At 51.4% G+C, this 115,343-nt stretch carries 76 protein-coding genes (2 of these 76 only partly in view); 54 read left to right on the forward strand and 22 right to left on the reverse strand.

Annotated elements, in window-relative coordinates; translation table 11 throughout:
* From ACMGDE_RS06475 to ACMGDE_RS06505, 7 genes are all read left to right on the forward strand, one after another.
* A protein-coding gene (locus tag ACMGDE_RS06475) for a PorP/SprF family type IX secretion system membrane protein (RefSeq protein ID WP_436831953.1) crosses the window boundary here: on the forward strand, positions 1-336 show its 3' portion. 627 nt of this gene lie to the left of the window's left edge; only the last 336 of its 963 coding nucleotides appear in the window; its start codon lies off the left edge, out of view; its stop codon occupies positions 334-336.
* A 53-nt stretch (positions 337-389) separates the two neighbouring features.
* A complete protein-coding gene (locus tag ACMGDE_RS06480; protein ID WP_436831954.1) occupies positions 390-2,318 on the forward strand; it encodes an OmpA family protein in 1,929 nt (642 codons plus the stop codon).
* 257 nt (positions 2,319-2,575) lie between these two features.
* Complete coding sequence (locus ACMGDE_RS06485; protein WP_436831955.1) at positions 2,576-4,144, forward strand: calcineurin-like phosphoesterase C-terminal domain-containing protein; 1,569 nt, start codon at positions 2,576-2,578, stop codon at positions 4,142-4,144.
* Between the two features lie 42 nt (positions 4,145-4,186).
* Positions 4,187-5,194: a nucleoside hydrolase gene (locus tag ACMGDE_RS06490; protein ID WP_436831956.1), complete on the forward strand. Its 1,008-nt coding sequence runs from the start codon at positions 4,187-4,189 to the stop codon at positions 5,192-5,194.
* A 141-nt stretch (positions 5,195-5,335) separates the two neighbouring features.
* On the forward strand, positions 5,336-6,844 hold the full coding sequence (locus tag ACMGDE_RS06495) for an aldehyde dehydrogenase (NADP(+)) (protein WP_436831957.1): 1,509 nt from the start codon (positions 5,336-5,338) through the stop codon (positions 6,842-6,844).
* A 7-nt stretch (positions 6,845-6,851) separates the two neighbouring features.
* Positions 6,852-8,504 carry a UxaA family hydrolase gene (locus ACMGDE_RS06500; RefSeq protein WP_436831958.1) on the forward strand — a complete coding sequence of 551 codons (1,653 nt, stop codon included), beginning with the start codon at positions 6,852-6,854 and terminating at the stop codon, positions 8,502-8,504.
* A gap of 18 nt (positions 8,505-8,522) precedes the next feature.
* Entirely contained in the window at positions 8,523-9,368 is an 846-nt protein-coding gene (locus ACMGDE_RS06505; RefSeq protein WP_436831959.1) for a fumarylacetoacetate hydrolase family protein, read from the forward strand.
* Here the strand turns inward: ACMGDE_RS06505 and ACMGDE_RS06510 are convergent.
* Complete coding sequence (locus ACMGDE_RS06510; protein WP_436831960.1) at positions 9,359-10,237, reverse strand: AraC family transcriptional regulator; 879 nt, start codon at positions 10,235-10,237, stop codon at positions 9,359-9,361. The two genes, ACMGDE_RS06505 and ACMGDE_RS06510, sit on opposite strands and share 10 nt — an antisense overlap.
* A 177-nt stretch (positions 10,238-10,414) precedes the next feature.
* Between ACMGDE_RS06510 and ACMGDE_RS06515 the strand changes: the two genes are divergently transcribed.
* From ACMGDE_RS06515 to ACMGDE_RS06565, 11 genes are all read left to right on the forward strand, one after another.
* Positions 10,415-11,308: an AraC family transcriptional regulator gene (locus tag ACMGDE_RS06515; RefSeq protein WP_436831961.1), complete on the forward strand. Its 894-nt coding sequence runs from the start codon at positions 10,415-10,417 to the stop codon at positions 11,306-11,308.
* Between the two features lie 90 nt (positions 11,309-11,398).
* The gene (locus ACMGDE_RS06520) at positions 11,399-12,190 is read left to right on the forward strand and encodes an SDR family oxidoreductase (RefSeq protein ID WP_436831962.1); all 792 of its coding nucleotides are present in this window, start codon (positions 11,399-11,401) and stop codon (positions 12,188-12,190) included.
* A 29-nt stretch (positions 12,191-12,219) separates the two neighbouring features.
* A complete protein-coding gene (locus ACMGDE_RS06525) occupies positions 12,220-13,044 on the forward strand; it encodes a sugar phosphate isomerase/epimerase family protein (RefSeq protein WP_436831963.1) in 825 nt (274 codons plus the stop codon).
* Positions 13,041-14,303, forward strand: coding sequence for an MFS transporter (locus ACMGDE_RS06530; protein ID WP_436831964.1), 1,263 nt, complete (start codon positions 13,041-13,043; stop codon positions 14,301-14,303). The genes ACMGDE_RS06525 and ACMGDE_RS06530 overlap by 4 nt, the downstream gene beginning before the upstream one ends.
* Complete coding sequence (locus ACMGDE_RS06535; protein WP_436831965.1) at positions 14,300-15,154, forward strand: TIM barrel protein; 855 nt, start codon at positions 14,300-14,302, stop codon at positions 15,152-15,154. Before ACMGDE_RS06530 ends, ACMGDE_RS06535 begins: the two co-directional genes overlap by 4 nt.
* A gap of 136 nt (positions 15,155-15,290) precedes the next feature.
* Positions 15,291-17,558: a DUF2961 domain-containing protein gene (locus ACMGDE_RS06540; RefSeq protein WP_436831966.1), complete on the forward strand. Its 2,268-nt coding sequence runs from the start codon at positions 15,291-15,293 to the stop codon at positions 17,556-17,558.
* Positions 17,559-17,662: 104 nt separating this feature from the next.
* Positions 17,663-20,764, forward strand: a complete 3,102-nt coding sequence (locus ACMGDE_RS06545) for a SusC/RagA family TonB-linked outer membrane protein (RefSeq protein ID WP_436831967.1) — start codon at positions 17,663-17,665, stop codon at positions 20,762-20,764.
* Between the two features lie 27 nt (positions 20,765-20,791).
* Positions 20,792-22,675 carry a RagB/SusD family nutrient uptake outer membrane protein gene (locus ACMGDE_RS06550; RefSeq protein WP_436831968.1) on the forward strand — a complete coding sequence of 628 codons (1,884 nt, stop codon included), beginning with the start codon at positions 20,792-20,794 and terminating at the stop codon, positions 22,673-22,675.
* A gap of 176 nt (positions 22,676-22,851) precedes the next feature.
* Positions 22,852-23,514: a 3-keto-disaccharide hydrolase gene (locus tag ACMGDE_RS06555; RefSeq protein ID WP_436831969.1), complete on the forward strand. Its 663-nt coding sequence runs from the start codon at positions 22,852-22,854 to the stop codon at positions 23,512-23,514.
* Positions 23,515-23,569: 55 nt separating this feature from the next.
* A complete protein-coding gene (locus tag ACMGDE_RS06560; RefSeq protein ID WP_436831970.1) occupies positions 23,570-26,356 on the forward strand; it encodes a PVC-type heme-binding CxxCH protein in 2,787 nt (928 codons plus the stop codon).
* A gap of 10 nt (positions 26,357-26,366) precedes the next feature.
* Positions 26,367-27,560, forward strand: a complete 1,194-nt coding sequence (locus ACMGDE_RS06565) for an FG-GAP repeat domain-containing protein (protein WP_436831971.1) — start codon at positions 26,367-26,369, stop codon at positions 27,558-27,560.
* Here the strand turns inward: ACMGDE_RS06565 and ACMGDE_RS06570 are convergent.
* Genes ACMGDE_RS06570 through ACMGDE_RS06585 form a run of 4 tightly spaced genes read right to left on the reverse strand, consistent with a single transcriptional unit; the run spans position 27,536 to position 36,577 of the window.
* On the reverse strand, positions 27,536-27,991 hold the full coding sequence (locus ACMGDE_RS06570; protein ID WP_436831972.1) for a retropepsin-like aspartic protease: 456 nt from the start codon (positions 27,989-27,991) through the stop codon (positions 27,536-27,538). The genes ACMGDE_RS06565 and ACMGDE_RS06570 overlap by 25 nt on opposite strands.
* Before the next feature lie 3 nt (positions 27,992-27,994).
* On the reverse strand, positions 27,995-28,933 hold the full coding sequence (locus ACMGDE_RS06575; RefSeq protein WP_436831973.1) for a malate dehydrogenase: 939 nt from the start codon (positions 28,931-28,933) through the stop codon (positions 27,995-27,997).
* Between the two features lie 59 nt (positions 28,934-28,992).
* Complete coding sequence (gene tamL, locus ACMGDE_RS06580) at positions 28,993-31,332, reverse strand: translocation and assembly module lipoprotein TamL (protein WP_436831974.1); 2,340 nt, start codon at positions 31,330-31,332, stop codon at positions 28,993-28,995.
* Positions 31,289-36,577, reverse strand: coding sequence for a translocation/assembly module TamB domain-containing protein (locus ACMGDE_RS06585; protein WP_436831975.1), 5,289 nt, complete (start codon positions 36,575-36,577; stop codon positions 31,289-31,291). Before ACMGDE_RS06585 ends, tamL begins: the two co-directional genes overlap by 44 nt.
* Positions 36,578-36,963: 386 nt before the next feature.
* On the opposite strand from ACMGDE_RS06585, the gene ACMGDE_RS06590 reads away from it, so the two are divergent.
* Complete coding sequence (locus tag ACMGDE_RS06590; RefSeq protein WP_436832472.1) at positions 36,964-39,375, forward strand: alpha-ketoacid dehydrogenase subunit alpha/beta; 2,412 nt, start codon at positions 36,964-36,966, stop codon at positions 39,373-39,375.
* On the opposite strand, the gene ACMGDE_RS06595 is transcribed toward ACMGDE_RS06590, so the two are convergent.
* The 7 genes from ACMGDE_RS06595 to ACMGDE_RS06625 all read right to left on the reverse strand — a co-directional run bounded on the left by ACMGDE_RS06595 (position 39,372) and on the right by ACMGDE_RS06625 (position 46,703).
* Positions 39,372-40,232: an ROK family protein gene (locus ACMGDE_RS06595; protein WP_436831976.1), complete on the reverse strand. Its 861-nt coding sequence runs from the start codon at positions 40,230-40,232 to the stop codon at positions 39,372-39,374. The genes ACMGDE_RS06590 and ACMGDE_RS06595 overlap by 4 nt on opposite strands.
* Positions 40,219-41,319: a chorismate synthase gene (gene aroC, locus ACMGDE_RS06600; RefSeq protein ID WP_436831977.1), complete on the reverse strand. Its 1,101-nt coding sequence runs from the start codon at positions 41,317-41,319 to the stop codon at positions 40,219-40,221. The genes ACMGDE_RS06595 and aroC overlap by 14 nt, the downstream gene beginning before the upstream one ends.
* A gap of 113 nt (positions 41,320-41,432) precedes the next feature.
* Positions 41,433-42,698, reverse strand: a complete 1,266-nt coding sequence (aroA, locus tag ACMGDE_RS06605; RefSeq protein WP_436831978.1) for a 3-phosphoshikimate 1-carboxyvinyltransferase — start codon at positions 42,696-42,698, stop codon at positions 41,433-41,435.
* Positions 42,698-43,804 (reverse strand): chorismate mutase, encoded by a 1,107-nt coding sequence (locus tag ACMGDE_RS06610; protein WP_436831979.1) that lies wholly within the window; start codon positions 43,802-43,804, stop codon positions 42,698-42,700. The genes aroA and ACMGDE_RS06610 overlap by 1 nt, the downstream gene beginning before the upstream one ends.
* A gap of 116 nt (positions 43,805-43,920) precedes the next feature.
* Positions 43,921-44,745 carry a prephenate dehydratase gene (locus tag ACMGDE_RS06615; RefSeq protein ID WP_436831980.1) on the reverse strand — a complete coding sequence of 275 codons (825 nt, stop codon included), beginning with the start codon at positions 44,743-44,745 and terminating at the stop codon, positions 43,921-43,923.
* Between the two features lie 221 nt (positions 44,746-44,966).
* Positions 44,967-45,977, reverse strand: coding sequence for a phosphotransferase enzyme family protein (locus ACMGDE_RS06620; RefSeq protein WP_436831981.1), 1,011 nt, complete (start codon positions 45,975-45,977; stop codon positions 44,967-44,969).
* A 27-nt stretch (positions 45,978-46,004) separates the two neighbouring features.
* Positions 46,005-46,703 (reverse strand): GNAT family N-acetyltransferase, encoded by a 699-nt coding sequence (locus tag ACMGDE_RS06625; RefSeq protein WP_436831982.1) that lies wholly within the window; start codon positions 46,701-46,703, stop codon positions 46,005-46,007.
* 75 nt (positions 46,704-46,778) lie between these two features.
* Here ACMGDE_RS06625 and ACMGDE_RS06630 point away from each other — a divergent pair, with 75 nt between their 5' ends.
* The 3 genes from ACMGDE_RS06630 to ACMGDE_RS06640 all read left to right on the forward strand — a co-directional run bounded on the left by ACMGDE_RS06630 (position 46,779) and on the right by ACMGDE_RS06640 (position 49,028).
* A complete protein-coding gene (locus ACMGDE_RS06630) occupies positions 46,779-48,263 on the forward strand; it encodes an aminotransferase-like domain-containing protein (RefSeq protein WP_436831983.1) in 1,485 nt (494 codons plus the stop codon).
* 169 nt (positions 48,264-48,432) lie between these two features.
* Positions 48,433-48,660: a hypothetical protein gene (locus tag ACMGDE_RS06635; protein WP_436831984.1), complete on the forward strand. Its 228-nt coding sequence runs from the start codon at positions 48,433-48,435 to the stop codon at positions 48,658-48,660.
* Complete coding sequence (locus ACMGDE_RS06640) at positions 48,642-49,028, forward strand: type II toxin-antitoxin system VapC family toxin (RefSeq protein ID WP_436831985.1); 387 nt, start codon at positions 48,642-48,644, stop codon at positions 49,026-49,028. Before ACMGDE_RS06635 ends, ACMGDE_RS06640 begins: the two co-directional genes overlap by 19 nt.
* A gap of 31 nt (positions 49,029-49,059) precedes the next feature.
* Here ACMGDE_RS06640 and ACMGDE_RS06645 read toward each other — a convergent pair whose 3' ends face one another.
* Together ACMGDE_RS06645 and ACMGDE_RS06650 are read right to left on the reverse strand one after the other, a co-directional pair.
* Positions 49,060-49,434, reverse strand: a complete 375-nt coding sequence (locus ACMGDE_RS06645; protein WP_436831986.1) for a DUF423 domain-containing protein — start codon at positions 49,432-49,434, stop codon at positions 49,060-49,062.
* 46 nt (positions 49,435-49,480) lie between these two features.
* Positions 49,481-50,242 carry a patatin-like phospholipase family protein gene (locus ACMGDE_RS06650; protein WP_436831987.1) on the reverse strand — a complete coding sequence of 254 codons (762 nt, stop codon included), beginning with the start codon at positions 50,240-50,242 and terminating at the stop codon, positions 49,481-49,483.
* A gap of 73 nt (positions 50,243-50,315) precedes the next feature.
* On the opposite strand from ACMGDE_RS06650, the gene ACMGDE_RS06655 reads away from it, so the two are divergent.
* From ACMGDE_RS06655 to ACMGDE_RS06680, 6 genes are all read left to right on the forward strand, one after another.
* Entirely contained in the window at positions 50,316-51,305 is a 990-nt protein-coding gene (locus tag ACMGDE_RS06655) for an ABC transporter substrate-binding protein (RefSeq protein ID WP_436831988.1), read from the forward strand.
* 123 nt (positions 51,306-51,428) lie between these two features.
* Complete coding sequence (locus ACMGDE_RS06660; protein ID WP_436831989.1) at positions 51,429-52,019, forward strand: RNA polymerase sigma factor; 591 nt, start codon at positions 51,429-51,431, stop codon at positions 52,017-52,019.
* Between the two features lie 105 nt (positions 52,020-52,124).
* A complete protein-coding gene (locus ACMGDE_RS06665; RefSeq protein ID WP_436831990.1) occupies positions 52,125-53,264 on the forward strand; it encodes a FecR family protein in 1,140 nt (379 codons plus the stop codon).
* Positions 53,265-53,469: 205 nt separating this feature from the next.
* The gene (locus ACMGDE_RS06670; RefSeq protein ID WP_436831991.1) at positions 53,470-56,733 is read left to right on the forward strand and encodes a TonB-dependent receptor; all 3,264 of its coding nucleotides are present in this window, start codon (positions 53,470-53,472) and stop codon (positions 56,731-56,733) included.
* Between the two features lie 142 nt (positions 56,734-56,875).
* On the forward strand, positions 56,876-58,267 hold the full coding sequence (locus ACMGDE_RS06675) for a RagB/SusD family nutrient uptake outer membrane protein (RefSeq protein ID WP_436831992.1): 1,392 nt from the start codon (positions 56,876-56,878) through the stop codon (positions 58,265-58,267).
* Positions 58,268-58,318: 51 nt separating this feature from the next.
* Complete coding sequence (locus ACMGDE_RS06680; RefSeq protein ID WP_436831993.1) at positions 58,319-59,962, forward strand: arylsulfatase; 1,644 nt, start codon at positions 58,319-58,321, stop codon at positions 59,960-59,962.
* A 23-nt stretch (positions 59,963-59,985) separates the two neighbouring features.
* Here the strand turns inward: ACMGDE_RS06680 and ACMGDE_RS06685 are convergent, their stop codons facing one another.
* Positions 59,986-61,023 carry an LLM class flavin-dependent oxidoreductase gene (locus ACMGDE_RS06685; protein ID WP_436831994.1) on the reverse strand — a complete coding sequence of 346 codons (1,038 nt, stop codon included), beginning with the start codon at positions 61,021-61,023 and terminating at the stop codon, positions 59,986-59,988.
* Between the two features lie 180 nt (positions 61,024-61,203).
* On the opposite strand from ACMGDE_RS06685, the gene ACMGDE_RS06690 reads away from it, so the two are divergent.
* The 13 genes from ACMGDE_RS06690 (at position 61,204) to ACMGDE_RS06750 (ending at position 85,705) form a co-directional block, all read left to right on the forward strand.
* The gene (locus ACMGDE_RS06690) at positions 61,204-61,788 is read left to right on the forward strand and encodes an RNA polymerase sigma factor (RefSeq protein ID WP_436831995.1); all 585 of its coding nucleotides are present in this window, start codon (positions 61,204-61,206) and stop codon (positions 61,786-61,788) included.
* Positions 61,789-61,851: 63 nt separating this feature from the next.
* Entirely contained in the window at positions 61,852-63,039 is a 1,188-nt protein-coding gene (locus tag ACMGDE_RS06695; RefSeq protein ID WP_436831996.1) for a FecR family protein, read from the forward strand.
* A 281-nt stretch (positions 63,040-63,320) separates the two neighbouring features.
* Positions 63,321-66,596, forward strand: coding sequence for a SusC/RagA family TonB-linked outer membrane protein (locus ACMGDE_RS06700; RefSeq protein ID WP_436831997.1), 3,276 nt, complete (start codon positions 63,321-63,323; stop codon positions 66,594-66,596).
* A 10-nt stretch (positions 66,597-66,606) separates the two neighbouring features.
* The gene (locus tag ACMGDE_RS06705; RefSeq protein ID WP_436831998.1) at positions 66,607-68,289 is read left to right on the forward strand and encodes a RagB/SusD family nutrient uptake outer membrane protein; all 1,683 of its coding nucleotides are present in this window, start codon (positions 66,607-66,609) and stop codon (positions 68,287-68,289) included.
* A gap of 7 nt (positions 68,290-68,296) precedes the next feature.
* Entirely contained in the window at positions 68,297-70,318 is a 2,022-nt protein-coding gene (locus ACMGDE_RS06710; RefSeq protein ID WP_436831999.1) for an FAD-dependent oxidoreductase, read from the forward strand.
* A gap of 25 nt (positions 70,319-70,343) precedes the next feature.
* On the forward strand, positions 70,344-71,996 hold the full coding sequence (locus ACMGDE_RS06715; RefSeq protein WP_436832000.1) for an FAD-dependent oxidoreductase: 1,653 nt from the start codon (positions 70,344-70,346) through the stop codon (positions 71,994-71,996).
* 1 nt (position 71,997) lies between these two features.
* Complete coding sequence (locus ACMGDE_RS06720; protein ID WP_436832001.1) at positions 71,998-73,218, forward strand: MFS transporter; 1,221 nt, start codon at positions 71,998-72,000, stop codon at positions 73,216-73,218.
* Between the two features lie 100 nt (positions 73,219-73,318).
* Positions 73,319-75,586: a DUF7133 domain-containing protein gene (locus ACMGDE_RS06725; RefSeq protein WP_436832002.1), complete on the forward strand. Its 2,268-nt coding sequence runs from the start codon at positions 73,319-73,321 to the stop codon at positions 75,584-75,586.
* Between the two features lie 16 nt (positions 75,587-75,602).
* The gene (locus ACMGDE_RS06730; protein ID WP_436832003.1) at positions 75,603-76,226 is read left to right on the forward strand and encodes a bifunctional 4-hydroxy-2-oxoglutarate aldolase/2-dehydro-3-deoxy-phosphogluconate aldolase; all 624 of its coding nucleotides are present in this window, start codon (positions 75,603-75,605) and stop codon (positions 76,224-76,226) included.
* A 93-nt stretch (positions 76,227-76,319) separates the two neighbouring features.
* Entirely contained in the window at positions 76,320-79,580 is a 3,261-nt protein-coding gene (locus ACMGDE_RS06735; protein WP_436832004.1) for a PVC-type heme-binding CxxCH protein, read from the forward strand.
* Positions 79,581-79,682: 102 nt separating this feature from the next.
* On the forward strand, positions 79,683-82,031 hold the full coding sequence (locus ACMGDE_RS06740; RefSeq protein ID WP_436832005.1) for a PSD1 and planctomycete cytochrome C domain-containing protein: 2,349 nt from the start codon (positions 79,683-79,685) through the stop codon (positions 82,029-82,031).
* Between the two features lie 33 nt (positions 82,032-82,064).
* Complete coding sequence (locus tag ACMGDE_RS06745) at positions 82,065-83,537, forward strand: DUF1501 domain-containing protein (RefSeq protein ID WP_436832006.1); 1,473 nt, start codon at positions 82,065-82,067, stop codon at positions 83,535-83,537.
* 5 nt (positions 83,538-83,542) lie between these two features.
* The gene (locus ACMGDE_RS06750) at positions 83,543-85,705 is read left to right on the forward strand and encodes a c-type cytochrome domain-containing protein (RefSeq protein ID WP_436832007.1); all 2,163 of its coding nucleotides are present in this window, start codon (positions 83,543-83,545) and stop codon (positions 85,703-85,705) included.
* Between the two features lie 131 nt (positions 85,706-85,836).
* On the opposite strand, the gene ACMGDE_RS06755 is transcribed toward ACMGDE_RS06750, so the two are convergent.
* Positions 85,837-86,862 carry a LacI family DNA-binding transcriptional regulator gene (locus tag ACMGDE_RS06755; protein WP_436832008.1) on the reverse strand — a complete coding sequence of 342 codons (1,026 nt, stop codon included), beginning with the start codon at positions 86,860-86,862 and terminating at the stop codon, positions 85,837-85,839.
* A gap of 130 nt (positions 86,863-86,992) precedes the next feature.
* Here ACMGDE_RS06755 and ACMGDE_RS06760 point away from each other — a divergent pair, with 130 nt between their 5' ends.
* The 9 genes from ACMGDE_RS06760 to ACMGDE_RS06800 all read left to right on the forward strand — a co-directional run bounded on the left by ACMGDE_RS06760 (position 86,993) and on the right by ACMGDE_RS06800 (position 100,153).
* On the forward strand, positions 86,993-87,844 hold the full coding sequence (locus ACMGDE_RS06760) for a sugar phosphate isomerase/epimerase family protein (protein WP_436832009.1): 852 nt from the start codon (positions 86,993-86,995) through the stop codon (positions 87,842-87,844).
* A gap of 49 nt (positions 87,845-87,893) precedes the next feature.
* Positions 87,894-89,318, forward strand: a complete 1,425-nt coding sequence (locus tag ACMGDE_RS06765) for a Gfo/Idh/MocA family oxidoreductase (RefSeq protein ID WP_436832010.1) — start codon at positions 87,894-87,896, stop codon at positions 89,316-89,318.
* 115 nt (positions 89,319-89,433) lie between these two features.
* Positions 89,434-90,228, forward strand: a complete 795-nt coding sequence (locus tag ACMGDE_RS06770) for a PorV/PorQ family protein (protein WP_436832011.1) — start codon at positions 89,434-89,436, stop codon at positions 90,226-90,228.
* On the forward strand, positions 90,218-92,266 hold the full coding sequence (locus tag ACMGDE_RS06775; protein ID WP_436832012.1) for a hypothetical protein: 2,049 nt from the start codon (positions 90,218-90,220) through the stop codon (positions 92,264-92,266). The genes ACMGDE_RS06770 and ACMGDE_RS06775 overlap by 11 nt, the downstream gene beginning before the upstream one ends.
* A gap of 166 nt (positions 92,267-92,432) precedes the next feature.
* Complete coding sequence (locus ACMGDE_RS06780) at positions 92,433-94,208, forward strand: sulfatase family protein (protein WP_436832013.1); 1,776 nt, start codon at positions 92,433-92,435, stop codon at positions 94,206-94,208.
* Positions 94,189-95,796: a sulfatase family protein gene (locus tag ACMGDE_RS06785; RefSeq protein ID WP_436832014.1), complete on the forward strand. Its 1,608-nt coding sequence runs from the start codon at positions 94,189-94,191 to the stop codon at positions 95,794-95,796. Before ACMGDE_RS06780 ends, ACMGDE_RS06785 begins: the two co-directional genes overlap by 20 nt.
* Before the next feature lie 79 nt (positions 95,797-95,875).
* Complete coding sequence (locus tag ACMGDE_RS06790; protein WP_436832015.1) at positions 95,876-96,835, forward strand: D-2-hydroxyacid dehydrogenase; 960 nt, start codon at positions 95,876-95,878, stop codon at positions 96,833-96,835.
* 3 nt (positions 96,836-96,838) lie between these two features.
* On the forward strand, positions 96,839-97,975 hold the full coding sequence (locus ACMGDE_RS06795) for a glycerate kinase (RefSeq protein WP_436832016.1): 1,137 nt from the start codon (positions 96,839-96,841) through the stop codon (positions 97,973-97,975).
* A gap of 60 nt (positions 97,976-98,035) precedes the next feature.
* Positions 98,036-100,153, forward strand: coding sequence for a ComEC/Rec2 family competence protein (locus ACMGDE_RS06800; RefSeq protein ID WP_436832017.1), 2,118 nt, complete (start codon positions 98,036-98,038; stop codon positions 100,151-100,153).
* A gap of 6 nt (positions 100,154-100,159) precedes the next feature.
* Here ACMGDE_RS06800 and ACMGDE_RS06805 read toward each other — a convergent pair whose 3' ends face one another.
* On the reverse strand, positions 100,160-101,206 hold the full coding sequence (locus ACMGDE_RS06805) for an acyloxyacyl hydrolase (protein ID WP_436832018.1): 1,047 nt from the start codon (positions 101,204-101,206) through the stop codon (positions 100,160-100,162).
* A gap of 291 nt (positions 101,207-101,497) precedes the next feature.
* Between ACMGDE_RS06805 and ACMGDE_RS06810 the strand changes: the two genes are divergently transcribed.
* Both ACMGDE_RS06810 and ACMGDE_RS06815 read left to right on the forward strand, forming a co-directional pair.
* Positions 101,498-103,384 carry a RecQ family ATP-dependent DNA helicase gene (locus ACMGDE_RS06810; RefSeq protein ID WP_436832019.1) on the forward strand — a complete coding sequence of 629 codons (1,887 nt, stop codon included), beginning with the start codon at positions 101,498-101,500 and terminating at the stop codon, positions 103,382-103,384.
* A gap of 237 nt (positions 103,385-103,621) precedes the next feature.
* Positions 103,622-105,838 (forward strand): NADP-dependent isocitrate dehydrogenase, encoded by a 2,217-nt coding sequence (locus ACMGDE_RS06815; RefSeq protein ID WP_436832020.1) that lies wholly within the window; start codon positions 103,622-103,624, stop codon positions 105,836-105,838.
* Between the two features lie 3 nt (positions 105,839-105,841).
* On the opposite strand, the gene ACMGDE_RS06820 is transcribed toward ACMGDE_RS06815, so the two are convergent.
* The 5 genes from ACMGDE_RS06820 to ACMGDE_RS06840 form a co-directional block, all read right to left on the reverse strand.
* Positions 105,842-106,306, reverse strand: a complete 465-nt coding sequence (locus ACMGDE_RS06820; RefSeq protein WP_436832021.1) for a YciI family protein — start codon at positions 106,304-106,306, stop codon at positions 105,842-105,844.
* Entirely contained in the window at positions 106,303-106,863 is a 561-nt protein-coding gene (locus ACMGDE_RS06825; protein WP_436832022.1) for a YdeI/OmpD-associated family protein, read from the reverse strand. The genes ACMGDE_RS06820 and ACMGDE_RS06825 overlap by 4 nt, the downstream gene beginning before the upstream one ends.
* An 89-nt stretch (positions 106,864-106,952) precedes the next feature.
* The gene (gene rpsA / locus ACMGDE_RS06830) at positions 106,953-108,896 is read right to left on the reverse strand and encodes a 30S ribosomal protein S1 (RefSeq protein ID WP_436832023.1); all 1,944 of its coding nucleotides are present in this window, start codon (positions 108,894-108,896) and stop codon (positions 106,953-106,955) included.
* A gap of 145 nt (positions 108,897-109,041) precedes the next feature.
* Complete coding sequence (locus ACMGDE_RS06835) at positions 109,042-110,217, reverse strand: MFS transporter (RefSeq protein ID WP_436832024.1); 1,176 nt, start codon at positions 110,215-110,217, stop codon at positions 109,042-109,044.
* Between the two features lie 31 nt (positions 110,218-110,248).
* Positions 110,249-112,021, reverse strand: coding sequence for a class I mannose-6-phosphate isomerase (locus ACMGDE_RS06840; protein ID WP_436832025.1), 1,773 nt, complete (start codon positions 112,019-112,021; stop codon positions 110,249-110,251).
* A 223-nt stretch (positions 112,022-112,244) separates the two neighbouring features.
* Here ACMGDE_RS06840 and ACMGDE_RS06845 point away from each other — a divergent pair, with 223 nt between their 5' ends.
* On the forward strand, positions 112,245-112,976 hold the full coding sequence (locus ACMGDE_RS06845; RefSeq protein WP_436832026.1) for a GntR family transcriptional regulator: 732 nt from the start codon (positions 112,245-112,247) through the stop codon (positions 112,974-112,976).
* 279 nt (positions 112,977-113,255) lie between these two features.
* Positions 113,256-115,343 carry the 5' portion of a GH92 family glycosyl hydrolase gene (locus ACMGDE_RS06850; protein ID WP_436832027.1) on the forward strand. 1,395 nt of this gene lie beyond the right edge of the window, so 2,088 of the gene's 3,483 nt are visible here — the first part of the coding sequence; the start codon lies at positions 113,256-113,258; its stop codon lies beyond the right edge, outside the window.

Genomic DNA, 115,343 nt, shown 5'->3' on the forward strand with positions numbered 1-115,343 from the left:
AAACCCTCCTTTTTGGTTAAGAATGCTAATAATGCAGTAACCCGTGCTTGGACTACGGACCTCAACGCTGCGGTCATCTTTGCTGAGCAATTTACGTTTGGGCTCTCTTACCGCACGGCTTTGTCAAGTGGTGAGCAGCTATCGCGTGATTTAGCGCGTCCTAATTCCATTATTGCATTGGCCGAATTTGTCGCGGCCGGACAGTTCCGAATCGGATATTCCTTTGACTACGCCTTGAGTAAATTGCATAATCAAGTGGGAAGCACGCATGAGATATCGTTGGGTTACTCATTGAATAAAGGTACGCAGCGGGTGCGCACCCCACGTTACTTCTAAAGTCCGGGAATAAGTTTAATCAATGCTGGTACGTACAATATAATACCTATCCTATGAAATTTTTTGACAAAAAGATTAGTTTGATTTTGGGGTTTTGCTTATTGGCGGTTTTGCCGCTTTGGGCACAATACTCACTGCTGAAGTCTGCCGACCGCGAATTTGATGGATTTAATTTCATTAAGGCGATCGAACTCTATCAGCGCGCATATGACGCGAAGCCCGACATCCGCACAGCTGAACGGCTGGCAGAGTCGTATTACAATATCCGGAATTATCGAGAGGCCGAACGATGGTATGCGCAGCTGGCGAACCACGATGAGGCGAAAATCGACCATATCCTGCGATATGGGCATGTACTTCGTAATAATTCGAAATTCCGGGAAGCGAAGGCTCAGTATCAGCGGGTAGGATTGAAGGCGGAAGGCGTGATTACCGCCGACGAATTGGCCGTGTTATATGCCTCATGTGACTCCGCGGTGGTATGGTTGGAAAATCCCATTAAAGCCGTTGAAATCAAAAACCAGCGAACATGGAATAGTGCTCAGGCGGAATTTGGCGTCACAAAAGGGCCGGCTGGTCTTTATTTTGCCTCCGACCGGATTGGAGGGGCTTCGAAGCAGGATGTTATTTACGGTTGGACAGGCAATCCGTATCTATCGATGTACGTGGCCAACGATGAAACGGTCGGTAATGTAGATGCTCAGTGGGGCGATGGCGCCAATCATTTCGGACCTGCCACGTTTTCGAGCAAACGCAATGAAGTCTATTTTGCGGTAACGCGGAATCTCACCCGGGAGGAAAAGCGCAAGGCAGGTAAAGACGTAACGGTCAATATTGAAATTTTCTCCAATACATTGGATACGGCCAATTGGGGAGAAAATGCCACTCCGTTTCGCTATAACAACATCACAGAATGGTCGGTGGGTGACCCATTCTTGAGTGTCTCCGGCGATACGCTGTATTTTACCTCGGATATGCCGAACGGTAATGGGGGTACCGATATTTATTACGTTGTCCGCCAGGCAGACGGAGCCTGGGGAGATGCCATAAACATGGGATCGGGGGTCAATACCTCCGGCGACGAGCGCTTTCCGGGCATTGATGACCGGGGCGACTTCTATTTCTCTTCAGATGGCCATGTAGGTATGGGTGGATTGGATGTATACCAATTAACTAAAAACAGCAGCACACCGAAGGTGGTGAACCTGGGCTTCCCATTCAATTCGCCTTACGATGATTTTTCCATTCGGTTCGATAAGGAACTGGAAGGATATATGGCTTCCAACAGGAGTGGCGGGGTCGGAGCAGACGATATCTATTGGTTCAACCTGAATAAAGTCATTCAAATCGACTTGGAGGGTGGTGTTTATAACGAGAAAACCAAGCTTCCGGTGTCCGGCGCGAAAGTAACCCTCACGCCAGCGGGCGATGAAGCCAATGCGGTGACGTTGAACGCAAATACGGGGGGCAAGTTCAACTTCAATCTTGCAGAAAATACGGACTATACGTTGACTGCCGAACAAACGGGGTTTCGCGAATTTGCACCGCTGACGTTTTCGACCAAAGGTATTGATAGCAGCACGACGTTGAAAAAGGATATCTACCTTTCGCCGGTGGAGGTGAAGGAGGTGGTGGTGCTCCGAAATATCTACTTCGATTATGACAAGGCCGATATACGTCCGGATGCGGCGTTGGAGCTTGATAAAATCGCCGCATTCCTCCAGAGCGATCCCGATTTGCGCATTGAGTTGAGTGCGCATGCCGATTCTCGGGGATCCCATGATTACAACATGAAACTGACCCAACGCCGGGCAGACTCGTCGGTAGCTTATCTCGTAAGTAAGGGTATCGCCAAGGATCGTTTAGTAGCCAAGGGGTATGGCTTTACGAAGTTAGCCAATCATTGTGCCCAGGGGGTTAAGTGTACCGAGGAAGAGCACCAATGGAACCGGCGGGTGGAATTTTTCGTGATCGAAAATTGATGTTGTTCCTATAGATTCGGTCTGTCGCCTATTCTGATAATTTAGCGGCCATCTTTTCTGATGGCCGCATTTTTTATTAACTTTAGCGGTATATAGCGATTTAACGGTTTGTTAATATAAATTTTACCGTGGTTTTATCTCGGGCGGATACTTTCGCCCAAATCTCAAAAAGCATGAAACCTGTCATGACAGCGGCTTTGCAAAGACGATGTAAATGCAGGTAACATGAGGCTTTAGAAGAAAAAAAATATTCTCGAATGAAAAAATATCTGGTGGCCGCGCTGGCCGTATCCCTCTTTCAATTATCGCATGCCCAAGAGGCTGCAATGGGTGTGGTTTATGAAGACACGAATGGTAACGGGAAAAAGGACCGACGGGAAAAGGGAATACCCGATGTCGCTGTCAGCAATGGCATACAGGTGGTACAAACGGATAAAAAAGGAAAATACAGCCTCCCGCTGGGCAATGACAATATCCTTTTCGTCATCAAGCCGGCAGGTTATGCCTTGCCGGTGGACGAACATCAGCAACCCCGGTTTTATCGTATTCACAAACCGGATGGCTCGCCGGTATCCAAATATGCCGGTGTGGCGGCAACGGGAGAACTGCCCAGGAGCGTTGATTTCCCATTGCTGAAGACAATGGAGGAGAAAGCATTTACCGCGCTGGTTTTCGGAGATTCTCAGCCTTATACGAAGCAAGAGGTAGATTTTTTTAAAAAGGGAATTATTGAAGAGGTGAAACAGACAAAGGGACGGTCGATCTTTGGTATCACCTTAGGGGACTTGGTAGGCAATGACCTGTCACTGCATCCGGATTACAAAAGCGCTATTGCGCAAATCGGTTTACCCTGGTTTCATGTCATCGGCAACCATGATATGAATTTTGATGCGACTGCCGACTCCTTATCGGACGAGACGTTTGAAGCTAACTTCGGGCCGAATAATTATGCGTTCAACTATGGCGATGTGCATTTTATCGTCCTGGATGATATTATCTATCCCAACCCCCGTACCAATAAATCATACCTCGGCGGATTCCGGAAATCACAGCTGGATTTCGTGGAAAATGACCTGAAATTTGTGCCGAAGGACAAACTGGTTGTATTGGCTTATCACATTCCGCTGTTTGTCAATGAAAATGCGTTTGAGCATAAAGACAGGGCCCGCTTGTTTGGCTTGCTGAAGGGCTACCGTCATACCTTGGGACTGTCTGCCCACACACACTATCAGATGCAGTATCAATACGGAAAAGAGGAAGGTTGGAACGGAGAAACACCATTCCACGAGTACAATGTGGGCACCACGAACGGCGATTGGTATTCCGGTGCGTTGAATGAATTGGGTGTGCCGGTATCAACCATGCGCGACGGTACGCCGAGAGGATATGCATACCTGCACATCGATGGAAACCGTTATTCCTTTAACTACCGGGCTGCTGGGCGAGATACGTCTTATCAGATTGAGATCACGGCTCCTGATCAGGTATATGTAGACCAGAGTAACCGGATTTCGTTTTATGCCAATTTCTTTGTTGGTAAAGAAGATGACGTGGTCGAGTACCGTGTTGACGGCGGTGAATGGACAGCACTGAATTATGCCTCCGAGGCTGATCCCCAATATCAAGATAATATTTATCGTTGGGACTTGGCCAAGACGCCCGTATGGGGAAGAAGGCCATCAGACCCGGTACCCTCCACACATTTGTGGAAGGCAAAGCTTCCTAAATGGAGTGAGCCTGGCAAACATACGCTGGAGGTACAGGCCACGGATATGTTTGGGAATACCTTTACACAATCAAAGGAAATTGAAGTGTTAGCTCCATAACGCCTATTGGCATAATTGCAAATAATACCGTAGATTAGTCCTATGTTTTCAATAGCTAGATTTACGGTCATTGTCTCTTTCGGAATGTTGTTCGCGCTCGGTTGCGCACAAGAATCCATGAACGGCGCGACAAGTAGCACCCCCAAAATCATCTTCGACACCGATATGGGGCCTGATTATGATGATGTTGGTGCTATTTCGGTATTGCACGCGCTGGCTGACAGTGGCGAATGCGAAATCTTGGCCACGGTATCCAGCGACGGACACCCGTCCATCGCGCCCACGATCGAGGTGTTCAATCGTTATTTTGGCAGGGATAGCCTACCAATCGGAATCCCAACCGCTGCAGCACCCAACTTTACGGCGCCGAATGGTTGGAACGACACCCTGGTGAATAGGTTTGCACCCGACCTGAGGGACAAAGCGTACCCCGCCGCGGTGAAGGTATACCGGAAAGCGCTGGCAGCGCAGCCGGATAACAGTGTCACCATCGTGACGGTCGGCTTCCTTTCGAATATAAGCGATTTGCTGGATTCGCAGGCAGACGAATATACCGAGTTGAATGGGGTGGACCTCGTCAAAGCCAAGGTGAAGCAATGGGTCGCGATGGCGGGAGCCTTCCCAGAAGGGGGCGAATTTAATGTAAACCAGCACGCCGCGGCATCCTTGAACGCCATTAGCAAGTGGCCAAAACCCATCTTATTCAGCGGCTTTGAAATCGGCGCCAAGATTTTTACAGGGGGTAAAGTCGCACAGCAAGATCAACCTAGCAGCCCTGCGGCCAGCGCCTATGCTTACAACCTGAAAACGTACACCAAAGAAGGCGAAACTAACCGGCAATCCTGGGATCAAACGGCCGTGCTATGTGCCATCCGCAATCCGGAAGATTACTTCTATGTAAACGGGCCGGGGAAACTTATTGTCCATGAAGATGGTTCGAACGCATGGGATCCAACGACCGATGCGGGGCATTATTTTTTAAGCCATAAATACCCGTATAGCTATATTGCTCAAACCATTGAAGCGTTGATGTTGCATACTCCGCAGTAATAGGTAGTTGGCTTAAGCCAATATAGTATCAGAATAGGCCAACAATGTGGTGGAAAACCAACGTATTGTTGGCTTATTTTGTCTTAGCTTTTTTGAGGAGGTATAAACCAGCTAATTTTACCCCAAATACGGATGGCAGCGATGACAGATAAACAGTTGAATGAATCCCCTACATTATTGGAATGGTCGGAAGTTCAGGATTATATAAAACGTGCGGAAGACGCGTCTGAATCATATAGACGATATCCCGTGTCGCGGCGTATTGATTTTTTACGGCAGATCACGATAGAAATAGACGCCATTCGGACTGATCTCGTAGCGGCCAGTCATCAAGAAACGCATCTTCCTGAAGGACGCCTCAATGGTGAGATCGACCGGACGGTTAATCAGATCAATTTATTTGCGGAGCTGCTGAAAGAGGGATCGTGGGTGAATGCCATCATCGATACCGCAAACCCGCAGCGTACGCCCGTCCCCAAACCGGATGTCCGGCAAATGCAGTTGCCTGTCGGCCCCGTCTGCGTTTACGGGGCGAGCAACTTTCCGTTCGCATTTTCGGTGGCCGGAGGTGATACCATATCGGCTTTGGCCGCTGGATGTCCGGTATTGTATAAAGTCCATGAGGGACATCCGCAAACGTCCTCGCTGGTGAGCGGCTGTATCGAACGGGCGGCAAGGCAAACGGATATGCCGAAGGGCGTATTCGCTTCGTTGACGGTTGCCAGGGAAGTAGGTGTACAGATGGTCACTCATCCCTCCATAACGGCGGTTGCCTTTACGGGCTCTTTTTCTGGGGGCAAGGCGCTGTACGACGCGGCCGTAAGGAGGCCCGTCCCCATTCCGGTTTACGCGGAAATGGGAAGTATCAACCCTGTTTTTCTGTTGCCCGACCAACTGAAATGTCACGCGGAGGCAACGGCTGCAGGTTTAATGGCCTCCAATACACTGGGCGCCGGGCAGTTTTGCACAAACCCGGGCTTGATGGTCATGCTGCAGTCGCCAGAAGCGGAGCAGTTCCTGACGGTATATGGTAAACAATTGGCCGAACAAACGTGCCATGCCATGTTGACCCCCGGTATCTACGATGCCTATTCTGGGGGCGTGGAGCGTTTGAAATCTGTTAACGAGCTCCATGTATTTGGCGAGGGAAAAACTGCGGGATTATCACCAGGGGCGGCCATTCCGGTTGCCTTCCGCGTAACCGGAAGGGATTTTCTTCATAACCCGGCATTGCGGGAAGAGTATTTCGGTCCGGCATCCATTCATGTGGTCGCGGAAGACAAAGCGCAGTTGCTGGAAATTGCGAAATCGCTGGATGGGCAGCTGACCAATAGTGTTTGGTGTACCGATGAAGACATCGATTCGTTCGCACCCTTGTTCCGCATCATCGAACACAAAGCGGGTAGGCTGATGATCAACGGAGCCCCTACAGGAGTGGAGGTGTGCCATGCGATGATCCATGGAGGGCCTTTTCCTGCTACTACAGACACGAGGAGTACCTCAGTGGGGACACAGGCCATCTACCGGTTTACCCGGCCGGTGTGTTACCAGAACTACCCCGATCGCTTGTTGCCCGTTGAGTTGCGGAATGACAATAGGCAAGGCATCTGGCGGAAAGTGGATGGCGAATTAACCAAAAAAAACCTATAAACAAACGATGACGATAACCTCTTTGCGGATACACCCTCATGATAATGTGGAAGTAGCATTGGCAGATCTTTCAAAAGGTGATTGGGTTAACAGGGGAAGCGAGCGTATTCGCTTGCTGGATGATGTGCCGGCCAAGCATAAATATGCCATCAAAGACGTCGACGTGGATGCGGATATCATTATGTATGGTGTGTTGGTCGGCAAAGCGGTTGCTCCCCTTCAAAAAGGGATGTTGATTTCGACTTCAAACATCCACCACGCGTCCGGTGAATACCGCGTGAGTCGGCGGAAGACGGAATGGATACAGCCGGATGTATCCAACTGGGAGAACCGGACGTTCTTGGGCTACCATCGGACCGATGGATCCGTGGGAACCAAAAATTACTGGCTGCTTATCCCGCTGGTGTTCTGCGAAAATAAGAACGTGAGCCTCATCCACGAAACCCTTGTAAAAGAATTGGGTTATCAGCGTGAAAGGTCTCCTTATGGTGGTTTGGTGAAAGCGTTGAAACAACGCTACCTTGACGGTGAGATCGATAATCTAACAGGATATTCGGTAGACGATGCAACTCACGGTGGCCTACAGGATAAATTGTTCGCCAATGTTGACGGCATCAAATTACTTACCCATACCTTGGGTTGCGGAGGAACCAAAGATGATGCACGGACGTTATGCGGACTACTTGCGGGCTACATCACACACCCGAATGTGGCGGGGGCAACCGTGCTGAGCCTCGGCTGCCAAAATGCCCAGATCCCGTTGCTTGAAGCGGAGATTGCCCGCCGCGACGCACAGTTCAGCAAACCTTTGTATCTGCTTGAACAGCAACGCGTCGGCAATGAGTCGGATTTGTTGCGCGAAGCCATCTCGAAGACCTTTGGCGGACTGGTGATTGCCAATAGTTACACGCGGCGGCCAGCGCCACTTAGCAGACTGTGCCTCGGCTTGGAATGCGGAGGCTCCGATGGATTTTCGGGTATTTCGGCCAACCCAGCATTGGGCTACGCCTCTGACGTGTTGGTGACGCTGGGCGCATCGGTTGTGCTTTCCGAATTTCCCGAACTGTGTGGCGTGGAGCAGGAGCTCAGCGACCGGTGTGTGGATGATGACACCGCTGGTAGATTCGTGCATTTGATGCAGACTTATCAACGCAGGGCAGAAGCAGTTGGGTCTGGTTTTGATTCCAATCCCTCAGCGGGAAACATCCGGGATGGCCTGATTACTGATGCCATCAAATCAGCGGGTGCTGCAAAAAAAGGAGGTACATCGCCCGTGGTGGATGTTTTGGATTATCCCGAAAAAGTGACTAAACCGGGACTGACGTTGCTTTGTACCCCTGGCAGTGATATCGAGTCTACCACAGCGGAAGTGGGAGCCGGCGCGACGGTGGTGGTGTTTACCACCGGATTGGGTACGCCCACGGGAAATCCGATAACACCCGTGGTGAAGGTTTCGACGAATACCCGGTTGTATGAGAAAATGGAAGATATTATCGATTTGGATGCGGGAACGGTAATTCGCGGAGAAGAATCTATTGAGGAAGTTGGCGAACGTATTTTGGAACATATTGTCCAGGTGGCTAGTGGCGAGGTGATTGCCAAAGCGGAAACAGGAGGGCACGATGATTTTATTCCATGGAAACGGGGAATTTCACTTTAATGGGGCTAATCAATTGTTATGAAGCTATACAAAACTACACGAGGAGCCTTGCTCCATGCACCGGGCGGTTATTATCAGATTGATGGCGATTGGGATCAGCTGATCAATCGCGATCATCTTTATGCATACTTCCGTGACCAAGCGAAATCAGCGCAAATAGTGCAAGAAGGAGAGGCTAAAGGTTGGATTGCGAACGAGTTGTTGCCTCCGATTGGACGACAGGAAGTATGGGCCGCTGGCGTGACCTATTTTCGAAGCATGGAGGCGCGTATGGAAGAGGCGAAAGACTCTGGCGGTGCTGATCTATACGATCGGGTATACCGCGCTGAAAGGCCGGAGTTGTTTTTTAAGGCGCTGCCCCACCGGGTAGCCGGGCACCGGCAATTGGTCAGCATCCGCAAGGATTCTGCCTGGGATGTGCCTGAGCCTGAACTGACCCTTTTCATCAATTCTTCCGGAAGCATTCAGGGCTACACCGTCGGAAATGATATGAGTTCACGAAGCATCGAAGGCGAAAATGCGTTGTACCTGCCTCAAGCGAAGGTGTATGATCGCAGCGCAGCGCTGGGACCGTGCCTGTATGTTCCCGAATCGCGGATCGATCCGGAGACGATCATCGAGCTGGAAATTGTACGAAAGGGGCAGGTGATGTTTCGCGATTCCGTCAAGATTAATCGTATAAAACGCTCATTGGAGGAATTGGCTGGTTACCTATACCGGGAATGCCAGTTTGCTGACGGCAGTTTTCTGATGACAGGCACGTGTTTGGTACCCCCTAACGAATTTACCCTACAGGTGGGCGATGTGGTGGACATCACGATCGGCCCTATCGGTACGCTAAGCAATACCGTGGCTTATAACTGAGGGGTTGCTCGGTAGGTTTTTAGGTACTGCTGGGGAGTCTGTTGCATCACCGCTTTGAACTGCCGATTGAAGTTTGATAGGTTGCTGAAACCGGATTCAAAGGCAATCTGTGAGATGTTTTGCCGGTTTTCAATCAACAGTCTGCACGCATGGCCTATGCGTACTTCTAATAGGAATTGCCAGTAGGTTTTAAGTGTACGGATCTTGAAATACCGGCAGAATGAGTGGGGACTTAGGTGGACCGCGGAGGCCACCTGTTCGATGGATAGGGGTTCTTTGAAATGGGTAAACGTGTAGTTGAAGATCTGGTCAATGCGGTCTGTATTGCTGGTATTGAACGTTTGGACGAATCCTGTGCTGGAAAGCAGTTCGTGTGTTTCGGAAGCGGCAATGAGATCGAGGATACGCAGAAGCCGCTCAATGCGTGCGATACCTGCTGTATGGGCGATACCCTCTAGGTTTGAAGCCACCTGCGACTGGGTATTGCCCGTCAGTTTTATCCCGCGTTGCGCCCTTTCCAGTAGTTTTTTTATGGACATCATTTCGGGCAATGCCAAAAAGGACTCCCCCCAAAAGTTAGGTTTGAAATGAATGGCTATTGCTTCAATCGTCAGCTCGGACGATTGCTCAAAGTAACGGGCGTCGCTACGCCACAAGTGAGGGATATTAGCCCCCAATAAGATGAGATCACCGTCTCTGAAAGGCTCCATGCTGTCACCGACCAGCCGGATGCCATTGCCCTTGCGTATAAGCGTCAGTTCCACCTCAGGGTGGTAATGCCAATGGTTATACAGGTAGGGATGAATATCTTCTCTGATGCTGAAGGAATAATCAGATCCCGTATCGATTTTGCGGAGGATTGGTTTCACGGCATAAATATACAGGCGATCGTGCCTCTATGGCACCGGTTGATAATAAAGTTTATATGATTGCTAATCTACTTTAAGCGGAGCATAGCGCAAAAATGGTATATTTGTATAAAACTTCGTGTTTTTTGCCAATTGTAATTTCCTGTTATTACGCTAAGTCATTTAAGTGACCATGCCATGAAACCGCTGCTAAAAATCGTCAACACACAGAAAGACAAATCTTTCCAAGTCATGCGGGAAGATGCACCCTATTTTTTCCCGTCATGGCATTTCCATCCTGATTATGAAATTATGCTGGTGCTGGAAGGCACGGGTATGCGATTTGTCGGGGATAGTATGCAACGCTTCCGTGCGGGTGATCTGGTTTTTTACGGCGCAAACATTCCGCATCTTTACCGGAGTGATCCCGAATACTACCAAAAAGATTCATCATTACGGTCAAAGGCTGTTGTGGTTTATTTCAAAGAAGATTTTCTGGGTAAGGACTTTTGGGCTATTCCCGATATGGCGCCCATTAGGCGGCTGCTGCACCAATCAAAGAAAGGGATAAAATTCAAAGGTGCAGGGAAGGAAAAATTAAAACATCATATCCAGCGGTTGGGCGATCATAAAGATGGTGTGGATAACGTCATTGATTTACTGACCATCCTGAAAATTATGGCAAATACCGGAGAGTATGAGTGCCTATCCAGTGATTCTTTTGCAAGGTACGTGGATGAAGATGATTGCGAACGGATGAACAAAGTGTATCAGTTTATCATGGATCGCTATGCGCAAAACCCTACCTTGGAAGCAGTAGCATCCGTGGCGACTATGAGCGTGACGGCTTTCTGCCGGTATTTTAAATCGCGCACCAATAAGACATATACCCAATTTCTGAATGAAATAAAGATCGGCCATGCCTGTAAGCTGCTTATTGACGATGACTTGAGCATCTCGCAGGTATGCTTTGAAACGGGCTTCAATAATTTCCCGCATTTCAATAATCAGTTCAAAAGAATCGTTGGCCTCACGCCAAGCCAATACCAGTCGGTACATCTAAAGCCGATCCGACAGCCTAAGATTAGCTAAAATAATTTAAGCAGTTGCAAATCCCCTTTAGGAAGCGCGTAAACGCAGCTCCTACTTTTGTCATGACAATGTGAATGAAATTATAGACCGATGTCATTATCATTATTCAAATTGCAGGGCAAGCGTGCGTTGATAACCGGCGGCACGCAGGGAATAGGGCTGGCTATCGCGCAGGGCTTGGCCCAGGCGGGCGCCACCGTGGTGATCAACGCACGGAAACAGGCGAAATTGGACGAGGTACTGGTCCAATTTGAACGGGCGGGGCTGGCCGCCGTCGGTGCGCTTTTCGATATCACAGACGCCGCCCAGATAAAGGCGGGAATCGCCTATATAGAAGAACATGATGGACCTATTGATATTTTGGTGAACAATGCCGGGATCATCCGCCGTGCTCCGGCGGAATCCCTTAAAGAAGATGATTGGCATGATGTGATCCTTACCGACCTTACCGCCCCATTTTTGATGGCTAAGTATGTGGGACAATACATGATCGGACGAAGATGTGGGAAAATCATCAACATCTGTTCGCTGATGAGTGAATTGGGGAGGGATACGGTAGCGGCATATGCTGCCGCAAAGGGAGGATTAAAGATGCTTACCCGAAATTTAGCGACGGAATGGGCACCGTATAACATCCAGATCAATGGCATTGGACCCGGATACATCGCTACCCCCATCAATGTGGATTATCGTAAACCGGGTAATCCGCTGAATGATTACATCATTAGCCGTACACCGGCTGGCAGATGGGGAACACCGGAAGACTTGGTCGGCACCGCTATTTTTCTGGCATCCGCAGCATCTGATTTTATCAATGGGCAGCTCATCTATGTAGATGGGGGATTGGTGACCTCCTTCGGTAAACCCATGGAAAAAATATGATCCTTTAACGTTTTAATATAGCTTAAATTATGAAAACCAGTTGCTTATCCGTTTCGCTGTTTCCGAATATTATGAATGGTGAAATGACCATTCCTGAGTATGCGCATTTCTGTAAAAGTATCGGGTTGGATGCTTTTGATATCGGCATTATCTTGTTGAAAAACCATACCCCTAAATACATCCGCGATACCCGGGAGGCTATTGAGGATGTGGGCATTCCGTTGGTGATGGTGACCACCTACCCGGATTTTACGCATCCCGATCTGCTGCAGCGGGAGCGTGAATTTGACTTTTTGGTACACGATATTGCGCTGGCTTCGGCAGTCGGTGCGCAATACCTCCGGGTGACGGCCGGTCAGGCGCATCCGGAAACCAGCGAAAAGGATGGGATCGCTTGGGCTGTAGCCTATTTGAAAAAGGCTGCACCAATCAGTGATAAATATGGGATCACCTTGGTATATGAAGACCATTCCAAGCCGGGAGCCTGGGACTATATGGACTTCAGTAATCCGCCAGCCATCTTCTTGGAAATCGCCCGGCAGCTAAGGGGTACCTCCATCGGAATCAACTTTGACACCGCAAATATTTTAGTAGCGGGCGAAGATACAACGATCGACGTACTGGATCAGGTGATCGATCAGGTGAAGACCATTCATGTGGCCGAAACGGCCACGAAGGGCAAGATGGATCCAGTGGCTATCGGCACGGGGATCGTACCTTTTGAAGAAATATTCAGGTATCTGAAAGCGAAGCAATTCGATGGATGGCTATGCCTTGAAGAATGGGGAAACCAAGGTACAGAAGGCGTGAAGCAAGCGGTTGCGTTTGTCAAGGAAACTTGGGCAAAAGCATGAAAATCAAAAACCTCCGTTGGTGGATTGTCGGCTTGATTGCGTTAGCAACGGCGATCAACTATTTGGATAGGCAAACGCTGCCGGTGGCTATCGGTGAACTCCGGAAGTCCTTTTCGGTCACCGACTCACAATACGGGATGATTAATAGTCTCTTTTTATTTGCCTACGGCACCATGTATGCCGTAGGCGGACGGCTGCTTGACGTATTGGGCACCCGGGTGGGATATGCCATCATGATCATTTGGTGGTCGCTCGCCAATATGTTACACGGCTTGGTCTCGGGCGTATGGGGATTGGGTGTGGTACGCTTCCTATTGGGCATTGGCGAAGGAGGAGGGTTTCCCGGATCGGCCAAAGCGGTCTCGGAATGGTTCCCGGCTAAGGAACGGGCATTCGCTTTTGGTATTTTCAATACCGGGTCCAGTGTGGGCGCGGTGCTTGCCCCACCGTTGCTTGCGTTGATCATTACTGCCCTCGATTGGCGCTGGGCATTTGTGTTGACCGGCCTGCTCGGATTGATATGGGTAATCCTATGGCTTAAGGTTTATGAACAGCCTTCGCGGAATAAGCTGCTTACCGAGGCGGAGAAAAAGCATGTTATCCGTTCGTTAAAAGCGGATACCCGAAAAGAACAGGTAACCCTCCCGTGGATAAGCCTATTTAAGTGCCGTCAGGTGTGGGGATTACTGACGGTTAAGTTTCTGACAGATGCAGGCTGGTTCTTTTTTATCTTTTGGCTGCCCAAATACCTGAATGATATACGGGGGTTGGATATCATCGGCATAGGATCGTATGCTTGGATACCCTATGCGTTTGCCGGTGCAGGAAGTTTTTTAGGGGGGTGGTTTAGCAGCTACCTGCTCAAGCGGACCGGCTCGCTCAATATATCCCGAAAAATACCGATGGCTATCGCGGCCTCGATGCTGCCCCTATCCTTGCTCATTGTCGATGCGCCGTTGACGGGAGCAATTGTGTTCTTTGGCTTGGCGATGTTCGGTCATCAATTGTGGTCTACCATTGTGCAGACGCTGGCCGCAGACATGTTTCCCTCCAGTATCATCGGATCGGTATCCGGATTGATGGGATGTATTGGGACCTATGGGGCGATGTTGTTCAGTTTTTGCATCGGTTTTGTGATTGAGCAATACGGGTATGGGCCTGCTTTTCTGATTTCAGGCACACTCCACCCCATAAGTTTGCTGATCATCCTACTATTAATCAAGAAAGTTGAATCTGTTAAATTATTGAAAAGCATATGAAGTTATCCGTTGCAATTGCAGGCGAACACGCCCTACCAAGTGCTTTTGTCGTTTTTCGTGGCTTTGAAAAGAGCATTCAAAAGGCCGCTGAACTTGGTTTCAATGGTGTGGAATTGGCATTAAGAAGGGCCGAAGAGATCAGTCCACCTTACCTCAGGGGTTTGCTGGATAGGCACGGTTTGGAAGTGTCCTGTATTTCAACAGGCCAAGTCTATGCGGATGGTGGATTGCGTCTGACGCATGAAAATGCCGCCAAAAGAAGTGATACCATTCATATTTTTAAGGAGCTGATTGACTTGGCCGCAGAGTTTGGACAAATTGTCAACATTGGCCGGGTACGAGGCTCAATAGGAGATAAGCCACGTGAAGAGATAGAAGACTTATTTGTGGAGGTAGCCCGTGAATTGTGTACCTATGCGCGCAAGCGTGATGTCACGCTGATCCTTGAGCCAGTCAATCGGTATGAGATCGATTTTATCGTATCGGTCAAGGAGGGGGTCGCATTGATGAAAAAAATCGGGATGCCTAACATGATGCTGATGCCCGATGTATTCCACATGAACATCGAAGATGTCACCATCGGTCCCGAACTTGCCGAAAACATTGACCATATCAAATATATCCACATTGCAGATTCCAATCGCCTGGCCCCGGGGCAGGGACATCTGGATTTCAAGAACATACTGGATAATCTGCTGCACGTAGGCTACGATGGGTGGCTTTCCCTGGAGATTTTGCCTAGCCCTGATCCGGACACCGCCGCCAAGCAAGCTGCTGACTTCGTACTTCCCCTGATTAGGGAATATAATGGTGCGCTATTAAAAAGCAAACAGAATGATCTCGCCTCTTGATGTTGCTAAGATACTTTAACAACCTGCAAATTTCATTTAGGCGATGTATCCGAACGATCGGTAGTTTAGCGTGGTAAAATAGACTGACCAAAATATTATAGACCAATAAACCGGTTATACAAAGAGGGAACAAGGTATGAAACGTAACTTATGGAATGTAATCATCTGGATGGGATTGAGTTGCCCAGTTAACCCGTTGGCGGCCCAGCAACCCCCCACTATACCGGTGGGCCTAGATGCTTACCGGATGTGGCATCAACTGCCGCTGCAACGTATCGGCGAGCGCGCGTATATGGTGAGCACCTATATGCGTGAAGGGGGAAACAGGGATGCAGATTCGCGCAATTTCCTCTGGATGGGTGAAAATGAAGATTATAACGTGACGATGGATGTAATGGGGCCGGGAGTGCTTTATTTTAAACGGACAAACCACTGGCATGGAAGCCCATGGCACTACGTGGTGGATGGCAATGATTACTTGATAAAAGAAACCGGAACGGCCACCCCTGAAACCGCAAAAAAAGAAATCAAACACGCCACGTTTATACCCGAAAAATCGTTCCCTGAGCCGTTGGTTTTTACGTGGACCAAAACCAAGGGGGCGGACCTGATGTGGGTGCCTATCGGGTTTGAAAAATCGTTCCAATTGGCTTATGGGCGTACGTTCTATGGCACAGGGTATTATATTTTTAAACGGTATGCGAATGAAGAATACCTTTCCCAGCCGATTAAAGCATGGGATGTCAACGATGTGCCGGACCCCGCCGTCGTCGATTTGCTAAGCCGTTCGGGGAGTGATATCGCACCAAAAAATATACCCACGAAGCAAGGTACCATTGCGCTTGATCATTCCCGCAAGGTTTTTGCCGAAATCAGGGATGCCGGCCCATCGGTGGTCAGGGCACTCAAATTCACCCTGCCGATTGAAAAGGCGATCGACTTGGAAGATCTGCGGTTATTGGTGACGTGGGATGACCGTGTCGACCCCTCCATAAATGCCCCCTTGGCATTATTTTATGGCACTGGAACACTTTATAACCGTGAGCAACAGGAATATTTGGTTAAGGGTTTCCCAATCAACGTCCGCTTTGACTATGGCAGCCAACAGGTTGAGTTATCCTGCTATTACCCCATGCCTTTTTTCAAGTCTGCCCGGTTTGAAATAGCTGGAATCGATCCAAGTGATATCGGAATCCAATATGAGATCCGGTATGAACCTTATCAGGATGTGGCCCCCAGCCAAAGTAGTTATTTCCATGCCACCTATCAGGATTTTTCAAACCCAGCGCTGGGGAGGGATCTGACCTTATTGGATACCCGGGGGATAGAAGGGGAAGCGGTATGGTCGGGGAATTTCGTGGGCACTTCCTTTCTGTTTACCAAGCGCAATTTCCTGCAGACACTGGAAGCCGACCCCCGTTTTTTCTTTGACGGAGCCCGAAGCCCTCAAGCGCACGGCACGGGAACCGAAGAATGGGGTGGCGGGGGTGATTATTGGGGCGGAGAAACCATGACCCTGCCGTTTGCCGGTCACCCGGTGGGTGCCCGCAGGGGGGATGAAGCCAAAAATGAAAAAGACCTTTACCATTCGGCCTATCGGTTTTTAATTGCCGATGCGATGCCTTTCGGGAACCGGGCCGTGATTAATTTGGAGCATGGCGGATGGAACCTATCCAAGGAGCATTACCGAACAGTAGCCTATTGGTACGGATTGCCAGCAGCCTCGTTGATTCAAACCGATGAGGTCAATATCGGCAATGTCAAAAGCGAAGATTATCATGCTTATCATTCACCGGATGCTTCGGAAGTACAGGAGATCACGTCGCGTTACGATGGTTTATCCATCGATACGTTTCCGGCAGAGGCTTGGGAGTTGCCGAAGGGCCAACGCGGCTACTACGATCGATATGTAGGCGGCGAAGTGTTCCCCGCCCACACCGAAACCGGCAGGTATACGCAGGGCGTATCCGAGTTTTCGGTACACGTGGATTCAGCCAATTATGGGGCGATGTTGCGCCGTGCATTGGATTACAGTTTTCCCAACCAGAAAGCGGAGGTATATATTGCCGATGCCAGCAGCGCATTCAATCCCGAAAATCCCCAATGGGAATATGCCGGAATCTGGTATACATCGGGTGCTAATACCTATATGTACTCACCGCCCAAAGGTGAGCTGGGCGAGCGGGTTTATAACGTCATGACATCCAACAGGATGTTTCGCGACGATGAGTTTTTAATTCCTGCACGGCTCACACGGGGGCGCTCCGCAATACGGGTACGGATAAAATTTGTTCCAGAAGATAGAGCGCTGTATCCTGGCCATCCATATCCTAAAAAAAGTGCGTGGAGTGAACTTCGATATGAGGTTTATAGTTATGTGATGCCTGACTTTGTGGTCAAGTAACGCTTGATCGGCTATCACGTTCCCTAAATACCTGAAAAATGCTCAATGTAAACCATTGAGTAACCAATTATTGCTTAACCATAACCGAATGTATGATGAAACAAATGAGACGATTGTTATGTGGTGCGTTTGTGCTGATGTTATACGGCCAAGCGACTTATGCACAGACCAAAACCATTGCCGGTAACGTTGCGTCCTCGGTAGACAGCATTGGCATTGGCGGTGTGACGGTCCAGGTAAAAAACAGGGCCCAGCGGACGGTGACAGACAACGGGGGGGATTTTTCCATTGAGGTCAATGCGGGGGAGACCCTGGTCTTCAATTACCTTGGTTACAGCACCAAAGAGGTCACGGTAAGCAACGAAGCAACGAAGCTGGTGATTTTCCTTGATGCCTCAAATGACCGGCTTGATGAGGTGGTGGTCATCGGGTATGGACAGCAGCGGCGGCGCGATCTGACGGGTGCCATCGCATCGGTGAGCGCTGAGGAGTTCGAAAACGAGCGGCCACAAAATGTTGCTGATATCCTGCGCAACAATACGCCGGGTCTAGCGGTCGGGATTTCGTCTTCTGCCCAGGGGGGCGGGAGTTTCGAGATCCGGGGAAACAACAGTTTGCGGACATCCACCGATCCGTTGATTGTACTGGATGGTGTGATCTATGTGGGTAATCTTTCGGATATCAATCCGAATGATATCGAGTCGATAGATGTGATGAAGGATGCCTCTTCTGCGGCCATTTACGGCGCGCGCAGCGCCAACGGGGTCATCCAGGTCACGACCAAGCGGGGGAAGGAGACTGGCAAACCGGTGATCAATCTTAACTCCAGCATAGGCCTGTCACAACCAACAGGCTACGGGGAAGTATATGGCGCCCAGGAGTTTGTCAATTGGCGTTCAGCATTGATGAAATCATTGAATTATTATAACCCCGCAACCAAGGATAAGCTGTATTTGTATGATCATCCGGATAACCTCCCATCCGGTGTCAGCCTGGATGACTGGCGCGAAGGACTGAGCGGTGAGCCGTTGGATATCTGGCTTTCACGGCTGGGAATGAGACCATTGGAGATCGAAAACTACAAAGAAGGCCGCTCCATTGACTGGGCGGACATGGTGTACCATAACGCATTCAGGCAGGACCATAACATTTCCCTATCGGGTAGGGCCAGCGCACTTAGCTATTTTGTATCGTTGGGCTATAATAACAATGAGGGGGTAGTGGTTGGAGACCGGTTCAAAACCATCAGAAACCGGATCAATATCGATGCCGATGTAACTAGGTGGCTGAAGGTCGGGATCAACTCGCAATTTGCCAGACGGGATGAAAGCAACGTGAACGCGGGGACCGATATCCGGGTTATTTCTCCTTGGGGAAGCCTGTATGAAGATGATGGGACGACGCTGCGGCTAAGTCCGGTGGATGATTTGGTCGCAGCGCGCAATCCACTTTATGATCGCGCATTTACGGATCGGTTATTGGACATCACGACGCTTACAAGCACGTTGTTTGCGCATGTAAAATTGCCATTGGGAATCACCTACCAAGCCAATTACACCCCCCATTTTAACATGCGGCGCTATTTCAACCACCAGTCCGCCGCACATCAAGAATGGGGGCGGTTCGGTGGTCAGGTCAACCGGGAACACAGTGAGAATTTCACCTGGCAACTGGACAACCTGATCAAATGGAGCCGTGCATTCAATAATCACCAGCTGGATGCGACGGTCCTGATCAATGCGGAGAAAGTGCAGGGATGGGGCGACAACCTCAGCGTGCAGGAGTTTGCTCCATCGGACGTACTGGGTTATCACAATGTCGGTGCGGGGAGCAGCGACACCCGCAATGTCGGAAGCGACGACATCTACAGTACGCGGGATGCGTTAATGGGGCGCCTGAATTATTCATTCAAAGACCGGTATATGGTTACCCTGGCGCTCCGCAGGGACGGGTTTTCGGCCTTCGGTGTCAGAAATCCACGGGCCTATTTCCCGACGGCAGCATTGGGATGGGTGTTGAGCGATGAGACTTTCCTCCGGAACGACTTCCTTACCTATGGGAAACTGCGGCTTTCGTGGGGCGAAAACGGGAACTCGGCCATCGGCATATATGATGCATTATCACCGATAGGTATCAGCCAGTACCCGTATTATGATCTGGTCACTGGCGCGGCGTATGAGGTGAATCGGATGTTTGTTACCCGAATGGCGAACCATGAGCTGAAATGGGAGCGGACCCAGCAGTTGAACGCCGGTTTTGATTTTTCGATCAAAGAAGGCCTGTTTGACGGTTCGATCGACCTGTATCGCTCGACCACACTTGATCTGCTGGTAGATCGCAGTCTGCCGCTGGTTAACAGCTACGCCAGCGTGACAGATAACTTGGGGAAAGTGGAAAACCGGGGGATCGAGTTTATCCTGAATGCCGCGGTCATGAATCGCAAGCATTTTACGTGGAATTCCAGTTTCAACTTCACGTTAAACCGGAATAGGATCGTTAGTTTGTATGGCAATATGGAAGATGTGCTGGATAGCGGGGGAAATGTCATCGGTGAGCGCGAATCCGATGATATCCTCAACAGGTGGTTCATCGGGAAGGCCATTGATGCCATATGGGCACCGCGTGTGCTGGGCGTGTGGCAGTTGGGAGAGGAAGCACAGGCGGCGGAATACGGACAATTTCCCGGTGATTTCAAGCTGAAAGATGTGGACGGAAACGGGGTGATCAATCAAGCGGATTACGAATTTCAGGGCAATCGGGAGCCCCAATACAGGTGGAACCTCCGGCAGGAATTCAGGTTGTTCGAGCAACTGGAGTTTGCTTTCAACCTGTATGCACAGCTGGGATATAAAGCGATTTTCAACCAAGCGAAAAACAGCGATGGTTTCCCCGAACGGCAGAATGCGTTCGTGACAGCCTATTGGACCCCCGAAAATCCGACCAATGCGTACAGCCGGCTCTATGCGCTGACAGGCGGTGTGCCCTTTGATATCTATCGGAACAAATCGTTCATACGCCTCGACCGGGTGAGCGTGGCGTATTCCGTTCCGCAACGTTACCTCAGTAGCATCAGCCTGAAGAGCCTGAAGCTCTTTTTTAATATTCAGAATGTGGGCGTTTGGGCGCCGGATTGGGAATTGACAGATCCGCAGGCGGAAGGTTTATATCCGCGGAATTATACGTTCGGTATTAACCTGTCGCTGTAATTATATGACCATAAAATGATGACGTTTATGAAAACGACAGCTAAAAAAATTAAAACTGCTATATTGGCGCTTATGTCGGTAGTTGCCCTCTTGATCATTCCATACGGCTGTAATAAGGAGTTTTTGAGTCCTAAGCCACTATCTATTTTTACACCAGAGAATGCGATGACCAGCGTGGCCAGCTTGTATAATGCGCTTGCCGCTTGCGACATTCAGGTCCGGGAAGAGATTTACGGGGATTCGCCTCCCTATCTTACCGAACTGATGTTTTCTGACCTCTCTGTAGAAGGGATGAATGATAACCCCGGGACCAACCAGAATGCGACGCTGATGGTGACACCTACCGCCAATTTGGATAATGGCAATGGTAACCGGATCTTATGGCATATCGAAAACGGATACCGAGGGTTGCGGAATGCGCATGTGGTGATTGATGCCATCAATAATTTTGAGATGGAAGAGGCGGAGAAGAATGCGATATTGGGCATGGCGTACTTCCATCGGGCCATGCGGTATTACCGCCTGACACATCAATTCGGCGATGTGCCGTACGTGGGAAAGCATATTATATCTCCGCGGCTGGATTTTCATTCTACCCGACGCGAAGCCATTTTGCGCAAAATGAAACAGGATTTGGAATTTGCCGTACAATGGGTGCCTGATCAGGTAGATCGGGGGCGACCGACAAAAGGGGCTTGTGGGCACTTATTGACCAAAATCAATCTTGCATTGGGCGCATTTGATGATGCCATTGCTTCTGCCAATGCGGTGATTAATAGTGGAGTATATGCCTTGATGCGGGAACCTTTCGGCGCCGTGCCTCAGGAAGAAGGCAACTATTTTTCGAGCCGCGGTATTGTGAGGGACGACGTAGTTGCCCGGCTGCATTGGTACGCTAATAAACATATTCCCGCCAATAAGGAGGTGCTGTACATGGTCAATTCGGAGGAGAGCTTGCCGAGTTCACGCGCAGATCTGCAGATCATGCGGCAAGCGCTGCCATTCTGGAGCAAGACGGCTGCCAAGCAAATCTATACGCCAGACGGCAGACCTGGCATGTCCGATCAGGCGGGACGGGAGATCGATTTGGTACGGTCGTTCGGCCGGGGCATCGGCCGTACGCCGCCTACGGTTTATCATGCTGTTGAGATATGGGATGATCCCAATGACCTGCGCCACAAGCAGTATAACTGGATGCGCATGGAAGATTTGGTTTATAATCACCCGGACTTAAAAGGGACAAGCGCTTATTATGGCCAGCCATTGCAATTACAGACTGAAAACGGCAGGGTGCTGACATCGGATACCATCGGCAATTGGTATGGCTGGCCGCACTATAAAGTGTATACACCGGATCCAAGGAACGTACAGCCCCGTGGAGGGGCGGGTGACTGGTATATTTTCCGTTTGGCCGAAACCTACTTGCTACGGGCCGAAGCGTATTGGTGGAAGGGGCAGCCCGAACAGGCCATGGCCGACATCAACGAGGTGAGGACACGGGCGCATTGCGCACCCTATACCGATGCCAGCCAAGTGGATATCGGTACGGTATTGTCTGAGCGTGCGCGCGAGTTGTATTGGGAGGAGCCGAGAAGGACCGAGCTGACCCGTATCGCCTTTATCTTTGCGCAGACTGGGACCGCATTCCACGGCAAAACGTACTCCATGGCCGATTTCGGGACCAGCAATTTTTATTATGACTGGTTGATGGAGAAGAATAACTTTTTCCGGGATAATGTGGTTGCCTTTAATGGTCAGACTTATGATATTAAGCCTTACCATGTACTTTGGCCAATCCCACAGCGTATGATTGATGCGAATACGCTGGGCATCATTAACCAAAATTTTGGGTACGACGGATATGAAAATAATGTTCCGCCGTTGGATGAAATACCGGCAGAAGAACTATAGATACCGCTTGGCAACCCATGGGAATCGCGATGATGGCGGATACGGCGCTCGGAAGTAATGCTTTTTGCTAGAAGACGGATAAAAAACAGGTAGAATAGGATAGCAAAAGAGTGGTCGGTGGTATGCGACGACGCTATATTTGATGTTTGGATTGATACTTGATATTGAGAATAGACATGCGGTTGATTTTGTTATCTTTTGTGGGAGCAACAGTGTTATTCTGTTCAAATGCCTATAGCCAACAACGGACACAGGCTAGCCAACCAGCTAAAACAGTAGCGCTTTTTGACGGCACGACACTCAACGGCTGGAAACCGGTGAATCTGGATGATGCGAAGTATTGGACAGTGGCCGATAGCTTCCTAACCGGGGGGGATGGCGTAAACAATGTACCGAAAAACACGTACTTGCAGACCACGAAAGAATACGGCGATTTTGAGTTCAGGTGCTTATTCCGACTCACCGGCGATCCCGGTACCGGCTTTATCAACAGTGGCATCCAATACCGCTCGCACGTGGTGGACAATGACATCGTGGGGTACCAGGCTGATATCGGTGATGGGCATTGGGGGGATATCTATGACGAACATCGGAGGGCATTATTGGTGGCCGGTGAGTTGGGTACCTTGCAGCATCTGATCAATAAGGGTGACTGGAACAGTTACATTGTCCGCGTGCGGGGAGATCACCACGAGCTTTACATCAATGGTGTAAAAACGGCGGATTATGTCGAAAAGGATCCGAATATCCCCTCTACAGGCGTAATCGCTTTTCAGCTCCATGGCGGTGGGGCAGCGAAGATCCAGATAAGGGATGTGACCCTTACGGAATTACCTTGATGACCAGATTATTATATCCTAAATTATTAACTTTTACAGCATAACCAATTTAAACATGCATTTACGTTTATCCCGTAGTTATTTCTTGTTTCTTTTTGCTACGGTTGTTGTGGCTTGTACCGGCGATTCGGATTCGGCGGATTCCAACCAGATCGATCGTGAATATGTATTAAACGCCAAAATGATTGGCTATACGGGCATCGGCGGCGACATCGATGGTCAGCGCAATCCCCTGCTCCGCGCAAAAAAAGGCGAACGGGTGAAGGTTTCGCTCGTCAATGGCGAACTGATGGCGCATGACATCACCTTGGAAAAGCTCGGCATCAAGAGTGAGACGATGCTGGAAGAAGGGGATACCACCAGTATCGTCTTCACGGCGACGGAAGATGACTCCTATTTTTGCAGCTTGCCGGGGCATCAGCAGGTGATGCGTGGCCAGTTTAAGATTGTAGAACATTTTGAACCGGTGGTAAGTGACAATTGGGGAATCTCACCCCGTAAGGACGGTCGCCCGCTGAATCTTGGTTTTGAACGCGGCAACCTCCAGGACTGGAAGGCAACGGGCGACGCGTTCGGCGCCCGGGCGGTGACCTATGATCCAGCACCTTGGTATCCAGACAGCGTGGTGCTTAAGCAGTCGGGCGACTATTATGTGAGCAGCGGTGGAACACTGAATTATAAGGCCATCGGTACGTTGACTTCGGCAACGTTTGCGGTGACCCATCCCTGGGCATCCTTTAAGATCACCGGTGGTGCATTGGCGGGGTTGCGGGTCGAACTGGTCGATGCGGCGACAGATTCGGTCATTTTCAAGATGTCTGGACATATCAATGAAGATCATGCGAGCGACCCTGCCCATGCGGCTTTCCGTCCGGTGGTGGTCGATTTGACAGGGCATAAAGGTAAGGAGATCTACATCCGCCTGGTCGACGAGGAAGCCGGTACCGTGCCAGAAATTGCTTACATCGGGGATAATCCATGGGCGCATATTTCCTTTGACGATTTCCGTTTTCATGAGGAAAGGCCGTCTTATCCGAACGAGTTGCGCCCGGATGATGTAATCATCCTGCCTCCGCGGGATCCCGTGCCGCACGCAGGGCTCTCGGGTGCAGAAGCAGCCAAGGTGATGGATGTGCCTGATGGCTTTTCGGTAACACTGGCCGCATCCGAGCCGGATGTGATACGTCCGATCGCCTTCACGCAAGACGACCGGGGCAGGCTATGGGTGGCCGAGGCACATACGTATCCGGTGCGCGCGCCGGAAGGACAGGGCAAAGACCGTATCCTCATTTTTGAAGATACCGATGGCAACGGTACATTGGATAAGCGGAAGGTATTCATGGAAGGGCTCAACATGGTGAGCGGCATCGAGCTGGGTTTCGGCGGGGTATGGGTCGGAGCGGCACCTTACCTGATGTTTATCCCCATAGATGAAGAAAAGGATGCTCCAGCCGGTAAGCCCCAGATCCTGTTGGATGGCTGGGCCTATGAAGATACGCATGAAGTGCTCAACACGTTTAAATGGGGGCCGGATGGTTGGTTGTATGGTACCCACGGCGTATTTACCCACTCCAATGTGGGTAAGCCGGGTACGCCGGACGATGAGCGCACACCCATCAATGCGGGGGTATGGCGGTATCACCCTACCCGCCATGAATTTGAGGTATTTGCGCATGGCACAAGCAATCCCTGGGGCATTGATTTCAATGATTATGGACATGCCTTTACCACGGTATGCGTGATCCCTCACCTGTTCCACATGATCCAGGGCGCAAGGTATCATCGTCAGGGCGGCGAGCATTTCAACCCCTACACCTACGAAGATATCAAGACCATTGCTGACCACGTGCATTGGCTGGGTGATCAAGGCCCTCATGCCGGCAATTTCCGGTCGGCGGCCGCCGGGGGCGGACACGCGCATTGCGGTGCCATGTTTTACCTGGGCAATAAGCATTGGGGCATCGACCGCAATGCGATTTTCATGAACAACATCAACGGTTTTCGGGTCAATATGGATATCACCAAACGCCTGGGGTCGGGATATACCGCAAGTCACGGTAAAGACTTCATTGTCACCAATGATTTTTGGTCGCAGTGGCTCAATTTCCAGATTACGCCGAGCGGGTCGGTGTTCGTCATCGATTGGTATGATAAGAACCAATGCCACAGTCCCAATCCGGATGTGCACGACAAGACCCTCGGCCGTATCTTCAAAATTACGCATAAGCAGGATCAATGGGTGAGTGTAGACCTCGCCAAAAAGACGAGCAAGGAGTTGGTGGAATACCAACTCCATGAAAATGAATTTTATGTGGCTCACAGCCGTCGTTTGCTACAGAAAAGGGGAGCCGACAAGGAAGTGCATGAGGGGCTGTGGAAGATTTTCAACGACAATCCGGATGTTACCCGCAAGCTGCGTGCGCTATGGGCATTGCACGCGACCGATGGAATTGACGTCAAGCAGGCGTTGGATTTACTGGGCCATCAAGATGAAAATGTACGGGCTTGGGCGATACAGCTGATCGCCGAAAAGAAAAATGTACCAGACAATGCGCGTAAGCGGTTCGAATCCCTCGCCAAAAGTGATACCTCGGCCCTGGTACGGCTATACCTTGCTTCGGCGCTCCAGCGGATGGAACCAAGCCAGCGGTGGGAGATCGTAAAAAACCTGAGCGCACATGAGGAAGATGCTGCCGATCATAACCTGCCGTTGATGGTGTGGTATGCGTTGGAGCCGTTGGTCGCATTGGATGCCGAACGCGCGACGGAACTCGCACAACGCGCCAAACTGCCCAACCTGCAGGAGTTCGTTTCAAGACGCATCGCAGACGGAAAAAAATAGGATGATGACCATGCATACTGTTGGACGATATTATGTGGCCGTTTACCTGCTGCTCGTTTCTGGCGTTATCTGCAACGGGCAGCCTCGCGAGGAAGTAGGTGCCGCGGATGTACGTTTCAAGAAGCATACGCTTAGCACCGAGTTTATTTCGGAAGGTGTTGCCGCGGCGGATGTAAATAATGATGGCAATACGGATATCATTGCAGGCGCCCATTGGTTTGAGGGCCCGGATTGGAAGCAGGTGCATGACATTTATCCCGAAGATCAGGTATTTGACGGCACGACGGGCTACAGCAACTCCATGCTGAACTTTACGATCGATGTCGATCAGGACGGTTGGGTGGATTACATCCGTGTCGATTTTCCAGGGAAAGAAGTATGGTGGTACCGAAATCCGGGCAACAAGGGAGGACATTGGCAAGAGCATGTGGTCTGCGAAACGGCAGGCAACGAATCACCTGCGTTTATGGATATCGATGGCGATGGCCGCAGCGATTTGCTGTTCGGTGATACCAGCACCGGGGAAATGGTCTGGTACCGCTGTCCAGCGGGCAAAGGGGATACTGAGTGGGTACGCCACGTCATCAGCGGACCGCGCGCACCCGGCACGGAGATGTTCTCCCACGGACTTGGTGTTGGTGATGTCAATGCGGACGGACGCAAGGACGTCATCGTCAAACAGGGATGGTGGGAAGCGCCTGCTGACCCGACACAGCCCGATTGGGTATTCCACGGTGCAGAACTGGGGCTTGACTGCGCCCAGATGTATGTAATGGACGCAAACGGCGATGGTTACCCGGATGTCGTCAGTTCTTCGGCCCATCGGTTTGGGATGTGGTGGTTTGAGCAGGGCCGCGACCCGGGGGGCAAGATGACCTGGAAGCTCCATGAGATCAACAGCGAATATTCCCAGACGCACGCATTGTCGCTGGTGGACGTTGATGGGGATGGCGATTTGGATTTGGTGAGCGGTATGCGTTATTTCGCCCATCAGGGCCATGACCCCGGTGAGACCAATCCGCCGACGATCTTCTGGTTGGAGTTTGTGCCCGGCGATGAGCCGGCGTGGATCATGCATATCATCGACGAGGATTCGGGCGTCGGACTGAATAATGCGGTCACCGATATCAACGGAGATGGCCTATTGGACATCGCGGTGGCCAACAAGAAAGGGGTGTTCTATTTTGAGCGGGTGGCGCCGTAGACCGCTCGTTGCCTCAGTTTCAGGGTGTTTTTACGGTAGTCGATGACGCCGCCGTACCGGGTGAGGATGTCCCCGCCGATCACACCGATTACGGGTTCGATATCCAACTGTTGGTAAGCATAGTTGATCGTAGAAAGATCGAGTACTGCCACGTCGTAGTGCTTGAGGTGGAGGCCGCCGATCTTCAGGTCCGGCACCGTCAGCGTAAAGCTTTGCATCGAAGTAGTGCCCAATCCGGTAGAAACCATGTCCGTATGCTGCAGTACCATGTCCTGATGAAGATAGGTCTCCACAGTAGCTTTGTCAAATACGGTTTTGGAAGCACCGGTATCCAATACGGCTTTGAAAGGTTTATCAAAAACAATGACTTCCAACAGTAGGTGGAAGCCATCGTCCTGTAAATTCAACAAGGTCAAGGGTATGTACACCATTGGCTAAAGTGCCCCGATTTCTTTCAACACGTTATTCATGTTGCGCACCGCGTCGGCGCTTTTGGCAAAGGCAGCCTGCTCTTCCTCATCAAGCGGAAGGTCGAGGATTCGTTCCCAACCGCTTTTGCCGAGGACAACGGGCACCCCAAGGTTGATGTCTTGCTGTCCATATTCGCCTTCCAAATAGACCGAGGCGGTGAAAAGCTTCTTTTGGTCGCGCACAATGCTCTCTACCACCGCCGCGCTGGAAGCACCTGGGGCATACCAAGCGGAGGTGCCGATGAGTTTGGTGAGCGTGGCCCCGCCGACCATGGTATCCGCTACGACCTGTTGCTGCTCATCTTCCGATAGGAATTGCGTGACAGGCAGGCTGTTCCACGTCGCGTGCTTGATCAGCGGTATCATGGTGGTATCGCCGTGGCCGCCGATAACGATGGCATTGAGATCGGCAGGGGAGGCGCCCAGCCGAAGGCTCAGTTGATAACGGAAGCGTGATGAATCCAGTGTTCCGCCCATGCCGATGATGCGGTGCTTAGGTAGTCCGGTAGCCTTCAGCGCCAGGTAGGTCATGGTATCCATTGGATTGGACACCACTACCAATATGACTTCCGGCGAATATTTCAGTAGATTTTCGGCGACATTGCGCACGATATTGGCATTGGTACCGATGAGTTCCTCACGGGTCATTCCCGGTTTGCGGGGTATGCCCGAGGTGATCACGGCAACCGTGGAACCCGCTGTCTGGCTATAATCGTTTGTAACGCCCGTGATGTTGGAGTCGAATCCCAACAGTGCTGCGGTCTGCGAAATGTCTTGCGCCTTGCCTTCGGCAAACCCCTCCTTGATGTCGAGCAATACGACTTCCTCGGCAAGTTCCTTGCGCACAATATTGTCAGCGGTAGTGGCGCCTACTGCTCCGGCACCTACAACGGTTATCTTCATAAGGTCTCTTTTAGTTGGTTTTTTAAGCTATTCATCGAATGGTAGCTAAGGTAGTGATTTTAGAATGGATATCCAATTGCCAAGTTGAATACCAGGTTGCGTCTTCGCCAGTCGGGGTCGCGGAAGTTGATTTCATCGAACACCCAGCGGTCGCCACGAGCCCGATAGGGGATGCGCAAGGGGATAGCCAAATCGCCGCGGAGCACTAAGAAACTCAGGTCGAACCGCAATCCAACGCCGGCACCTACCGCCATTTCGTTGACAAACTTGCTGCTGAACGCGGCTCCCGGTTTTTCGGGATCAGTATTTTGCAGCCAGATATTGCCCGCATCGATAAACGCGGCCCAATGGACGATACTGGCCAACTTGGCGCGGTATTCGGTATTGAGTTCTAGCTTGATATCCCCGGTTTGGTCGGCAAAGAAATTGTCTTCTCCATAAAATTCAGGAGTATAGGAGCCAGGGCCCAATGTCCTCGCCCGGAAGGCGCGCAGTCCATTTGGGCCGCCTGAGAAGAATTGCTTTACGTAGGGGAGCATTGTTGAATTGCCGTATGAATAGCCGACACCTGCCATGATGCGTGAAGCCAATTGCGTGTTTTGTCCGAGGCGCATATAATGCCTGAGATCCGCTTCTAATTTGACGTATTGCGAAAAATTGGCATTGAAGATCTGGTATTGCCGACCTTCCCTGACGTTGGCACCGCGAATAATTCCGTATAGGTTGGCCGATAGGTCTACACCGCCCTTGAAATAGTAGGTATGCTTGAGCTCCGTTTGCGTGGTATTGGTGCGGGTATATTGATAGATAGGGCCAAACGTAAATTGGGGTTCAATCGCATGCCGGAGCGGAGGCACCGTATCCATGAGCGCCTGATAGGCATCTGTGATATTCCACGGCTGCACATAAGCGACCTCCAATACTTTCAGGCTGTGCTCTTTTTCGATGTTTTCCCGCCACATGTATCCAAATGAAAACCGCATGGAATTCAGGCTGTATGCCGTGCGGCGGTTAAGAAATTCGTAGCCGGCACTAAAGGTGGTGCGCGGAACGAACCGGCGTGTCGGACTCCAATCGAAGGGCGCAATCATACGGGGAAAGGACAGATTGGCCTCGATGCCATAACGGTAAAAGCTAGAGTTGAGGTTTACATTGCCGCCGGTCTGTGTTTCAAAGCCACCGTATACAGTGAATGTAAGCAGCTCCGCGCTCCGGAAGGCGTTGCGGTGTTGCCAGTTGACGTTCACTTCCGATCCGTTATATACCGCTGCCGTTTTGCCGAGCAGCTCCACTCGGAGTCCGCGTTTGGGCAACGGCGTCAAGTAATAATAAACATCCAGCCGGTTTGTTGCGCCGGTGTCGACATCCACAAATTCATTGCGGACAAAGCGGAAGCTGCCCATACCCACCAGCTGCCTGATCGTGCGGTTGTGGTTGCCCCGGGTATACAGTTCGCCTTCTTTGAAAATCATGGCGTTTGCTAATGCAAACCGCCGGAAAGTATGCTCGGGGTCAATAAAGTAGTATCCTTGGTAGCGCTCCGCGCGGCGGGGATCGGTACGCTGGTATCCGCCCTGTGTGAGCGTATAATCCGGATAGATGTAGATATGGTTGATGTAGTACGGCTGTTTGGCCTTTGCGGGGGTTTCAGCCTTGACCATGACATAGAGATCCACTTGGTGGTCGCCCGATACGCTGTCTACTTCGGTGATCAGGTAGTCGGGACTGAAATAGTAGTAGCCCTTGTTTTTCAGTTCGTTGTCTATCCGCTCGCGTTCGGCGATGATGTTGTCCAGGTTATAAGGTCGCCCTACTTGGAGCAACGACTCGGACTCGGTCGATTTGATGGCTTTTCCCAGTTCACTGCTATCTACATCGAATGTGACGGACTTGATCCGATAAATGATATTCGGAGTGGCGGTGTAGGTGACGGTTGCCTTCCGGTTGTTGACGCTCGTATCCGATGTCACCTGGGCTTGAAAAAAGCCGAGGTTTTCCAGCCGGTTGCGTAAGAGGTTTTGGTTGTATTCACGATTGACATCGCTGAGCAGGACCGGCGGTTGGCCGACTTTGTTTTTTAGCCAGTTTTTGAAGCCCCGGTCGCTCTTGGGCTCGCCTGCGATGTTGTAGAGGTATAGCTGCGGCCGCATGCCCAGAATGGTGGTATTGGGTTTTGGCCGCAGCAGCTCTTCCAGGTTATCACTCATCGGCTTAATGTATCGTTCCGGAATGGTATCGGAGTCGATCGTTACCTTGCCTTTTACATACAGGTTTTCTCCTTCGGGCAAGTATTTGATGTTGCTGCAGCTGGCGAAGCACGATAATGCTGCAAGGGCGCAGTTCAACCACATGAATTTATTGCGCATTCGCCCTCCTTCCTTCTCCTGGTGTGTCTTCATCTTGCTCGTTACGTATCGCGATAGGCTTGGCCCCTGTGTCCGATGTAGGCGGCACATCGTCTTCCGGTTGGCCTTTGGATAGTTGCTGTCCTTGCCGTTCCTTGCGCCTGCGCTCCATGCGTTCCTTGAATTCGGGATCGTTTCGCAGGCTATCCATGATCGCTTTGCGCACGCTGTCGCGGTATGCGGTGTCGGTTTCCATGCGTTCGACATCCCACCGTCTTCTGAATCGGCGGCTTTCGGTATTGAACTCATCGGCCTCGCGGGTGGTGCGGTTGAAGATCTCCCTGAATTCATTGTAGTCCAGATTGACGATGAAACCAAGACCTGTTTCAACAAACTGGCCCTGCAAGGTGATCTGGTATTGATTTTTTCGATAAGCCCGTACCAGGTACCTGCCATCCTCCGTGAGCTGATAGTCTACGGCGATATCGCCGGCGATATTGGTGGTCTGTTCCCCGGGCCGCGCATTCCCCTCCAGCTCAAAGTTCGAGCCGACCGTCACTTTCATGCGGTCGTTGAAAAGCATTTTGGATACGCCAACATTGAGGTCTGTACGGTTTTGACCGGTGCCCATGCTGTAGTCTTCTTGTGATTGTAGATTGAAATCAAACTCAATGCCTTGGACAAGGTCTCCCGCCAAGCGATTGAGCTGGCCGCTGAGAAACGAACTCATGGTGCTGCGCGCGAGGGCCTCCGCACCACCTCCGCCTGAGAGGCTTTCGAACGGATTGGACGCCATGAAACGCCCCAAAACGATCAGCGAAAACACTTGCTTGTTCATTTCAGACTCGTTTTCCTGCAATTGAGACAATCCCGTGTTGACCCTGCTGGCCACATCTTGTGAGATCATCGCGTTATCCTCATCCATGTCGATGTCAAACCGCAGTTGGGGCTGGAATAGCTGTTCAGAAATATGCAGGTTGACATTAAACGGTACCCGCTGTTTATAGAGATTCGGCGATTCGGCCCCGATTTGGTTTTGTACCAGCTCCAAGGTGGGCGCCTTCACGTTATACACGGCGGTGATGGCCATGCGCGCATCCAACGGATCGCCCGACCACGTGAGCGTACTGCCCTGCCTGAACTGGAATAGGCGTTTTACCGGACCGAACGAAAAAGAGTAACTCCCCCGGTCTACCGTGTAGGTGCCGTTTAGGGTAATGTCACCGCTGGGGTTGATGCCTGCATTTAGTTCGGCTTCTCCCTGCACGGTTAGCGCATCCTGCGTCCCGGGGTCCATCACGATGGTAAAGATGGCTTCATTGTCGGTAGCGATATCCACCGATGCATTGATCCCGCTCAGTTCCGTATGCTTGAGGGAATCCACTTTGGCAAATATATTAGCGCTTGTGGTATCGCTTCGATCGACAAACCGGACAATGCCCTCACGGTCTACCATTCCGGGGTCGTCGTTGGGCATCACAAAAAAGACGTTTGTCCCTTCATCCACACGCAGCGTCCCGCTGACGATGGGGTTGTCCATATCGCCCCTTATGCGCAGGTTGCTGGAAAAGAAGAGTTGCCCGTAGTACAGGTCATTGTCTTGCTGAGTAGAATTGAGTACCTGGAAATCGTTAGCCACTAAGTTGAGCGCAAACGCGTAGTCCGTATAGGTCTTGGTATTGACCGTGCCATTCAATACCGCGGTATTGCCTTTGCTGTCCTGAAGCTCGAAACGGTTGAAACGCAGTCCATTGTCATTGAAGTTGATGCTTTGCCCATCAATGTTAAACGTAGCATTCAGCATCGCCACGTTGAGACTTGCCTGATCAAAGTCGAGTGCACCGTTGATACGGGGTTGATCGGGCGAGCCCGTAATCAGGAGTTTTCCGTTGATCGCGCCGGAGGTATTTTGCAGATACCCCAAGCTGAAGGCTTCCAGTGTATGCATGGATAGGGGCTGTACATCCAGCACGAAGTCCAATTGCGCATCGCCTTCAGGCGGACTGATAAAATCGCCAGTCAGTTTTACATTGTTGCCGTTGCCCGTAATGCCAATATCCGCAGCATAGACGTTTTCACGCTCATTATTGACCTTGAGGCTGATATCCCCGACGGTATCATTGCCGAAATAAAAGCGGTCTATGGCGATGTCTGATACAAATACCGGGGAGGATTCGAGCCGGGAGACCGTCGCCGAGCCGTTAATGCCGCCGCCCATGTCGAATAACTCGCTTTCGAGCATCTTACTGAAGGTCTCGATCCTGAAATTGTTGAAACGGATGTCGATTGGTGAATTCAGGGAGGAATCCTGCGATTGCAGGGACATTTCCTGCCCTTCGTTGCTCAGCACAAATTGATTCGTGCGAAGCCCGTCCTTGCCGAATGAAATGGCGTTTTGCGGGTCGACCTCCCACTGGTCATAATTGAGCATCAATCCATCTTCCAATAGCCTGAACACGAAATTGCCCGCATCTACATGCAGCCCCATGCCCAGGTGGTAGCGTTCCTTATCGGCGCTGTCTTTGATCCACACCCCAAAATCCACTTGATTATGCTGTACGGTGCCGCTGACCAGGGTGTTGGTCAATTCTATGTTGCTCACGCCGACGCGGTTGATGAGCGCGGAATAATACAGGGTACTGTCAACGGTATTGATGTCCAACCCTACGGTGTCAATAGTGGTGCCCGCATATACGATCCGCGGAGCGGTGACCTTAGCCAGCAGCATCTTGTCGTCACTGTTGAATGAGGCATCCAGCGTGACGTCTTCCATTTCCGTCAGGTCGGGTACCAGTCCCTGGATAAAGCGGGAGCGGGTAAACTGCGCACTGAAATCAAACTGCTGTGGGGAATATTCAAATTTGGGCGCCACCGAATCCGGCTGGTAGTATACGGAAATGATGTCCTGCATGGAAGCAGGCAGTTCGCTGAGTTTGTAGTTGCCGACGAGGTGGGCATTCAAAAATTCAGACTGCAATTGCAGCATATTAGAAGAATCCTGCGCCACCGCCCGCAGCCTGACGGTATCGAGCATATAGCGCTCATCATTGTAGGCAATGGATGAGTTCATGATATCGATGGTTCCGTTTAAATAATCGATGTCCGCTGTCTCGAAGTCAGCCACGAGTCGGCCATGGTAGCGGAATTCATCATCCAAAAGACCGAGGTTCTTGAGGTTGATGCTGTCCATCATCAGGTCGAGGTTTACCTTCGGGTACTGGCCCTGTAGGTTGGCATGCGCCTGGAGGTCAAAGTCGATATTGGCATCGTCGCTGGTTACTGAGGCGGTGATATCCCCGCCTTTGGCAACGACGTCCATCCCGATGTCCGTATATGCGTATCCCATGGCCTCTAGGCTGATCAGGTTTGCTTGGATATCTGCAACAGCCGTTGCGGGGTCAAGGCCCCTGCCTTTGGCATGTGCAGCGAATGATACCTTGCCCAGCACCGAGTCCATGTTCATCAATTGCCCGATATCGATATCCATGATGCTCACCTGCGCATCATAGACCGTATCCCGGGCAGTGGCCCGGTAGTCGGCATCCACGGTAGCACTGCCCATAGTGGTGGCGAGTTTCATATCAGTCCGGAAGCCGTTCAGTCCGCCATTAAAGGTGCCCGCAAGCCGGATATCGGCTGGAAAGGTGAGACTGTCCGGCAAGAGACTCGGCGCAATCAGTCGGTCCAAATCAGCTTTCCCCGTCACCAATTCCTGTAAATCGAGGTCAATATCCAACCGATCGATGTCCGGCAAGCCCTTGATATGGGCGCTGCCGGCAATGCGGGTCTTGTCAAGCATACTCAACTCCAGGCTGGGGATTTGGAGGTCATCCAATCGGCCGTGAATTTCGGTATTGATATAAAATGTATGTGGCCACAGAGGCTTCATGACCTCCATCGTATCCAGGTCGGGCACAAAATACAGCACGTCCTCCATGCCGAGGTGACTCTCCTTGATATCGGCGGCTACTTCGATGCTGCCAAGCTGTTCGGTGAGGGTTTCCAGCGAGGGGTAGGTGATCTTAAGGTAATCGCGGATGCGGGTATTGGGTGTTTCTGCGTACAGGTCATCCAATTCAACCCCCTGGTTCGTATAACTAAAGTCCGCCTGTAGGCGGTTCAATACAAAACCGCTGTGATCGCGCGCCTTGAGTCCCTCAACGCGTCCGCTAATGGTATCGGCCGAATACCGCAGCGCGGTCAATTCGCCCTGTAGGCCGGTAATGCCGATGTTGCCGTAATCGAAGCCTTTTTCCATGCGGGGCTGGTTGGCATCTTCAAAGGCTACATTCGTGTTGGCTATCCGGATCGCCGCCGCATTTACCCGCCAATTGATGGGTTCGGCAGCAGCCGTATCCGCCGCGCTGGCAGGAGACGCCTCCGTCTGTCCGAAGAAAACGCGAGCATCCGCACGATCCAGGTCAATCTCACGGATGTCGACAAATTCGCCATTGAGGTCCAGTTTATTGAGTCTAGCCAATAGTTTGCTTATCCGAAACCGGGTATCCATTGCACCGGCCTCATCGATGTAAGCAATATCAATATGAGCAAGGTTGAATGTTTCGAAATCCAGCTCCGGAAGCAGCGAGGTAGCAGCGGTATCCACAATGCCGAAATCAGCGGCATCCGGCGTCTCCTCCGGCTGGGCCACCGCCCATTGCCTTACCGACCCTTGCAATCCGTCAACATTGATCCGGGGTATACCAAAATGCATGTTGCCCTCTAGGTCGAACGTTTCAATGCGGGTGTCGAGGTGATTGAGGTCGACCGCCGCGGCCATGCCGATCACTTCGTCGTTGTAGCGGAGCCGTATACGGTTGAGGATCACCTTGTCGATATTGAATTTCATAGGAGCGCTGCTGTCCGGTTGTGCAGATTCCGTCTGTTCGCCTACAAAAGCGTTGATGATGTAGTCGAAATTGAATGCGCCATCCGGTAGCTTCCGGTTGATTTTTGCGGTAATGCCCTCCAAGTCGATTTGGCTGATCTCTACGGTATTCCGTAGCAGTTTCAACATGCTGATGTCTACCCGCAATTTTTCGCCAGCCAGGAGGGTATCTTGCGATTGGTCTTCGAAATACACACCCTCAAGCACCAGCATTTTCGGTAGATCCAGGCTCACGTGTGCAATGCGTACAGGGGTTTTGATTTTGTTTTCGAGGTATGACGTGATCTGCTGGACGATGTAGTTCTGGACGGCAGGGATACGTATTAAAATGAAGACAGTTAATACTAAGCCAATGATGCTCCCGATAATCCAAAGGAGTGTCTTAACCGCTATCCTGCCAAATCTATTCAATGCTTCAGATGTAAATATAGTTATCCTTGTACGATAAACAGGTATACCTTTCAAAAGGTTTAGCGAAGATGCTTAAAACTTTTTAGATTTGGAAAAAGCGGTGGTCAAACCACAGCCATTCTGGTGGTCAAGTGTAATTTTTTTTGTTCATTTGCGTTATACTTAAAAGTTGGATTTCGTCCGTATCGTTATAACGTATCGTTATAAAGAGTGGTTTAGTACGAAATCCATCATAAACGGCCAATTTTGCCAAACCTTTTTAAACAAAATATGTATGAGCGTAATGGGATATGATCCGATATAAATGTGTCATTGGAGTGTTAAGGGAACAAATTATATTCGGATAATATATTTTTCCTACTTTTGGAGCAAACGCAATTCAGATGATGTCTAATACCGATGTTAAAAGCGAACAACCCACTCACAAACTTAGTTTTGACGATTTCAAAGCGATTGTCATCGAAGACTACCGCGTTGCGGTAGCAAGCAGGTTTGTGAGCTTGTTAGGTCGCAAAGAAGTGCTGACGGGTAAGGCAAAATTCGGTGTTTTCGGCGATGGCAAGGAGTTGGCGCAAATTGCCATGGCCAAGGTATTCCAGCTTGGTGATTGGCGTTCGGGTTACTACCGTGATCAAACGTTTATGTTTGCAGCGGGTATCATATCCGTTTATCAGTTTTTTTCGCAGTTATATGCACATCCGGATGTGGATGCGGATCCATCATCGGCTGGCCGACAGATGAATAGCCATTTTGCCACACGGATGCTTACACCCGAAGGGAGGTGGCTGGACCAGACCTTGATGAAGAATGCCGCTTCGGATATTTCCACTACAGGCGGACAGATGCCGCGACTGCTGGGGTTTGGGTTGGCCTCCAAGCTGTACCGGAGCAATCCTGAGCTGGCGGGAATGAGCAATTTCTCTAACAACGGCAACGAAGTGGCTTTTGGTACGGTGGGCAATGCGTCGACCTCCGAAGGCGTATTTTTTGAGGCGGTGAATGCAGCGGGTGTCCGGCAGATTCCAACGGTCATTTCCATATGGGATGACGGGTACGGAATCTCCGTATCCAACGAGGTGCAGACGACCAAGGCGGATATTTCCGAAGTGCTCAAAGGATTCCAACGGGATGAAAATGGAGAAGGATTCGAGATTTTCAAAGTGAAGGGCTGGGATTACCCGGGACTATGCGAAACCTACGAGCGTGCTGTAAAGATCAGCAGGGAGCAGCATATACCGGTGCTCATCCACGTGACGGAGATGACCCAACCACAGGGACACTCCTCATCCGGTTCGCATGAACGTTATAAGCCCAAGGAACGGCTGGCGTGGGAACAGGAGCACGATTGCGTCACGAAGATGCGGGCTTGGATGATTGAATCGGGCATCGCGACAGAAGATGAACTGGCTGCTATTGAACAGCGGGCAAAAGAGGCTGTGCGCGCCGAGCAGCGGCGGGCATGGGCCGACTATAATAAAACCCTAAAAAAAGAAGTAGACGAGGCCATGGCGCTATTGGCGCCCATCACCGACGAAACGGTGCTGCTATTGCTCAACGAATTAAAATCGCTTGCCGAGCCGTCACTCCGCGAAGTATACAGCACGGTACGGCGGGTTATTCGGTTGTTGCGCGGGACAGAAAGCACGGAGAAATCTGCGTTATTGGCTTGGTATGAGCAGAAACAGCAGATCAATCGAGACCGGTATAATTCCCATTTGTTTTCTGACACCGTCGAATCGCCCAAGCACTTGCCTGTCGTCTCGGCGGAGTATCATTCGGATAGTAAAATGGTCGATGGCAGGGAGGTGCTCAATGCCTGTTTCGACGCTAATTTTAGTCGGGATGTGCGATTGGTGGCTTTTGGCGAAGATGTGGGGAAGATCGGAGACGTCAATCAAGGATTTGCCGGCTTACAGGCCAAATATGGTGAACACCGCATTTTCGATACCGGTATCCGGGAGTCGGCCATTATCGGGCAGGGGGTTGGACTTGCCATGCGTGGCTTGCGTCCCATCGCCGAAATCCAATACCTGGATTACCTGGTATACGGCCTCACGGTATTGACCGATGACTTAGCAAGCCTCAGCTACCGTACCAAAGCCGGGCAAAAGGCGCCGCTAATCATTCGTACGCGTGGCCATCGCTTGGAGGGGATCTGGCATTCCGGATCGCCGATGAGCATGATCCTGGGTTCGCTGCGGGGCATACACGTATGCGTACCCCGCAACATGACCCAAGCGGCGGGCATGTATAATACCTTGCTCCGAACGGATGAGCCTGCCTTGGTGATCGAATGTTTGAATGGATACCGGCTGAAAGAACGCATGCCGGCGAATGTCGGGGAGTTTACGGTGCCGTTGGGAAAGGCTGAAATCGTCAGGGCGGGCAGGGATGTAACGATCGTATCCTATGGCTCTACGCTGCGTGTCGTACAAGAAGCGGCTGGCGAACTGGAAAAACTGGGCATCTCCGTTGAAATCGTAGATCCCCAAACATTGCAGCCGTTTGATGAAGAACACGTATGCGCCCAATCATTGCGTAAGACCAATAAACTGTTGGTGGTTGATGAGGATGTGCCGGGCGGTGCTTCGGCGTTTATCATGCAGCAGATACTGGAAGTTCAAAACGGATACTACGACTTGGATGGGCAACCCCGTACGTTGGCGGCCAAAGCGCATCGCCCGCCATATGGCACAGATGGCGATTACTTCTCCAAACCGGCTGCAGACGATGTCATTGAAACCGTGTATGCCATGATGCATGAAGCTAATCCAAAGACCTATCCGGCACTGTTCTAGTCAAAAATCGCCGCGGCTCCGATCAACGCCGCATATTCCCCCAATTGACTGATGTGGATATCAAAGCGGTCGAATGATCCGGCATTGAACCCGCGGAAGATATCCCAAGCCCTGGAGATGTTGCCCCCGATGATGAACTTATCGGTTTTCTCCTTTTCGCTGAAAAAAGTAATGAACTGCAATAGATGATGGCTGTATTCGGCCAATATGTCTTCCACAAAGGCATGCTGTCCGCGCAGTTGGAGGAGTTCACGTAGCCCGGTTACTGTTACACCATGTTGCGCCGTTTTGCGGACAAACCACCGGGTCACCAGGTGTTCTTCCATGTTGCTTTCGAGGTACGGCGTTTTCCACAGGTCGGCATCTACGGCGTTGCTTCCTTTTTCCCAGATGGCGCTACCCAATCCCGTACCCAAGGTAATGCCGAGCATTTTGGCATGCCCGTTATGCTTGCCAGCGAAAACCTCTCCTTGCAGGAATGCCGCCGCATCATTGATGAAACGGATCTGTGGGCCATCCACACCCGTCCGATCAGACAGTTCACGGCGGATATCCATCCCATACAGGTTGTCGTACTTATCTTGGTCACGCATACGCGAGATGCCTTTTTCGTAGTCAAACGGTCCGGGCATGGCGATACCGATGAGGGGCGCAGCGATCTCCGGATGGTTGCTGATCACGGTGCTAAAGGGAGCGGCCCACGCAGACAAAATCGATTTAGCATCTGCATGCGAGTCGACATGGTGCCGGGCGATCGATTCCGTGACCACTTGCCACAGCGTGGTGTCTACCAGGGCTGCCGTGATATGGGTGCCGCCGATGTCAGAGGCAATTACGAGCGGGTTATTGTGTATCATACGTTCGGTTTTTGAGCAGGTGATCGGCAATGACCAGCGCGGCCATCGCCTCTACGATGATGACGGCGCGGGGCACCACGCAGGGATCATGCCTGCCTTTGCCGCTGATTTCCGTCGCTTCGCCGGATTGGTTAATCGTTTGTTGGGAGCGCATCAGGGTGGCCACGGGTTTGAATGCCACACGGAATGTGATTTCCATCCCATTGGAAATGCCGCCTTGGATACCTCCCGAGAAATTGGTCAATGTTTGGAGTTTTGCAGGGTCGTCTTCGGGATTGACAAAGGCATCATTGTGCTCCGACCCCTGCATTTCCGAACCCGCGAATCCCGAGCCATATTCAAAGCCATGCACGGCATTGATGCTCATCATGGCTTTTGCCAGATCCGCATGTAGCTTGTCAAATACAGGCTCACCCAAACCCACGGGGACGTGCTGGATCACGGCGCTGATGCGCCCGCCGACCGTATCGCCCGCCTTGCGTATGGCATCGATAAAGGCAATCATCTCGTTGGCCGTCGCCGGATCGGCGCACCGCACGATGTTGCCTTCGCGGATGGCAGTGAGTTCGTCGATATCATGGGACACCAGGTTAGGCGCCTCGATTTTTCCGACACCGGAGACGTGCGCGAAAATCCGGATACCCGATTGTGCGAGGAGGCTTTTGGCCACAGCACCTGCCGCCACGCGAGCAGCCGTCTCCCGTGCCGAAGAGCGCCCGCCGCCGCGATAATCGCGGATGCCATACTTCATTTGGTAGGTATAATCGGCATGAGAAGGCCGGTATTTGTCTTTGATGTGGGAGTAGTCCTTCGAACGTTGGTCTTCGTTGGGAATCACCATGGCAAGGGGCGTACCCGTGGTCTTGCCTTCAAACACGCCGGAGAGTATTTGAGCAGTGTCGCTTTCTTTTCGCTGGGTGGTGATCTTCGATTGTCCCGGACGGCGTTTATCCAATTCGGACTGGATAAATGATGCATCCACCGCGATATTGGGCGGACAGCCGTCGATGATCACACCAATTGCTTCCCCATGCGACTCACCGAAGGTAGTGATGCGAAAGATATCTCCGAATGAGTTTCCTGCCATTCTTTTTTAGACATTAGACATTAGACAACAGACATTAGACAACAGACATTAGACAACAGACATTAGACTTTTGGTCCCCGGGTTTTCTAATTTTCGGTCTTCCCGACCCGCGGCTAAGATATAACAAATCCCTGTTGTTTCAAATGATTCCAGAAATCGGGGTACGATTTTTCGACCACGAGCGGTTCGTTGATCTGTACCTGTTCAACCACCAATGCAAGCGGGGCAAAGGCCATGGCCATCCGGTGGTCTTCGTACGTATCAATAGTCACCTGCTCAGGTTGCTTCCATCCCGCTGTATGCAGGTGGCAGACTTCTCCTTCCGCTACCAGCGCTACCCCGAATTTGCTGAGTTCGTTTTGCAGGGCCGCAATGCGGTCTGTCTCCTTGATCCGCAGGGTATGCAACCCAGTGAAGGACAGGTCGCGTTTCAACGCCGCTGCGCAGACCATCACCGTTTGGGCCAGATCCGGGCACTCCTTGAAATCAAACAGCGTTTTCGCCGAAGGTTGGTCCATTGCCGCTTTTTGGATGCGCAGTCCGCCGTTTTCAAAGGAAGATGCCACCCCGAAGTGCGACATGATCTCCACGATGGCGATATCGCCCTGTAGGCTATTGCGTTTCAGGTTGGGCAGGAACAGGTTGGCCTCTTCCGCCAACGCGGCCATTGCATACCAGTAGGAGGCAGCGCTCCAATCGGGCTCAACGGTCAGCGTACAGGTGTTCAGCTGCTGCGGGACGACGGAGATGGTGTCCCCATTCCATTGGTGTTTGATTCCCGCTTCGGCCAGCATGTTGAGCGTCATCGTGAGGTAAGGGCGCGAAGTGAGCTCACCCTCGATCTGCAACTCCAGTCCCAGCGGGAGCGAATGGGCAATGAGCAGCAATGCCGATAGGTATTGACTGCTCACATTGCCCTGCACCTTGACCCTCGGTGTTTGCTGGGCAAATCCACCCCGGATAGCCAGCGGTGGGTACCCCGCCGCTCCAGCGTAGGTGATGTCAGCTCCTAGGGTGCGGAGGGCATCAACAAGGATGCCGATGGGGCGCTGTTTCATCCGTTCGCTACCGGTGAGGTGGTATCGGCCAGGGCGGGTAGCGAGGTATGCAGTCAAAAACCGCATGGCGGTGCCGGCGGGACCGATATCGACCGGTATTTCGGTGTCCGCTCGGGATGCTGTGTTTCCCGCCGCATCGGCGATTGCCTGCCGGAGCATTACCGTATCGGCTGCCGAAGACAGGTTTTCGATGTTGACACGTCCTTCGCTAAGCGCCTGAATGATCAGTGCCCGGTTACTTTCGCTTTTGGACCCCGTAAGTTGTACGGTTCCCCCAATAGCTTTCGACGGATGAACAAGTCTGACAGCGTGATTTCCCATTACGCCTCGGTTACCGGTTTGGTGTTCATGATCTCATTCTGCTTGCGAATGGACTCGTTGTGGATCAGCTCCAACAATTTCACCGTAAACTCTTTGTCGAGTTTCAGCGCCTGGGCCACATTGCTGCGTTTATGGATGATTTCATCCCAACGGCTCACCTGCAAGATGGTCACGTTGTTGTCGCGCTTGTATTCGCCGATCTTTTCCACGATTTTCATCCGGTCGCTCAGTATTTTGATGATTTGGTCGTCCAATTTATCGATATCTGTACGCAGCTGCGCCAGTTTATCTTCAAAGACCGGATCATCCGATTTCGCGTGGCGGTAGGTCATGTTTCCGAGCATATCGGCCAACGCCTGCGGTGTTACCTGCTGTTTGGCATCAGTCCACGCCACGGACGGATCGATATGCGACTCCACGATCAGGCCCTGCATGTCCATATCGAACGCTTTTTGCGCAATGTATGGAAGAAGCTCGCGGTTGCCACAGATATGGCTCGGGTCGTTGATCACCGGGAGGTCAGGCACCATCGTCTTTAATTGGATGGCGATATCCCACATCGGCTCATTGCGGAATGCCGTCTTCTCGTATGAGGAGAAGCCCCGGTGTATGGCCGCCAGCTTCTTGATACCTGCGCGATTTACGCGCTCCAGCGCACCAAGCCACAGGGATAAGTCGGGATTCACCGGGTTTTTGATGAGCACGGGTACATCCACACCTTTCAGCGCATCAGCAATTTCCTGCACGGTAAAGGGGTTGGCCGTAGAGCGGGCACCGATCCACAGGATGTCTACCCCCGCAGCCAATGCTTCTTCCACGTGCTTGGCGGTGGCCACCTCCGTGGTGATGGGCAGGCCGGTTTCTTCCTTCGCACGGCGCAGCCATTGAAGGCCGATGCTGCCGATGCCCTCAAATTCGCCCGGACGTGTACGCGGCTTCCAGATGCCCGCGCGCAATACATTTACCTTGCCCGTATTGGCCAGCAGGTGCGCTGTAGCCAATACCTGTTCTTCCGTTTCCGCACTGCACGGTCCTGCGATGATCAGGGGCGCTTCGCCCGTGTCGAACCATGATTTCAAGGGAACGATGTCTAATGTCTGTTTCATTGTTTTATTTGTTAATTGTCTATTATTTTTAGTGATCTGTGATTAGTGATCGGTGGTTGGTGACCGGCGGTCTGTGACGTGTGCACCGACCACTCACCGCTGACCACCCATCACTGCTACACCTTATCATTCTTCACATATTCCCCCATGATGTTGAAATTGCTGGTATATTTCAGTACTTGGCGGATGGCGGCATCATAATCCTTCTGATTCTTCCATTCCACGTCTACATAGAAGTCGTATTCATTTCGCTTGCCCAGCACGGGCATGGACTGTATCTTGCTGAGGTTGATGTGCTGCTCGGCAAAACAGTGCAATACCGTGGAGAGTGAGCCTACCCCGTTACCGGTTTGAAAAGAAAGCGAGGCCTTGTTTACCTTATCCGTTTCTTCGGGCTTGCTAGCCAAGATGAGAAAGCGTGTATAGTTTTTCTTATTGGTCTCGATGCGCCGTTCGAGGATTTCGAGGCCATATAATTTAGCTGCCAATTGCGGAGCGATAGCAGCCGTGTCTTTGAGCTGCTGCTCGCTCACTTTGCGCGCACTGCCCGCAGTATCTTCCGCTTCGGAGACCTTAAGCTGGGGGTTTTCCTCCAGGTAGTCATTGCATTGCTGCAAGGCAATGGGGTGAGATTCGACAAACCTGATATCCTGGAACGCTACACCCGGCAGCGCCATCAAATGCAGCTTGATATGGAGGTAGACTTCCCCCACAATGGGAAAGCGATAGTCACGAAGCAAATTGTAATTGGGGAGCAGGCTGCCCGCAATGGAATTTTCAATCGCCATGGCGATATAGGTTACCTTGCCATGTTTCAACAGTTCGCATGTTTTCTTGAATGATTCGCATTCGACCGTCTCGATGTCCTCACCGAAATACTTATAGGCCGCTTCCTCGTGGAACGAACCCTTAACGCCTTGTATGGCTACTTTTATGCTCATATATCACTTAAATGGGACAATAAAAAAGTCCCGGCTTTTCTGGCCGGGACTTTTTACATTTATATCTTTCGTTATCAATGCATATTAATCCCGGCCCTTACTGCTAAAGTAAAAGAAACCAAAAAATCGATATGCGTTGTGCGGTGTTAACATCTTTTTGTTTGACGAGCCAAATGTACACCAATTTTTTTTATTGTCAAGAGAAAAATGAAAAAAGGGTGTCAATCTCGAATGCAACGCAAATACCACTCCTCCCACGTCTTCATCCAGCCTACTCTGGCTTTGATGAATGCGGGTGTGAAGAAGAGATTTGACCAGTCCTCGAAATTTTCATAGTGGAAACGGAAGTAAAACAGCCAGAAGAGGTACCCCCAATAGGGGATGGAGGCCAATTCGGCCTCGCTTACCGGCCGCCGTTCACGGTAACCTTTTATAAACACCGCGAATTGGCGGTCTGCTTCCGGCTGCGTCATCTTCTTATGGAGCACATCCAAGAAAAAGTGGACATAGAAAGACGCCAGGTCATTCACGAGATAACCTTCGCCGGCAAAGTCAAAATCAAAAAACGTGACCTTTCCGGTGGCGTCAACGTGGAAATTTTTCGGCAGAAAATCATAATGGCAATATCCGTGGCTGAAGGTGTGCAGATCAAAAGACAGCAATCGCTCCTTTACCCCGGTAGCGACTTCCTGCAAATAATCGTATTCGGCTTCCAGTCCATCATCGAATGCAGGTTTGATGACACGCAACGGGGCGTCTACGAGTGCCTCCATATCCAGCGGCTGTCTGCGGTGAGCCAACTGCAATCCTGCCGTTAGGTGGTGAATATCGGCCATTCCATGCCCCACTTCGATCAATTGTTCGTCGCTCATGACGGGACAGACCTGGCCGGGCGCGTAAGTGAATAACACGCCATAACGGATACCTTCCGCCGCTTGGAAAGCCTGTAAATACTTCCCTTTTTTATCCGCTAGCGGATAGCTTATCGACGCTCCACCAGCATGCAGGATGTTCAGCAATTCCACTTCACCGTTGATCTCCTCCATTTTCCGGTGCACATCCCGGTAGATTTTGAAGATATACCGAGTGTTGGTACTTTCGATCAGATAGGTGTCACTGACATTGTGGATTAACAAGCGGCAGTTGGAATCGGTGAATCCATAGCGTTCTTGTAGGTATCTGTTCAGGGCGGAGGCGGCAAGCAGGGAGTAGCGGGTGGGGAAAATGTCCATGAGTGCAAAGATAATAGTATTCCTTTGCTAACATTGGTGATCTTCCTGCCTGATTTCATATACGAAATCGGGGGTCTCGGCTATTTTCCGGGCACCGAGCTTTTCAACAGCTTTTTGCGAGCGGTAATTGGTGGCACCGACATGTAGGTGTACAATGCGCACAAATTGAAAGGCGTAATCGAGCATCAGCTTTTTTACAGCAGGATTCAGTCCTGTACCCCAATACCGGGTTGCATAGAAGGTGTAACCGATGAGGATATCCTGCTGGTCGGCTCCGCCATGGTAGAACCTCGTGCTGCCGGCCACCATGCCGGTGTCCTTGTCGACGATTTTAAAAGCGCCTTTGCTGCGCATCGCACCGTCAAAAAATACGCGGAATATGCCTTCCTTCCAGCGGTCGGACTGCGGATGCTGTTCCCACACTTTCCAATCGGACGCTATGGTGTACAACGCATCGAAATCGGCTTCCTGCAAGGGCAGGAGGATAGCGCGGTCGTTTTCCAGCTGCGGGGGGAACGGGAAGTCGGCTGTCTGTTGTTGTAGGTATTCGTTCATGCCAAAGTCTCTTGATATATGCGGCGAGGTCACGTTCAACCCCGGCTGAGCTCGGCCCCAGTTGCTCCACAATGCGCGCCCGTTCTGCAGCCGTCTTGCGAATGGATAGCGCCGCATGAAGGTGATTTTTTCTGCTTCGTTGCCGAGTTGGAAATATTTGGGGATGTACATGAGTTTGAAAATTGTTATTCGTTCATGCAAAACTACTAAGCAATTGGACTATCTTTATCATCCAATATCGATAAAATGGATAGTCCAATTTTGCACTTCCTATTTTCGGAGATTACACTCCGATCTCAGTCCGGCAAGGCAGTATACCTTCAATTGGCGGAAGCCACTATTTTACTCATTAAGCGTGGCCGGATACCGCCCGGAGCCCGATTGCCCAGTTCCCGCGAACTAGCTGGCATCCTACGGCTGAACCGGTTGACCATTACGAAAGCATTCCAGGAGTTGGAGATGCAAGGGTGGTTGGAAAGCCATAGGGGTAAAGGCACCTTTGTGGCGGTCAACCTCCCCGAATCCCGGCCGCAGCGACTGAGGGAAGTTCAAGCTACCCGTGATGCCGGGCGCACTGCGGGCTTCGAAATCTGGCCGGCCGATTACCTCCGTCCAAGCGTAAACCCCGTGACCACCAGGCTGCACCTTGACGATGGTTTTCCAGACCCTTCATTGGCTCCGTTGAAGGAACTGTACCGGGCGTATCGCGCGCAACTGGCGCGGGGTAATCCATATGAGCGGTTCGGCAGTTATGGCCATGCCGAAGGGTGTGCACCGTTTCTGGAAGCACTGGCCCGATACCTCCGCCTAACGCGGGGACTGAACATTACCGAGCGGAATGTCCTTTCGGTGCGGGGAACGGTTATGGGCATCAATCTGGTCTGTAATGGACTCATCCAGCGGGGCGACGTGGTTGCCGCAGGTGTGCCCGGTTGGCGGCGGGCGGAGGCCAATTTCCAGCACGCGGAAGCACGGCTGTTAAGCATTCCGGTTGATCAATTCGGGATACAAGTGAATGCATTGGAGCGGCTGTGCCGTACCACAAAGATCCGGATGGTGTATGTAACCCCGCACCATCACTACCCGACGACGGTGTCCCTGCCGATGGACCGGCGGTTGGAATTGCTGTACTTGGCTGGTAAATATGGCTTCATCATCTTCGAGGATGATTACGATTATGATTTCCACTATAAACATAAGCCACTCCTGCCGCTGGCCAGCGCAGATGACCAGGGTATGGTTATCTATTGCGGCTCATTCAGCAAAACATTTTCACCTGCATTCCGTTTGGGATACCTGGTCGCTTCGGAAAACGTAGTCTCCCGGCTGTCTCTGATGAGGACTGTGCTGGACCGGCAGGGCGACCACATCCTGGAACGAGCGATGGCTGAATTGCTTGATGACGGGAGCATACAGCGCAGTCTCAGGAAGGCCATGGCCGTGTACCGCGAACGAAGGGACTATTTCTCCGGCTTGCTGGCTGAGGAGTTGGATGGTAAGGTGCAGTTTACCATTCCAGAAGGTGGCTTGAGCCTGTGGGCGCAGTTCGACAGGCGCATCGACCTCGCTAAACTCGCTGTTGATGCCCGAAGAAAGGGACTGTACATTTCAGATGGAGCGCCACACCGTTATCCATCTTATGACGAACACGCCATCCGGCTCGGATTTGCGTCGTCCACCAAGGATGCGCTGGAGGAAAGTGTGGGGATATTGAAAGGATTGATGGCGTGAAAGATGATAATCGCGATCGTGCGTAAAATGACTATATGTATCGGAGAACCGTGTTGGAAAAGCCAAATATTTGCTACCTTTGAGGTAGTGAATTTAAATGGCAACGGAATATACGAAAGAATATATTATCATTTCCGAGGCACGCGATATTGATATTTAATTTTTAATTATGGATACCATCACGCTGAAGATAAAAAACAAAAAAAAACTGAACCATCTCCTTTCTTTTCTTAAGGATTTGGACTTTGTTGAGGTCTTGCAAGATACATCACCCACTAAAGAGAAAAGAAACGTGAAGCGCAATGAAGATGATTTTTTTGCTTTGGCAGGCATGTGGGAAGGGCGTGACATCTCCGCGGAAGAACTAAGGGCGAAAGCATGGCCGGGGAAGCATTAGTATTATGCGATACTAACATTTTGATTGAGCTGTCCAAAAACAATAGCATAATCGTGGAAAAGCTCAGCAAAATAGGTGCGAACAAAATAGTCGTCAGCGCCATTAGTGCCGGAGAGTTTTTGTTTGGCGCGCGCGATCGACACGAACTCGCCAAAATAAAGCGGTCGTTGAATAGCATAAAAATCATGCATGCCGATAATGAAATATCCGAATTTGCGATTCGCCTGATTGAAAAATATACGTTGAGCCATCACTTAGATGTACCTGATGCGTTTATCGCAGCCACTGCTATAATTAAAGGGGCCAATCTGTACACGTTGAATTTAAAGCATTTCAAGTACATCGAGGGATTGAAATTACATATATAAAGGATGGTATGATGATGGTATAAGTGGAATTTTATTCCTCCAACATCTCCACCAACAACACTACCCACCCCGCCACCAGCAACAGCCCTCCCAATGGGGTCACCGGTCCGAGGAAACGCCATTTGGTGCCGAAGGCACCGCTCAAGCACAATCCATAGATGCTGAACGAAAATAGAATAGTGCCGCTGATGAATAACCACACATATGCACCCGGTTCGATTAAACCGGCCGACTGGGCGAAGCCGGCGAAAAGCAGGACCAGCGCATGGTAAAACTGATAGCGCACACCGGTTTCGAAGCTGTCCTGTTGTTCTGGTGTGAACTTCTTCTTGAGGGCGTGGGCCCCGAATGCACCTAAAATCACGGCGGTGGCCCCGAAAATCGTACCGAATAGTTGAGCTATCATAGCATCGCAATTATGTCCATCGGCAAAGGTACATTATTTTGGACTGTCAGCTGCCTGCCAGCTGCCGGGACGCGTGCGCATATACATGCTCATAGATATTCAGCAGGTCTTTTTTGCCGAACGCGCCGAATTGGAGCATGTTAGGCGGCTCAAAAAACAGATCACATTTGGCCGCGTTATGGGCCACGGATTGACCAAGGGCGAGGTGGATGATGCGGTCGAGCGTCTTAGTGGGGGTCAACTGTTCCGATGCCACGTGGTCCAGTGCGTTGACGTGCACGCCGATCAGTTGATCGCATTGACCCAATAATGGTTGCACGGGCAAGTTGTCCAGCACACCGCCATCGTAATAGACCGTATCATCGCGGTGTACCGCCGGAAACATCAGCGGAATACTGGATGAAGCGAGCAGCGCATTATCTAACGGGCCGGTGTGGAGGTAGGCAGTTTTGCCAGTGATCAGATTGGTGGCAGCGACATATAGTGGGATCTTCAAGGACTCGAAGGTGTTATCGGGCAGGTGTGTTTGCATCAAACGCATCAGGAACCGCGTATCGATAAAACCTGGTATGCGCAGGCGAAAACTTGTGGCAGGAAACAAGTCATTGCCCTGTACGATGTCCAGCAGTTCATCGATGGTATACCCCGCCGCATAGAATGCGCCGATGATGGCTCCGGCACTGCATCCGGAAATGACGGAAGGTCGGATACCGTGCTCTTCCAGCGCTTTGATGGCTCCCAGGTGACCGATGCCTCTTAGTCCCCCTCCCGAAAGGACAAGCCCTACCTTGAAAGGTCGTCGTTGCACTAATTTTTTCTGCCAGAACGCCATGCAGTAAGGTTACGGATTTTTGCTGAAGATAAGGGAAATTATTTGGCAAATGGCTAAGTTTGCTACGATGATGAACAGCCGTTATGCCGTATGGGCATTATTTCTAGGATTATTGATGATGTCTTGCCAATCCAACCGGCAAGACGGTGCGCCCGTCGTAGGCTTTGTGGAAGCTTTTGAGGATGCAACGATCGCTGCAGCCCGGCAGGGATTTATAGATGCCTTGCGGGATAGCGGGTACCAGGAGGGGGACGGTACGCTGGAGGTTATTCACCGGAACGCGCAGGGCGATGCGGCAACCCTCAACCAGATTGTGAGTTACCTGAATAGCCAGCAGGTGGAACTGATCGGTACCAGTACCACGCTGGCTACACTGGCTGCGGTGCAGCGAAGCAAGGATATACCGGTCTTTCAAACGGTAACAGCGATGCCGGATATCCTGGGTGTATTGGATGCCAGCGGAAACCCGCCTGCTAATCTGTTCGGTACGGGTGAAAACCTGAATTACATTGATACGTCCTTTGCGATCATTACCGAAACGGTAAAGCCGAAGAACGGTAAATTGACTGTCGGTATGATTTACAACCAATCCGAGCCGCAATCGATGGAGGCGTATGAACGCATTGCCGCGCTCGCGCAACGCATGAATGTACAGCTGGAAGCCCTGCCGCTCAACGGTTCGGCGGAGGCACAGCTGGTCGTCCGCGCGCTGCTGGCCAATAACATCGATGCTTTTTTCGCCAATCCTGACAATACGGTGTTTGCGGCATTTGAAACCCTTCTCAAAAACTGCAATGACAGGGGAGTGCCGGTGTTCACGAGCGAATCGGGCTTAGTGGCCAGGGGGGCCGTTGCCGCTTTTGGCGCTGACATTTACCAATGGGGATACCAAAGTGGTGCGCAAGCGGCCACCTACTTAAAAACGCAGTCCACCGAGGGTTTGGGGGTTGAAATGCTTAAGGTGAGAAAACGCGTATACAATCCCGTTGCAGCCGAGCGGTTCGGATTTACGTTTCCCGAAGCGTTTGAAGCCCTGTAGGTCATCCCTGTTTAACGGTTATTGAAGTAATTAAGAAATTCAGGTAACTATTTTTTTATATAACAGGAATTTACCTAAGTTTGGTGGAGCTGACCGGATTGGCTAATAAACACATCATCGTTGATGAAAACCAAATATAACCGAAAATACCGTATCCCGTATGTTAGTGCCGAAAGAGAAACCTCTTTTTCGATGCTGTATGATACGCATTGGGAACGGTTGTTCCGGTATGTCGTGCGTATTCTTCCTGACGAAGAGGATGTCGCCGATGTGGTACAAGATACGTTTATCATGTTTTGGGAAGGTGATTTCGATGCGAGTCAGTTCAAGTCGGTAAGGTCTTATCTACTCGTGATTGCCCGTAACCTCGCATTCAAACGTTTTCGCGAGCGACTTAAGCGTACCCAATTTGAACAGCGGCTTATGGACCATTTTGGTGGAGGCAACACAGATATGTTGGCGAGTATACATACAAAAGAATTGGCCCAACTTATTGATGTAGAGGTTGATAAATTACCGGAGCGGATGCGCGAGGTCTTTACATTGAGTAGGAGGGAGCATCTCTCGTACAAAGAGATTGCCGAACGACTCAACATATCCGATGAAACCGTAAAAAAACAGATCAGTAAATCTTTGAGACACCTGCGGCTGAAACTGAATGACGGGTATATCCCTTACCCCCTCCTTTTGACCATGTCCGATAATTTCTGTTAAATTTTCTTTTTGATTACCAATTATTTAGCAGTTTTTTTAACGAATGGATACCCCAATGGGCTAGTTTTTATACTCTCTTTAGTGCAGCACCAAATATAAACCCATATGAAACACGAGGCATTCAGAACGCTATTGCGTCGCTACGCAGATGGTGACTGTACCGAAAACGAGCGTATGTTTCTAGAGGATTTGGTTCTTCATAACCCCATCGTGGGCGATTGGGAATGGAGCGGTGAGGAAGAAAAGGTGTTAATGGGAATCCGGATCAAACAAGCCATCGATGAGCGACGGTTTGGCTCTAGGAGGTCGGTAAGGTATATGCATTGGTATTGGCCAGTCGCCGTATCCCTCTCGGTTGCCATTGGTAGTTGGTGGTTTTTCCGTGATGGAACTACCGGTCCTGTTGACAAACCACTTCGGATTACGGAAACATCGGCCTTCCCTGCCGACGGTGTCCGCTTAACACTGGCCGACGGTTCGGTGATCAGCTTGGACAGTCTCGATAGGGGGGTAGTTGGCGTAGCAAGCGGGTCAGAAATCATTAAACTTGATGCGGGAAAACTGGTATATGCACACCCTGAATCGGGAGAAGTGGTACCGGCTAATGGAAAGCAGCCCATGAATACCATCCATATCCCTAATGGCAAGCAATTCCAGCTCACATTGCCCGATGGTACGGACGTGTGGGTAAACACGGCTACGACCTTGACTTATCCCGTTATCTTTACCGGAGGCAAAAGGAGCGTGGAACTCAACGGCGAAGCTTATTTTGAGGTCGCCAAAGATGAAACACGTCCATTCGAGGTGGTAGCCAATGGAACTTCGATCGTCGTAACAGGAACCCGGTTTAACGTTTCGGCTTATGCTTCCGACAACGGGGTGACCACCACGTTGGTGGAAGGTGGTGTGACCGTCCGGTCGGGCGCAAGGGAGGCGGCGTTATCGCCCGGCGACCAAGCCATTGTAGGAAAAAGCGGGGAAATCGAGAGACGGCGTGGCGGCGTTGAACAGGCGCTGGCTTGGAAGAGCGGTTATTTCATTTTTGATGATATGGATATCCAGGCGGTGATGCGGAGTGTAGCACGTTGGTATGACATACGGGTCACGATCGGCGCAGACGTGTCGGCTAAGCGGTTCGGTGGGAGTTTTCCCATTACAGCTGGTGTAGACGAGCTACTAGCCGATCTGGAGACCGTGGGTCAGATAAAATTTGAACGAGACGGAAAGGAGGTACAGCTCAAATGATCGTGTAACGTTTATCCTCTACGGCAAAAAGCCGGAAGTGCTGCTAACACATCCGGCCGGTTTGGCAGAATCGCCTACACAGGCTAACTACGAATGGATCTGTTAATCATTATCGCAATTAAAAACTGTATTGCAAATGTATATATTTTGTATTGCACTGGGGTGCAAAATATTCGCTAATCATCAGCTTATTAAGCTTTTGATCATGTTTAAAATAACTATCGTTTTGATTATGGCCGCCATGGCGCAGGCGGGTGCTGCGGTTTACGCGCAAAAGGCAACGATTGATGTCAGCAATGCGCCGATCCGCGAAGTCTTTGCCGAATTACGCAGGCAGACGGGCTATCATTTCCTGTTTTTGACTGATGATCTGAAGGCCGCGCAACCGGTCAGTTTGGATGTCCGCGGTGCTTCGCTTAATGAAGTCCTCGACCTTTGTTTTGATGGCCAACCTTTGGACTACCGAATCCGTGGCAAGCGGGTGCTGATCTCACGGAAGGAACAGCGAGCTGCGGACGGGAAGCCACTGGTCCAAGAACGGGAGATTACGGGGACGGTTACTGACGAAAAAGGTGTGCCACTCCCGGGAACGACCATAGCGCTAAAAGGCACTGCATTGGCTACTTCTACGGACGAGTCGGGTAGCTACCGGATAAAAGTACCGGATCAAGCGGCCGTGCTGGAGTTTTCGCTGATGGGATTCGATGCCCAGGAAGTAGCGGTCAATGGTCGGTCGACCATCAAGGTAGTTTTAAAAACGTCGGTTAGCGACTTGGATGAGGTCGTGGTTATCGGATACGGAACGGTCAAACGGAGTGACTTGACGGGGTCGGTATCCACCATTAAAAGCGAAGATTTCAACCCCGGGCAAAGCGGCGGCGTACAGGGACTGATCCAGGGGAAGTTACCCGGTGTGCGTGTGGTCGAAAGTTCGGGGGAACCGGGAGGGGGCTACTCGATCAGTGTCCGGGGGTCCGGTTCCATCAGCGCCGGCACGGGGCCGTTGTGGGTAGTAGACGGATCACCGATGGCCGGCGGCTTACGTACGTTTAATCCGGATGATATCGAGTCGATCGAGGTGTTGAAAGATGCTTCGGCTACGGCAATCTATGGTTCGAGGGCAGCAGGTGGCGTCATCATGGTGACCACCAAAAAGGGGGGCAATTCCCCTTTGCAGGTAAATTATCACGGTAGCGCGAGTTTTAATCAGCCGGTCAATAACATCACCCTGCTCACCCCAGAACAATATCAGACGGTAAGTAATGCGATTATCGACGATGGCGGCGGCAATCCGGAAGACAGGATAGAAAGTACCGGCGCTAGAACCGATTGGATGGCTGAGATTTTCAATCCCGGTGCGCTTGAGCATAACCACTCCCTGTCATTCAGTGGCCGGGTAAACGACCTTAATTACTACGTTTCGTTGAATGCCACCGATGAGACCGGCGTGATCCACAATTCGAGTTTTCAACGTTATGGTGGGCGGATAAACCTTAACTATGGCGGTTCAAACAAATTCAAGTTTGGTACAAACCTCCGATTTGCACATATAGAAGATCAATTAATCAATAAAGCGGGTGTTAACGAGAATGCAGGTGCGGTCTATTCTGCCTTATTTTTTGATCCCACGCTTCCGGTAAGGAATGAAGATGGCTCATTTACGTCAAGTGACCTGCTGACGATCAATAATCCGCTGGCAATACTTGAAGGCGAAGACCGCGGCCGGCGCATCAACCAGTTTGCCGGCAACGTATACAGTGAGTATGACTTTCTCCCGAACTTAAGTGTCCGTTTGAACGTAGGGTTCGATATCGGGGATAATCGTAACGATAACTACATCAGCAGGCAAACCCTGGTAGGCGCTGCCAGGAGCGGCGTTGCCGACATCGGTCAGACCCAAAACTTCGATCATGTGGTCGAGGGGACCATCCGGTATTCAGAAACATTCAATGAGCATCAATTTGGCCTGTTGGCGGGCGTTGAAGTACAAAAATTTAAGAGTTCGGGATTGTCTATGCACGCAGAGGGTTTTCCTGCCGATGGCACAGGTACAGATAACATGGCGCTTGGCAATCCTGAAACCTTTACATTGGGAAGCAGTAGGGAAAGCAACAGCTTAGCATCTGCTTTCGGGCGAGCTAATTATACGTTTAAAGATCGGTACCTCATTACCGCTACCATGCGTGCGGATGGGTCCACACGGTTCGGTACGAACAATAAGTTTGGGTATTTCCCGTCCTTTGCGTTTGCTTGGCACCTCGGCAAGGAGTCCTTTATGGAGCAGGTTTCTTTTATCAACGAGTTGAAGCCAAGAATCAGTTGGGGTCAAACCGGAAATCAATCGATCGGCAACTTTTTATCAATAACCACGTTCGCCCGTGGTGCGACAGCGATATGGAATGATGCACAGCAGGTTGGACTGACACCTGCCCGGCTACCCAATGAAGATATCCGGTGGGAAACATCCCAGCAGTTGGATGTCGGCCTTGATTTTGCCTTGTTCAACAGCCGCGTGGTTGGCCATTTTGATTATTTCCAACAGAAGACCTTTGATATGCTGATGGCGGTCCCCCTGTCCGTGGAAACGGGTTTTCAATCACAGATCCGGAATATTGGCAGTATCGCCAATCACGGTTTCGAATTTGATGTCGCAACCAGAAATATCGTCCGCCAAGACTTCAGGTGGACAACCAATCTGAATATGGCTACGGTCCATAACGAAGTCACCGACATTGGCAATACCTTGCAGGTTATTTCAGGTGCATCGGGCTTCACCAATAATTTTTTGATTACCCGGGTTGGGCAACCCCTCCGGTCATATTTTGGGTATGAGGTTGAGGGAGTGTGGCAGACCAATGATGATTTTTCGCAGACCACACAAAACGTTAAGCCCGGCGATCTCAAATACGTCGATCAAGACGCAAATGGAGAGATCAATGCCAATGACCGCGTAATTTTGGGCAACGCATTCCCCGACCTCACGTTGTCGTTTGGCAATACAATTTCCTATAAAAATTTCGGCTTGGTGGTATTTATAGAAGGGGTTCAGGGAATCAACATGCTTAACAATAACCTTGTTGATACTTATTTCCCACTTCAAAATAGACGGAATAAATACGCCGAGCCCTACCTGAACCGGTGGACGCCGGAGAATCCATCTAATAAATATCCCTCTTTTGTGAGCCCCGGAAGCCAGGGTCAAAATGTGGTCAATTCGTTGACGGTTGAAGACGCCTCCTATATCCGGCTCAAAAGCGTGCAGCTGAGCTACGATTTCCCGTCGCGATTGTTCGGCAATGCGTTGCGGAGTGCACAGCTGTACGTTACAGCGACAAACCTGAAGACATGGAGCAATTATTCAGGGTTTGATCCGGCGCTGAATTCCGGTGGTGATCCGAATGCAATGATTGATTACAACGCCTATCCCCTGGCGCGGAAATTCCAAATCGGCGTGAGGGTGGATTTTTAGTTTAAAAAGATAATAGACATGAAAGACCGCTCCGGCTATGAAGATTCCGGAGGCGATTGACAAATAATTAACGACCATGAACACGAAACATTTTATCCCGTTTATGATATTGCTGTGCTCAATATTCGCAAGTTGTGAAAGCATGCTTGAAGAGCAACCGTATTCGGAGCTGGATCCGGGCGATGTGCTGACCTCCGCGAATGGTATCGAGAAGGTACTGGTTTCCGCCTATGGGAATATGGTGTGGGATAATGTCAAATTCAGGCTAACCCGGTTTGAGGGGTGGCCGGCAGATCTTTCTTGGCAAACCGGCGGCGTGGAGAATAGGACCGCCCTAACCATTATGAATTGGACGTGGGATGCCTCTCAGGATCAATTTATTGGTGCCTATAGGAAGCATTATGATGCCATTCGGGATGCCAACATCATCTTGGGCAACCTGGATCTGATAGCCGGAATTGCCGACGATAAAAAGGCCAGTCTTACTGCCGAAGCTAGGTTTATAAGAGCTTGGGCATACTATCGGCTATACATTTATTTTGGCACCACACCGCTCCGGACCAGTATAGATGATCCGGCGGAAATGCCCAAAGCTGATCCGGCGGAAATGCTCCAATTTATCGAATCGGAGCTCTTAGCGGTGATTCCAGATTTGCCTGATCCGGGATCGGAAGCGCAATATGGTCGGGTTACGAGTGGCGGAGCTAGGGCGTTGCTTGCCAAATTTTACCTCAACAGCAAACAATGGGAGAAAGCGGCCGCAGCCTGCCAAGACGTGGTCAGTATGGATAAATATCGTCTTTTTCCAAGCTTTGAAGATTTGTTAAAGGCGGAGAACGATGGCAACAGCGAGATGATTCTGGTAACTCCCTTGAGTCCGGACGGTCCTGCTTTGAATTACATGGAAGGGGCCTTCCCCCCGGGCTTTGCAGCGTGGCCAGACAAAAACGTCGTCAACACCTCTTGGGAAAATCACGGCACCCAGCATCGGCTCCGCGAAAGTTTTTATAATTCGTTCGACCCTGAAGACAAGCGCCGGGAACCGATCCTGACTGCGTATGTAAATGACCAGGGAGTAACGGTTGACCTCTTGAATGATGCGGCAGATAACATCCGTTCGTTCCGGTTTTGGCCGGATGTGAATGCGCAAGGCAACCGGCACGGCAATGACTTGCCTGAGGTCCGGTATGCCGATATCCTGCTGTCCAGGGCGGAAGCATTGAACGAGCTGAACGGCCCGAGTGAGGAGGCAATCAACCTGATCAACCAAGTGCGGGCGCGTGCAGGTGTGCATGATTTATCCTTAGCAGACTTTACTACGAAAGAGGCATTAAGAGATCATATCTTGCAAGAACGTGCATGGGAATTCTACGAAGAAGGCCACCGGCGAACCGATCTCATCCGGATGGGAAAATTTGTCGAATTTGCCAAGAAGCGGGGAGTAGAGAACGCTGAAGAGTACCGTACACTGTATCCTATTCCGCAAGCAGCACTCGATGCGAATCCGCTGCTGAAACAAAATCCGGGCTACTAGGCTATACGAAAACGGAAGATGAAAACAAAAGCAAATTCACGATAACCGATCATGATACGTTTTAAAGAGCTAATAATTTATTTACTGACGATATGCACAGCGGTATCCTGCCAGCCAAAAACTGAACGCAGTAAGCCAAATATTATCCTGATCATGTCAGATGATATGGGGTATTCGGATCTCGGTTGTTACGGTGGTGAAATCGAAACACCAGTGCTAGATGGTTTGGCCGAAGGGGGGGTAAGATTCACGCAATTTTATAACGGTGCGCGGTGTTGCCCAACAAGAGCATCGCTGATCAGCGGGTTATATCCGCATCAAACCGGAATCGGGCACATGACCAATCCGTCCGAAAACTTCGAAGTGCATGATTATCACATACCGGGATACCGCGGAGAACTCAGCCAACAAACACACACGTTGGCTGAGGTGCTTAGGACGGCGGGATACCGCACGTTGATGGCCGGCAAATGGCATTTGGGAATGGAGCACCGCGAGCAGTGGCCATTGCAGCGGGGATTCGATCGGTTTTATGGTATATTGGATGGGGCCAGTAATTATTTTCAGCCGGTACATCCGAGGGGAATTACATTAGACAATGATCCGGTGGACGTGCAGGATTCGACGTATTACACGACAGACGCGTTTACGGACTATGCCATCCGCTTCATCAATGAAGGACAGGACGTAAACAAGAAATCGCCTTTTTTCCTCTATTTAGCTTATACAGCGCCCCATTGGCCCTTACAGGCGCCGAAGTCGGTTATCGACAAGTATCGCGACCGATATGATCAGGGCTGGGCAGCTCTGCGAACCGAACGGTATGAGAAAATGATCGAATTAGGGCTGGTTGATTCGTCGTGGCGATTAAGTCCCGCTGACGGGCTGGGCTGGGATACGTTGAGCTCGGAAAAACGGACCGATTTAGCGCTCAGGCGTGCCATTTACGCCGCACAGGTCGATCAGATGGACCGTAACATCGGTCGTTTGGTCGACTACCTGAAGACGAACGGATTGCTTGAAAACACATTGATTGTCTTTATCAATGACAATGGGGCCTGCGCTGAAGGAGGGATGCTGGGAGGGGGCAAGTCTGAGCAGCTGGAAACAAAAGAGGGGTATTTCCTGACTTATGGTCAGAGTTGGGCTAATGCATCCAATACACCGTACCGGGAATACAAGCATTGGGTACATGAAGGCGGCATTTCGTCGCCGCTTATAGCGCATTGGCCGGCAGGGATTTCCTCTTCTCTCCGGGGGAAACTGATCAGCGAATATGGCTTTCTCCCCGATATCATGGCAACGTTTGCTGATATCTCAGGTGCATCGTACCCATCAGAGCGAAATGGCAAGCCGGTGCCTTCAATGGTTGGAGAGAGCTTCCTTCCATTGTTGAAAGGAAGTGATGAGCCAATTCATGATCAACCGATTTTCTGGGAGCATGAGGGGAACAAAGCCGTGCGCTTGGGCAACTACAAAGCGGTGATGAAATGGGAGGAAAACAAACCGGAAAAATGGGAGCTTTATGATATTTCGAAAGATAGAACCGAATTAAATGACCTGAGTGAGAAAGAGCCGGATCGTCTGGCCTTACTCGTCACTGCCTGGGAAGAATGGGCTCGGACACACCAAGTGCGCCCGTGGGAGGAGATACTGGCTAGTCTGCGGGCAAACCAGCGCCGCGCAAACGAATAACTGGGACAACTGTCCCTGCTGGATCAACGATCATCGAGCGCAGTCCGTATTTTGGGTGCGATCTTCGTGCCATAGATTTCGATAGCCTTCATGAGGTCCCGATGCGGCGGCGCGCCGACATCCAGGTGTGCCGCAAATCGGGTCAGCCCAAATAGTTCCTGATAATAAAGGATCTTGTCGACCATCGCTTCAGGTTCACCGATAAACAACGCGCCGTGTTTAGACATTCCAAAGTCAAATTGCGAACGCTGATAAGCTGGCCATCCGCGTGATTTTCCTACCCGGTCCATCTGCGCCGCATATAAGGGGAAATAATGGTTACTCAGTTTGGAAGCATCCTCACCAAAGAGGGCGTGGGAGTGAATACCCACTTGGAAGGCTAGGGGATCATGGCCGCTTTCCAGGTACGTCTTTTTATACAGGTCGAATAGCGGCTGAAACTGGGCCGGCGACCCACCGATGATGGCAATCATCAACGGCAGGCCGAGTTTGCCCGCTCGTACCACCGATTGCGGTGTACCCCCCACCGCTATCCAGATGGGAAGCTCGTTATCGACGGCCCGGGGCAGCACCGCCTGGTCGGTCAGTGAGGCCCTGAATTTCCCCTGCCAGGTCACTCGCTCCTGTTTATTGATGGTGAGCAGTAGGTCCAGCTTTTCGGCAAACAGCGCATCATAGTCCTCTACGTTGTATCCGAATAGCGGAAACGACTCAATGAAGCTGCCACGGCCCGCCATCAGCTCCGCCCGCCCGCCGGATAGGAGATCGATCATCGCGAAGTTTTGATAGAGCTTGACCGGGTCTGACGAGCTCAATACCGAGACAGCGCTCCCTAATTTGATTTTTTTCGTCACGGAGGCAGCCGCTGCCAACACGATTTCCGGACTGGGTACGGCATAGTCCGGACGATGATGTTCGCCGATGCCAAAATAATCCAACCCCACTTCATCCATCAGCCTGATCTCCTCGATTAGTTCCGTAAGCCGTTGCTGTGTAGACTGAAACTTGCCACTTGGCGAATCCACTTGTAGATCGCCGAACATGCTGATGCCTAATTCCATGATTATTGCTTGTTTGAACACAAACTTAGGAATGTTGTTTGAATATACTGCTAATGTAGGTTAAGAAAGTATGGAGGTAAATTGCTTTTGATCATTAGGGCGAAATTTTCTTTTTTCTTTCTATGCATTTGCATTACTTTTACGACTGGATAGAGGAAATGCATGTCAGACACCCATACTATGACGGAGGAAACCCACCTGCTATTGCGGTTGAGAGATGGTGATAGTCAGGCATTCCAGCGGATCTATGATAAATATAAAAACCCATTAGGGCGAAGCCTGCTCCGGTTACTGAAATCCGAAACCCTGGCAGAGGAACTCTTGCAGGATCTTTTCCTCAAAATTTGGGAGCATCGGGCATCGATTGATCATACGAAATCGTTCAAATCCTATCTATACCGGGTGGCCGAAAACATGGTGTATGATTTATTCCGAAAGGCCGCGAAAGAAAAGGAAGTTCTCCAGACGATCGTTGCCGCAAACACAGAGCTGTACACCCATGTGGAAGAGGCGCTACTGAAAAAAGAAGACAGCGCTTTCTTAGAACACCTGCTGGCGCAATTGCCCAGCCAGCGAAAGAAGATATTCTTGGCCTGTAAGCTGGAGGGCAAAAGCTATAAAGAAGTAGCCGAGGAGTTTGGCATATCCACCACTACGGTAAATGACCATATCCAAAAAGCCATGCAGTACCTCAAAGCCAACGTCCGGCGGATACCTACCATACACATGTTACTTATCCTTTTTCGGTTTTTTTCAGAAAAATAAAAAAGCAGCCGTGATTTTTTTTACGCCGTCCGTATTAGCGTAAATAACCATTTTATAAACGCCATGGCGCATCGCGGATCTCGTAATGCCTTATTCGAAAAATATTTGTCCGGTGCGTGTACTCCGGAAGAGATCGAAATTCTTTTCCGCTGGTTCGGTTTGAATGATGACGAAGCGGCATTAAGGAGTCTCATTCGGGAAGCGTTGTTCCAAGAGGACGAAGGAGACGCCATGCTGGATGCAAAGGTGGCCGCGTTTACCGATAAGGTGGGCGAGCGGCTGTCTGCTCAAATCAGTAAACGACGGTCATTTCCGCGAAGATGGCTCTCCATTGCGGCGGCCATAGTGACCATTCTTTCGGTCGGTATCACGGCTTATTTGGTAATAGGAAGAAACGATCAACCATCCGAACAATTAATCAGCGAATATGGCGGTGAGGTGCTGCCTGGCGGGAACCGCGCAACGCTCAGGTTGGGGGACGGGCGCATAGTGGAACTGAATGCTGCCCAAAGTGGGGTGGTGGTGGGCGACGAGATCACGTATGTGGACGGAAGTATAGTGCTGGCAGCTGCCGATGCCAATAAGCATACCGGAGATGACATGCCCGCACAACCCATGTCCATTGCTACCCCGAAAGGGGGTACCTATCAAATTATTCTGCCTGATGGCTCCAAGGTGTGGCTCAACTCTGCTTCTTCGTTGACCTATCCTGTTAAATTCAGCGGCAAAACACGGGCGGTAGCACTGGAGGGCGAAGCGTATTTTGAAGTCACTAAACAAGCAATTCCGTTCATCGTCAAAACCCGTGGGCAGGAGGTTGAGGTGCTGGGGACACAGTTTAACGTGTCTGCATATGCAGATGATGAGGAAACGAAAACCACCCTGGTGGAAGGAAAAGTGAATGTGGTGAGCGCCGGAGAGCGCACATCAACGGTATTGCAGCCAAACCAGCAGGCCACCTTGCGGGGCGCTGAATTGTCAGTGAAGGACGTAAATGTGGCCCCCTTTACCGATTGGAGAGATGGACTGTTCAGCTTCCAGGAAACGAGTCTGCGCGATGCGATGAATCAATTGAGCAGGTGGTATGACCTCGAGGTAACATATGACAGAGCGGTTTCCGAAACGTATTTTTTCGGAAAAATTAAACGGAACAATAGCCTAAGTAAGGTGCTCAATATTCTGAAAAAAAGTGGATTAAACTTCAGGATCGAAAGTAGCGACAGCCAAAAAAGGTTGATTGTACTACCATAGCCGAAGGCATGATGAATAAATAAACCAATTGTTGAACCAATAAATCGATGATCGCGTATGAAAGAAGCAATGACTTAGCTCAAGTATGAAAAGCAGGTCCAAAAAAGGCCGAATAGTGGTTACGACACTATCCGGCTATGCATTGGATTTGCTACCAAGTTGGTGGAGCCCAACAAGCGTATAAACATTTAGTAAACACATCCAAACAGTACAAACATATGAATTTTTACTCATGTGTTAAAGGTGGATATACACCTTTGACTAACCAATTACTGCTGATTATGAAATTGGCGATTTTATTGACATTATTGACGGTATTGCAAGCTTCGGCCTTCAGTTACGCTCAGCGGGTCACCATGAAGGCAAACAACATCGCGTTGAATGAGGCCATGGAAACCGTACAGAAGCAGACGGGCTACCTGTTTTTCTTTCGGGGTAAGGACATCGCCTATACTCGGGTGAGCGCCAACATTGCCGATGCTGACCTGACGACAGCCATGAACATGCTTTTAGAAGATCTTCCATTGAGTTGGTCACTGGAAGAGGAGACGATCATCATTGCGCACCATGCGATGAAGGGATTTAGCAAGGGGCCAACATTAGCAGGAATCCTGTCGCTCCAGGCGTCGATAAACGGCCGCATTACGGATGAAAGCGGCAATCCCTTACCCGGTGCAACGGTAACCATTAAAGGCACATCGACAGCCGCCACCTCAAATGAAAATGGTAATTATCAGATCACGTTGCCAGGCCAAGGGGGTACCCTGGTGTTTACCATGTTGGGGTTTGACGTACTGGAGCAGCCTGTTAGTGGATCATCTGTGATCAACGTCACGATGACAGCCTCCATGAGCGATTTAGAGGAAGTGGTCGTGGTGGGGTATGGTACGCAGAAGAAAGTAAACCTGACGGGCGCCGTATCGGCTATAGACGGCGAAGCGCTGGCGATGCGCCCTTCGGGGCAGACCTCGGCGGCCCTGCAAGGGCTTGCACCGGGCGTGACCGTGACGCAGCGTTCGGGTAAACCGGGCAGCGACGGAGCTGGTATCCGTATCCGTGGGATAGGGACCATGGGCAGCAGTGCGGATCCGATGGTGCTTATTGACGGCATAGAAGGTTCGATGAACAATATCGACCCCAACCTGATTGAGTCGGTATCTGTACTTAAAGATGCGGCTTCTGCCTCTATATATGGCTCGCGTGCGGCAAACGGCGTCATTCTCATCACGACTAAACGGGGTGCCGGCGACCGGATTTCTCTGTCGTATAATAATTATGTAGGCTGGCAAAGTCCGACGAACATGCCAGACATGGTGGATGCGCTGGATCATCTATTGCTGACCAACGAAGCATATGTCAATACCGGGCGTTCCCCATTATATCCCGATGCATTGATTGAGGAGTATCGGGCTCAAAACGGAGTGAGCAGTGACGCATATCCAAATACGGATTGGCAGAAAGAGACACTCACCGGCTCAGGATTGCAACACAGCCATTTTTTGACGGTAAATGGGGGGACGAATAAGGTGAAGATGTTGGCGTCGTTTGGCTATTTTGATCAGCAGGGACTTATCGAGAGCACGAGTTTCAAGCGGTACACCATACGCAACAACATGGATATTACGTTTTCGGATAAGTTAAGCGCGCGTGTCGATCTGCAATATGTCAACCCCATTACCAAGGCGCCTGCGGTTTCCGTAAATGATATCTTTCAATGGATGAATGGCATTCCGGCCAACGAAATCGGCATCAACGCCAATGGAACATGGGGTGTTGGCTGGAATGGGAATAATCCGATCTCCGCAGCGGTAGATCGGGGGTTTAGCTTGAATAAAGGCCCGTTTGGCAGTATCAATGCGTTTTTGAATTATAAACCGTTCGAATGGTTAAGTGCCGAGATTAATTATGCACCCAAATACGCTACGACAGTTTCCAAAACGTTTCATAAGACTGTTCAGTCTTATTTGCCAGATGGCACGCCCAGCTTTGCTGTTCCCCAACGGACTTCGCTTACGCAAGGGAATAGCCAGCAGCTGTATAATAACATGCGCGCTACACTGACGGCGAGTAAATTGTTTGGCGATCATGATTTTCGTTGGTTAGTGGGCGCATCCCGCGAGGACTTTACCAATGAATTCATCAACGGCTTCCGCGACATTTATGTACTGCCGGATTATCCGGTGTTGGATGCCGGGTCCGCTGAAAACCAACGGGCTACCGGAAGCGGCGAGGACTGGGCGCTGCAATCCTTCTTTTCCAGAATCAACTATAATTACCAGGAGAAATACTTGCTTGAATTGAATGCACGGTATGATGGATCATCGCGATTCGCCAAAGGAAATCAGTACGGTTTCTTCCCGTCAATGTCTGCCGGTTGGCGCTTTTCGGAAGAAGGATTCATGGCCGGCACAAAAGGCATCCTTAGTGAAGGTAAGGTTCGCGCTTCTTGGGGAAGGTTAGGTAATCAGCTGATTGGAACATATCCGTTCGTGGTGGCTTTGGATATGGGATCGACCGCACTGGGAGGACAAATTGTGAACACCGCGGCGTTGAATAACATGGCCAACCGCGATATCTCTTGGGAGAGTACCGAAGAGCGGAATATTGGTGTCGACCTGATCTTTTTCAACCGCTTGAGCTTAACAGCAGATCTTTATCATCGCCGTACTTCTGATATCCTGCTTGAGTTGGATATCCCGTTGATTATCGGGTTAAATCGGCCCCGCCAAAATGCCGGTGCGGTGGAAAACAAGGGTTGGGAAATTGCGTTGGGTTATAACAGTTCGCCCAACAGGGAGTTTCGGTATAACCTGATCTTTAACTTGTCTGATGTACACAATAAAATCACCGACATGCGGGGTATTAATCAGACGTCTATTACCGCAGACCGTGAAGGTCATCCGATCGCCTCCCTCTTTGGTTATCAAACTGCGGGCTATTTCCAAACGGCCGAAGAGGTGAGCGAACATGCCACCCAGTTTGGATCGGTGGCGCCGGGTGATCTGAAGTACGTTGATCAGAACGGGGACGGATTCATCAACGAAAGCGACAAGGTAATCATCGGTAGCACCATCCCCAGATTGACCTACTCGCTGATTGGTGGTTTCCGATATAAAGGTTTTGATTTCAATGCCATGTTTCAAGGCGTTGGTAAGGCGGATGGTTATTTGTGGGGTGCGGGCATTATGCCGTTTTCGGTGACGGGCGCTATCGGCGGTACGATACGGGAAGATAATAAGGATCGTTGGACCCCGGATAATCCCAACGCGAAGTACCCCCGGCTGGCCTTTGGGCAATCCAACAATGAACAGGCTTCGGATTTCTGGCTACGGGATGCCTCGTATCTGCGTCTTAAAAATCTGCAGCTTGGCTACTCATTTCCCCAGCATTGGCTGAGTGCAGGCAAACTCCAGCAGTTCCGGATATTTGCCAATGGGACGAACCTGTTTAGCATCGACAATTTCTGGGATGGATACGATGTGGAAGCCCCTGTTGGCAATGGTAATTTTTACCCACAGGTTAAAGTATACACATTTGGTTTAGAAGTGACCTTTTAAATGAAAAGTTATGAAAATTAAAAGATTCAATCGATATTTTTATGTCATGATGAGCTTGATTATGCTACAGTCATGCGATGATTACTTGGATAGGAGCCCGTGGGGAGGCCCTTCTGATGAAAATTTCTTTTCCAACCAGGAAGAACTCATGCTGGTAGTGAATGGTCTATATAGCGCAATGGGATATCATCCATCAGATGGCATGCCTACCAATTTATTGTTGGATAACGTTACAGATCTAGGATGGGATCGTAACGTATCGGCTATGCAAAGTGTAGGCAGGGGAGATCACGACAGTAATAACGGTTTTGTGTTGGGGATTTGGCGTGAAGCATATCGGGTGATCGGCAAATGCAACTTTGTGATCAATAACATGTCGAAATTGGAAGGTAGCATGGATGCCAATTTATACGCGAGATTACAGGCGGAGGCGCGTTTTGTTCGTGCGTATACCTATCAATATTTAATTGATTATTTTGGAGAAGTACCACTGCTGACCGAAAACTTGGGACTTGACAACGCGCAGGTGCCGAAGACGCCAAAGGCAGAAGTGGTTGATTTTGTATTGCAGGAGCTGGAAGCCATCGCGCCGAGTTTGCCACCGAGCTACACAGGTGCGGACATCGGACGCGCAACGCGTGGCGCAGCGCTGACCATCCGTGCCCGTGCAGCGCTGAATAACGGCCGCTGGGAAGAAGCCGCATCTTCTGCGAAAGCGGTGATGGATTTAGGCGTTTATAGCCTTCATTCCAATTACGGCGATCTGTTTACCTATGCGGGAGAAAATGCGCAGGAAATCATTTTCTCTACGCAGTACCTGAGGTTGCAGAACGTCAAAACACATAATACGCCGACCTGCCTACTGTCACGGAATGCACAGGGCCATACCAACAAAAAGCCATCGCAGGCCCTCATAGACTTATTCTTATGTACAGACGGATTGGAAATTGATGACTCGCCATCGTTTGATCCTGCCGCTCCGTTTGAGAACCGTGATCCGCGGTTGGGCTTCACGGTGGCTTTGCCGGGTTCTGTTTTTTTTGGTTATCAATTTGAAACCCACAAGGATAGTACACAGTGCTGGAATTACAACGTCACCCCGGCTGTGCGGGTGACGAATCAAGAAGCGATTCATGCATATGCTTCTTTTACCGGGTACTGCTGGCGTAAGTATACCGACCGCGGCGATGTTGGCTTCTTGGCCAACTCCGAACTGAATGTCATCCAGGCACGTTACGCGGAGGTCTTACTGATTTATGCGGAGGCAATGATTGAACTGAACCAAATCGATGAGACTGTCTATGAAGCCATCAACGAGGTAAGGCAACGCCCAAGTGTGGATATGCCCCCGATTAGCGCGGGAAAGACGCAACAAGAAATGCGACAGTTGGTTCGTAAGGAGCGGGTATACGAATTGGCGATGGAGGGTTTCCGAATGGTAGATCTCCGTCGCTGGGAACTTGCTGACAAAATCATGAATTCAAATGTATATGGCCGTATTCCCAAGGGATTGCTGGCATCGGCACCGAGCATTGATGAGGATGGTATGGTCAGTTACAGTAATGTGCCAAATGTGTCTGAAATGCGCGTGGTAGAGGTCCGCCATTTTAATCCTGAACGGGACTATCTATGGCCCATTCCCAATATTGAGACCGTTACCAATCCGAATCTGATCCAAAATCCAAATTATTAATATGATCATGCTTAAAAACTTCAATCGAGGTATCCGATCGTTCTTCGTTATTTCATGTTGCTTGCTTTCATCGTTTTTCTCCTCGGCGCAGGAGAAAGAAATCGAAGCGGACCTCTGCATCTACGGCGGCACTTCCGCCGGCGTCATTGCGGCCTACACTGCCGCCAAGGCCGGCAAATCCGTCGTCCTGATCGAACCCGGGCAACTGCTCGGTGGGATGAGCTCGGGAGGGCTGGGTCAAACCGACATCGGCAATAAATACGTCGTCCGTGGCTTGGCGCTCGACTTTTACCGGAAGATCGGTAAACACTATGGCGCCTTTGAGCAGTGGATATTTGAGCCCAAGGTAGCGGAGGCAATCTTCAAGCAGTACATGGAAGACTGCAATGCCGACCTGCATTACGGACAGGTGCTGCTGGAGGTAAAGAAATCGGGAACCGCCATCCAGGAGATTCGCTTGCAGTCGGCCAGTGATTTGGGGAAACCGACCATGACCGTAAAAGCTAAGGTATTCATGGACTGTACCTATGAAGGGGATCTGATGGCTCAGGCAGGCGCATCTTACCATGTCGGGAGGGAAGATAATAGCGTATACGGCGAGACCCTCAATGGCGTACAGCTGATGACTGGGCATCAGTTTCCGGATGGCATCGATCCGTATGTGAAGCGCGGTGACGCAAGCAGCGGGCTGCTGTGGGGGATACGCCAAGGCGAGTTGTTGTCTGATGGTACGGGAGACAAGAAGGTGCAGGCTTATAATTACCGCATTGCGCTCACCAACGTGCCGGAGAACCGGATACCCATCTCCAAGCCGGATAATTATGACCCTAAGCGCTATGAGTTGCTGAAGCGACAGAAGGAAAAGCAGCCCTGGAAAGGGTTGAATGATGTGTTTATCTGGAGCCTGATGCCGAACGGGAAGACGGACATCAACAACCGGAATGGGTTTTCCACCGATATGATCGGCATGAACTGGGATTATCCGGAAGCGGACTACCAGCGACGCCAGGAGATCATCAAGGCGCATGAAGAGTATACCAAAGGGTTGCTGTATTTCGTGGGAAATGATCCCTCCGTTCCGGAGTTCATCCGCAAGGAGATGCAAACCTGGGGATACCCTAAAGACGAATATGTCAATAACAATCATTGGAGTCCCCAATTGTATGTCCGCGAAGCGCGGCGGATGATCGGCGAACTGGTCATGACCCAACATCATTGCCAAGGCAGGGAAGTGGTAGCCGATGAGGTGGGTTACGCAGCCTACACGATGGATTCGCATAACTGCGACCGGCTGGTGGTAAATGGGATGGTCAAAAACGAGGGGAATGTAGAGGTGGGCGGCTTTCCGCCCTTCCCGATCTCGTACCGGGCCATCGTACCCAAGCGCGGCGAAGTGACGAACCTGCTGGTGCCGGTGTGCCTGTCGGCCAGCCACATTGCCTTCGGCTCTATTCGCATGGAGCCGGTATTTATGGTGCTGGGGCAGTCCGCCGCAGTGGCGGCCTGCTTGGCCATTGATCAAGGCATCGAGGTGCAGCGGGTTTCGGTAGATCAGGTCAAGGAAATCCTGGCGGCTAATCCCAAAGCAGACCGTCGGCAGCCGGATGTACTGATCAGCAGCACCGATACGGAGGCCGCGCAATTTGCCGGAAATTGGAAGGAAGGCAGCAGCAAAGGATACGGCCGTACCTATGTTGAAGCAGACGGCAGGAACGGGGTGAGCACGGCAAAATTCATTGCGCCATCCTTGCCTCCGGGAGAATACAAGGTGTACACCTATTTTCCGAAGACGGCGGAAAGTGCCAAGAAGTTTACCTACACCGTATTTGACGGCAAAACCAGTGATGAACAGGTGTTGAACCTGTCCAGTGTGGAGATCAAAGGGCAGACATCCAGTACCTGGGTGGCTTTGGGTAGCTATACGGTGAAGAAGGGTGCCCAATCTCCATTTGTGGAGATCACCACGAAAGATGCAGACGGAATAGTAGCTGCGAATGCCGTGCTTTTTGTACCTTCGAGCGACCAATAGTTTTACATTAACCATTTTGCTTGCTATGATCAGAGCTATTTTTCTTTTCCTGCTATTATGCTGTCACTTGGCGTGCAGTACATCCGATCCGAACGCACATGAGGCAGACCTCATTGTTTACGGGGGTACCTCCGCTGCCGTCATCGCCGCGGTACAGGCCACGAAGTCCGGCAAATCCGTGATCGTTGTTTCGCCGGACCAACACCTGGGTGGCCTTTCATCGGGCGGCTTGGGTTTCACCGATACCGGAGATAAATCGGTCATCGGTGGCCTGGCGCGCGACTTTTACCACCGCCTGTATCTGCACTATGCGGATAGCGCGGCTTGGCGATGGGAACGGCGGGCGGACTATGGCAATGCGGGGCAGGGGACGCCGGCGATTGATGGCGATGCCCGCACGATGTGGATATTCGAACCGCACGTAGCGGAGAATGTATTTGAAGATTACGTGAAGGAATATGCGATCGATGTGCATCGCGATGAATGGCTTGACCGGGAAACGGGTGTAGAAAAGGAGGGCGATCGCATCGTGTCCATCACCACACTGAGCGGCAAAACGTACCGGGGGAAGATGTTTATCGATGCCACCTATGAGGGTGACCTGATGGCCGCGGCAGGCGTAAGATACCACGTGGGCCGCGAAGCAGGCAGCGTGTATGGAGAGCAATGGAATGGCGTGCAAACCGGCGTGCTGCATCACCGGCACTGGTTCATGTCGGACATCAGCCCGTATAAAATTCCGGGCGACTCCGCCAGCGGGCTGCTGTTTGGCGTATCGGACGAGCATCCCGGCGAATATGGCGAGGGCGACCACCGTGTGCAGGCGTATTGCTTCCGCATGTGCCTGAGCAACCATCCGGACAACCGCGTGGCTTTCCCTAAGCCCGACAACTATACCCCAGAGAACTATGAGCTGCTGGCGCGCGTGTTTGCGGCTGGCTGGCGGGAGACATTCGATAAATTCGACATCATCCCCAACAAGAAAACGGACACGAATAACCATGGTCCGTTCAGTACGGACTTTATCGGCATGAGCTACGACTATCCGGAAGCGAGCTATGAACGGCGAAAGGAAATAATCAAAGAACATGAAGATTATCAAAAAGGATTGATGTATTTCCTGGCCAACGATCCGAAGGTACCGGAAGAGGTGCGGACCGAAATGGCCCAGTGGGGATTGGCTAAAGACGAGTTTACAGACAATGGCAACTGGCCCCATCAGCTATACATCCGTGAGGCGCGCCGGATGGTGGGACAGTATGTGATGACGGAACACGACACCTTTAGCGAACGGGAAATTGCCGATCCGGTGGGCATGGGCTCTTATACATTGGATTCACACAATGTGCAACGGTACGTAAAGGACGATGGCTTCGTACAGAATGAGGGGGATATCGGTGTCTCAACGAAGAAGGGACCCTATCAGATTTCGTATGGCTCACTGGTGCCCAAAAAGGAGGAATGTACCAACTTGCTCGTGCCGGTCTGCCTGTCCAGTTCGCATATCGCTTTCGGCAGTATCCGCATGGAGCCGGTCTTCATGATCTTGGGGCAGAGCGCGGCATTGGCTGCGTCGCTGGCCATTGACAATCAAGTGGGGGTACAGGACGTGGAATATGCCGCCTTGGAAGAGCAACTGCTCACGGAGAAACAAGTACTCATCAAACCCGCCAACTAAGATGAACCAGAAGACCAAACTCATTGCGGCCATCGTGGTGGCTGCGCTGGGTTATTTCGTTGATATTTATGATCTGTTGCTGTTCAGCATTGTCCGGGTAGCCAGCTTGCAGGACCTCGGTTTCAGCGGTCAGCGGCTCACCAATATGGGGATCCTCCTGCTGGATGTCCAGATGGTGGGCATGTTACTCGGGGGGATCGGATGGGGGATGCTGGGCGATAAGAAGGGACGGCTTTCTGTGCTTTTCGGTTCCATCCTGATGTACTCGGTGGCCAACGTGGCAAACGGTTTTGTCACGTCGATCACCGAATATGCCATCTGGCGGTTCATTGCTGGCCTTGGCCTCGCAGGTGAACTCGGCGCAGGCATTACCTTGGTGGCTGAGCTGATGCCACGGTCGAAACGGGGCTATGCCACCACGCTGGTGGCCTCGGTGGGGATATCCGGCGCGGTGGCCGCTTACTTCGTATCCGACCTGTTCCACTGGCGCACTGCTTATTTTATTGGGGGTGGACTGGGACTTGCCTTGCTGCTGCTGCGGATAGGCGTTGCCGAATCGGGTATGTTCCATCAGGCGAAGACTGCGGAAAACCGGGGGAATTTCCTGAGTTTATTCCGTTCACGGAAGCACCTCTCGAAATACCTCCGGTGTATTCTCATCGGTATGCCGCTGTGGTATGTGGTGGGCATATTGGTTACCTTATCCCCCGAATTTGGTAGGCTGCTAGGGGTCACAGGCGATATCAGCGGCGGGCTCGCCATCGCCTGGTGTTATGGGGGGATGGCATTGGGCGACGTGGCCAGCGGATTGCTTAGCCAATTGCTCAAAAGCCGGGTAAAGGTGGTGTATGTTTTCCTGGCACTGGCGGTGATGAGCATTTCCATTTATTTCTTTGTTCCGGGTCTCAGCCTTTCGCTGTTTTATCCGCTATGCGGCTTGCTGGGCTTTTCAGTTGGTTACTGGGTCATCTTCATGACCATATCGGCGGAGCAATTCGGCACGAATATCCGGGCAACGGTGACGACAACGGCGCCTAATTTTGCCCGCGGGGCGCTGGTGCCATCAACCATTGCGTTCCACTGGTTTAGCCAGCTGACGGATTCGATGATCGCAGGTGGTGTCATCGTGGGCGTGATTTTGCTGGCATTGGCCTTTTGGGCGTTGGCCCGGATGAAGGAAACCTTCCACAAGGACCTGGATTATATCGAGGGGTTTGATTAACGATGCCTCCGCTCGGGCCTGAAAGGATAACTAAAATTTTGGGATAAGTCCAGTTTTCTATAAACTTGCATATCAAAGCAATTTTATCTTAGTTTGCAGGGTGAGAACTTTTTTTAGCCGTTTAACTGTTTATGTAGTTATATTCGTTATACCCATTGCCTTTACCTGTTGCCGTAATCACGATGAAAAAGGTGTACTCGACCCTAGGGCTTCTCTGAAAGCCATGCAGGTCGAAGAAGGCTTCGATGTGGAGCTGGTCGCCTCCGAGCCGCTGGTCATGGCCCCTGTGGCCATGACGTTTGATGGGCAGGGCCGCATTTGGGTAGTGGAGATGGATGGATACATGCCGGATTCGCTGGGCACGGGTGAAGATGCTCCGGTGGGCCGTGTCGTGGTGCTGGAAGACAAGGACGGAGATGGCAAGATGGACGAGCGGTCTATCTTCTTGGACTCATTGGTGATGCCGCGTGCGCTGTGCCTCGTGAATGGCGGGCTGTTGGTGGCCGAACCGCCGAATCTTTGGTTTTATGAAATTGAGGAAAACCGACCTGCCAAGAAGGTTTTGGTAGACAGCGCCTACGCCAAGGGCGGCAACGTGGAGCATCAGCCGAATGGACTGTTGAGGGGGCTGGACAACTGGATATACAGTGCCAAATACGATCAACGATACCGGAGGCTCCAGAATGGGACGTGGCGGAAAGAAAAAACCCATTTCCGTGGGCAATGGGGGATCAGCCAGGATGACTGGGGGAGGCTTTACTACAACGATAATTCGAGTAACCTTTCGGGCGACTATTTTCCGCCCGGTCTTGGCGCGGGTAACCCCAACCAGCGCGCCGTGGCCGGATATGGACAAAAAGTGGTTGCTGATACGCGGGTGTATCCCATCCGCCCGACGACGGGTGTAAACCGGGGATACATGGAAGGCGTGTTGGACAGCACCGGTCGGTTGGTGAATTTCACCGCAGCTTGCGGCCCCCTGGTCTATCGCGGCGGCTTACTGTCTGGCAAGAATGCGTTTGTGGCGGAGCCCGCTGCCAACCTGATCAAATGGAATTTACTTGCCGACGAGGGTTTCCGGATGACGGGAAAACAGGCCTATGAAGGCAGGGAATTTCTGGCCAGTCGCGACGAACGGTTCCGGCCGGTAAACCTATATGATGGTCCGGATGGAGCGATTTATATCTTGGATATGTACCGGGGCATCATCCAGCACAGCACCTACTTGACGCCTTATCTAAAAAATGAAATTGCAGCGCGGGGACTGACACTGCCGCTCAGCATGGGAAGGATTTATCGGGTATATCCCAAAAAGGCCAAACGGACCTCCGTAATAATGCCACGGCAGACAGATTCATTGATGGCTTTGCTGGGCCATGCCAATGGCTGGGTACGGGATGAAGCGCAACATGCGCTGATCGACCGGCGGGCAATTGATGCGGAGACGGTTTTACGTACCTTTCTACACGATACTAGCCTGCCCCTGCGGAGTATCCATGCGCTGTGGACGTTGGAAGGACTGGGACTATTGACCGTGGCGGATGTACGCACGCTGCTGAAACAGGCACCATGGCAGGTGCGCGCCCAGGCATTGGCAACCCTCCCTTCATTGAAGGGGGCCGTTCCTGCTGAACAACTGGCAGGGATCATCACGGAGACCGTAGGCAGTCGGGATAGCCTGCTTGCACCGCATGCGGCATTTGTCATGGCGACGCTGCTGCCCCAGGGGTCTCCGGATATAACACATTGGATAAAGCAAATGGAAACGGGCTATGTCGATGACCCCTACCTGAGCGATGCCCTGATCAGCAGCTTGGCAGGCCGGGAAGCACCGTTTATGCAGGAGGCAGTGCGTCAGGGACTCGACACGGCATCGGTATTGTACCGGCACCTGTCGAATGTAGTAAGCGGAATACAGGGTAAGGCGGAACGCCAATACCAAGCGGAGTTGGCCAAGCGCTATCCGGCCGGTGCCGTGTTATTCAAGGCTGCATGTCAACCCTGCCATGGGCCAGATGGCCGGGGTGTTTCGCCCATTGCTCCGCCGCTCGCGGGCTCCGAATGGGTAAAGGGAAACAAAGAGCGGTTGATGGCGTTGGTGCTGTACGGCCTCACCGGACCGGTAGATGTCGCCGGAAAGACCTATAAAGCACCGGAGGTCAGTGGGGAAATGCCCGGCATTGCGCATAACTCGGCGATCGGAGAAACGGAGTTGGCGGAATTGCTGAGCTATATCCGTAATGCGTGGGGAAATCGGACGGGAGATGAGGTGTCACCGGAAGACCTGGGTGCCATCAGGGCGAAATTTGGTAACCGAGCGGCACCGTTTACCCAAAGCGAATTGCATGAATTGTATGGAGTGGATTAACTAAGTTTGCATTGCCATGTCTACACTAACTAAAATTACCGAACACCAGATCGTCGCCATTATCAGGGGCCTGAACCCCAAGAATATGCTGGAAGTAGCCGAAGCGCTGTATGCGGGCGGCATCCGGATCATCGAAATCACGCTTAACTCTGAAGAACCGCTGGCTGCGATACGTCAATTGGCGGACACCCTGGGCGATCGTATGGTTATTGGGGCCGGTACGGTGCTTGACGCCGAAATGGCAGAAGCTGCGGTATCTGCCGGTGCAAAATTTGTGCTTTCGCCCATCATTGCCGTTGATGTGATTAAAAAGGCGAAAGATTTGGGTGTGGTGAGCATACCGGGAGCGTTTACCGCGACAGAGATCTACATGGCCTATAAAAGCGGGGCGGATATCGTCAAAGTATTCCCGGCGACGTCACCCGCTTATATCAAGGATATTGCCGGTCCATTGCCCCAAGTGCCCTTGTTGCCTACAGGGGGGATCACGCCGCAAAACATCATGGAATTTAAACGTGCCGGCGCAGTGGGCTTTGGCATCGGCAGTGCGTTGGTGGATGCCAAACAGCCGATTACCGCAGCTTATCTGGAGCAGATCACGACCAAAGCGCAGCAGTTCGTCGCGGCGATCGCCGATTGATTACTGGTCATGGTGTGCTGCCATGCAGGACGCATCAGGACACTGCTAATTGGATTTTTTTTACTATTGTAGGGAATTTCCAATTATACCTTAATGAACAGGAAACTGCATTACAGCCTGACGCTGGCCTTACTTTCTTTCTTGTCTTCTTGCGGTAAGAAGGACATCACCGCGCCTTTTCGCCCCGAGCCAAACAGCCGCATTGTCGTCGTGGGCAATTCATTTGGCGTAGGGCTCCAAGAACACAACTATTTTGAGACGCTCTTATACCAAAGTTTTCCGGAGCATAACCTACAGGTGCGGAACTTAGCCTGGAGCGCCGATGAGGTGACGCTGCGTCCCCGGCCGCTGAACTTCGGGACGCTCGATGAACACCTAACGCAACAGGCGGCAGACGTCATTTTGGTGTGTTTTGGCCTCAATGAAGCATTCAAGGGACCGGATAGCTTGAGCAGCTTTGCAAAAGACCTCCGGGGTTTTCTTTCTCATTTGAAGCAGCAACAGTATAACGGAACGGAACCCCCGCAGGTGATACTGGTCTCGCCCATTGCGCATGAAAAGCTGGGCGGTTTTCTGCCGGATCCGGCGGAGCACAATAAAAATCTGAAGGCTTATACCCGGGAAATGAGGGAGGTGGCCCATGAGCTGGGCATTTCATTTGTCGATCTGTATGGGCCTGCCCGGAAATTGATGGATCGCAGCGATGCCCCGTTGACCACCAATGGGGTCCACCTCAACGATCGGGGATATCGGGAAGTCAGCGAGGTTATGGCGACTGCACTCGGCCTTCCGGTGGCCACGTGGGAGGAGGATGCACATGCTGTGCGCCTCAAGGAACTGATCACCAAAAAAAACCAGCATTTCTTTTACCGGTATAAAGCCCAAAACGGTGAATATATTTACGGCAGGCGAAGAGACTGGGCAGGCGGAACAGCACTTCCCGCGGAATTGCGGGAGATCGACCAGATCGTGGGCAGGCTGGATAGCCTGATCTGGGCGGGCAGCGGGGCGCACGCACCGGTCGACTTGGAGAAAGCCACGGCCATCACCAGCTTCAGCCGGCCTTATGAGCCAGCGGTCCCTTCGGAAGCGGGCAGAAAGGCCCTTGAAAAGGCCAAATCGCAATTCATACTGCAAGATGGTTATCAGATCGAGCTATTTGCCTCCGAATTGGATTTTCCGATTGCCAACCCGGTGTCGATGACCTTCGATGCGCAGGGGAGGATGTGGGTCGCTACCATGCCCACTTATCCGCATTACTTCCCGGGCAACCCGCCCGGCGACCGCATCGTGGTACTGGAGGATGCCGATCAGGATGGGAAAGCCGACGGGCACACGGTGTTTGCCGACAGCCTCTACCTCCCGCTGGGCTTCGAGCTGGGGGATGGAGGGGTTTACGTGACACAGGCACCTGATCTGATCTTCCTGGAAGATACGGATGGGGATGGACGGGCCGACGATCGGAAGACCCTGTTGAGCGGGTTTGGAACGGAAGATGCGCATCACACGCTCAATACGTACACATGGGGACCGGACGGCGCATTGTATATGCACACGGGTACGTTCCTGCACTCCCAAATTGAAACGCCTTATGGACCGCGGAGAGGCGCCTATGGAAATACCTGGCGGTACGAACCCCGTACCATGAAGTTGGATGAATATATTTCATATCCCTACGCGAATCCCTGGGGGAATGTGTTTAGGCGGGATGGTACGCACCTGATTGCGGATGTATCTACGGGAATGAACTATTTTGCGCCGCCGCTGACCGTTGCCATCGACTATCCCAAAAAGCATATGGGCATGAAGGATTTCCTGACCTCAGCAGCCAAACCCAAAACCTGTGGGCTGGCGGTGGTGTCCAGCCGGGCTTTTCCCGAGCGCGCACAGGGAAATGTTCTTTTCAATACGTTTATCGGATTTCAGGGCATCCGGCAGCACACGGTCTCGGAGGAGGGCAGCGGCATTGTAGGGCATGAAATCGAGCCGCTGTTGCAGTCCACCGACCCGAATTTCCGTCCGGTTGACCTGAAATTCGGTCCCGATGGGGCCTTGTATGTGCTCGACTGGTACGATCCGATCATCCAACACGGGGAACAAGATTTTCGGGATTCGCTGAGGGATCATACGCGTGGCCGGATATGGCGGATAACCTATCAGGATAAGGATGCATTGCCGGTGACTGATCTTAGTCGATTACGTGTGGATGAACTGCTTCACCAACTGACGGTATATGAAGACGGACTGCGGTATCGGGCTCGAAGGCAGCTCCGGGAGTTTACCGCGGATGAGGTGTTGCCTGCGTTGAAAAAATGGCTTGACCAACTGGATCCCAAAGATCCTGAGGTGGACCAGCATCGGTTGGAGGGACTTTGGGTGTACCAGCAATTCAATCACCCCGACGAACGATTGCTGGGCGAACTGCTGGAGAGTGAAACCGCTTCCGTGCGGGCCGCAGCTACCCGCGTGCTGCTGTACTGGTCTGACGGCATCGATGATGCACAGGAGAAACTCATCGCCAGGTCTGCCGACCCCGCCCCGAGGGTGAGGCTCGAAGCCATCGCGGCATTGAGTCATTTTGAGTCGGAAGCGACGGTAAACGCGTTGTTGGCGGCGACCGAATTGCCGGTGGATGACTACATTGGGTATGCCTTGATCGAATCCTTCAAGCACCTGAAGCCGGTGTGGATGGCGCTATTCAAAAAAGATAAGAACTTTTTGGCCGATGCGCCCGAAAAGGCCGATGCGCTGCTCCGCCCGCTGGCCGTTGCGGCGGAATTGCAGGTGCCCGGGTTCATCACCGACGATCCCGATTACGCGCAATATGGCGTGGCGCCGCTTTCTGCTGCAGATTTCCAGGCCTTGTCGGGTGTCACCGCCGTCGAACAGTTCCGCGAGCGGCACCGGGAGTTGCTTAGTCCCCCGGTTGAAGAAAAGGCACCTGCTCAGGAAACGCCTGTTCAGAAAATGGGCGAGGTGGTAGTCAACATCGCGGCCCTGCCGGGAAAAATGGTTTTTGACAAAGAAGTACTGACCGTACCCGCCGGTAAATCCGTTTCATTGATCTTCGATAACCGCGACCAGATGGCGCATAACATCGTTATTGTGAAGCCGGGAAGCGAGGAGAAGGTGGGAACGGCCGCCGACGGCATGGCCGGTCTTCCGGATGGCTATGAAAAGCATTTCGTGCCGGATATGCCCGAGGTGTTGTTTGCGACACCGCTGGTGAATGCCGACGAGACGTTCCAGCTGAATTTCACGGCGCCGGAAAAACCGGGCGATTATCCCTTCATCTGTACGTTTCCAGGGCACTGGCGGATGATGAAAGGGGTGATTAAAGTGGTTGCCAGATGAAGCGATGGGATGTCAACTTGTATAGATAAGTTCTGATAAGTTGACTTGCATTTAAACGTGATTTTAAGTAGCTTTGAAAACAGATACCAACGTTAGCAAATTATGAGGCGCTTCCTTTCGCCCAAATATCTTATCGGCATAGCCATCGCATTGATCGTGGTGGCAATTTCGGGTTATTTTTTCAGGGAAGGTAAGGCGAGCGGTCTTGGCGGCTCGCCCCCGTTGCCGGCAGTAGTCGATTATAATTTCCATATCCGGCCTATCCTGTCTGATAAATGCTTCTCCTGCCACGGTCCCGACAAGAATACGCGCGAAGCGGACCTCCGGCTTGATACGAAGGAAGGCGCTTATAAGGCATTGGTAGAAACCGCCGGTATGCATGCCTTCGTGCCCGGTCATCCGGACCAAAGCGAAGCTTATCGGCGCATCACCAGCACGGATGAGGGTCTGCGGATGCCTCCTGCATCATCTAACCTGACGCTCTCGGACTATGAAGTGCGTGTGATTGAACGGTGGATCCGGCAAGGTGCGGAGTATAAACCCCATTGGGCATTCATGCCACCGGAAAAGGTGGAAGCCCCGCGTGTCGATCAGTCGGAATGGGCGACGAATGAAATCGATCGTTTTGTGCGCGCTGCGATGGAGATCAAGGGATTGAAACCCAATCCCGAAGCCGAAAAGCATCACCTGCTCCGCCGGGTAAGCCTCGATTTGACGGGACTGCCGCCTACGGAAGCGCAACTCGACCGTTTTCTGGCAGATGACTCACCCAAGGCGTATGAAAACATGGTGGACGAGCTGATCGCTTCGCCGGCATACGGCGAACGGATGGCGATGCACTGGCTGGACTTGGCCCGGTATGCCGATTCATACGGCTACCAGGACGATGATATCCGTACGCAATGGCCATGGCGGGATTGGGTCATTCATGCCTTCAACCAAAACATGCCCTACGACCAATTCGTTACCTGGCAGCTGGCCGGTGATATGTTGCCCAACGCCACGAAGGAACAGGTGCTCGCATCGGCCTTCAACAGGAATCATAAGATCACCGAGGAAGGCGGTGTGATCGAAGAGGAGTATCGGGTGGCCTATGCGATCGATAAAACCAACACGTTCAGCAAGGGCATCCTGGGCGTTACGATGGAGTGCGCGCAGTGCCACGATCACAAGTATGATCCCTTCTCGCAGAAGAATTACTTTCAGCTATACGCATTTTTCAATAACTCGTTGGAGAAGGGGCTTGAAGGCTTGGTGAATTCGGGGCCTTCAAAGACGCCGAGAATGACCATCACGCAACAGGATGTAGACAGCATCCTGAAATTCATCAACAAGGGCGATGATACTTCGGCGGTATCGGTATCCGTGATGGGTGAACGCGATGAGGTACGGCCAACCTATATCTTGGACCGGGGCGTTTACGACGCGCCTGCGGAGCGCGTGTATCCCAGCACGCCCGAGTCCATTCTGGCATTTGACAGTACACGGTATGCGCCGAATCGATTGGGACTCGCGCAATGGACGTTCAGCAAAGAAAACCCACTGACCTCGCGGGTGCTGGTCAACCAGCTTTGGGCGATGGTGTTCGGTCGGGGTTTGGTGGCTACCGCGGCAGACTTTGGCAACCAGGGAGAACTGCCGAGCCATCCGGAACTGCTGAATTGGCTGGCAGCCGACTTCCGCGACAATGGGTGGAACATCAAGCGGTTGATGAAGCAACTGGTGACGACGGCAACCTACCGCCAGTCATCGCTCATCACGAAGGAACATTTGAAGGAAGATCCTGAAAATGTATACTTGGCACGCGCCAAGCGGATACGGCTACCGGCGCAATCCATCCGCGACTTAGCACTTGCCAGCAGTGGCTTGCTGAATCCGGAAATCGGAGGCCCGAGTGTAAAACCTTATCAGCCCGACGGTATATGGGAGGTCACGAGCTCGGGAAGGGGCGCCTTGGCCAACTATGTGCAGTCCCATGGGAATGACCTGTACCGAAGGGGAATGTATGTATTTATCAAATTGACAGTGCCCCCGCCGAATATGCTGATTTTCGATGCCAGCAACCGGGATGTGTGCGAGGTAACCCGCCAACGGACCAACACACCGCTCCAGGCATTGGTGATGCTGAATGATCCGGTCATTCTTGAGGCATCGCGTGTGCTTTCGGTCAAGTTGCTGAAGGAATCACCCAAGGCGAAACCACACGAATATATTGATCACGCGTTTCGCCGGATTCTGAGTAGGGGTGCCGATGAGCGAGAGCTGGCGTTGCTGGAGGCCTATTATGCCGAAGAATTGAAACGTTATCGCAAATCGCCTAATGACGCTCAAGCATTTGTACAGGTGGGCGAGGCTGCGAATGAAAAATCGGTGCCGGTCGTGGAGCAGGCTGCATTGATGGCAACCATCCATGCATTATATAACTTGGAAGAGACCATCACACGGATATGAGGTGGCTGATAGCAGGAAAAGGAGACTAGTCGCATGAAAAAAGACAAAATGATCGAAAAGGAGGTTGAACAGGCCCGTTTATATCAAAATCGCAGGCAGTTTTTGTCGCAACTGAGCGTTGGCATCGGTAGCGCGGCCTTGGGTTCGCTGTTGATACCGGATCTGTTTTCCGGACGTGGCGGTGATGAGGGCGATACGGTCGCCGGGCTGCCGCATTTTGCGCCGAAGGCCAAGCGGGTGATTTACCTATTCCAGAGCGGTGGCGTGTCGCAGTTGGAATCCTTTGACTATAAGCCGAAGCTGCGCGAAATGATGGGACAGGACTTGCCGACATCCGTTCGCGGCGATCAGCGGCTTACGGGGATGACGGCCGGCCAAGCAACTTTTCCCTTGGTGGGATCGTATTATGATTTTGCCCAATATGGCAAAAGCGGGACATGGGTGAGCAGTGCTTTCCCGCACATGGGGAAGATTGTGGACGACCTTTGCATTATCCGGTCGCTGCACACCGACGCCATCAATCACGATCCGGCCATTACGTTCTTCCAAACGGGCGCCCAACAGGGCAATCGCCCCAGTATGGGGGCTTGGCTGAGCTATGGACTGGGCAGCGAAAATCAAAACCTGCCCGGGTTCTGCGTGCTGGTGTCTAAAGGGAAGGGCAATGGCCAAGGGGTTTATTCGAAGTTGTGGACCAACGGTTTTCTGGATTCGGTGCACCAGGGGGTGCAGCTGATGGGAGGTCCGGATCCGGTACTGTACCTCAGCAATCCACCGGGGACCGACAAGGTGAGCCGCCGGGCATTGCTGGATAAGCTGGCTGAATTAAACCTCTTGCAGTTTGATGCCTTTGGAGATCCGGAGATATCAGCAAAGGTGCAGCAGTATGAAATGGCCTACCGGATGCAGACCTCGGTGCCGGAAGTCACCGACCTGTCGAAGGAGCCGGATCATATCGTCAAGCTGTATGGCCCGGATTGCCTTGTGCCGGGTACCTATGCCGCTAATTGCCTGCTGGCCCGCAAGTTGTCTGAGAACGGCGTTCGCTTCGTGCAGCTGTATCACCAAGGATGGGACCATCATGACAACCTGATCGGACAGATGGACGGGCAGGCAAAAGATGTAGACCAAGCATCGGCAGCGCTGGTGACCGACCTGAAACAGCGGGGTCTGCTGGATGAGACCCTGGTGATCTGGGGAGGGGAATTTGGCCGGACCACCTACTGCCAGGGCAAGCTGGAGCGTAACAATTACGGCCGGGATCATCATCCGCGCTGTTTCAGTGTCTGGATGGCAGGCGGGGGCATCAAACCCGGCATCGTCTATGGCGAGACGGATGAATTCGGTTATAATGTCGTCAAAGATCCGGTGCATGTGCATGATTTTCATGCAACCATTTTGCACCAGCTGGGGTTGAACCATGAGCAACTGACCTATAGACATCAGGGTAGACGTTATCGGCTTACCGACGTGTTTGGAAAAGTGGTAAACGATATCTTGGTGTAAGGGGAATGAAATCAATCCATACGGTACTGCTGAATGCGCTGATCGGGCTCCTTTCATTCATTGTTTTCCTGCTGTTTTTTGAAAACAGGGTGGCCGTCCCGGCGGCATTGCAGGTGGTAGGACGTGCCCACCCGATGCTCTTGCATTTTCCGATTGTGTTATTGGTGCTGGCTTGGGTGTCGGCTTGCTTTGGCAGCCGGCTGTACTTTTCGCCGGTCGCCGCTAGGCGGATCGTCTATGTCTTGCTGCTGGCCAGCGCGTGGACGGCCGCCATCACGGTGATTGCCGGTTTGCTGCTGGCCAAAGAAGGCGGATACGAAGGCAGCGGTTTCCTGTGGCACAAATGGATGGGGGTGGCGGTATGCTTTCTGGCCGCGGTACTGCTGTGGCATCATCAGCGGACGGGTGATCAAACGGATCGGTATCGGCGGGTCTTTCTCGCCGGACTGAGCCTCTCTTTGGTCATCCTGCTGGTGGCGGGCCATTATGGGGCTGCATTGACACACGGAGAAGACTACCTGTTCGAACCGCTGCGGCAAGACGAGCGAAAGGAGCTGGATGTGCAGACGGCCATGGTATACCAGGATGTGATCTATCCCATCCTGGAAGCAAAGTGCTTGAGTTGTCACGGCGGCAGCAAGACCAAAGGCGGACTCGTATTGGCTGATACCGCGGGCCTGCTGAAAGGAGGCGAGAGCGGTCCCGCATTGGTGAAAGGTTCGCTGACGGAAAGCCTCATCATCGAACGGTTGCTGCTGGATATCGACCATGAACACCGGATGCCGCCCAAGGGCAAGCCACAGCTGACCGCGGATGAACTGGCGCTGATGCAGGCGTGGGTCGCCTCGGGTGCCGACTTCAATATGCCTTTGTCGGCGGTGCCTACGGACGACTCGGTCTATCGGCTGGCGCTGGCCATTTACGGTAGCCCCGCCGAGGAGACTTACGATTTTCCGCCCGCTGACGAGGAGGCGATCGCGCGCTTGAATACCCCTTATCGGGTCGTCAAACCGGTGGCTCACGCGTCACCCGCGCTGGCCGTGAGCTTTTTTGGAAAGGCATTCTACACCGAGGGTTCTTTGAAAGAACTGGCCCCCGTTGAACGGCAGGTGGTTTCCCTGACCCTGAGCGGAATGCCGCTGTCGGCAGCTGACCGGGACGCATTGAAAACGTTTGTCAACCTCCGAGAGCTGATCGTCAATGATACTCCGGTAGACGACTCTTGGGGTGATGCCATAGGAGCGCTTCCCAACCTGCGTTCCGTGAGCGTGAGCGGCACCAAGATGACCGAAGCCGGTCTTACCCAGTTGGTGGCCGCCCCTAAGCTGCAGGCCGTATATAGCTGGAACACCCCTGTCAGCGCCGATGCATTGACCGCCTTTCGGCAAAAACATCGGCATATCGTCTTCGAAACGGGGTATGTAGATGACGGCAAGACGATGCTGGTACTCAATGACCCCTTGATCACACCCAAGAGTAGTTTCTTCCGGGATAAGGCCCAGGTGACCCTGGAGCATCCCATACCAGGCGTCGAGTTGCGGTATTCCTTGGATGGCAGGGAGCCGGATAGTATACATGCGTTGGTTTATCAGGAACCCTTTACCCTGGATCATCCGGCGGTCATCCGTGTAAAAGGATATAAGTCCGGCTGGCTGTCAAGCAGGGAGGTTACGCAGGTCTTCCATCGAGCTGCCTATACGCCTGATCGGACTTACCTAGCCGATCGCCCGGACCCGAGATTCCGGGGTCGGGAAGCCATTGCGCTCACCGATCTGGAGAGCGGAAGCGGTAACACAGCCGATGGAAAATGGCTGGGGTACCATGGGAAACGAATGGTCGCCTCCATGCATTTTGACACCGAAATCCGCACGGACACCGTTTCGATCAGCGTCAAACAGGATTACGGCAGCCATATCTATCCGCCCAAGTCGGTGGAGATATGGGGAGGTGCAGATTCTGCGAGTGCACAGCTGCTTAGTCGATACGAGCCTGTGCTTGATAAGCCGGAGCAGGTCTCACCGATCCGCTTGATCAGCACCCCGATGCGGCAGGCCACGAAAATCCGGTATTTGCGGGTGGAGGCAGCACCCTTTTTACCGATACCAAACGGATACCCCGCGGCGGGTAACCCTTCCTGGCTTTTTGTCGATGAAATTCTCCTGCGTTAACCGATTGTGGACCATCAGCCGAAAAATCAGGTACATCGAGTGAAGCGCATCAAAAACGCACTTTTTTTAACGCTTTTTACCGCATTGGAAGATGTTTTATAGCCAATGATGTTTCGGAAAGGCGGCTTTCTTTACTTTTGCTTGTGAGCGGAAAAGACCTGTAATTCACAAGGAAATTTAATCAATTGAGGTTCGTATTCCAGTTGTGGATGATTGACCAAGTCCAATAACAATGAAGCTGCTTTTTGCCCGATGTCAACGGGCCGTTCTTTGAGTGAAGCGAGCGGTGGCCGCTCGAGGTACTGGATCATGGGATTGGCGCCGTAGCCAATAAGTTCGACGGAGTCGGCCTTTGAGGGAAACTCCTGGCGCAGGCAGCTCAGCGCATCAAGCATGACCTGGTCTTTGAAACACAGCACGGCCGTAGGCGGACGATCAAGCTGCATCAATCGGCGCATGGCGAGGAAATTATGCTCTTGGGCGAAGTCGCTTTCTTGCACCAAAGCTTTGTCAAAAGGGATATGGTATTGGATCAGCCCATCCCGATAGCCGAGGAATCGGTCACGGCTGGTGGTCCAATGGGTAGACGCGTTGATAAAACCGATCCGTCGGTGGCCTTTGGAAACAAAGTAAGCAACAGCGTCGATCGCGCCCGTGTATACATCGCTGCACACACAATGATAGTCTTCATTGATGGGCTTGCGCATGAAATAGACGATGGGCGTACCGGCGTAAACAAATTCGCTGATATGGGAGGTGTCGACGGTTTCCCGGGATATGGCGATGATCAGCCCGTCGACCCGGTTGCTTTGCATCGTCAGGAGCAGTTCTTTTTCCCGTTGGAGGCTTTCATGACTTTGACCGATGATCACGTTATAACCATTGTCATAGGCAAATTTTTCAAAACCTTCGACGGCAGCCACATAAAAGTGATCGAGCATGCTCGGTATGAGGATGCCAAGTGTAAACGATTTTTGCTGTTTGAAGCGGATTGCCGTTTGATTGGGCACAAAATGAAGCCGCTGGGCGAGCTTTTTGACACGCTCCTTCGTCACTTCACCAATGTTGGGGTGGTCCCGTAACGCCTTCGAAACAGTAGAAGGAGAGAGCTTCAATTCGAAAGCAATATCTTTAATCGTAGCTCGTTTATGGTCCATCGGGCTAATATAAGGAAAAAGCTGAACGTAGTGAAGTCCCGATGCAAATCGGGGCCAAGACGTAGTGAAGTCCCGATGCAAATCGGATTTGATAAATACAACCAATATGTTAGTAAAAACTTAATAATTGATGGAAACAAGAAGAACATTTATTCAGAAAGGGCTGCTCGGTGCGACAGCCGCAGCAACCCTGGGTACCCCCATCGCGTGGGCGAACCAAATCGACCGTAATAAGGCCCAGCATAAGGATAAATTTGACCTCGGCATCGCCGGTTATAGCTTCGTGAAATTCAAGTTGGCAGAATCCCTGGCCATGATGAAGCGCATGGATGTGCACTACCTGTGCATCAAAGACTTTCACCTGCCCTTGACCAGCACGGAGGCCGAGATCGCAGCATTTCACCAAACGTTGGAAGAATCAGGGGTGACCGGTTATGCGGTGGGACCCATCTATATGACCAAGTCCAAAACCGAGATCGACAACGCATTCGAATATGCGAAACGCGTGGGCGTGAAGCTCATGATCGGGATACCGAATAAAGCGGATCTGGGATACATCTCCGATAAAACCGCCGAATATGACATCCGCTACGCGATGCATAACCACGGGCCGGAAGATAAATTATACCCCAATGCCACCAGTATTTATGAGCTGATAAAGGAGTTGGATCCGCGCATGGGACTGTGCTTTGATATGGGGCATAATATGCGGGACGGCCAGGATCCGATCAAGGACCTCGAGCGGTACCGGGACCGGATTTTCGACATTCACCTCAAGAATGTCACCTCAGCTACGAAAGAGGGGAGTACCTGCGAACTGGGACGGGGTGTCATCGATATTCCCAAATTTGTGAAGACCTTGCGCAAAATAGGCTATGCCGGAAAGTGCAGCCTGGAATTTGAGAAAGACATGCAAGATCCGCTGGCCGGACTCGCCGAAAGTGTAGGCTATTTCAAGGGCGTGGTGGATGCATCGGCCTAAAGGACGATGCCGCTAATCAATTAGTTTCAAATCGATAAAATCAATTATAATGAAGAGGAATGAATATTCGAGAAGGGTTTTCCTGAAACAGGCGATGCTGGCATCAGCTGCTGCGGCCGTTGCGCCAAGCCTGTTAATGGCCAAACCCAGGCTGGCCGGAGCCAATGAGCGCGTAAACCTGGCATGCATAGGCATCGGAAATCGGGGTGGTGAGATCATCGGCGAACTGTACGCAACCGGACTGGCTAATATTGTCGCGCTGTGCGACGTGGATATGGGCGCCCCGCACACCGAAAAGGTGTTGAAGCAGTTTCCAGATGTGCCGCGTTTCCAGGATTTCAGGCAAATGTTCGATAAAATGGGTAATGAGATTGATGCGGTTTCCATTGGTGTTCCCGATCATTCGCATTTTCCCATTATCATGCATGCGATGGGGTTGGGCAAACATGTGTATGTTGAGAAGCCGCTTGCACGTACATTCAATGAAGTGCAACTGATGATGAAGGCTGCCAAAAAATACCGTAAAGTGGTGACCCAGATGGGCAACCAGGGACACTCCGATGCCAATTATTTCCAGTTCAAGGCTTGGAAAGAGGCCGGTATCATCAAGGATGTGACGGCCATCACCGCCCACATGAATTCTCCCCGGCGTTGGCATGGATGGGATCCCAACATCAAGTCTTTCCCCCCGGCCGAGCCCATCCCCAGTACATTGGATTGGGACCTATGGCATTCGGCGGTCGCCGAGCAGCACGGGTACAATAAGGACTTTATCAACGGACAGTGGCGTTGCTGGTATGATTTCGGTATGGGGGCACTCGGCGATTGGGGTGCGCATATCATCGATACGGCGCATGAGTTTCTTGATTTGGGCCTGCCCTATGAGGTGGAGTGCACCAAGGCCACGGGCCATAACGACTTTTTCTTCCCCATGTCGTCCACCATTGTCTTCCGGTTTCCGAAACGCAGGCGCATGCCGGCACTTGACATCACCTGGTACGACGGGTTGGACAACCTGCCGCCCATTCCAGAAGGGTATGGCGTATCCGGGCTTGATCCCAACATTCCGCCGCCCAGCACGGGCAAGCTCGAGCCGGTGAAACTGAATCCGGGCAAGATCATTTACGGCAAGGACCTTACCTTCAAGGGCGGTTCGCATGGCAGTACGCTCTCCATTATTCCCGAAGAGAAGGCCAAAGACATGGCTTCCCAATTGCCGGAGGTGCCCGCAAGTCCCTCTAACCACTTTGCCAACTTCCTGAAAGCCTGCAAGGGCGAGGAGAAAACCCGCTCACCGTTTGAGATATCCGGACCGCTAAGCCAGGTGTTCTCCCTGGGAGTGATGGCGCAGCATCTCAACACCAAGTTAGCATTTGACCGGAAACGAGAGGTCATCACCAACAATGAATTGGCCAATCAACTATTGGTCGGTCCCCCGCCGCGCAAAGGCTGGGAACAGTACTACCAAGTGTAACGTAATAAGCAGAATGCAGACGACACTGAAAAACGTGTTGTCTGCATTCTTTTTTACTTTTTACTTTTTACTTTTCACTTTTCACTTTTCACTTTTTTCCCTATCTTCACCTCCCATGGTTGGAAGGTGTCTCATACTCCTCCTGATCTCCTATGAAAGCCTTGCCCAAACCTACCTAGGTCCGCGTTATCAAGCCATGGGGTATACGGGCACCGCCCTTCAGGGGATTTACAGCATGACCGCAAATCCGGCAGGCTTGGTGGGATTGGTACGCACCACCGCCAACATAGACTACCAGCATCATTTCTTGGCGACAGACATCACGACGCAGGTCGCCTTAGGAGCCGTGCCCACCCGTTTGGGAGTGTTCGGGGTGTCGGCGTATCGATATGGATTAGCGGATGCGTATGACGATATCAAGCTGGGTTTTGCCTATGCCAAGCGTTTCGGAAAATCCCTGGCGCTGGGCATGTCTGCCAGTTACCATCAGCTTTACATTCCGAATTACCTGAGCACCGCTTCCTTATCGGTCGATATGGGCGCGCAGTACTGTTTTGAAGAGGGTGCGATCATCGGATTTCAGTACACCAACGTCGGCAATGCCACCTACGGGCAGGATGTATATGGCGTCATTCCCGCCTACATGCGGTTGGGGGGCAGTTATCCCATGGCGCAGGTGACCGTGACGGCTGATGCCATATATCGGTTGGAGGGCACGTTAGGCGGGCATTTCGGTGTTGAATACGGCTTGGGGGAGGTATTTCACCTGCGGGGTGGCCTTTCCGTCAATCCGATGCAGCAGCATGCAGGCTTTGGCGTGGGTTGGCATCGGTTTCTGTTTGACGCCGCGGCCACGTTCCATCCGCATCTCGGTACATCACCACAAGTGGGTATTGGCTATGCGTTCTAGCCTTGCCATCCTATCGATCACAGGACTGCTGCTGGCGGGCAGTGTCCGGGCACAGACGGACCCGGATTTGCTGGTAGAACGGCTGACGGAGCTTGTCGCCGAGGACCTGGCGGAAGATTTCGATTTCTCCGAGCTGGCGGAGCGGTTGGATGGCTATCGGCGTCATCCCATTGACCTCAACCGCACCGATGGCCGCGAATTACAGGAACTGCAATTCGTGCCGCAGCTGTTTATCGACAACCTGTTGGCGCACCGCGAGCGCTCGGGCAAGTTGGTGGACGTACATGAGCTACAGACGATCGAAGGACTGGATGCCGAATTGCTCCGTTTACTGCTGCCCTATGTCACGGTAGGTGTTTCTCGCACGTTGGCCGGTGTCCGTGTGGGTCAGCTGCTGCACGAAGGCGAACATGACCTGATGACCCGGTACGGGCGTACCCTGCAACAGCGGCAGGGATACGCCATCACTGACACGAGCCGCTCGCGCTACCTGGGTAGCCCGGACCAGTTATTTGTCCGCTACCGGTATCAGTACACCGAAGACCTGCGCGTGGCGCTCAATATGAAGAAGGATGCTGGCGAAGCATTTTTCGGCGGCGCGCAACGGCATGGGTTCGATTTTTATTCGGGCAGCCTGTACATCCGGAACCAAGGCCGGGTAAGGGATGCGGTAATCGGTGACTATGCGCTGCAATTCGGGCAAGGCCTGGCCATGTGGAATGGGGTAAGCTTCGGCAAAGGGTCGATGATCCAGAGCGTGGCCAAGCAGGCGACGGGACTGCGTCCGTATACGTCTTCCAATGAAGTGCAGTTTTTGCGGGGCGGGGCGGCTACCATTGGGTTCGGCCGCGTATCGGTGACCCCTTTTTTCTCCTGGCGGCAGTTGGACGGCGCGGTATCCCACCTCGCGGAAGGCACCGCGATCGTCGGGTCGCTCGGCCAAACGGGATTGCATCGCACGCCGACGGAAGCGGACAATCGTCGCGCGATACAGCAGTGGGTATATGGTGCCAATATGCAGTACCAGCACCGGCGGCTGCGGATAGGAGCCACGGCTTATCATACCCATTATGACGCGGTCATCGACCCGGCAGCTCTCCTGCGCAATCAATATGCTTTTCGTGGAAATGCACTGTGGAACACCAGCCTTTACTATAATCATTCTTGGCGTGGAATCTATCTTTTCGGCGAGGCCGCCCACAGCGTAGGCAGCGGTGTTGCGTTTCTCAATGGATTGATGGCGTCCTTGCATCCCCACCTCTCCCTGGCATTGCTCCACCGTCATTATCAGCGCGACTACCATTCGTTTTTCAATCAGGGCCTTGCCGAAGGCAGCGCCGCTGCCAACGAACGCGGATTTTATTCGGGATTAGTCTACCATCCGAGCAGGGCGGTGGAGTGGGTGCTGTATACGGACGTCTTTCGGTTCCCCTGGCTGCGCTACCGCGTAGATGCGCCCTCTTCGGGGCTTGATTTGCTCACCCAGTTTACCCATACCTGGTACAAAAAGGCGAATGTATCGGTTCGGTACCGCTATCGGCAGCGGCAGGAAAACGCATCGCTGGGATTGCCCTATGATGCTGTTGTAGACGTGGTGCGCCAACAGGTGCGCCTGGCCGGTCAATATAAACTTAACGATACGTGGAGCATGCGCAGCCGTGTCGAGCTGTCGCATTACCGCAAGGAGGGCGACTCGACCGAAGTGGGGTGGATGGCTTATCAGGACCTGATCTGCAAACCGATGAGCGGACGGCTGAGCGGGAATGTGCGCTTAGCGGTGTTTGGCACCCCGGGCTATAATTCGCGTATCTACGCATATGAAAATGATGTGCTCTACGCCAGTTCTTTTCCGCTCTATCACAACGACGGCATCCGTACCTATGTCAACCTCCGTTGCCGCATCGGACGTAAAATGGATATCTGGATGCGGTATGCGATGTTCATCTACCGGAACGTGGAGGAAGTAGGCAGCGGGTTGGACGTGATTGCTGGCAATCGGCGATCGGATATCCGGTTGCAGGCGAGGTGGCAGTTTTAATTTCATTTGGAAACTTCGTTATTTTCATTAAGTTTGTCATGGTATGTACCAGCCTTATCGAAGGATGCCAGACATGCTAACCAATTCGCTAAAAGATGGCAATGATTTACCTTCCCGAACCCACCCTTTGTCACCGTTTAGCAAATGACGATGAAAGCGCCTTCAGATGTTATCCTCACCTGTGGTCATTCGCCTTGCGGAAATGTATTTGATAAAAGCCGAAATTTGCGCAAGGGACGGGAGAGCCGAGGAGGCCATCCGGCTGGTCAATATCCTTAGGGAGCGAGCGGGCTTAACCGGTTCACAATTGTTTGAAGCGCATGATTTGCAGGGGTATGAAACAGTACTTGATGTGTTGACTGTTTCCGTAAAAAAGCATTGTTCACCTAATCCCCGAAAACGAAATGACGTTAAACCCCAATTTAGTCCAAAACCCATTATGATGCAATTCAAGCGAATAGCCGTTGTTTTTTTGGGGATGTTATCGCAGTCTGTGCTGTGGGCCGCGGAGGCGCCACAGCAGAAACAGCGGCCCAATATCATCTGGCTGATGGCGGAGGATATGTCGCTGGATTTATCGTGTTACGGCATGGAAGCAGCCAAAACACCTCATTTGGATCAACTGGCGGCATCGGGATGGCGCTTTACCAATTGCTTTGCGACTAGCCCGATATGCTCACCCAGTAGGTCCGCCATGCTGACAGGGGTACACCAGACGGCGATCAATGCCGCTCACCATCGGAGCAATCGGCAACTTCCGCTTCCTGAAGACGTCAAGCCATTCACTTATTGGTTGCGGGAAGCGGGTTATACATGTGTGCTGGGCAATGATCTGGTTAAAGGGAAGGGCAGAAAGATCGATTGCAATTTCAAGACCTCTCCGTTGGGTGAATGGGACGGGAAGGAAAATTTTGGACTGTTTGATAAATACGATGAGCTATTGCCGGAAGATCAGCCATTTTTTAGCCAAATCCAGTTGGATGTGACCCATCGCGGTGATTGGTGGGATGAGATCCGTGCAGCATCGGCCTCGCCTACCGACCCGGATTCGGTGGTCCTTCCGCCATACATTGCCGACAATGCCATAAACCGATTGGATTGGGCTAAATACCTCGATCAGATCGCATATATGGATACCGAGGTGGGAAACCTCATACAAAGCCTCAAAAGAAAGGGGCTGTATGAAAATACCGTTATTATCTTTATTGGTGACAATGGCCGTTGCAATATCCGGGGCAAGGGGTATTTGCATGATTCGGGTATTCACGTTCCCCTGATTATTCACTGGCCACAGGGAATCCGGGAAGCAGCGGTCCGCGAAGAGGTCGTATCCACGCTTGATCTTACGGCCACCATACTTGCCTTGGCTGATGCCGAAATGCCGGCATACCTGGATGGTTCGTCTGTGATGCAAGCGGATTTTTCACGCGAATATGTGTATTCGGCACGCGACCTATGGGATGAGGTGATGGACAAATCGAGAAGCCTGACTTCGTCGCGTTTCAAATATATCCGCAACGACATGCCCGAAGTACCATGGGACGCCCATCAGGCTTATCTCGAATTTTATAGGCCAGCGCTGCATTCGATGAGGAGGATGCTATGGCGAAATGAGCTGGGTGGCGAGGCGCGTTTGTTTTTCATGCCGACGAAACCAGCGGAAGAGTTGTATGATCTGATGGAAGACCCTTATGAACTGAATAACCTAGCTGAGGATCCCGGCAGCCATGCCCAATTGGAAAAACTAAGGGAATTGCTCAGGCAGCATGAGGCGGCATCATTACCGGATACATCGGTTTTCGTTCCAGATTTCCCGATAGCGGTCAATGTGTTGGAATGGGTGAAATACAATTACCCTCAGGAGTACTTGCGCATGTTGGAAGGTGAAGAGATCGGGTTTCAGAAATACAATCGACTATACCATGAATCAATCAAAAAATAAAAGGGCAGCGATCCTTAAAATTAGTTGTTTCATCGGACTGCTTGCTGGAGTCACCTTTGGATGCGGACCAACGCCAGCTAAGCAAACAAGACGTCCGAACATCCTGATTTGCATTGCGGACGATCAATCCTTTCCGCATACGGGTGCTTATGGTACAAGTTGGATTAAGACACCTGCTTTTGATGAGATCGCTCGTGAAGGGATTTTGTTTGACAGGGCCTACACACCCAATGCGAAGTGTGCTCCTTCACGCTCCTGTTTACTGACTGGGCGGAATTCATGGCAACTGAAAGAGGCCGCCAACCATGCTCCGTATTTTCCAGCAACGTTCAAAACGTATGCGGAGGTGTTGGGCAGTCACGGCTATGCGATCGGTTTCACGGGCAAGGGCTGGGCTCCGGGAGAACCGGGAGAAGTGGACGGCCGCCGCCGCGAGTTATTGGGACCGGCCTTCAACACGCATAAATTGACCCCGCCTACCAAACAGATTTCGCCGATCGATTACGCAGCAAACTTTCGGGAGTTCCTGGAAACCAAAGGAGAGGATCAACCATTTTGTTTTTGGTTCGGGGCATTGGAGCCGCATAGGCCGTATACGTTCGGCTCGGGACAGGCAAAAGGAGGAAAGCAGTCGAATGAGATCGATGACGTGTATGGCTTTTGGCCGGATCACGATACAGTCCGCACGGATTTGCTGGATTATGCCTATGAGATCGAGCATTTCGATCGGCAACTTGCCCAGATATTGGATATTCTGAGGGAAACCGGCGAATTGGATAACACACTGATTGTGGTGACGGCTGACAATGGGATGCCATTTCCGCGGATCAAAGGGCAGGCGTATGAGCGTTCGAACCATCTTCCGCTAGCCATCATGTGGAAGAATGGCATTCAGCATCCCGGCCGCCGGTATGCACAGTATGTGAGTTTCACTGATTTTGCACCGACGTTTTTGGATGTTGCTGGGGTTGATACCGCCGGCAGTGGTATGGCCAGGTTCGAGGGCAATAGCCTGAAGCCGGTTTTGGAAGACCGGAAAGACCGGCATGCAAGGGATTATATGGTCATCGGCAAAGAAAGGCACGATGTGGGCCGTCCGCATGACTGGGGGTATCCCATCCGGGGCATCCTGAAAGACGGCTACCTTTATTTGCGGAATTTCGAGCCCCAACGCTGGCCAGCTGGAAATCCGGAAACGGGATACCTGAATACCGATGGGTCGCCGACCAAGAGCTTCGTGCTTAATCAACGGAGGTATCACGGAGCACCGGCATTTTGGGAATTGAATTTCGGTATGCGACCCAGCGAAGAATTGTATGATGTTTCCGCAGATGCGGACTGCCTGAACAACCTTGCCAAGGACGGGCAGTATCACGATTTGAAGGCCCGTCTATACGAAACGCTAAAAACCGAACTGGAAGCAGAGGAGGACCCGAGGATTTTAGGACACGGGGAGGTCTTCGATCGATATATATATGCTGAAGAGCGATCGCGGAATTTTTATGAGCGATTCATGTCCGGCGAAGCTATCCGGGCGGGTTGGATCAACCAGAACGATATTGAGCCAACATGGAAGGGAGGAGAATGAAGGGAGGAAAATTTTGAATTTGTTGATCCGATCGTCAAAAATTCTTTTTATTATTAGGGGTTGAATAACAAACCCGATTATGAAAATCATTGTATTAGATGGCTACACCCTCAATCCCGGAGATCTGAACTGGAACGGTTTAGAAAGGCACGGCGATGTGAGCGTGTACGATCGGACCGCTCCTGATGAAATCGTAGACCGAGCGAAGGGAGCCGAAGCGGTATTCACCAATAAGGTCCCCTTGGATGCGCAGACCCTGGAGCGGCTGCCGGACGTAAAATACATTGGCGTATTGGCCACAGGATACAATATAGTGGACGTTAACTATGCGAAACAACGGGGGATCGTGGTGACCAATATACCGGGATACGGCACCACATCGGTCGTGCAATTGACGTTTGCGTTGCTGTTGGAACTTTGTCATCGTGTACAGCGGCATAGCGACAGCGTCATGGAGGGCAAGTGGTCACGCTCCCCTGATTTCTGTTTCTGGGATTATCCCCTGGTGGAACTTTCAGGCAAGACGTTGGGTATCGTTGGTTTCGGTGATATCGGCCAAAAGGTGGCGGATGTTGCCACGGCATTTGGGATGCATGTTTTAGGGTATAGCCGCACGCAGACCGATCAATCGCACCGGAAAAATTTCAGCTGGACCAGCCTGGACGAGTTGCTCGCGCAGGCAGACGTGGTCAGCATCCACTGCCCGCTGACGCCGCAAACGAAGGGACTGATCAACGCCGGTACATTGGCGCAGATGAAGCCGGGCGCTTTTCTGCTGAATACATCCAGGGGTCCGATCATCGTGGAGGAAGACCTGGCAGAGGCATTGAATAGCGGTCGGCTAGCGGGGGCTGGACTCGACGTGCTCACGGCGGAGCCGCCACCATCGGGTAATCCCCTATTCGGGGCCAAGAATTGTATGATTACCCCGCACATCGCATGGGCGACGGCGGGGGCACGATCGCGACTGATGGGTATGGCGGTGGATAACCTGTCGGCTTACGTGAACGGGACGCCGATAAATGTGGTTAATCCATAAGTCATGCGCATCCTGATCGCTCCCAATGCTTTCAAACATGCACTGGATGCCCAGGAGGTGGCCGTAGCCATCCAACAGGGCCTCTTGGCAAGCAGGTTGTCCTGCTCGTGTGAATGTTTTCCGATCGCCGACGGGGGCAATGGGACGGGTGCACTGCTGGTCGAGCGCTTGCACGGTGAGCGGGTGGAGGTGCTTGCGAATGATCCCTTGGGGAGGCCGCGTCGGACGTCATTTGGATGGATTGAGGAGGGGCATACGGCGATTATCGAGATGGCTGATGCATCGGGATTGCATTTACTGGCGCCGGATGAATTGGATCCACGCCAGGCCAGTTCGTATGGAACAGGTCAATTGATAAAAGCGGCGTTGGACCGCCACGCCCGGAGGATAGTCGTCGGTATGGGTGGCTCGGCTACGGTGGATGGCGGTGCGGGTATATTGGCCGCACTGGGTGTCCGGTTTATGGATGAGCGGGGGCAGGAGATCACGGATCTGCCGATCGGACTGCAACGATTGCAGGCGATCGACCGTTCGGCGATGGATGAACGGCTGCACCACTGTCAACTTATTGTCCTCTGCGATGTGACGAACCCCTTGCTGGGGCCAACCGGTGCGGCCCGTGTTTTCGGTCCGCAAAAAGGCGCGACGCCTGAACTGGTGGAGCAGCTCGAAGCCATCCTGCAACGATTTGCAGCGGTGGTGCAAGCGGAAACAGGAACGGAAATAGCCGATATGATGTATGGGGGCGTAGCAGGGGGCGCCAGCGCAGGGTTAAAAGGGGTGCTGGGCGCCGAGTTGGTCAATGGCATTGACTATTTTCTCGAACTGACCCAATTTGAGCGATCGCTAAAAAAAAGCGACCTCGTGATCACAGGCGAGGGAAGTATTGACAGCCAGACGCTGCAAGGCAAAGCGCCCTTCGGTGTTGCCAAGATGGCGAAACAGCTCAACCTGCCGGTCATCGGATTGGCGGGATATATTCCGGCGGAAATCGAACCCGGGTTAAATGCGTTTTTTGATACGCTGTTGCCAATCGGCAATGCACCTGCGACGTTAGACGAAGCCATCACGTCGACCGCTACCAACCTCACGCGGACCGCTGAGCAGGTCGGCAATCTGCTTCACGCGCTACGTTCCTGACCAGCTGTTGCAATAACTGGTAAGAGTCCCTATCTTCGCAATAGATACAACCGTCAACCGGTGAAAACGCGACACGACAGCTACCGTGGTCACATTCCATTTGTACGTTTTCTGTTGGCCTTGCTGACGGGGATCGGCTGTGCGTACGCGCTGGTTCCGACACCGGGGCGATACACCTTCGCCTGGATCCTGATCGTCATCACGCTGCTCGCTTTTATCGGAATCGCGTGGATGACCCGTCTCCGCCAGCAGCGGTATTATGGTTGGCTTGGTCTCCTGATCCTGACCGCGCTGGCTGCCACGGGCTGTGTGCTGACCTGGCAATCCCATCCTTCGATTGCGGCTTCGCATTTCAGTCGGCATGGAGCACGTGTTATCCTGGGTTATGTGGATGATGAGCCGGTGATACGGGGCGGGTACCTGCGCGTTCCTTTTGCCGTGACCGACGTATATGATGGAAACGAACTCGTGAAAGCATCCGGCAGGCTGATGCTGACGGTGCCTGTGGGGGATAGCCTCGAGGGATGGTCATTGGACTACGGCGATGAGCTCATCCTTCCTGCGGATGATCAGGAAGTACCGCCTCCGTATAATCCGGGCGAGCGGAATTATAAAAGCTACCTCGCAAATCAAGGGATGTGGCATCAAGCCTATATAGCGCCCGATGAGGTGGAGAAAATAGGAGAAGGCAAGGGCAATCCCTTGATCGCCTCCGCACTTGCCCTACGAAAACGGATGGTGGCGAAGTTTTCGCGCCACATTACTGATCGCGATGCGCGTGCTGTAGCAGCTACATTGATCTTGGGCTACCGCGCTGACTTGGAGGCCGAATTGCTCCGGGCGTTTTCGGCGACGGGTACGATTCATATCCTAAGTGTGTCGGGGATGCATGTGATCATGGTGTGCTGGGTGATGGCGAAGCTGCTTTGGTGGATGGGACGCAACCGCACCCTCCGGAGGGTGCGGTTCATCGTATTATTGACAGCTGTGTGGGGCTATGCATTGCTTACCGGATTTTCGCCGTCGGTGTTGCGGGCCGCTATCATGATCAGCTTTGTCATCGCAGCCACCGCTTTGGGTCGGCGCAACCGGATATACAATAGCATTGCCGCGTCGGCATTCTTCCTGCTGTTATACCATCCTCCGTTCATTGCTGATATTGGGTTTCAGTTGTCATACCTCGCGGTGACGGGCATTGTTTTCCTCCACCCGCGATTGCAGCGCGCCTTTCCGATCCGCAACCGCCTCGTTAAGCCTATTTCGGATTATACCTGGATGTCCGTCGCTGCCCAGGTGGGCGCCGGACCGTTGGCTGCTTATTATTTTCACCAATTTCCGTTGTATTTCTTGTTCGCAAACTTATTTATCGTATTGCCTGCCAGTGGCATCATGTATCTCGGATTTGCGTTGTTGATGATGCCATCGGGACCCATAGCTGCGGGTATCGGTGCTGCGTTGGAGGAGCTGATTTTGCTGGTCAACGCCGCATTGCGCTATATTGAACAGTTGCCCAAAGCAAGCATCCAGGGGATTTATTTGACCTGGTGGCAAAGTCTGCTGATTTACCTGATGGCGGTTGCGGTCACGTTGGCGTTGACCACCCAACGGAAACGTTGGGTTTATGGGTCATTAACGGTTATTTCCCTTCTGGTGTTTGCTTCCTTCGTGACCGCTATCCAGCGGATCGGCCATCGGGAAGTGATTATTTTCAATGTCCGGCGGGCGCTGGCCATCGGTTTTATCGCCGATGGAGAAGCATGGGTGTACAGCAATTTGGATTCCCTGGATGATCGGACGATCCGCTATGCGGTGCGACCCAAATTGGAAGCCAGCGTTCCGCTGGATGCCATCCACTTTGTGTCGCAGGATAGCCAATACCGTGCTCGGCAAGTGTACATCAACCGGCAAATCTTGCAGTTTGGCGGCACGCGGCTAATGGTGTATGATGGCGAAAAGATTTATAACGGACAGCTGGATGTGGATGTGCTCTTGATTCGAAATAATCCAGCCGTTTCCCTCGACAAGCTATTGGTCACCATCCGGTGTAAACAGCTGGTGGTGGATGGATCCAACTACGATTCGACGATCAGCCGCCTGAAAGATGAGGCCAATGCCGCGGGTATCCCGCTTTATGTGTTAAAGAATAATGTTGCCTATACATGGGCGGTACTCCACTGATGATGCTCATCCCCGTCGCCGGCTCAAGGTATAACCAACGGTCCATTCGGCGAAATCGGCCACCATCTTGTGTGCTTTGATGGATACGCCCGCATACGCATTATCCAGAAAACGGTAGCGCACACCCATTCTCAAAAAAACAGGATCCGTTTCGCCATTGAAGCGGTTGCGATGAACGTAGCAGCCCACGTTTCCGCTCAGGTAGAGCCTGCTGGTGAGCAGATGGTCAACAACAATGGCCGGTCCGCCGGAAAACAAATCATCAAAAGATGCAGCATCATCGCCACTCATTTGCCGATCCTTTCCCGATTGGGAATAAAAAATATTGGCACCCATGCCCAAGCGCCACTTGTAGTTCAGTGAACGGTTCCAAAACACACCCAACGTTGATTTGAAATACCGCTTGCCGCCCTGATGGAGCTGTTTGACACCGGCGGCATAGGACAGGTCTATTTGATCGGCTGTTTCAAGCGGTGGTATCGTATCCGTACTGAAATCGATCCGCCCGGGCCGTGGCACATAGGTAAGGGCCACGGTCAGTGGCACCAGGTTGATGCCGGTATTCGGTTTTTTGATGGCACCGTTCGAAAAATGATGAAACGCGAAACCCGCTCCGAGCTGAAAATAGTCGCTCAGTTTGTAGTTTGCTTGTAGGCCAAGGTCGATAAACACGTTTCGATGAGTTCCCAATAGTCCGTTGAACGGATTGTGTTCGGGGTCATAAGGTTCGAAATTGCTGGCTAAGCCCAAGGATATCCGATAGTTGAAATCCCATCGACGGAGTAACGCCGGTTTGATGGGAACAGCCACAAAGCCATATAAGGCATAGGGCGTGCCGATAGCTGCTTTACGAAAGGTGCTGGAATACAAACCAATACCATAAATCGGGTAATTGAACAGCTGGTGATAGATATCGGTCCCATGTTGGGTCTGCCAACCGATCTTGAGGTTAAGCCCATTGTAATAGATCTCACCCAGCTCTTCCCTTATCCGGTTGTTTTTATACAACATGCCGCCATTCTCGATTTCCAGCTGCAGGAGAATATGCGACATTTTAGTTCCCGACAGTTTGGATGATGCGTTTTTTGAATGCTCATATCGGGGAACGACCTGTGTCCACGCGGAATCGGGTATCAGTGAAAAGCAAAAAAGCAATGCTAATACCGCAAAATTTGATAAGCTCGGTAGCATATATATGGATTTCGGGATGTGCCTTATGACTGCGAAGATATTGCCTTTTATGAAAATATTCGTCTTAGAAATGTATTTTATTGGCTTAGCAGCGCGTGATGTGCGTACCAAATTACATTTTGTGTATGTTTGGGTGGTGGAAGTTTACGGGCAATGAAGAGTATCGCTATTCTCCGAAAATACTGGAAACATGAGTCGTTCCGACCCCTGCAGGAAGCGGTGATCGATGCGGTGCTCGCGGGGCGCGATACGTTGGCATTGATGCCTACGGGCGGCGGCAAGTCTATTTGTTTTCAGGTACCGGCCTTAGCCAAAGAGGGGATATGCATCGTGGTGACGCCGCTCATCGCATTGATGAAAGATCAGGTAGAAAACCTGAAGGCCAAGGGCATCGAGGCGATGGCCATCTTTTCGGGTATGACCCGGCGCGAGGTGGACATTGCCCTCGATAACTGCATCTATGGCCCCATCAAATTTCTGTACCTTTCGCCCGAACGGCTGGCGAGCGAGCTGGTGCAGGAGCGGATCCGCCACATGAATGTCAACCTATTCGCAGTCGATGAGGCCCACTGCATTTCGCAGTGGGGGTATGACTTCCGGCCCTCGTACCTGAACATCGTTTCCTTGCGCGCCCTGCATCCCAAGGTGCCTTTCCTGGCGCTCACCGCCACGGCCACGGCTAAGGTGGTGGATGACATCCAAGTGAAACTGGCCTTTGCCGACAGGCATGTATTGAAGAAAAGCTTTTTCCGCGAGCACCTCGCCTATATGGCGTTCGATGAGGAAGACAAGATGGGACGGCTATTGCGCATCATCCGCAAGCTCGGGGGGAGCGGCATTGTATACGTGCGCAATCGGCGCGAGACACAGGAGGTGACCCGCATACTCCTGCACGAGGGGATTTCGGCCAGCTTTTACCATGCGGGTCTGGAGACGGCCGAACGGGCGCGCAGACAGGAGGCGTGGAAAGACAACAGCGTGCGGGTAATCGTGGCCACTAACGCTTTCGGAATGGGCATCGATAAGCCTGATGTACGTTTTGTCGTTCACCTGGATTTGCCTGATTCGCTTGAAGCATATTACCAAGAGGCCGGTCGCGCTGGTCGCGACGGCAAAAAATCATATGCCGTGCTGCTGCATCACCCGAGCGACCGAGATCGCTTGCGGGCAACCTTCGACCTGAACTTTCCACCGATCGAATTCATCAAGCAGGTGTACCAGCAGCTGGGCAATTATTACCAGCTGGCCTATGGGGCGGGGGCGGGACTTACCCTGGATTTTGATGTGGCCGATTTCTGTGCCCGGTATGCGTTTGATGTCATCATGACGCTCAGCGCCCTAAAATTCCTCGAGCGCGACGGCTGGGTCGCCGTGAGCGAAACGGTGTACCTGCCTTCGCGGGTCAAATTGGAGGCCAGCCAGCAGGATCTGTATCGGTTTCAGGTGGAAAATGCAGCCTATGACGGATTCATCAAAGTCCTGCTACGGAGCCATGGCGGTGCATTTGACTATTTCGTCCCCATCCGCGAATACGATTTGGCCCGCAAGATGGGCAAACCCGTGGCGGCCATCATGGAGACGCTGGCCTACCTCCAGAAGATGCAGATCTTGACTTATCTTCCGCAGACGGATAGCCCGCAGCTGCAGTTTCTGCAGCCGCGCGTCGATAATAGTCGCCTGCATATCGACCGTCGATATATCGAGGAACGGAAGGCAACCAAACGCACGCAACTGGAGGCGGTCTTCCGTTACCTGGACGGGGCGCGTTGCCGTAGCGTGGAACTGCTGGCGTATTTTGAAGAGCGGACGCCGAAGCCCTGCGGCATATGCGACCGGTGCTTGAAGGCCGACCAACAGAAAAACCTCGCCGACCGCCTGATGGCCGAACTGACGGAGGTGCTGGCCGGAGGCCCGATGACCATCGATAAGCTGGTGATGGCGATGCGCGCTGGCGACGAGGACGCCCGATTGGCGTTTATCCGCGAGCGGCTGGATGAAGGGCGGCTCAAGGTGAATGGCGATCGGTATTATTTAAGTTAGGTGCGGGTTTTTCTGTTGATTGACCATCATTTTTTGACTACATTTCATCTGTCAAATATGCACTCAGTGGCAGATGAGAGAGCGATAAATTGCCGCTTGCATATGCAGGGCAATTACTCACGTTGCATTTTGTTTTTTTAAACAGGTGTTCGTGAATACAAAGCATTTTACCTAAGTTTGCTCCCATTCATGAAGACAAATAACCTTTCGCACTACTAATTTTGATTAATACGTCGTATGTCTAAAAACGCCACCATTCATTACACCAAAACAGACGAGGCTCCGTCGTTAGCCACCTATTCGTTTTTACCCATTGTCAACGCATTTACCGCCCCGGCCAATATTTCGGTCGTGGAAAAGGATATTTCATTAGCAGGCCGGATCATCGCCATTTTCTCGGATCACCTCACCGACGCCCAGAAAACGGGCGATGCCTTGAGCGAACTGGGTCAGCTGGCTACCACGCCGGAAGCCAATATCATCAAACTGCCCAATATTTCGGCGTCTATTCCCCAATTGAAGGAGGCGATCACCGAGTTGCAATCCAAAGGATACGCCGTGCCTACTTATCCGGAAGAACCCAAAACAGACGAGGAGAAGGAGATCAAGGCCCGGTACGCCAAAGTACTCGGCTCTGCCGTCAACCCCGTATTGCGTGAAGGAAATTCGGACCGCCGCGCACCGCGGGCGGTGAAGAACTACGCCAAGCAGCATCCGCATTCCATGGGCGCGTGGACAGCGGACTCCAAAACCGGAGTGGCGTCAATGGCTGATGGCGACTTCTATGGCAGCGAAAAATCGGTTACCGTGCAGCAGGAAACCACCTTTACCATCGAGTTTGTCGGTGAGGATGGAACGAAGACACCGCTGAAAGCGCCGGCCAAACTGCTCGCGGGCGAGGTAATTGATTCCGCGCGGATGAGCATCAGCGCATTGAAGGCGTTTGTTGCGCAGCAGATCAAGGCAGCTAAAGCGACGGGCGTGCTGTTGTCGGCACACCTGAAAGCCACCATGATGAAAGTGTCCGACCCGATTATCTTCGGCGCCATCGTGGAGGTATATTTTGCGGAAGTGTTTCAGCGATATGCGGGTTTATTTGATGCGTTAGGCGTGGATACGCGCAACGGTTTAGGCGAGGTGTATGCCAAAATCGAAGGCCATCCGCAAGCCGAAGAGGTGAAGGCTGCATTGGCCGAAGCCATGGAAAACGGACCGGACTTGGCGATGGTCAATTCGGATAAGGGCATTACCAACTTGCACGTGCCTTCTGATATCATTGTAGACGCTTCCATGCCGGCGATGATCCGTAGTTCCGGCAAGATGTGGGACAAAAACGGCGAATTGCGGGACACCCTTGCGCTCATTCCCGATCGTTCGTATGCCGGGATATATGTGGCTACCATCGACGATTGCAAGCGGCATGGCGCGTTTGACCCGTCCACGATGGGTTCGGTGTCCAACGTCGGCTTGATGGCTCAAAAGGCAGAAGAATACGGGTCGCATGATAAGACCTTCCAAGCCACCGCGAAGGGCACCATTCAGGTCACCGATGCCAACGGCAATGTGCTCATGGCGCAGGAGGTGGAGACCGGCGACATTTTCCGGATGTGCCAGACCAAGGATGCTCCCATCCGCGATTGGGTAAAGCTGGCGGTGAACCGGGCGCGTTTATCCCATACGCCAGCCGTATTCTGGTTGGATGAAAACCGCGCGCACGACCGGCAGATCATTGCAAAGGTCACTGCTTATCTGAAGGAACACGATACGGATGGCTTGGATATCCGCATGCTGAACCCTGTCGAAGCCACCAAATTCTCATTGGAGCGCATCCGCAGGGGAGAAGATACCATCTCCGTGACGGGTAATGTATTGCGGGATTACCTGACGGATCTGTTCCCGATCCTGGAATTGGGCACCTCGGCCAAGATGCTGTCCATTGTTCCCTTGATGAATGGCGGCGGCCTGTTCGAAACCGGGGCCGGCGGTTCGGCACCTAAGCACGTGGAGCAGTTTCTCCAGGAGGGATACCTCCGCTGGGATTCCCTGGGCGAGTTTCTCGCGCTGGCTGTTTCACTGGAGCACGTGGGACAAACCCTCGGCAACGCCAAGGCCTTGGTACTGGCAGAGGCGCTGGACACGGCGACCGAGAAATTCCTCGAAAACGATAAATCCCCCGCACGCAAAGTCGGGCAAATTGACAATCGGGGCTCGCACTTCTACCTCGCATTATACTGGGCGGAAGCCCTGGCAGCACAGGAGCAAGACACCGAGATCCGGACCATATTCACGCCGATTGCCGACGCATTGAAAACCAATGAACAGCGGATCAACGACGAACTGATCGGCGCACAAGGGAAACCGCAGGACATCGGCGGATATTATTTTCCGGATGATGCATTGGCCAGCAAGGCAATGCGGCCAAGCGCCACATTCAATGCCATCATCGGCTCATAATGGTTAGGGTTTTACCTTCGTTACCTTGTCGCTCAGCTTCAGGTAAGTAGGTAAGGCAGCAGAACCATACCATTCAAAAAGCTCCACTTCAAGGAGCTTTTCTTTTACGGCGGGATCCGTCTGCAACAGGGCGGATACCTCCTGTTTGTCCTTTGAATCAAAGACAAACAGTCCGCGGTAGGCGCGGTCATTTTCGCCAAATGGTCCGGCGATGATCAATTTTTTCATTTCGACAAGCCGGTTGATATTATCCATATGCCCCCTGAACAGCTCACCGATTTTCTGTTGATCGTCGATCTTGGCCGGTCCGGTTTTCAGGATTACGAAAACATAGGATTTCATACCATATTCGTCCGCGCCCAATGAATCGGCCAGCGCCTTGTCGTAACCGGGATTGGTGGTTTGTGCCACTGCGGCGCTGCACCACAGTGCGCCGATAGCAAATAGTAACAATGATCGTTGGCTCATAGTTTTGTTTTATACTTGTCATGCAACCCCACACCCTGTAAGATGAGCGGCTTGATTTTCTCAACTCTCGAAAATTTCGTAGTTTCCTGCTTGGCTTCGTTGATGTATTCCGCGTATTCATTTTGCTTATACGGCGTCAGGAGTTCAAACTGCTGCTTTAGTGCATCATCCTTCAATGCTTCCTCAAGCGGTGGCGGGAGGGGCAATTTCCCCTTGGGTTGAGGCTTCAGCTGTTTGCCTGATTTTTCATTGGCGATCGCTTCCTCGATGTAAGCAAGGATCAGCGGTTCATCGATTTGTTCACGCGAGGTAAAGCGCCATTGCCGAAGGGCTTTGGTTTTGCCCTCCTGTGCGTTGGTCAGTACCTTGCTTTCGTCTTTGAGGAAGACTCCATTGTAAAACCACAGGGTAAAATGGGTTTTGAAACCGGCTACGCCTACCACATTGCGACCATTGAAGGTGAATACCGGTACACCCCATTTGCGGGTTTCCACCAACGCCGTCTTTTGAAGGATAGACAGCAATATGGACTGTTCTTCTTGCCAGTAACTTTCCATTAGCAGCTGGGGTTAGTTGTTAAACAAAGGTAACAAAAAAAATCCCCCAGCCACAAGGCTGGGGGATCGTTTTATCAAAGCTTACGCGATTATTTTTTGGCCTTTTTGGCACTTTCTTCGTCTTCCAGCTGCTCTTTCAACTGTGCCAGAACGTCGAGGTCGCCCAAGGTGGACTTCTCTACTGATTCTTTCACCTTCTTCACAGCAGTAGAAGCTGCTTTCGCTTCTTTTTTGCGGTTGTTGAACTCTTCCATCCGTGCTTCAGCCCGTTGATCTTCCCAAATACGGGAATGCGAAATGACAACACGTTTGTTTTCCTTGTTGAACTCGATGATTTTGAATTCAGCGGTTTCATCCAATTTCAACACACTTCCATCTTCCTTCACGCTGTGTTTAGCGGGGCAGAAGCCTTCAACACCATAAGGCAACGCGACGATGTTCCCTTTTTCACCTACCTTGATGACCGTTCCTTGGTGGAGGGAATCAAGCGTGAAAATCGTTTCGAACGTATCCCATGGGTTTTCTTCCAATTGCTTATGGCCGAGGCTCAATTTGCGGTTGTCCTCGTCAAGCTCCAACACGACCACTTCCAACGCTTCGCCCACTTTGGTGAATTCATTCGGGTGGTTGATCTTCTTAGACCAAGAGAGGTCGGAGATGTGGATCAACCCGTCGATACCTTCTTCCAATTCCACGAATACACCGAAATTGGTCATGTTTTTCACCACTGCTTTTTGCTTAGAGCCAATGGGGTACCGCTCAGCGATATTCTTCCAAGGATCCGGGGTCAATTGCTTGATGCCAAGACTCATCTTGCGGTCGTCGCGGTCCAGCGTAAGCACTTGGGCTTCCACCTCGTCGCCCACCTTCAGGAATTCTTGCGGGCTACGCAGATTTTGCGACCAGGACATTTCCGATACGTGGATCAATCCTTCGACACCGGGGGTGATTTCGAGGAATGCACCATAGTCGGCCACGGTCACGATCTTGCCTTTCACCTTTGAGCCCACTTCCAATGACGGATTGAGTGATTCCCAAGGATGCTCGGTCAATTGTTTCAAGCCAAGTGCGATGCGTTTTTTCTCGTCGTCGAAGTCCAATACCACCACGTTGATGGTTTGGTCGAGCTGCAATACCTCTTTCGGGTGCTCGATACGGCCCCACGAAATGTCGGTGATGTGCAGCAAGCCATCCACACCGCCGAGGTCGATGAATACACCGAAGTCGGTAATGTTTTTGACGGTACCTTCCAATACTTGTCCCTTTTCGAGTTTGGATACGATTTCGGTTTTTTGGTTTTCCAGATCGTCCTCGATAAGTACTTTATGTGATACGACCACATTCTTGAATTCATGGTTGATTTTAACCACTTTGAATTCCATGGTTTTACCCACGTAAATGTCGTAATCGCGTATCGGTTTAATGTCAATTTGTGATCCTGGCAAGAATGCTTCCACACCTTTGATGTCTACGATGAGGCCACCTTTGGTACGGCTCTTCACGAAGCCATCAATGATGGTGTCATTTTCAAGTGCTTCGTTGATCTCTTCCCAAGATTTCTGGGTTTTGGCGCGTTTGCGCGAAAGCACCAACTGTCCGTTGGCGTCTTCTTGTGATTCGACGAAAACGTCTACCGCATCACCCACTTTTAGATCTGGGGTGTCACGGAATTCAGAAAGGGATACCAAGCCATCCGACTTGAAACCAATGTTGAGCACCACGTCTTTGTTGTTGATGGATACGACGGTGCCCTTTACAATTTCCCCTTTGTTGATGGAATTGAAGGTGCCTGCATAGAGGTCTTCTAACTTGGCGCGTTCTTCGTCGCTGTAGCTGCCGAAACCTTTCTCGTCCCGATCCCAGTCAAAATCATTGTCGGGGGTGTTCCAAGTGGTCGATTTGATTTCGTCAATGAACGTCGAATCGGCTTCCGACTCGATGTCTTCCTTCTCCTTCACCAAGGTGTCCTCAGCGTCTTGAAGTTCAGCTTTTTTTGCTGCTAGTTCCTTTTCTGCTTCTTGTTTTTTTGCCATTAATTCATTTTTCTCCTTTTTCCTGATTTTTATCAGGACTGCAAAGGTATGAAAACTTTTATTTATGGGGAGTTATTATTTTAATTTTGTTAGCGTTCGTATACCTGTTATCAGTCTCATAGTTGCCGTTTTGATATACAGAAACTCAGCCAACCTTGCGAAACCACAATACGGCGCCAAGTACATAGCCAAAGCAACACGCCAGCAAAGCGATGCTGGCCCCGATGCCAAACTGTGTATTGAGCAGGCCCATTATAGGCGGAATGAGTGCTCCTCCTACAATAGCCATTACCATCAGACTGGAAAGTTCGCTTGCGCGTTCGGGCGTGCGATTGATGACAATCGCAAAAATCACCGGGAATAAATTCCCTGCACCAATTCCAATGGTAAATATACCTGCCAGTGCCCAGAAACCGGTGGGTGAAAAATAAAGGAGTAGAACGCCGCCTAATGCGACGAATAGGGTAACCACCAAAAAACCAGTGGTCGATACATACGGCAGTACAATGCCCCCAAGAAACCGGCTGACGACCAAGGCGGTGAAATAGATACTGATGCCGTATGACGCCTGTTCAAGTCCATACGCATGCAAGCTCATCAGGACGCGTTGAATATTGGCGTTTAACCCTACGTCTGCGCCTACGATAAGGAATATGGCCAGCACCATGCCGAGCACATAGCGGTCCCGCAGCAAGGAGAACACCGTGCGGAAAGTAGGCTTGGGCGAGATAACCGCCTGTTTGGACTCTTGTGCCGGCAAGGCATATAGCCATAGCCAACTGATTAGCGAGACGGCTCCATAGATAACAAAAACGAGTTTCCAATTGCCGTATTGTACAGCGAAGAACGTGGTAATCAGCGGACCGGCAAGTGAGGTGATGGCCTTAAGGAACTGCGAAAAACTGAGCACACCCGGCAACTGCTTCTCCGACACCATCTGCTGCACCAATGGGTTGGCCGATACCTGCACGATCGTATTGCCCACGCCCAATACGACAAATGCGATCAGCATGGTAGGAAAGGAATAGCGGACGAATGGCAACGATACGCCGATTGCGGTAAGTACAATACCGAGCTGCAGAGCATTTCGTTTTCCAATACGTTCCTGTAGCATGGCTGCCGGAATGGAAAGGAAGAAAAACCACAGGAAAACCATCATGGGAAGGAGTTGAGCCACTTGATCATCCAGTTTAAAATCCTGCTGGACATATCCGGTTGACACGCCGACGATATCGACAAATCCCATCACGGCGAAAGTCATGAGTATCGGGAATAATTTACCGGCGGCGGTACCGTTGGTGGATGCGTTATTGCGATTCATTGAAATGGAATAAGCGGTCTAATTTCACGATTTAATCTAAGCAAGCCTCATCCTTTACAAAAGCTACTACGACTTTGGCTCGGTTATTTCCTCGATTTACCAACGTATATTGTTCGGCAGCAGCCGGTATCGCAAAAGTCTCGGCATAGTGGAATGTCACACACATGTCATTGGCTAATTTTAACTCAATAGAAGTGCCCTCCACTAACATTAAGATATGGCATTGGCCGTTGGTGAAGGCCGTAAACGACGTATCAAATTCATATCGGTAAATGTCGTAAAAATGTTTCGGATGCGTCGGCAAGTGCATGAGCAGCCAATCCTTGCCCTCATCCACCTGCCGGGACTTGGCAATCAACGTGTCTCTAACGACCTGTCCCTGTCTGGTGAAGTCTAAATTGTCCATCGCGCGGTCGATATTCAGTGGTCGCGCATGGCCATCCAAGTCTAGACGTTGCCAATCGTACATCTTGAACGTAAATATATATGGTGTGGCGCTAATTTCGAGCACCAGATTGTTTTTTCCGGAACTGTGTACTGTGCCATGTGGTATCAAAAAGAGGTCATGTCTTCTAGAAGGAAAGTGCTGGATATAGTTGTCGACATCCAATTCGATATTGTACTCGTAACTTTTAATCAGCGCTTCCTTAAATTCCGTTGGTTCAATTCCCTGTTGGAAGCCAAGGTATACCACTGCGTCAGGAGCCGAATCGATGATATAGTAGGTTTCATCCTGTGTGAAATTCTCTCCAAATTCATGGTATATATACTCCGGTGTAGGATGGCATTGAATTGACAGATTGCCACCATTGAATGTGTCTAAAAAATCAAATCGGATCGGAAATTCGTAGCCGAAGCGATTGGACGCCTTACCCAATATCCGCTCATGCTGCAAATACATAAGCATGTCAAAAGAAACTTCCAGCCAATTATTCCCGTCGCTTAAAAGAAGCCCGTTTTCAGGAACGATCATTTCAAAGGACCAAGCATAATTGGGGACATCCTTGTTCAGTTTTTCAAACCTATTCAGCATCCAATCGCCGCCCCAGACACCGGGTTCGAACCAAGGACGTACTCTAAAGTAAGTCCTGCTCATGTTGCTGAGCGTTTTGCGAAGCGAGTCACCGTCCATCCACGTAATGGTGCCTTGCCACTGTTGATCGGCGATACGCGTTACCTTAGGTAGTAAAGTTCTCTTGTGTTCATTTAAGATCACCCAATCTACGAAGTAAAAACGTTTGTAGGTAGCCTTCTGATCGGTCAGGTGCAAGGCCCCCAAGTTATATACTTCATCATTGCGCATTCGCAATTGCAGTTCGTATTTCGGTAGATCGATATAGGTGATAGGAGCATCCCAATTACATAACGCTGCTCCGCAGCCATATATGATGTGGATGTCGGTGTCAGATTCGGTAGAAAGTTCGCCAAGATCCCCCATTTCAAAAAAATCGGGTAATCGCAATGACGTTTTGCGTCCGAAAACCGGGTCGTTTCCACCGAGGTACGGCGATACGATTTCTTCAATAGTGTTAGCGGACTTCAGGTATGTTGTCACAGGCGTAAATGAAACGGTTTTCCCCTTGTCCACGATATGGTGCTTGATATTAGCAACCACTTCCTCCCAATTTACACCGATATAACCTTCAAGAATGTGCAGGGGGTACGTCAGTATAGCGTCAGCAATGGCAGGATACCCCTTATATATGATGCCGTCAGCGGGATATAGTGGATAAATGTCGTAATTCGAATCTGCTGCAGAGTTAGTTGGCAATTGATTTAATACCTGATTTTCTTGTTGTTTCATGCCGTGAATTAACGTTATTAATAGATGAAGCTATTTTTGTAAATATGTTGATACATTATGTCTGTATAGCAGCTTACTTACACTTATATCGTGCTATTTATATAATAAATTGCTTTTATAATGTAACTATGTATGTACATATGTCATTGGCAAATTTAGAAATTAATGTCAACAAACAAACTTTTTTGTATAATTTAGCGAAATAAACAAAAGAGGTGTTGCCTTGAATTTAAAGATAGACCACAAAAGTCCTGTGCCACTGCATGTTCAGGCCGAGATGTTGCTGAGGAAGCTGATCGAATCGCCCGAATACCAAGCCGGTAAGTTTTTGCCCAATGAAGTGGATTTAGCGAAACGGCTTGCCATATCACGTACTACGCTTCGCCAGGCAATCAATAAGTTGGTGTACGAAGAGTTGCTTATTCGCAAAAAGGGTGTCGGAACGAAAGTTGCCGGCGCAAAATTTAGCTCGAAATCAAAAAACTGGCTTAGTTTTTCGCAAGAAATGCAGGCCCGGGGCATTAGCATTAAAAATTTTGAATTGCATGTGAGTTGGGTGCTGCCTGATGAAGTGATTACACATTTCTTTGACATTCAGCCGGATAGAAAAGTCCTGAAACTTGAACGGCTTCGTGGCCGCGACGAAGGCCCCTTTGTTTATTTCATTTCTTATTTTCATCCAAGGGTCGGATTGACTGGCGACGAAGACTTTAAAAGACCGTTGTATGATATCCTCGAAAAGGATTATGGTGTGGTAGCCGATCTATCTAAGGAAGAAATCAGCGCGAAATCGGCTGACAAGTTCTTTGCATCAAAATTTGACATTGAGGTCGGTGAACCGATATTGTTCAGGAAGCGGTTCGTTTATGACCAGGCGGACCGGCCCTTGGAGTTCAATTTGGGCTATTATAAGGCGGATAGCTTTGTGTATACGGTAGAAAGTAGGCGTGAATAAATAACGGCTGTTCTGCTTTCTTTCTAAATGTATATACATGGTATTGCCGCTATAAGCATTGCCTGAGCGAGGCTGATTCGCTTAATGCTGCACTTTCAGTGGGTACTCAAACCCGATTCCTCTTCCTGTATCGAGTCAGTATAATCTTTAAGTCTCTAATATTTTAAAAAAAGTTTGCGATTTTAAATTATTCATCTAACTTTGTATGTACATATTGAATATATGTGTACATATGATCAGTGATGAACCTTAATAAATTGTAAACGATAACATTACACAATGCGTAAATTGACCAGTAACCTGATTACCTTGGGTTTGCTTATGTGCGCCTGTTCTGGTTTCACCCAAACCGAACGCCGAGACTATGTCGACTATGTCGACCCAATGATCGAGTCGGCCAAGTCGCGATACTTCTATTTCAACTCCGCTTGTAGGCCTTTCGGAATGGTGAACCTTAGTCCTGATAATATATTGGAAAAAGAATGGAATTCCGGCTACAAATATCAAGAACCCTACATCAGAGGGCTCACGCATATCCACGACTGGGGCGTGGGAGGGTTATTGATCATGCCTACTACTGGCCAAATTGATCCTACGGCTGGGCCCGAAGGGTGGAAATCTCATTTTACGCATGAGAACGAACAGGCCGAGGCTGGTTATCATCAGGTTTATTTGGATGACTATCGTTTAAACGTGGAGCTAACATCCACTACCCGTGTGGGATTCCATCGGTATACATTCGATGAGCAGGGTGAGGTGAGGATATTGGTCTACCTCGGCGGTCAGCTGGGGGGCGGTATCATGAAAGATGCGCACCTCAAAAGAGTTAGCAATACCGAATTGGAGGGTTGGGTCATTCAGGAAAGCTCAGTAGGCGACGTCAAGCTTTTTTTTGTCATAGAGTTTGATAAACCATTTGCTGACCTCCAGGCATGGAAGGATAAAAAGCTGTCGGGCTCAGTGGCCGATACAGTGGCGGGTCAACAGTTGGGAGCATTCGCCGTCTACCCGGTTTCCAAGGGTGATCAGCTAAAGGTAAAGGCGGGCGTATCATGGTGCGGTATAGCGCAGGCGAGGTTAAATTTGAAAACCGAACTAAACCACTGGGACTTTGACCGGGTGAAGCAGGAGTCAAGGGATGATTGGAATCAATGGCTGGGCCGTATAGTGGTTAAAGGCGGATCTGAACAGCAAAAAATCAAATTCTACACAGACTTATGGCGTTCATTGCTTGGAAGAAGGCAAATTCAGGATGTGAACGGTAAGTACCCCGATTATTCCAAGGGTAATCTGAACGTCAAGCAGTTGCCGTTGGATAGACAAGGTAGGCCTCAGTTTATGCACCTCAGTACGGATGCGCTTTGGCTCACCATGTGGAATTTGAACATCTTATGGGGCATGGCTTACCCCGAGGTCCTCGAAAGTTTTGTCAATTCGGCTTTGGTGTACCACCAAGATGGTGGGCACCTTCCCCGTGGGCCGGTCATTGGCCGGGAATCCTGGATCATGACCAGCAGTCCGATAACCGAACTTATCGTTGGCGCGTATATGCTGGGAATTCGTGGCTATGATATTGATGCGGTGTACACTGCCTTGAAAAAAGCGCATATGCCCGGCGGAACGATGGATATGGGCGGTGGTTTTGTCCAACAATACATCGATTTAGGTTACGTACCGGAGACTGTCCCACCGCAGGGGTGGGGCGGAGCCGGACGTGTGATGGAATATGTCACTCAAGACTGGGCGTTGGCTCAATTGGCCGAAAAACTCGGTAAGAAAGCGGATGCAGCTTATTTCCTCAAGCGTTCGGCTAATTGGTATAACATGTTTGACCCATCCATAGGCTTTGTCAGGCCGAAGAATGAAGACGGCTCATGGACGGAACCTTTCGATCCAGTACTCAATGCTAACTTCGGTGGTTTTGTGGAGGCGAACACTTGGCAAACAACTTGGATTGCAGTACACGATATCAAAGGGCTTGTCAATTTGCTTGGAGGTGTGGATAATTACTGTGACAAGCTAAACTTTGCGTTCGAAAAAGCGCAACCCGACAACTTTGTCGGCGGGTATGGCGGAAATTATGTCAACTACTCTAATCAACCGGGGTTGGCCATGGCGCACCTTTTTAACTACGCGGGCAAACCCTGGCTTTCCCAGTATTGGGTACGTGAGGTTTATGAAAGAACGTTCAGTGACATCACCCCTTTCGGCGGATACGGTGGCAACGACGAAGACCAGGGACAGATGGCAGCCCTCAGCGCACTAATGGCTATGGGATTGTTCGATGTCAAGGGAAACTGCGATCCCGAACCGATCTATCAAATCACTGCCCCGCTGTTTGATTCCATCACTATCCATCTCAATCGT

This window comes from Parapedobacter brassicae (assembly GCF_051400755.1).
Lineage (GTDB): Bacteria > Bacteroidota > Bacteroidia > Sphingobacteriales > Sphingobacteriaceae > Parapedobacter.

Excerpts from the sequence above, each read along its gene's own strand:
- ACMGDE_RS06480 (WP_436831954.1), top strand. The coding sequence starts at position 390 with ATGAAATTTTTTGACAAAAAGATTAGTTTGATTTTGGGGTTTTGCTTA.
- ACMGDE_RS06485 (WP_436831955.1), top strand. The coding sequence starts at position 2,576 with ATGAAAAAATATCTGGTGGCCGCGCTGGCCGTATCCCTCTTTCAATTA.
- ACMGDE_RS06490 (WP_436831956.1), top strand. The coding sequence starts at position 4,187 with ATGTTTTCAATAGCTAGATTTACGGTCATTGTCTCTTTCGGAATGTTG.
- ACMGDE_RS06495 (WP_436831957.1), top strand. The coding sequence starts at position 5,336 with ATGACAGATAAACAGTTGAATGAATCCCCTACATTATTGGAATGGTCG.
- ACMGDE_RS06500 (WP_436831958.1), top strand. The coding sequence starts at position 6,852 with ATGACGATAACCTCTTTGCGGATACACCCTCATGATAATGTGGAAGTA.
- ACMGDE_RS06505 (WP_436831959.1), top strand. The coding sequence starts at position 8,523 with ATGAAGCTATACAAAACTACACGAGGAGCCTTGCTCCATGCACCGGGC.
- ACMGDE_RS06515 (WP_436831961.1), top strand. The coding sequence starts at position 10,415 with ATGAAACCGCTGCTAAAAATCGTCAACACACAGAAAGACAAATCTTTC.
- ACMGDE_RS06520 (WP_436831962.1), top strand. The coding sequence starts at position 11,399 with ATGTCATTATCATTATTCAAATTGCAGGGCAAGCGTGCGTTGATAACC.
- ACMGDE_RS06525 (WP_436831963.1), top strand. The coding sequence starts at position 12,220 with ATGAAAACCAGTTGCTTATCCGTTTCGCTGTTTCCGAATATTATGAAT.
- ACMGDE_RS06530 (WP_436831964.1), top strand. The coding sequence starts at position 13,041 with ATGAAAATCAAAAACCTCCGTTGGTGGATTGTCGGCTTGATTGCGTTA.
- ACMGDE_RS06535 (WP_436831965.1), top strand. The coding sequence starts at position 14,300 with ATGAAGTTATCCGTTGCAATTGCAGGCGAACACGCCCTACCAAGTGCT.
- ACMGDE_RS06540 (WP_436831966.1), top strand. The coding sequence starts at position 15,291 with ATGAAACGTAACTTATGGAATGTAATCATCTGGATGGGATTGAGTTGC.
- ACMGDE_RS06545 (WP_436831967.1), top strand. The coding sequence starts at position 17,663 with ATGAGACGATTGTTATGTGGTGCGTTTGTGCTGATGTTATACGGCCAA.
- ACMGDE_RS06550 (WP_436831968.1), top strand. The coding sequence starts at position 20,792 with ATGAAAACGACAGCTAAAAAAATTAAAACTGCTATATTGGCGCTTATG.
- ACMGDE_RS06555 (WP_436831969.1), top strand. The coding sequence starts at position 22,852 with ATGCGGTTGATTTTGTTATCTTTTGTGGGAGCAACAGTGTTATTCTGT.
- ACMGDE_RS06560 (WP_436831970.1), top strand. The coding sequence starts at position 23,570 with ATGCATTTACGTTTATCCCGTAGTTATTTCTTGTTTCTTTTTGCTACG.
- ACMGDE_RS06565 (WP_436831971.1), top strand. The coding sequence starts at position 26,367 with ATGCATACTGTTGGACGATATTATGTGGCCGTTTACCTGCTGCTCGTT.
- ACMGDE_RS06570 (WP_436831972.1), bottom strand. The coding sequence starts at position 27,991 with ATGGTGTACATACCCTTGACCTTGTTGAATTTACAGGACGATGGCTTC.
- ACMGDE_RS06575 (WP_436831973.1), bottom strand. The coding sequence starts at position 28,933 with ATGAAGATAACCGTTGTAGGTGCCGGAGCAGTAGGCGCCACTACCGCT.
- tamL (WP_436831974.1), bottom strand. The coding sequence starts at position 31,332 with ATGAAGACACACCAGGAGAAGGAAGGAGGGCGAATGCGCAATAAATTC.
- ACMGDE_RS06590 (WP_436832472.1), top strand. The coding sequence starts at position 36,964 with ATGTCTAATACCGATGTTAAAAGCGAACAACCCACTCACAAACTTAGT.
- ACMGDE_RS06595 (WP_436831976.1), bottom strand. The coding sequence starts at position 40,232 with ATGATACACAATAACCCGCTCGTAATTGCCTCTGACATCGGCGGCACC.
- aroC (WP_436831977.1), bottom strand. The coding sequence starts at position 41,319 with ATGGCAGGAAACTCATTCGGAGATATCTTTCGCATCACTACCTTCGGT.
- aroA (WP_436831978.1), bottom strand. The coding sequence starts at position 42,698 with ATGGGAAATCACGCTGTCAGACTTGTTCATCCGTCGAAAGCTATTGGG.
- ACMGDE_RS06610 (WP_436831979.1), bottom strand. The coding sequence starts at position 43,804 with ATGAAACAGACATTAGACATCGTTCCCTTGAAATCATGGTTCGACACG.
- ACMGDE_RS06615 (WP_436831980.1), bottom strand. The coding sequence starts at position 44,745 with ATGAGCATAAAAGTAGCCATACAAGGCGTTAAGGGTTCGTTCCACGAG.
- ACMGDE_RS06620 (WP_436831981.1), bottom strand. The coding sequence starts at position 45,977 with ATGGACATTTTCCCCACCCGCTACTCCCTGCTTGCCGCCTCCGCCCTG.
- ACMGDE_RS06625 (WP_436831982.1), bottom strand. The coding sequence starts at position 46,703 with ATGTACATCCCCAAATATTTCCAACTCGGCAACGAAGCAGAAAAAATC.
- ACMGDE_RS06630 (WP_436831983.1), top strand. The coding sequence starts at position 46,779 with ATGGATAGTCCAATTTTGCACTTCCTATTTTCGGAGATTACACTCCGA.
- ACMGDE_RS06635 (WP_436831984.1), top strand. The coding sequence starts at position 48,433 with ATGGATACCATCACGCTGAAGATAAAAAACAAAAAAAAACTGAACCAT.
- ACMGDE_RS06640 (WP_436831985.1), top strand. The coding sequence starts at position 48,642 with ATGGCCGGGGAAGCATTAGTATTATGCGATACTAACATTTTGATTGAG.
- ACMGDE_RS06645 (WP_436831986.1), bottom strand. The coding sequence starts at position 49,434 with ATGATAGCTCAACTATTCGGTACGATTTTCGGGGCCACCGCCGTGATT.
- ACMGDE_RS06655 (WP_436831988.1), top strand. The coding sequence starts at position 50,316 with ATGGCTAAGTTTGCTACGATGATGAACAGCCGTTATGCCGTATGGGCA.
- ACMGDE_RS06660 (WP_436831989.1), top strand. The coding sequence starts at position 51,429 with ATGAAAACCAAATATAACCGAAAATACCGTATCCCGTATGTTAGTGCC.
- ACMGDE_RS06665 (WP_436831990.1), top strand. The coding sequence starts at position 52,125 with ATGAAACACGAGGCATTCAGAACGCTATTGCGTCGCTACGCAGATGGT.
- ACMGDE_RS06670 (WP_436831991.1), top strand. The coding sequence starts at position 53,470 with ATGTTTAAAATAACTATCGTTTTGATTATGGCCGCCATGGCGCAGGCG.
- ACMGDE_RS06675 (WP_436831992.1), top strand. The coding sequence starts at position 56,876 with ATGCTTGAAGAGCAACCGTATTCGGAGCTGGATCCGGGCGATGTGCTG.
- ACMGDE_RS06680 (WP_436831993.1), top strand. The coding sequence starts at position 58,319 with ATGATACGTTTTAAAGAGCTAATAATTTATTTACTGACGATATGCACA.
- ACMGDE_RS06685 (WP_436831994.1), bottom strand. The coding sequence starts at position 61,023 with ATGGAATTAGGCATCAGCATGTTCGGCGATCTACAAGTGGATTCGCCA.
- ACMGDE_RS06690 (WP_436831995.1), top strand. The coding sequence starts at position 61,204 with ATGACGGAGGAAACCCACCTGCTATTGCGGTTGAGAGATGGTGATAGT.
- ACMGDE_RS06695 (WP_436831996.1), top strand. The coding sequence starts at position 61,852 with ATGGCGCATCGCGGATCTCGTAATGCCTTATTCGAAAAATATTTGTCC.
- ACMGDE_RS06700 (WP_436831997.1), top strand. The coding sequence starts at position 63,321 with ATGAAATTGGCGATTTTATTGACATTATTGACGGTATTGCAAGCTTCG.
- ACMGDE_RS06705 (WP_436831998.1), top strand. The coding sequence starts at position 66,607 with ATGAAAATTAAAAGATTCAATCGATATTTTTATGTCATGATGAGCTTG.
- ACMGDE_RS06710 (WP_436831999.1), top strand. The coding sequence starts at position 68,297 with ATGCTTAAAAACTTCAATCGAGGTATCCGATCGTTCTTCGTTATTTCA.
- ACMGDE_RS06715 (WP_436832000.1), top strand. The coding sequence starts at position 70,344 with ATGATCAGAGCTATTTTTCTTTTCCTGCTATTATGCTGTCACTTGGCG.
- ACMGDE_RS06720 (WP_436832001.1), top strand. The coding sequence starts at position 71,998 with ATGAACCAGAAGACCAAACTCATTGCGGCCATCGTGGTGGCTGCGCTG.
- ACMGDE_RS06730 (WP_436832003.1), top strand. The coding sequence starts at position 75,603 with ATGTCTACACTAACTAAAATTACCGAACACCAGATCGTCGCCATTATC.
- ACMGDE_RS06735 (WP_436832004.1), top strand. The coding sequence starts at position 76,320 with ATGAACAGGAAACTGCATTACAGCCTGACGCTGGCCTTACTTTCTTTC.
- ACMGDE_RS06740 (WP_436832005.1), top strand. The coding sequence starts at position 79,683 with ATGAGGCGCTTCCTTTCGCCCAAATATCTTATCGGCATAGCCATCGCA.
- ACMGDE_RS06745 (WP_436832006.1), top strand. The coding sequence starts at position 82,065 with ATGAAAAAAGACAAAATGATCGAAAAGGAGGTTGAACAGGCCCGTTTA.
- ACMGDE_RS06750 (WP_436832007.1), top strand. The coding sequence starts at position 83,543 with ATGAAATCAATCCATACGGTACTGCTGAATGCGCTGATCGGGCTCCTT.
- ACMGDE_RS06755 (WP_436832008.1), bottom strand. The coding sequence starts at position 86,862 with ATGGACCATAAACGAGCTACGATTAAAGATATTGCTTTCGAATTGAAG.
- ACMGDE_RS06760 (WP_436832009.1), top strand. The coding sequence starts at position 86,993 with ATGGAAACAAGAAGAACATTTATTCAGAAAGGGCTGCTCGGTGCGACA.
- ACMGDE_RS06765 (WP_436832010.1), top strand. The coding sequence starts at position 87,894 with ATGAAGAGGAATGAATATTCGAGAAGGGTTTTCCTGAAACAGGCGATG.
- ACMGDE_RS06770 (WP_436832011.1), top strand. The coding sequence starts at position 89,434 with ATGGTTGGAAGGTGTCTCATACTCCTCCTGATCTCCTATGAAAGCCTT.
- ACMGDE_RS06775 (WP_436832012.1), top strand. The coding sequence starts at position 90,218 with ATGCGTTCTAGCCTTGCCATCCTATCGATCACAGGACTGCTGCTGGCG.
- ACMGDE_RS06780 (WP_436832013.1), top strand. The coding sequence starts at position 92,433 with ATGTTATCCTCACCTGTGGTCATTCGCCTTGCGGAAATGTATTTGATA.
- ACMGDE_RS06785 (WP_436832014.1), top strand. The coding sequence starts at position 94,189 with ATGAATCAATCAAAAAATAAAAGGGCAGCGATCCTTAAAATTAGTTGT.
- ACMGDE_RS06790 (WP_436832015.1), top strand. The coding sequence starts at position 95,876 with ATGAAAATCATTGTATTAGATGGCTACACCCTCAATCCCGGAGATCTG.
- ACMGDE_RS06795 (WP_436832016.1), top strand. The coding sequence starts at position 96,839 with ATGCGCATCCTGATCGCTCCCAATGCTTTCAAACATGCACTGGATGCC.
- ACMGDE_RS06805 (WP_436832018.1), bottom strand. The coding sequence starts at position 101,206 with ATGTCGCATATTCTCCTGCAGCTGGAAATCGAGAATGGCGGCATGTTG.
- ACMGDE_RS06810 (WP_436832019.1), top strand. The coding sequence starts at position 101,498 with ATGAAGAGTATCGCTATTCTCCGAAAATACTGGAAACATGAGTCGTTC.
- ACMGDE_RS06815 (WP_436832020.1), top strand. The coding sequence starts at position 103,622 with ATGTCTAAAAACGCCACCATTCATTACACCAAAACAGACGAGGCTCCG.
- ACMGDE_RS06820 (WP_436832021.1), bottom strand. The coding sequence starts at position 106,306 with ATGAGCCAACGATCATTGTTACTATTTGCTATCGGCGCACTGTGGTGC.
- ACMGDE_RS06825 (WP_436832022.1), bottom strand. The coding sequence starts at position 106,863 with ATGGAAAGTTACTGGCAAGAAGAACAGTCCATATTGCTGTCTATCCTT.
- rpsA (WP_436832023.1), bottom strand. The coding sequence starts at position 108,896 with ATGGCAAAAAAACAAGAAGCAGAAAAGGAACTAGCAGCAAAAAAAGCT.
- ACMGDE_RS06835 (WP_436832024.1), bottom strand. The coding sequence starts at position 110,217 with ATGAATCGCAATAACGCATCCACCAACGGTACCGCCGCCGGTAAATTA.
- ACMGDE_RS06840 (WP_436832025.1), bottom strand. The coding sequence starts at position 112,021 with ATGAAACAACAAGAAAATCAGGTATTAAATCAATTGCCAACTAACTCT.